The organism is Stenotrophomonas sp. YJH_SMC_21 (genome assembly GCF_059369555.1).
In genome coordinates this window covers 335838-451180 of the sequence record NZ_JCAFSU010000002.1, presented here as the reverse complement: position 1 = coordinate 451180, position 115343 = coordinate 335838, and the positions used below count along the sequence as shown (strand labels likewise).

Sequence of the window (115343 nt, the reverse complement as noted above, 5' to 3'; positions counted from 1 at the left end):
CACGCGGCCCTGGCTGCAGTTGGCGGCCAAGCTGGACGATGTGCCGATGACGGCGGCCAAGCGCTTCTGGATCCACTCCAAGATGAGCAAGGGCGCCACCGACTGGCTGGACATGGCGCTGGCCGGCGGCCAGGTGCGCAATGGCATCGGCCTGGTCAGCGGTGACCTGGACGATTGGCCGTTCGACAACAACGATGGTCGTTTCGAGGCCACCGGCCATATCACCAACGGCGACATCCGCTTCCAGCACGACTGGCCGCTGATGCGCCAGGTCGACGCCGATATCGCCTTCATCGGCCCCGGCTTCGACATGCATGGGCGCGGGGACCTGGCCGGTGTAGCGGTGCAGAAATTCGAGGCGGGCATCCAGGACTTCGGGCAGCAGCCGCTGTACGTGCGTGCCGATGCGCAGAGCGAGGCCGGCAGACTGCTGGCAATGCTGCGGCAGAGCCCATTGCACAAGGACTATGGCGACACCCTGGACAACCTCACGGCTGCGGGCCCGGCGCATGTGACCTTCGACCTGCTGCAGCCGCTGCACCACGATGAAGGCGGCGGTCACCTGCAGGGCACGGTCGACCTCAATGGTGTGAAACTGGTGGACAAGCGCTTCCAGCTGGCCTTCGACAACATGCATGGGCAGGCGCGCTACAGCAATGGCGGCTTCGGTGCCGAGGAACTGGCGGTGCGCCACCTCGGCCAGGACGGCCGCCTGAGCCTGCGTGCCGGCGGCTACGTGCACGACAGCAGGCTGGCGTTCGAGTCGCAGCTGACGGCCAACCTCGACGCCGGTGTGCTGATTGACCGCGCCCCGGAAATGGCGTGGCTCAAGCCCTATATCGCGGGTAACTCGCCCTGGACCATCGCGGTCAACCTGCCCAAAGTCGCACCGGGAGCGCCCGCACCGCCCAGCGAACTGCGCCTGAGTTCGGATCTGGTGGGAACCCGCCTGGACTTGCCGGCACCGCTGGACAAGCCGGCCACCGAGCCGCTGGCGACCACGGTGGCCGCGCAGCTGCCGATGGGCGCTGGTCGCATCGATGTGGCCTTTGGCCAGCGTCTGGCCCTGGCCGCGCGCAGCCACAACAACCGCACCGGTGTGCAGGTCACCCTGGGCAGCGACCATGCCAATCGCGAGCCGCCGCCCAGCGGACTGTCCGTCAATGGCCGCAGCCCGACTCTGGATGCGCTGGAGTGGATCAGTCTGGCCCGTGGTGGCAACGACGATGACGGCATGCCGCTGCGTGCAGTGGACGTGCAGGTCGGCAAGCTGATGCTGATCGGCGGCGTCTTCGAGCAGACCCGGTTGCAGCTGCAGCCGGGACCGCAGGCGCTGGACGTGCGCCTGGATGGACCTTCGCTGGCCGGTCGCCTGACCGTACCCAACGCCGAAGGAGGCACCATCAGTGGCCGACTCGACCGTGTGCACTGGCAGTCGCTGCCGCCGGCGCCGGGCGCGGCCGCGCCAGCCCGGGTGCAGGCCGGCGCCAACGACATGGACCCGGCCAAGCTGCCGCCGTTCGCGCTGGACATCGCCGACCTGAAGTTCGGCAAGGTGGTGCTGGGCCAGGCGGTGCTGCGTACGCGGCCGCTGGCCAATGGCCTGAACGTGGACGAGCTGCGCTTCCGCGCGCCCGACCAGGAAATCGACATCAGCGGTCGCTGGCTGGGTCGCACCGGTGGTGCCCGCACCGAGCTGACCGCGCAGGTGCGCAGCGAGGACCTGGGCGGCCTGATGCAGAACCTCGACTACGGCGGCCAGCTGCGTGGCGGCTCTGGCCAGGCGCAGCTGCAGGCCTCCTGGAGCGGGGGGCCGTCGGACTTCCAGCTGGCCAATCTGCAGGGCAGCCTTGATCTGCACGCGCGTAATGGCCAGCTGCTGGAGCTGGAGCCGGGCGCTGGCCGTGTGCTGGGCCTGCTCAGCGTGACCCAGCTGCCGCGGCGCCTGATGTTCGACTTCCGCGACTTCTTCTCCAAGGGCTTCGCGTTCAACCAGGTCGACGGCAGCGTGCAGTTCGGGCAGGGCATGGCCCGCACCGACAAGGTACTGATCGAGGGCCCGGCGGCGAACATCACCATCCGCGGCCAGGCCGACCTGCGCAACCAGCGGTTCGACCAGACCATCGATGTCAACCCGCGCGCCGGCAACCTGCTGACGGTGGTCGGCGCGGTGGCCGGTGGCCCGGTGGGCGCGGCGCTCGGCGCGGCCACCAATGCGGTACTGTCCAAACCGCTCGGCGAGATCGGCGCCCGCACCTACAAGGTGACCGGTCCATGGAAGGAGCCGAAGGTGGAAGTGATCGAACGCAGCCGCGACAAGACCCCGCCAGCGCCCGCGCCGCGCCCGGCCCCGGCCGTTCCGCCGCCCGTTACCGACCTGCCACGCTCACGCTGAGCGTGGACCTCCTGTTCACGGGGCTTGCCTGAGCGCCCCAGCACCCCCAGATCGAGAACCATGACTGATATCGCCCTGACGCTTGCCCAAGATCGCCTGCTGCGCCCCGGCGGGCTGGATACCGATGGCCTGGAGCGCACCTTCGGCCAGCTGCTCGGCCCCGGTGTGGACTTCGGCGACCTCTATTTCCAGCACGCCCGCCGCGAGAGCTGGAGCGTGGAAGACGGCATCGTCAAGGACGGTGCCCATTCCATCGAGCAAGGCGTGGGCGTACGGGCGATGTCCGGCGAGAAGACCGGATTCGCCTACTCCGACGACATCCATGCCGACGCGCTGCTGGCCGCGGCGCAGTCGGCGCGTGCGATTTCGCGCGAGGGTGGCGCGCAGTCCGGGCGCTCGCTGCTGCGCGGCAATTCACGCGCGCTGTATCCGGCGCTGGATCCCATCGATGGCGTCGGCAACGAGGCAAAGGTCGAGGTGCTGAAGCGCCTGGACGGCTACCTGCGTGCCGCCGACCCGCGCGTGAAGCAGGTGATGGTGAGCCTGTCCGGCGGCGTGGACACGGTGCTCATCGCGCGCAGCGACGGCGTGCTGGGCGCTGACGTGCGCCCGCTGGTGCGCCTGAACGTGCAGGTGATCGTCGAACACAACGGCCGCCGCGAGTCGGGCTATGCCGGTGGCGGTGGCCGCTATGGCTACGGGGAACTGTTCGCTGATGGCCGCCCGGAAGCGTTTGCGCGCGAGGCCCTGCGCCAGGCGCTGGTGAACCTGGACGCCGTGCCGGCGCCGGCCGGCGTGATGCCGGTGGTACTGGGACCTGGCTGGCCCGGCGTGCTGCTGCATGAAGCGGTCGGCCACGGCCTGGAAGGCGACTTCAACCGCAAAGGCACCAGCGTGTACGCCGGCCGCATCGGCGAACGCGTGGCGGCACCGGGCGTGACCATCGTCGACGATGGAACCCTGGACGGGCGTCGCGGTTCGCTCAACATCGACGACGAAGGCCACCCGAGCCAGTGCACCACGCTGATCGAGGACGGCATCCTGGTCGGCTACATGCAGGACAGCCTCAACGCACGCCTGATGGGCATGGCACCGACCGGCAACGGGCGTCGCGAATCGTTCGCGCACCTGACCATGCCGCGCATGACCAATACCTACATGCGCGCCGGCCAGCACGACCCGCAGGAAATGATCCGCTCGGTGAAGAAGGGCCTGTATGCAGTGAACTTCGGCGGCGGCCAGGTCGACATCACCAGCGGCAAGTACGTGTTCTCGGCCACCGAGGCCTACCTGATCGAGGATGGCCGCATCACCGCGCCGGTGAAGGGGGCGACCCTGATCGGCAACGGTCCGGAAACCATGCAGAAGGTGCGGATGGTCGGCAACGACCTGGCCCTGGACGAGGGCGTGGGTATCTGTGGCAAGGACGGGCAGAGCGTGCCGGTGGGTGTCGGCCAGCCGTCGCTGTTGATCGAGGGCATCACCGTCGGCGGTACCCAGGCCTGAGCCGGGCGATGGCCAGCGCCACCGCCCGCTCCAGCGCGGGCTCAGTCCTCGTCGGCCTCGTCGGCTTCGACGTGGCCAGCGTCTTCGGCGCTGGCCTTCAGGCCGAGCGCCGCCGGCAGCATCAGTGCGCGCAGCACCTGGTAGATCTCGCGATAGGCACGCGGCGGCTTGTTCTTCGCCTTCTCGGCCTGCGCATTGCGCACCAGCGTGCGCAGTTGCTGGCGGTCGGCCTGCGGGTAATCGTCCAGCAGGGCGGCCAGCGCCTTGTCACCTTCGGCCAGCAGGCGCTCGCGCCAGTCTTCCACGCGGTGCATCATCGCCACTTCGCGGCGGCCGGTTTCGCTGTTGGCATCCAGCGCATCGCGGATCGCATCCAGCGTGGCTTCTTCTTCGCGGCGCATGTGCTTGGCCAGGAACGCCAGCTGGCGCTTGTGGGCGATGTGCGCGGTGATGCGCTTGCACTCGGCGATGTGCGGCAGCAGGTCTTCCGGGATCGGCAGGCGCGCCAGCTGGGCCGGTGTCAGCGACACCAGTTTTTCGCCCAGGGCCAGGACGTCGAGCGCGTCGCGCCGGTTCTGGCTGCGGCTCTTGTCGTGGAATTCACCGGTTTCTTCGTCGCGTCCGCGCATCGTCCATACCTGATTTCAAAAAAAGTCGCCCGGCGTGATACCGGGCCCAACCCGTACAGGATAAAGCATTGAACGTGATCGCCCCTGAAGCCGCCGTCGGCGACGACAGCCCGGCCCGGCTGGAACGGCTGGCCGACCTCTCCCAGCAGCTGCTCGACCGCGCCCGCGCGCTGGGCGCCAGCCAGGCTGAAGTCAGCTGCAGCGAAGACCGCGGGCTGGAGGTGAATGTTCGCCTCGGCGAGGTCGAAACCGTGCAGTCCACCCGCGACCGCGGCATCGCCGTCACTGTGTATTTCGGCCAACGCAAGGGCAGCGCCAGCACCGGCGACCTGAACGAGGCCAGCCTGGCGGCCACGGTCGAGCAGGCCTGCGCCATCGCCCGGCATACCGAAGATGACGCGGCCGCCGGCCTGGCCGAGGCGGCCCTGATGGCCACCCACTTCCCGGACCTGGACGGCTGGCACCCGTGGGCGCTGCAGGCCGACGAGGCGGTGGACCTGGCCCTGGCTTGCGAAGCCGCAGGCCGTGAGGCCGATGCGCAGATCCGCAATTCCGACGGCGCCTCGGTGTCGAGCATGCAGAGCCTGTCGGTCTATGCCAATTCGCATGGTTTCATCGGCCGTGAGCGCGGCACCCACCATTCGGTCGGTTGTGCGCTGATCGCCGGGCAGGGCGATGGCATGCAGCGTGACGGCTGGTACACCAGTGCGCTGGCTCGCGAGGACCTGGAGGACGTCGGCATGGTCGGACGTCGTGCCGCCGAGCGTACTGTCGCCCGCCTGCAGCCACGATCGCTGGCCACCGGCAGCATGCCGGTGCTGTTCGCCCCGGAAGTGGCGCGCAGCCTGGTCGGGCACCTGCTGTCGGCGGTGTCCGGCGGTGCTCTGTATCGCCAGGCCAGCTTCCTGCTGGACAGCGTTGGCCAGCAGCTGTTCCCGGACTGGATGCAGATCGAGGAGCTGCCGCACCTGCGCCGTGGCCTGCGCTCGGCCGCCTTCGACGGCGACGGCGTGGCCACCCGGGCCTCGGCTCTCGTCCGCGACGGCGTGCTGCAGCGCTATGTGCTGGGCAGCTACTCGGCACGCAAGCTGGGCCTGCAGACCACCGCCAACGCCGGTGGCGTGCACAACCTGCAGTTGGCGGCCAATGCCGGCCCGCTGCAGGACATCGCGCGGCAGATGGGCGATGGCCTGCTGGTGACCGAGCTGATGGGGCAGGGCGTGAACGGCGTGACCGGCGACTATTCGCGTGGCGCGGGTGGCTTCCGGGTCGAGAACGGCGAGATCCAGTACCCGGTGGACGGCATCACCATCGCCGGCAACCTGCGCGAGATGTTCAGCAGCATCGAGGCGGTTGGCAGCGACGTCGATCCCCGTTCGCACATCCGGACCGGTTCGATCCTGTTGGGGCGGATGACCATCGCAGGTAATGATTGATGCCGTCGATGGCGTAAGCTATGCCCGCCTGACGCAATCAGCTGGGTGCTGGTTGGTCAAGACCACCCAATGAAAAGGAGTTTTGTCGTGAGTGAATTCGATAACGTCCCGCCGCCGCCACCGGCCACCGCCGACGTTCCGGCCGACCAGCGCACCATGGCCCTGGCCGCGCACCTGCTGGGCATCTTCACCGGCTTCATCGGCGCGCTGATCATCTGGCTGATCAACAAGGACGATGCTGGCAAGGCCTTCGTGACCGACCAGGCCAAGGAAGCCCTGAACTTCCAGATCACCGTGACCATCGCCATGGTCATCAGCATGATCCTCACCATCGTGATCATCGGCGTGTTCCTGGCCCCGATCGTCGGCATCATCAGCCTGGTGTTCAGCATCATCGCTGCGGTCAAGGCCAACAACGGCGAAGCCTATCGCTACCCGTTCGCGCTGCGCCTGATCAAGTAGGATCGTCCGCACGCGGAACTGAAAACGCCCGGCACTGCCGGGCGTTTTCGTGTGCGGGGAATGCCGGGCCGCGTGCAGCGATCAGTGATCGCGTTCCACCGCCAGCGTCGCCAGCGCGCGCAGCGCGTCGGCTTCCTCGCCATACCCGGCCAGGATCGACTGCATGCGCGCTGCGAGCTCGTGCAGCTGGGCCTTTGCGCCGTCCATGCCAAGCAGGGCGGGGAAGGTGCTCTTGTCCTGCGCCTGGTCCTTGCCGGCAGTCTTGCCCAGCTGTTCGGAACTGGCTTCGACATCGAGGATGTCATCGCGGACCTGGAAGGCCAGGCCGAGTGCATCGGCGAAACTGTCGAGCTGGGCCAGCTGCGGTTCGTGGGCCTGGCCGCACAGCGCGCCCATGCGCACTGCCGCGCGGATCAGCGCGCCGGTCTTCAGCGCGTGCATGCGGGTCAGCGCCGCCAGCGTCTGCTGCTGGCCGGTGGCATCGATGTCCAGCGCCTGGCCGCCACACATGCCGGACGCGCCTGAGGCGTGGGCCAGGGTCTGCAGGCAGGCCACGCGCAACGTGGCCGGCAGCGGCGCATCGGCCAGCAGGCCGAAGGCGCGGGTCTGCAGGGCGTCGCCAGCAAGGATCGCGGTGGCTTCGTCGAAGGCGATGTGGGTGGTGGGCTTGCCGCGACGCAGGGCGTCGTCATCCATCGCCGGAAGGTCGTCATGCACCAGCGAATAGGCATGGATCAGCTCGACGGACATGGCCGCCGCATCCAGGCTTTCCGGCTGCGCACCGAACAGGTGACCACTGGCGTAGACCAGCAGGGGCCGCATGCGCTTGCCGCCACCAAGCACCGAATAGCGCATGGCCTGATGCAGGCGCTGCGGCGCCTCGGCAGGCGAGGGCAGGGCGGCATCGAGCTGGCTTTCGATACGGTCGCGCCAGCGCGCGAACAGAACCTCAGCCGTCATGGCTGGGCGGGTCGAAGGGCTCGGAGGCTTCCGGCTGCGCCGGATCGCTGAGCAGGCGCACGCGCAGTTCGGCCTGCTCCAGTGCCTGCTGGCACTGGCGGTACAGACCGACACCACGCTCGTAAGCACTGAGCGAAGCTTCCAGGCTCAGCTCGCCGGTTTCCATCTGCTCCACCAGCTGCTCCAGCGATTCGAGCGACTGCTCGAACTGGGCAACGGGGGAGGCGTTTTCGGGGGACTTCTTGGCCATGCGGCAAGTGTGGACGGGCCGCGCGCGGGGGTCAATTCACCAGCCGCCGGGACGCCACCGCAGCTGTGCCTCGTTGGCCTGCAACCAGGCCTGCAAGGGCGCGGCGATGACCACATCGGCGGCGGCCAGCAACTGCGGGCCATCAAAGATCAGCGGCAGCTGCGCGCGTCGCCAGGGGGCAAGGTGCTCGCGTTGCAGGCAGTCCTTCAGCGCGTGCGAATGCTGGCGACCCGGCAGCAGGATGCGCTCGCCGCCCACGCGTGCACGGACCTGCAGTGGCTGTTCGAAAGCGCCGGCGCCCAGCAGGCTCAGCTGGCCACCGTCGGGCAATGGCAGCGGTGCACGGCCATCCCACTCGGCCTGCCAGTCGAGGGGCAGCGAGGGCAGCCGGGCCGGCAGCAGATAGGCGTGGTCGCGCCATTGCTGGATCACGTGCTGCTGCCAGCGCACACGCGCCTGGCGGTCGGTGTCGGCCGGCAATAGCTCCTCCAGCGCCTGCTGCAACACCGAGGCCGGCAACGGTGCCGCATCATGGCCCAGCACCCACGCGCGCAGCACGCGTGCTGCGCGGCGCGGCGACATCTGGCGCAGCAGTTCCAGTGACAGCACGCGCGGTGCCACTTCCAGATGCGCGATCAGCTCGGCGTCTTCCTCGTCCAGCAGTTCGCGGGTCTGCCGGCAATGCGTCGCGCTGCCCGCCAATGCTGCAGCCGCATGCGGCCAGCGCTGGCGCAGCAACGGCAACACCTGCAGGCGCAGGAAGTTGCGATCGGCGTGGTCTTCCGCGTTGCTGGGGTCTTCGATCCAGCGCAGCACGTGCTGGCGCGCGTAGTCGAGCAGTGCACTGCGTGGTACCGCCAGCAGCGGGCGCCAGAAGGGATGTTCGCCAAGGCGGCTGTGCGTGGACATCGCCGCCAGGCCATCGACGCCAGAAGCGCGCAGGGCGCGCAACAGGAAGGTCTCGGCCTGGTCGTCCTGGTGCTGCGCCAGCGCCAGCGTTTCGCCTTCGCGCAGCTCAGCCGCGAACGCGGCGCGTCGTGCCTGTCGCGCGGCACCTTCGGTGCCCAGGCCTGTGCCGTTCTCGACCTGCACGCGGTGCACGGCCAGCTCAATGCCCCAGGCGTCGCATTGCTGCCGGCAGTGCAGCACCCAGTCATCCGCATCGGGTTGCAGGCCGTGATGCACGTGCACCGCGCGCAGGGCGGTGCCGGAAGTCTGCGCGCAGCGCCACAGCCAGTGCAGCAGCACGGTGGAGTCGACGCCACCGCTGTAGCCCACCAGCAGCGGCGCATCCAGCGGAACGAGGGCAGGGAAGGCAGTCACGGTGGCAAGTATAGGGTGGGGTTTACTTGGCAGGGCTGCGCCCTGCACCCGCTACGAGCCAGAGCAACAGCAACAGCAACGGCAGAAGCTGGTTTCCTGAAGGTTGGCGGGGTGGGTCCGGTGGTGGGGGACGCCGTAAACCCGTCCCTGGGGGCTTGGCCGCGGCATCCATGCCGCGGACACCCCCGCCACCGGACCCACCCCGCCTTCGACAGTTTCCTGCGAACTGTCGGGTTGCTCATGGGGTCAGATCCGTTTTCCTGCGGAAAACGGATCTGACCCCGGATTCAATTCGATATCTGACAGATACGATCCACGCAAAGCGTGGATGGTCCAACCGTCACCGGAAAACTGTCGGGGGTGGGGCGGTGTGGGTGGGCAGGACCGTTGGCGCCATGGATGGCGCCATCGAGCCCCCAGGGATGGGTTTACGGCGTGTCCTGCCCACCCACACCGCCCCACCCAACTCACAGAAAACCAGAGCCGCTTTTGATCTTGCTTTGGCGTCTGCAGGTGCAGGGGGCAGCCCTGCCGAAAACCCTACTTCACCCGACGACCCGAACGGTCGATGCGGAACCACTCTCCGCCTTCCATCGGCGTGTGGCCATCGGCATCCGGCGTACCACGACGGCAACCATTGCAGACCTCGGCCACGCCGTCCTGGAACGGCCATGCGAAATCGAAGGTGCCGGGCACCACCTGGCGGAACGTCAGGTCGAAGTAACCCACGCGGTTGCCTACGCGGGCGCGCAGCAGGCCTTCCTGCGGCGTTTCCGGGCCGTTGTCCCAGGTCAGCACCGGCAGGCTGCGGCCCTTGCGGTCGACGTAGTGGAAACCCTGGTCGGCGTACACCACTGCCAGGCCGTGGTCGTCGTAATTCAGGGCCTTCAGCGTGTCGGCACTGATCTTCGGCCGGTGATCGATCACCTCGCAGTTGGGCAGTGGCCACAACCCGTGTTCGTCGGTCAGCAGCTTGCATGCCGGTGCCTGTGCCGCTGCAGTGGCGCTGACCAGCATGCCAAGCAGGGCCAGCGACCGCGCGAAGCGGCCGCTGGCAGCATCAGGGCGGGCCTCCCGTGCGATCACTTGGCCTCGGCCTTGCGCTCGAACGCGGTCGGTGCCGGCAGCTGCACCGGCACGCCCTTGTCATCGCAGGTGCCGGCCTGGCACAGGCGCTCGCGCAGGGCCGGGGTGGCCTGCACGATCATGTGATAGATCGCGTTCTGTTCCAGCGTGCCGCGGATCGCCTTGCTGCCCGGGCCGCGTGCCCAGATGCCGACGTCCTCGCCACCGTGCGATTCGGACTTCATCGGCACCAGCGCTTCCTGCATGTAGTCCGGATGCTCGGTGTCGACCTCGCGCAGGTTCGGGCGGCCGTTGGCCGGTTCGAAGCTGCTCGGGTTGTGCGGGTAACGCTTCGGGCCGGCCGGCTGCTGGTTGCTGCTGCCGGTATGGCCCGGGCCGTTGGCGTAGCTCAGCGTGGTGTACGGCTGGCCGGTGCCGTCCAGGGCGTAGTCCAGCTTGCCGGCGCCGTCTTCGCCGCCCTTGTCCTTGACCTTGCCCAGGATCGGGTTGCCACGTGCCGGGTAGCCGACGAAATTCAGCGTGTGCGAGTGGTCGGCGGTGACGATGATCAGGGTGTCGTCGGCGGAGGTCAGTTCGTTGGCCACGCGCACTGCGTCGGACAGGGCCACGGTCTCGGTCAGTGCACGGTAGGCATTGCCGCTGTGGTTGGCGTGATCGATGCGCGCGCCTTCGATCATCAGCACGTAGCCTTCCTGGTGCTTCGACAGATTCTTGATCGCTGCGGCAGTCAGTTCGGCCAGGCTCGGCTCGCCGCCCGGATCCTGCGGGCGCTCGTACTCGTAGCGCATGTGGTCCGGCTCGAACAGGCCGAGGATGGCCGGTGCGTTGGCGGCGGCGGCCAGCTGCTTGCTGTTCCACACGTAGGCACCCTGCGGGTGCGCCTGCTGCCATTCCTGCACCAGGCTGCGGCCATCCAGGCGCTGGCCGACCTTGTCGTCGTATTCCGGATCGCGCTCTTCCACGGTGGTGAATTCACCGCGGCCGCCACCGAGGGCGACCAGGGGGCCGCGACCATAGCGTGAGGTCGACAGCAGCTGCTGGGCGATGTCCTTGCAGCCGGCCGCCTTGGCCGCTTCGGTCAGGTCGGTGTCGTTTTCCCAGTTGCGCTCGGGCGAGTGCGCGTAGGTGGCGGCCGGGGTGGCATGGGTCAGGCGCGCGGTGGAGACCACGCCGGTAGCCAGACCGGCGCTGTCGGCCAGTTGCAGCCAGGTCAGCAGGCCCTTGGACAGGCTGTCGGCACAGTCGGTCCGGCTGCCGGCGCTGACGCCGATCGCACCCATGTGGGTCTTCACGCCGGTGGTGATGGCGGTCATGGTGCCGGCCGAATCGGGCGTCTGCGAATCGGTGTTGTAGGTCTTGCTGAATGCCGTGGCCGGGAAGCGCTCCCAGGACAACAGGTTCTCTTCACCGGAGCCACCCTTCTGCTGGCCCTCGTAGATGCGCGAGGCGGCCACGGTGGTCAGGCTCATGCCGTCGCCGAGGAACAGGATGACGTTCTTGGCCTTGCCGGACATCGCACCGTTGGCGGCGGCCTGGGCGGCGCCACTGCGGTACCACCACTGCGGGGTCTCGCCGGCCGGGTGGGCGACGGGGTCGACGGCGACCTTGAGGCCGGCCGGGGCAGTGGCGGGGGTGGTGCTGGCGCAGGCGCCCAGCAGCAGGGTGGTGGCGCAGGCGGCCAACAGGGAGACGGAACGGCGCATGGACGCTGGGATCTCACAAACTGTAACGGGACGTTCATTATGCCCGCCCTCGCAAGGCACGCCGATGACACACTGATTTGCCGGTCGGGCGGTCGTTCCCCAGCCGTTGATGGGCTATCGTGCCAGCATCCCTTCCTTCCCTCTGGATTGCCTATGAAGCTGGTCTCTGCCTGGCTGCGGATTCCATTCTGGCAGCGCGTGGTCGGTGGCTTCGTGCTCGGCGCGCTGGCCGGCTGGGCGCTCGGCCCGGCCGCGGAAACGTGGTTCGGCCCGCTTGGCGAGCTGTACGTCACCCTGATCAAGATGATCGCCGTGCCGCTGGTGTTCTTCGCGGTGATCAATGCGATCTCGTCGCTGCACGGCCAGAAGTCGGTTGCCGCGCTCAGTGGCCGCACCTTCCTGTGGTTCGTGATCACTGCTGCGTTGGCGGTGTGCGTCGGACTGGGCGTGGGCGCCGTGCTGCAGCCCGGCGCCGGTGGCCTGCAGCTGACGATGGCCAGTAATTACGTGCCGCGCGAAGTGCCCAGCGTGGTGAAGGTGCTGCTGGACGTGGTACCGGCCAATGTCTTCTATGCGCTGTCTGGTATCGGCACCAAGGTCAACGCGGCCGGCGAAACCGTGCTGGCCGCCGGCCGTGGCTCGATCCTGCCGGTGATCTTCTTCGCTGGCCTGGTCGGCTTCGCCATCGTCAAGCTCGGCGAGAAGGTGACCGAGGCGCGCAAGCTGGTCGGCCAGATGAGCGACATCATGATTCAGGTGACCCGCTTCGTGCTGGAAGTCACCCCGATCGGCACCTTTGGCCTGATCGCCGGCCTGGTCGGCAGCTACGGGTTCGAGAAGCTGCTGCCGCTGGGGCATTTCGTGCTGGCCCTGTACGTGGCCTGCGCCCTGCACATCGTGGTGGTGTATAGCGCACTGCTGCTGGCGCACGGACTGAACCCGCTGAAGTTCTTCCGTGGTGCGGCGCCGGGCATGCAGGTTGCGTTCGTCAGCTCTTCCAGCTTTGCGGCGATGCCGGTGGCACTGCGTTCGATCACCCACAACCTGGGCGTGAACAAGGATTACGGTTCGTTTGCGGTGCCGCTGGGCGCCAGCATCAAGATGGACGGCTGCGGTGCCATCTACCCGGCGCTGTGCGCGGTGTTCATCGCGCAGTACAGCGGTGTGCCGCTGACCCCTGAACAGTACGTGGTGGTGCTGATTGCTTCGGTGCTGGGCAGCTTCGGTACGGCCGGTGTTCCGGGTACCGCGGTGATCATGGCTACGGTGGTGCTGAGCGCGGCCAACCTGCCGTTGGAGACGATCGGCTACCTGTATGCCATCGACCGCATCCTCGACATGATGCGCACGATGACGAACGTGACCGGCCAGATGCTGGTGCCGGTGATCGTGGCCAAGGAAACCGGGCTGCTCGACCAGGCGGTGTATGACAATCCGTCCAGCAATGTGGGTGTGGACGACCCCGATCCGACGCCGCCACGCGGCTGAGGTTGCGTGGAGATGAAAGGCCCGCCCTGAACGGCGGGCTTTTTGTCTGGGAGCTGGCTGGCGCGGTGGCGGTCATGCCGGGCCTGGTAGATCCACGCCATGCGTGGATGGAGGCGGTGCCGACCAACGGTCGGCCCCCACCAAAGGTCAGTACCCACCAGAGGTCGGCCCCCACCAAAGGTCAGTACCCACCAGAGGTCGGCCCCCACCAAAGGTCAGTACCCACCAGAGGTCGGTAGATCCACGCCATGCGTGGATGAAGGCGGTGCCGACCAAGATCGGCAGCTACCCACCATTGCGCGGGCCTAACAAAAAAGCCGCTGCAGGGCAGCGGCTTTCTCGTGTCAGGCGGCGTGGTAGCGCCAACCGGCCAGATCAGAGATCGACCCGGCGGGCCTGCATGAACTTGTTGCCCCAGTAGCCGCTGAGCAGGGTGTCCACGCGCACGTCCTTGCCCGAGCTCGGTGCGTGCAGGAAGCGGCCATCACCCACATAGATGCCGACGTGATCGACGCGGCCCTTGCGGCCGAAGAACACCAGGTCACCGGCGGCCAGCGCGGTGCGGTCGTTGATCAGTTCGGCGTTGTCGTCGTGTGCCATTTCGCGCGAGACGCGCGGCAGCTCAATGCCCAGGGCCGAGCGGAACACGTAGCCGACCAGACCACTGCAGTCGAAGCCGCTGTCCGGGTTGCTGCCGCCCCAACGGTATGGGGTGCCCAGCAGGGTCATCGCGCGGCGCAGCAGCGACTGCACCTTGCCATTGTCGGCCGCGGTGCCGACAACGCTGCCATTGGCAGCGCTGCTGGTGTCGTAGTTGGCGAGGAGGCGGCTGAGGTCACCGGCCACCACGGCCGAGCGGTCCATCAGCGGAATGGTGTCGTTGGCGGCCAGGTGAGGCAGCAGGGCGGCCAGGGTAGCGCTGGCGGCGGCGTCGACGCGGCTGCGTTGCGGAGCGGCAGCCTCGGCCTTGGCGGCCGGTCGGGCGGTGCTCTCGGCCACCGGGGCCGGGCTCACATCGGAACGGTTCGGAGCAGTCTGCGACCAGGCCGGAAGGCTGGTCAGACACAGTGCCAGGCCAAGCAACAGCGGGCGGGCACTACGTGAAGATACGGAAGTCTGGCCTTCGCTTTTCAGGTCGTCAGTCGTCACGCGTCGGTCACAGGAAAAAAACGATGGGGCATCATGCCCTGTAAAAGCGCGGATAAGTTAAAAATTCCGTTAGTAATTCGTTAGTTGCACGGCGATGTTCGTCACAGTTTTGAACATATCGCCTGTTCATTTTAGCGAAGGACGCGTTTCGCCCCTGTGTAGTGGTCCTTCCAGTAGGGACCGCTGAGCGAGTCGAGGCGCACGGTGCCGCCGGTGCTCGGCGCATGCACGAAACGCCCTTCACCGACATAGATACCGACATGGGTGACGCTGCCGCGGCTGCCGAAGAACACCAGGTCGCCGGTGGCCAGGCGCTGCGGATCGATTTTCGGACCCTGTACCGCCGCCAGGTCGCGCGAGGTGCGCGGCAGTTTCAGGTCCAGCATCTCGCGATAGACATAGGCCACCAGGCCGCTGCAGTCGAAGCCGGAATCCGGGGTGTTGCCGCCATAGCGGTAGGGGGTGCCGACCAGGCTGATGGCACGCATCAGCACCGAGTTGGCCGCCTCGGGGTTGTCCGGCACGGTCTTCGGCCAGTTCGCGGTCGGCGGGGGCGGAGCGGGGCGGGTGGCCTTGCCGCCGCCGCAGGCGGTCATCAGCACGGGCAGGGCCAGCAGCAGGGCCGGGGCGAGGAGCCGGCGCAGGCCGGACGAAACTGGCGTGATGTGCATGTTCTCCGGATAATGCGCCACCTTGGGATTGGCCGTCATGATGGCGGCGTCCCCGCCGGGCGACAACCCGCCCCAACCCGCCTGCCTCCGGCAGATCCAGACAGAGTTGCGCATGAAGATCGAAAAAGACCGCGTTGTCCGCTTCCACTACACCGTTTCCGAAGTCGGCCAGGAGCCGATCGAATCGTCCAAGGACCGCGGCGAGCCGCTGGCGATCCTGATCGGCCACGGCAACATCATCCCGGGCCTGGAAAACGCCATGATGGACAAGGAAGCCGGCGCGACCTTCAGCGTTGACGTCAACGCAGCCGATGCCTACGGCGAGCGCCGCGAGGGCCTGTCCCAGCGCGTGCCGAAGAAGCATTTCGGCAACACCAAGCTGGCTCCGGGCCAGCAGGTCGTGCTGCAGACCAACTTCGGCCCGCGTGCGGTGACCGTGCAGAAGGTCGGCATGAGCGTCGTCGACGTCGACCTGAACCATCCGATGGCCGGCAAGGACCTGCACTTCGACGTGGAAATCGTCGATGTGCGCGAAGCCGGCAAGGAAGAGATCGACCACGGCCACGTCCACGGCGACGGCGGTCACCACCACTGATCGCAGCGCGATCATGATGGCAGCAACGGCCCGCTTCGGCGGGCCATTGCGTTTCTGGAACACGGCGCGGCCATCCATGGCACGCGGGCCGGCGGCATAATGGCGGACCTGCCCGACGGACGCCCCGTGAACGCCGCTTCTCCTTCCCTGCAGCCGGTGGCTTCCGGCGAACGCATCGCCGTGCTGGACGTGCTGCGCGGTGCTGCGCTGCTGGGCATCCTGCTGATGAACATCGAGGCCTTCAGCGGACCGCTGGACCTGGCCTTCACCGGCATCGACGTGCATTGGCAGGGTATCGACTACTGGGCCGATGCCTTTGTCTACGTATTCGTGCAGGGGAAGTTCTTCACCCTGTTCTCGTTGCTGTTCGGCGCCGGCTTCGCGGTGATGGCGCAGCGCGCCGAGGCGGCCGGGCGTGACTTCACCCCGTTCTACCTGCGCCGCAGCGCTGGCCTGCTGCTGATTGGCCTGTGCCACGCGCTGCTGGTCTGGTCCGGCGACATCCTGGTGATGTACGCGTTGGTCTCGTTGCCGTTGCTGGCCTGCCGCGAGGCGCCGCGCAGCTGGCTGCCGTGGATGGGCGTAACGGTCTATCTGGGCGGTGTGGCGATGATGCTGCTGGTCGGCGCGATGGTGTCGATGGCTTCGGCGGAGGACGTGCGGAAGATGCTCACCGACGCGCAGCAGAGCATCGATCTGCAGCGCCTGGTGTACGGGCAGGGCAGCTGGATGCAGGCCAATGCGCAGCGGCTGAGCGAGTTCGGCACGTCGATGGGGGCGATGCTGATCACCGGCCCGGAAGTGCTGGGCATGTTCCTGATCGGCAGCTGGTTTGCCGGCAGCGGCGCGCTGGCCACGCCGGATCGCTTCCCGCGGCTGTATGCGGTGTTGCGTTGGGGGGCGCTGCCCTTCGGCCTGCTGGTCACGCTGCTGGGTGTTGCCTGGAAGCCGTATCTGGCGCCGGGCGCTTACGATCTGCCGGTTACGGCGGCGATGGCGCTGGTGACGATCGGCGGCCTGCCGATGTGCCTGGGTTACCTGGCCTGGATCGTACACTGGCGCGCGCGGCTGGGCTGGCTGGCGCCGGTCGGGCGCATGGCGTTGACCCATTACCTCGGCCAGTCGCTGCTGTGCACCTGGCTGTTCTACCACTACGGCCTGGGCGCGTTCGAAACGATGCCACGCAGCGTGCAGTTGATGTTCGCGCTGCTGTTGTTCACCGTGCAGGTGGGCATCTCGCACGTATGGCTGCGCCGCTTCCGCTTTGGGCCGATGGAATGGCTGTGGCGCGCGATGACCTATCGGCAGTGGCCGCCGATGCGGCGCGAGGCCGGCCAGGGCTGATCGATGCAGGGCGCGCGCGAGGATGTGATCGTGGTCGGCGCCGGTGCCATTGGACTGGCTGCCGCACTCGCGCTGCGTGCACAGGGCCGGCAGGTACGCGTGATCGACCGTGGGCGTGTCGGCGGCGCGACCTCGCATGGCAACTGCGGCACCATCACCCCCAGCCACGCGCCACCGCTGGCAGCGCCCGGCGTGCCGTTGCGCGCGCTGCGCTGGATGCTCGATCCGCGTGCGCCGCTGTACGTGCGTACACGCCTGGACCCAGCATTGTGGCGCTGGCTGCTGCAGTTCGGGGCGCGCTGCAACGCACGCGACTGGCTGCACGCCACGCGGGCACGCGGCGCATTGTTGAATGATTCACGGCTGCGCCTGGCGCAGTGGGTGCAGACGCATGCGCTGGACTGCGAGTTCGAGGCGCGCGGTCTGGACTATGTGTTCGGTGACGCCCGCAATTTCGATCACCACGCTGCCGAGTGTGAGGCGCTGAACGCACAGGGCATTGCCTCGGCGCGCATCGATGGCACCGACTACGCGCGCGACAATCCGGCGTTCCATGATCGCCTTGCCGGTGCGATCCACTTCCCCGGCGATGCCCAGCTGCGTCCGGACCGCTACACCGCCGAACTGGCGCGCGTGCTGCGGGCACAGGGCGTGGTGATCGAAGAACAGTCGGACGTGGAGGATTTCAGCGCCGACGCGCAGGGTGTGCGCGTGCGTGCCGGTGAACGCATGCTGCAGGCGCGCGAGCTGGTGCTGGCGACCGGGCCGTGGTCACCGCGCTGGGCGCGGCAACTGGATCTGCGCGTGCCGATCCAACCCGGCAAGGGCTACTCGCTGACCTGGTCACGACCGGCGCAGGTGCCGCAGCGTCCAGTCGTGCTGAAGGACCATTCCGTGTTCGTGATCGCCTGGCGCGAAGCGCTGCGGCTGGGCGGCACCATGGAATTCGCCGGTGCCGATCCGCAGCTGCGCACGACCCGCCTGCAGGCCCTGCAGCAGGCCGCCGACCACTACCTGCGCGCGCCACGTGGTGCGCGGCTGCAGGAGCAGTGGTGCGGGTGGCGCCCCATGAGCGTGGACGACGTGCCGTTGATCGGCCGCGCGCCCGCGCATCCTCACGTCTGGCTTGCAGCGGGGCATGGCATGCTCGGCATCAGCATGAGCGCCGGCACCGGCCAGCTGATCGCCGATCTCGTCTGCGGCCGCACGCCAGCGATCGATCCTGCCCCTTACCGACCCGAGCGATTCCGATGAGCACTGCACCCTATGATTACGACCTGATCGTCCTTGGCGGTGGTTCCGCCGGCCTGGCTGGCGCGATCCGCGCCGCGCAGCACGGCAAGCGCGTGGCGCTGCTGGAGCCTGGTGAACTGGGCGGGACCTGCGTCAACGTCGGCTGCGTGCCGAAGAAGGCCATGTGGCTGGCGGCCGACCTGCACGAGCGCATCGGCCTGGCCAGTGCGATGGGTTTCGATGTCAAGGCACGCCCGGCATTGTCGTGGAAGGAGCTGGTGATCCATCGCCAGGCCTACATCAGCAACATCCACACCAGCTACCACAAGCGCCTGGACGAAACCGGCGTGGTGCGCATTCCGGCGCGCGGTCATCTGCTCGATGCGCATACCGTGGCCTGCAGCGATGGCGTGCGTTACAGCGCTGAACACATCCTGATCGCCACCGGCGCGCACCCGCTGCGGCCTGACATCCCCGGTGCCGAACTGGGCCTAGTCTCCGATGATTTCTTCGATCTGCGCGCGGCACCGGCCGAGGTGGCGATCATCGGTGGCGGTTACATCGCGGTGGAGCTGGCCGGCCTGCTGCAGGCACTGGGCAGCAAGGTGAGCCTGCTGGTGCGTGGCCAGCGGCTGCTGGATCGCTTCGATTACGAGCTGACCGATCAGCTGGCCGAGAACCTGAAGCAGCAGGGCGTGCGCATCCATTTCGGCTATCGCCTGCGCGAACTGCAGCGCGATGGCGAACGCGTACGTGCATTCGGCCATGATGGCCCGCTCGACAGCGTGTTCGACGCGGTGTTCTTTGCCACCGGCCGCCGTGGCAACAGCCGCGATCTGGGCCTGGAAGCGCTCGGCATCGGTATCGGCGAACACCAGCAGGTGCAGGTGGACGAATGGCAGACCACGTGTGTGCCGAGCGTGCACGCGGTGGGTGACATCGCTGGCAAGGTCGGCCTGACCCCGGTGGCGGTGGCCGCTTCGCGGCGGCTGATGGACCGCCTGTTCGGTGGCCGCCCGCAGTCGAAGATGGATTACGAGAACGTGGCCAGCGTGGTGTTCTCGCATCCACCGCTGGGTGCGGTGGGCATGAGCGAAGAAGAGGCGCGCGCGCGGTTCGATCAGGTGAGCGTCTACCACAGCCGTTTCCGTCCGATGCTGCAGGGGCTGGCCAATGGCACTCAGCGCAGCCTGTTCAAGATGGTCTGTGCCGGTCCGGAAGAACGGGTGGTGGGCATCCACCTGCTGGGCGAAGCGGCCGACGAGATCCTGCAGGGCTTTGCGGTGGCGGTGAAGATGGGCGCGACCAAGGCCCAGTTCGACGACACCGTGGCGATCCACCCGACCTCGGCCGAGGAAGTGGTGCTGATGCGCTGAGCTGGACGGTTTTAGAGCCGAGCCTATGCTCGGCTCTCCAGGTCATCAGGCGCACCCATGCGACAATGGACGCCCTTACGCCTTCCCTGGCCGCCCCGTGCGGCCCGCCGTCGTCCTGATGTCCAGCCCCGCCTCCCGTATCGCCACCGCTTCCCCACGCATCGCGCTGGGAGGCATCGGCCTGGCCGCGATCGGCGCCATCGCCGCCTCCGGCAAGGCCATCATCGTCAAGCTCGGCCTGCGTCACGGCGTGGATGCCACCACGCTGCTCGCCCTGCGCATGCTGATGGCGCTACCGCTGTTCGTGCTGATGGCACTGTGGGCCGCGCGCCGGGCCGAGCCGCTGTCCTGGGCCGACCGTGCCCGCGTGTTGTGGCTGGGCTTCACCGGCTACTACCTGTCCAGTCTGCTCGACTTCCAGGGTCTGCAGTACATCAGCGTGACCCTTGAGCGCCTGATTCTTTACTTGAACCCGACCCTGGTGCTGCTGATCAACGTGCTGCTGACGCGCCAGCGGCCGGGTCGGTGGCAGATCGGCGCGCTGATGCTGAGTTACCTCGGCGTGCTGCTCGCCTTCGGCCACGATCTGCAGCGCGAGGGCGGGCAGATCATCGTCGGCAGCTTGCTGGTACTGGGCAGTGCGCTCAGCTACGCGCTGTACCTGTTCGGCAGTGGGCAGGTGGTCGCACGCATCGGCGCGGTGCGGTTGACCTCCTATGCCAGCTGCGTGGCCAGCGTGCTGGTGCTGCTGCATTTCGCGGTGACCCATCCGCTGCCGTTGCTGTGGCAGGCACCGGCGCCAGTGCAATGGCTGTCGCTGGTCAATGCCACCGTGTGCACGGTGCTGCCGGTGCTGGCGATCATGCTGGCGGTGCAGCGCGTGGGTTCGTCGCTGGCCGCGCAGGTCGGTATGCTGGGCCCTGTTTCCACCATCGTGATGAGCCTATGGCTGCTCGACGAACCGATGGGGCCGGCGCAGATCGCCGGCACCGTGCTGGTACTGATCGGCGTACTGTTGGTGACCCGCCTGCGGCGCTGACACCGGAGCAGGCGCGTGCCCGCATCCTGGCAGTGATCCGCGCGATCCCTGTGGGGCAGGTGATGGGCTACGGCCAGGTGGCGATGCGCGCGGGCCTGCCCGGGCGTGCACGCCTGACCGCGCGCATCCTGGGCCAGAACGACGACCCGGACCTGCCCTGGCACCGCGTGCTGCGCTCGGATGGGCGCATCGCCATGGAAGAAGGGTCGGCCGGATGGCGCGAGCAGTCACAGCGGTTGCGCGCGGAGGGCGTGGTGGTGGAGAACGGCCGGGTGCGGATGCCGGCGACTGATCCGGCAGCGGCACTGGATGCCGCCGTGTGGGGGCCGGGCTGAGCACGGCTGGCGACTGAACGGGCCGCACCTGCCGGTCGCCAACACGACACGGTGCTGCGGCTATGATGGAGGCCGTTCCATGCCGGTGTTCCCATGTTCCCGCGACTGCCTACCGTCACCAAGGCCCTGCTGATCGCCAACGCGATCCTGTTCCTGCTGCAGCAGCCGTTCCTGCTCGGCATGCAGACCTTCGAGCCGTTCATGCTGCAACCGCTGCAGCAGGGCTTCGATGCGTTCTCGCCGGGCGGCAACTTCCAGCCGTGGCAGCTGCTGACCTATGGCTTCCTGCATGGCAGCTTCGGCCACCTGTTCTTCAACATGCTGGCGGTCTTCATGTTCGGCGCGCCGCTGGAGCAGACCTGGGGCGAGAAGCGCTTCCTGCTGTATTACCTGGTGTGCGTGGCTGGTGCAGGCGTCTGCCAGCTGCTGGTGGGCACGCTGCTGGAAAACCCGGCGACGGTGCTGGGCGCCTCCGGTGGCGTGTTTGGCCTGCTGCTGGCCTACGGCATGCTGTTTCCCAACCAGCGGGTGATGCTGCTGTTCCCGCCGATCCCGATGAAGGCGCGGACCTTCGTGATCCTGTTCGGCGTGGGCGAACTGGTGCTGGGCATGACCGGCTGGCAGCCGGGCGTGGCCCATTTCGCGCACCTGGGCGGCATGCTGTTCGGCTGGTTGCTGATCCGTTACTGGCGCGGGCAGCCGCCGTTCAACAAGCGCCGCCCGCCCGGCCCACCGAAGCGCCCGAACCATCTGCGCAGCGTCAAATGATCCGAAGGATCATTTGACGCCGTAGGTGCCGACCGTTGGTCGGCACACCTTTTCCCACGCGGGTAGGTGCCAACCTTGGTTGGCACGCTTTGAATGGGATCACTTGACGCCCAGGTGCCGACCGTTGGTCGGCACACCGCTACAGGTCCCGCAGCACCACCTGCGCCGCATTGTGCCCCGGTGCACCGGTAACACCACCGCCGGGATGGGTACCCGACCCACACAGATACAGGCCGGGAAGGGCGCCGCGATAGCCGGCCTGGCCGACCATCGGCCGCGCCGAGAACAACTGGTTGGCGCTCAGTGCGCCGTGGAAGATGTCGCCGCCGACCAGGCCGAAGGTGCGTTCCAGATCGAGCGGGGACAGCACCTGACGACCGAGCACGCTGTCAGCGAAGCCGGGCGCATAGCGTTCAACGGTAGCGATCATCAGGTCGGCTACCGTCTCGCGGTGGTCATCCCAGTGACGCCCATCAGGAAGTACCGGCGCCACGTGCTGGCAGAACAGGCTGGCCACATGCTGCCCGGGCGGTGCCAGTGAATCGTCCAGCGTACTGGGTATCAGCATTTCCACGATCGGTTCGCGCGACCAACCGTCGCGGCGCGCATCCAGCCAGGCGCGATCCATGTAGTCCAGGCTGGGTGCCATGATGATGCCGGCGCTGAGGTGATCGCCCGGACCGGGCAGGGCGCGGAACTCCGGCAGCCGCGACAGCGCCACGTTCATCCGGAAGGTGCCGGAACCGCAGCGCCAGTTCGTCATGCGTGCGCGTGTGGCAGCCGGTACCTGCGCCGGCTCCAGCAGCTGTTCGTACAGCAGCTTCGGATTGACGTTGGCGACCACCGCGCGTGCACGCAGGGTTTCGCCGTTGGCCAGTTCCACCCCCACGGCGCGGCCCTGTTCGGTCAGTACCCGTCGCACGCCGGCATCCACGCGCAGCTCGGCCCCGGCCTCGCGCGCCGCGCTGGCGATGGCCTGGCTTATCGCGCCCATGCCACCCATCGCATGGCCCCAGGCACCCTTCATGCCATTGCACTGGCCGAACACGTGGTGCAGCAACACGTAGGCGCTGCCCGGAGTGTACGGACTGGCGTAGTTGCCGACGATGCCATCGAAGCCGAACAGCGCCTTGATCGGCTCGCTCTCGAACCAGCGGTCCAGGTATTCCGCCGCCGACAGCGTGAACAGGTCCAGCAGCTCCTGCCGCAGCGGTGCATCCAGCGCCGCCAGTTCGCGGCCGAGCTTCCCCATCTGCCAAAGTGCGGGCAGGCCGCGCCAGCCGCCGGCGACGCCGATGTCCGGTGGCGCGCGGAGAGCCCACGCGCGCAGTACATCGGCGAAGATCTCCAGGCGTGCTTCGTACGCTGGCAGGCGCTGTGCATCCCGAGCGGAGAATCCAGCGACTTCGGCCTGGGTGCGGCCAGGTGCCGACAACAGGTAGCGGTCGTCGGGCAATGGCAGGAAGTTGTTGGCCGGGCGCGTGACAATGCGCAGCCCATGCGCATGCAGTTGCAGGTCTTCGATCACCTTCGGTTGCAACAGCGACACCGTGTACGACGCCACCGAGTTGCGGAAGCCGGGATGGAACTCCTCGGTGACCGCCGCTCCGCCGAGCACGCCGCGCCGTTCAAGGACCAGCACGTTCTTTCCGGCCTTCGCCAGATAGGCCGCACAGACCAGACCGTTGTGGCCACCCCCGATGATGATTGCATCCCAGGACATCAGCACCTCTGAAAAAAGGGACGGAGGGGATTAAGTCGCAATTGGCACGGGACCAGCGGCGATGGGAAGAAACGACTTAATCCCCTCCGTCGCCTTTTTGGATTGCGGCCTGGATGGTGGCGATGTCGATCTTCTTCATCGGCATCATCGCGTTGAAGGCGCGCTTGGCCAGTGCCTTGTCCTTGCTGGTCACTGCTTCGATCAACATGCGCGGGCTGATCTGCCAGGAGATGCCCCAGCGATCCTTGCACCAGCCGCATTGGCTCTCCTGGCCACCGTTGCCGACGATCGCATTCCACAGACGGTCGGTCTCGGCCTGGTCCTCGGTCTGGATCTGGAAGGAGAACGCTTCGCTGTGCTTGAACGCGCTGCCGCCGTTGAGGCCGACGCAGGGAACGCCGCAGACGGTGAATTCGACGGTCAGCACGTTGCCTTCCTTGCCATCCGGGTAGTCGCCCGGCGCGTGATGCACGGCGGTGACCGCGCTGTCGGGCAGGAGGCTGGCATAGAAGGTGGCGGCCTCGAGCGCGCCGTTGTCGTACCAGACACAGATGGTGTTCTTGTGTGCCATGTCGGGGCTCCGCGATGGACGAGGCCGCAGCGATAGCACGCCGGGTGTTAAGCCGGGATGGGTATCACGGTGACCGGAGACTGGGGGCGGAAACGGGAGGAGCGGGCTGCAAGCGGCTGATTAATAAACAAAACTTGAACAAAGTTCATGTTTGTATCAAAACTTTTCCTTCAATTTCAATTGGTTATTTTTGTTCAGCTGCCATTGCAAATTAAGAATTGATGAAATTAATATTTGGTTCAGCTACATGGAGCTGTCGCTTCCGTGCAGCAATTCTGCAACTGCAGCCTGATCTTCACCGAATCAAGGAAACTCCATGACCAGCAGCAAGCACGTCGCAAGGTTGAAGCGTACCGCCTTGGCGGTCGTCCTGACTTCTTTCATCGGCGCCGCAGCCGCGCAGAGCACGACCGGTTCGTTGTACGGCAGTGCGCCTGCCGGCACGACCATCGTCGTGCAGAGCGATACGGGCCTGAAACGCTCGGCGACCGTCGACAGCAATGGCCGCTACAACCTCGGCTCGTTGCCGGTGGGCAAGTACACCATCATCCAGCAGCGTGACGGCCAGACCGTCGATCAGCGCGAGAATGTTCTGCTGAAGGTCGGCGTTGGCACCGAGGTGTCGTTTGCCGGTGGCAGCAGTGCCGCCACCACGCTGGAGGCCGTGAACGTCGTCGCGGCGAATGTGCCGAAGATCGATGTCACCAATACGGTGTCCAAGTCGGTCATTACGTCCGAGCAACTGGATGTGTTGCCACTGGGGCGTAGCGCCGAAGCCATCGCATTGCTCGCGCCAGGTGTTGTCGCAGGCAGTGGCGCGTTCAGCAACGGCTCGCGTTCGGTGCTGTCTTTCGGTGGTTCCAGTGTTACTGAGAATGCCTACTATCTGAATGGCTTCCTGGCCAACAATCCGCTCAGCAACCTGGGTGGTATCAGCCTGCCCTATGGGTCGATCGACCAGCAGGAAACGTTCATGGGCGGCTACGGAGCGGGATACGGGCGCTCCACCGGTGGTGTGATCAACCAGCTCGGCAAGCGCGGCACCAATGAATGGCATTTCGGCGTGCAGGCCACCTGGGCCCCGGACTCGCTGTCGGCTTCTGCGGCCACTGTCATCTATCCCAATCGCCAGCTGCCAGATGGATACAGCTACACCGATGACTCGTTGCCTGGTTCGCTCTATCGCTACCGCAAGGACGATGTCGCCACGCGTACCACCTACAGTGGCTATGCCAGTGGCCCGCTGATCGAGGATCGTCTGTTCATTCACTTGGCTGCGGAAAAGGACCGCACCGAAGGTGTGTCCACGAACAGCTCTGCAGCAACGCAGCAGGTGCGCAACCACTACACCATTGATGCGCCGAAGTTCTATGGAAAGATCGACTGGAACATCAACGATAGCAATACGCTGGAATACACCCGCGTGCAGAACACCGATCGCAACGGTGGCTACTACCGATCGTTCGACTACGAGGACCTGGCCGAAGGTGATCGCACCGGCACGTTCCCGAACACCACGAAGCTCAAGGACGACTTTGACATCTTCAAGTACACCGGCTACCTGAACGATGACCTGACCCTGAGTGCGGTATGGGGTCGCAGCAAGGAGAGCAATCTGGAGTCGAATCCGCTGGATACGGCCAACCCCTATCTCAGCAGCCCGGGCAATCAGGATCCGTCCATTACCGGTGGCCGCCCCATCCGCAACGACCAGTCGGCGCTCTATACCAAGTCGTCAGATGCGGGCAGCAAGACCCGAGGCCTGCGTGTAGACCTGCAGTACCGCATCGGCAACCACGAGCTGACCGGTGGTATCGATAACATGTACTTCCAGGGGCATAACGAAGGTCAGGCGATGACCGGGCCGGGGTATGCCTGGATCTATGGTCGTGTTGATCCGGCCTCGTCGCCGAATCCGGGCTTTGATATCACCCCGCCGGGCGGCAATGGCTACTTCGTGCAGAAGTACATCTTCTCCACGACCACCAGCATGTCGGTCAAGCAGAAGGCCTACTATCTGGAGGACCGCTGGCAGGTCACGCCGAACTGGTTGGTGACCCTCGGCATCCGCAATGACAAGTTCACCAACTACAACAGTGCGGCCAAGCCTTACGTCGACAGCGGTGACCAGTGGGCGCCGCGTCTGGGCGCGAGCTGGGATGTGTTTGGCGATTCGTCGCTGAAGGTGTTCGCCAACCTGGGCCGCTACTACCTGGCGTTGCCCAACAGCGTTGCTATTCGTGGTGCTTCCGCCTCGACGTTCACCCGCGAGTACTTCACCTATAGCGGAATTGATGCCAACGGCAACCCGACCGGGTTGACCGCTCTGGGCCCGGGCCCGGTGTCAGCCAACAATGAATATGGCCAGACCCCTGATCCGTTGTCGATTGCGCCGACCGACCTGAAGTCGCAGTACCAGGACGAGCTGATCCTTGGCTTCGAGAAGACGCTGGGCGAGCGCTGGAGCTCCGGTGCCAAGTTCACCTATCGTCGCCTGCAGACGGCCATCGACGATACCTGTGACTCCGATCGCATCCACGACAAGCTTGCCGCGATGGGCGTCGACGACAGCAATCTCGATGTCCCGGGCTGTGTGATCTTCAATCCGGGCAAGACCAACACCTTCATGATCCGACACGCGGATGGCTCGGGTTACACGCCGGTGCAGATGAGCTCCGCCGACTGGGGTTACGGCAACAAGAAGGCCAAGCGTGACTACATCGCCGTCGATCTGTTCATCGAGCACCCGCTGAGCGACAAGTGGTACGGACGTCTGGATTACACCTGGTCGCGCAGCTTCGGCAATACCGAAGGCCAGGTGAAGTCGGATATCGGCCAGGATGACGTCTCCAAGACCCAGGACTGGGATGCCGCGGCACTGATGGAATACGCCGGTGGCTATCTGGCGAACGACCGCCGTCACCAGCTGAAGGGCTATGGCGCCTATATGTTCAACGACGAGTGGTCGGCGTCGGCCACCCTGCGGATCATGTCGGGGGCGCCGAAGAGCTGCCTGGGCTACTACGGCACCGATGAGAGTGATCCGCTGGGCTACGACGCGGCCTATCACTATTGCGGTGGCAAGCCGTCGCGTCCGGGTGACGCCGGCCGGCAGCCCTGGACGACCCGCCTGGATCTGGGCGTGATGTATCGCCCTTCGTTTGCCGATCACAAGCTGGCTTTCAGCCTGGATGTTTTCAATGTGCTGAACCAGCGTCGCGCCGTGCAGTCTGACGCGGTCTATGAAGATGGCCCCTACACGGTGTCCAACACCTACGGCATGGGTACCTACTTCAGCGCGCCTCGTTCGGTTCGTGTCAGTGCGTCCTACGACTTCTGATCGCAGCACCTGATCGATCTCTCCAGAAAACGACCTGGACCCCGGCCATGCCGGGGTCCCTTTTTTGGGTCGCCAAGCGAAAAAAGGGCGCCCGAAGGCGCCCTCTGCATTACCAGTTGCAGCAGTTAGCTCAGCGCCAGACCTTGATCTGCTCGGCTTCGCTGCGCTGCATCGGCTGGCCGGCCTTGCAGCTGAAGGTGGCACCGAACGCCGGCAGGTTGGCCAGCGTGCCGTTGCTGCGCCACAGGCCCGGTGCACGGATGTCGGCGGTCAGGCGACGCACGGCCTCGTTCGGCGACAGCTGCTGCGCCCACAACGCCGACCACGCGCGGAAGAAGCCCTGTTGCTGTGCCGGCTTGGCCTTCGGCTCCTGCGCGGTGTACGCGGCCCACGCCAGTTCCAGGCCGGCGATGTCGGCCAGGTTCTCTTCCTGGGTGAGCGTGCCGTTGACCTTGGCACCCTTCACGCCCGGGAAGTCGTACGCGCTGTACTGCGCGGCCACGCGATTGCCGAGCAGGGTCCAGGCGGTCTTGTCGGCCGGGGTCCACCAGCTGCGCAGTTCGCCCTTGGCATCGACCAGTGCGCCCTTGGCATCGATCGCACGGGTCAGCTCGTGGCCGACCAGGCCACCGAAGCTGCCGAACTTGTCGGCAGCGTCGGCCTTGGCGTTGAACACCGGCCCCTGCAGGATCGCAGCGGTGACGATCAGGCGGTTCTGCGCCAGATCGTAGGCCAGCGACGGCTGCTGCGGCAGCACGTCCCAGCGGCGGTCGGCGTTGCCCTTGCCGATGCGCTTCATTTCCTCGCGATGGCGCCAGGTCGACGCGATCAGCATGTTGCCGCCGAACGAGCCGCGGCCCATCGGCTGCACGCTGTAGTCGAGGTCGCGCAACGGGGTGCCGATCTCGATCTTCAGCGCGGCCAGCTTGGCCTGCGCTTCGGTCTTGGCTTCGGCACTCATCCAGCTGCTGTTCTTGACCGCTTCGATCTGCACTTCGCGCACCTTGTCGACGATCCATGCGGCCTGGCGACGGTCTTCGGCCGACAGGTAACGGGCGGCGTATTCGCGACCGAGCATCGGGCCGGCGGCCACGTTGATCGCCTCCAGCACGTCTTCCCAGCGCTGCGGCGGCAGGGTTTCGCCACGCAGCACGCGGCCGCGGAATTCGAATTCGGCGTCGCGGTAGGCCTTGGACAGGTAGGGCGCCATCGAGTCGCCCACGCGCCAGCGCAGGTAGGCCTTCCACTGGTCCGGCTTGAGCTTGGTGACCATGCCATCGAGCTGCTTGAACAGGCCCGGGTCGGCCAGCGAGACCAGATCGTCGTCCACGCCCTGGGCCTTCAGGAAGGCATCCAGCTGCAGGTTGCGGTAGCGGCTGTTGAGCTCCTTGGTGGAGATCGGCGCGTAGTTGTTGAACGGGTTGTTGATGCCGGCCAGCGACTGCGCATTGCGCGCCAGTTCGGATTCCAGCGCGATCACCGCCTGCGACTCGGCATCCAGCTTGGCGGCCGGGGTGCCGGTCAGCGCCAGGATCTGCTTGACGTAGGCGCGGTAGCGGCCCATCAGCGCCACGGTGTCGGCGTCGGTGCGGGTGTAGAACGCCGGGTCCGGCAGGCCCATGCCGCCCTGCATGAAGTAACCGATGTGGCGGTCCAGCGCCTTCAGGTCCACGTCCGGGCCGAAGTTGAAGGCCACCGGGATGCCGACCTGGTGCAACGCGGCGATCGAGGCCGGCACATCCTTGGCCTTCTTGATCGCGTTGATGCGGGTCAGCAGCGGGGCGATCGGATTGGATCCGTCGGCTTCCACGGCGGCTTCGTCCAGGCCGCTGGCCCAGAAGTCGCCCAGCAGTTTCTGCACGTTGCCCTGCGGCGCCTTCATCGCTGCGTCGAGCAGTTCACGCTGCTGCTGACGGCTGCGGTCGACCAACTGGCCCAGCGCGGTGGTGGCACCGGTCTGTGGCACCGGGTTGGCCTTCAGCCAGCCTGCGTTGGTGGCGTCATAGAAGTCGCTGCACTGGGCGCTGACGGCCGGGGCGCGCGCGGCCTTCTTCTTGGCGGCGGCGAACGCATCATGGGTCGGGACCAGGGTCGCCAGGCTGATGCCCAGGGCGATGGCAAGCGGACGGAAATTGGGCATGTGGAACGAATCCGTGATGGATTGAGGGCGCGCGCACTATAGCAAGCCGCGCATCGACGCGGCATGCACGCATCACGCTGCTTTCGCCGACCAGGGTCGGCCGCTAGCGGGGAGCGCCGAGATCATTGGATCCACACCATGCGTGGATGAAAAACACCCCGGAAAAACAAAGGCCCGGGAATTCCCGGGCCTCTGCAGGTCTGCCGCGGCGTCAGCCGTGGCTTACCAGATCACCACCTGCTGGTCGCCGCTGCGGGCCATCGGCGAACCGGCCTTGCACTGGAACGCGGCCGCGAAGGTCGGCAGGTTCGACGGCGCACCCATGGCGCGGAACTGCGCCGGGGCGTGCGGGTCGGTCGCCAGGCGGACCTTGGCGTTCTCCGGGGTGTACTTGGTGCGCCACACGGTGGCCCAGTTGAAGAAGAAGCGCTGGTCGCGGGTGAAGCCGTCCACCTTCGGGTCGTCCTTGCCGGCGCTGGCCTTCTGCAGGGCATCGTAGGCGGTAGCCAGGCCGCCCAGGTCGGCGATGTTCTCACCCAGGGTCAGGTGGCCGTTCACCGCCTGGCCGTCGACCTTGTACTGGTCGAACTGCTTGACCAGCTTGCCGGTCAGGCCTTCGAAGTTCTTCTTGTCAGCGGCGGTCCACCAGTCTTCCATGTTGCCGGTCGGCCCGAAACGTGCGCCCTGGTCGTCGTAACCGTGGGTCATTTCGTGGCCGATCACCGCGCCGATGCCGCCGTAGTTCAGTGCGTCGTCGGCCTTCGGATCGAAGAACGGCGGTTGCAGGATGGCGGCCGGGAACACGATCTCGTTCTGCAGCGGGTTGTAGTAGGCGTTGACCGTCTGCGGGGTCATGCCCCACTCGGTCTTGTCCACCGGCTTGCCGATCTTGGACAGGTTGAACTTGTAGTTGAATTCGTTGGCCGCGCGCACGTTGCCCAGGAAGCTGTCGCGCTGGGTCTGCAGGCCCGACCAGTCACGCCACTTGTCCGGGTAGCCGATCTTCGGGGTGAAGGTTTCCCACTTGGCGATGGCCTTGGCCTTGGTTTCATCGCTCATCCAGCTCAGGCCCTGGATGCGGTCCTTCAGCGAGGCGGCCAGGTTCTTCACCAGTTCTTCCATCTTCGCCTTGGCTTCCGGCGAGAAGGCCACCTTCACGTACAGCTGGCCGAAGGCTTCACCGGCGTCATTCTCGATGGTGCCCAGCACACGCTTCCAGCGCGGCTTCTGCTCCTTCTGGCCGTTGAGGGTCTTGCCGTAGAACTCGTAGTTCTCCTGCACGAAGGCATCGGCCAGGTACGGCGAGGCGCTGTCCACGGTGTGGAAGCGCAGGTAGGCACGCCACACCGACGGATCGGTGTCGCCCAGCGCCTTGCTCACTTCCTCATGGAAGGCAGGCATGGCCAGCGAGAACTTCTCCGGTGCGGCCACGCCCTGCGACTTGAAGAACTCGGTCCAGCTGAAGTTCGGGGTCAGCTTGTCCGCGTCGGCCACGGTGACCGGGTTGTAGTACAGCTCGACGTTGCGCGAAAGTTCGACACGCGACTTGGACGCCTTGGCCAGGCGGGTCTCGAACTTGACCACGTCCTCGGCCTGCTTGGCAGCGTCGGCAGCGGCGACGCCGGACAGCTCCAGCACCTTGGCGACGTGCGCCTGGTAGGCCTTCAGCTTGTCGGCGTTCTTGGCATCGGTGTAGTAGGTGCTGTCCGGCAGGCCCAGGCCGCCCTGGCTGGCGTAGGCCATGTTCACGGCCGAGTTCTTGAAGTCGGCTTCGGCGCCGAAGCCGAACAGAACGTTGTCACCCTTGGCGGCGCTGGAGCGCAGGTAATTAGCGATGGCTGCCTTGTCCTGCAGGCCATCGATCGCGGTCAGGTCGGCCTTCAGCGGCTCGATGCCCTGGGCGTTGATCTTGGCCTCGTCCATGCCGGTGGCCCACAGATCACCGACGATCTTCTCGATGTGGTTCGGGGTCTTCACCTGTGCCACCTGCTCGGCCAGCTGGTGCTGCACGGCCACCGAACGCTCGTCGAGGATGGTGAAGGCGCCCCAGCTGGTGCGGTCGCCCGGGATTTCATTGGCGGCCAGCCACTTGCTGTTCACGTAGTCGCCGAAGGCGCCGCAGGCGTCCTTGCTGGTATCGAGGTCGCTGGGCTGGAAGGCGTTGTAGGCCGGCAGCTTGCTCTCGTCCAGCGTGTAGTTTGTGGCTTCGGCCGCAGCCGGCGTGGAGGCGGTGGCGTCCTTGGCCGGGGTTTCGTTCTTGCCGCAGCCAACCAGCGCGGCCGAAACGGCCAGGGTCAGCAGCACGATCTTGGGAGTACGGGTCACTTTGATGGCCTCCAGGCCGAGTGAGTCAGGGAAGGGCCGCAGGGACGGCCGTGGGCCGAACGATACGCCGCCGGCCTGCCCTGCAAGGGTGTCGAAGGTCATGGCCGGGCGCAAGGGGCCGACGGCGACGCGCCACGAAAGGAAAAAAGAAGGGCCCGTGCGGATCGCACGGGCCCTCCGGGTCAACGATGCTGCCGGATGATCAGAAATCGTATCGGGCAGTGAAGCGGAAGTAGCGCGGGGTCGAGTAGTTCAGGTCACGACCGTACTCCGGGTTGTAGTCCGCTGCGCCGCGGTACGGCGAGGCGGCGTAACGCGAGTACGTGCTGCCAGCCACCTGGCGATTCAGCAGGTTGATCACATCGGCCTGCAGGGTCAGGCCCTTCGCCCAATCCGGCGTGTACGCGACATTCAGCCCCAGGTTGAACTGCCACGGCGCCTTGCCGTGCGAACCGCGCGGCGAGGAACCGTAGTCCGCCGACGGCGGCACGTAACCGGCCGTGCCCGGTGTGGTGCCGCTGCCCGGCAGGCCGCAGTACCAATAGTAGGAGCCATCGTAGAGGCCCTTGTCTGGGGTCGGGTACATGCTGGTGCAGTTGTTCGGACGACCTTCGGCAACGGTCAGGCTGCCACCCACGCGCCACTCGGGGGTCAGCTTCATGTAGCCGAACGCCTTGAGCACATGGCCACGGTGGTTCGGCAGCAGCCCATTGGCGCCCTGCATCAGCTGCGGCAGATCCCAGTCCTGAGTGACCGACACATCTTCCTGGCCACCGGTACCGGTATCCAGGTCGGAGTTCAGCTGGCCTTCGGTATTGCCGTAGTTGCGGCTGAAGGTGTACATGACCTTGCCGTACCAGTTGTCCGTACGCTTCTCCAGGAACAGGTCCAGCGCGTAGTACTTGCGCTTGAGCTTGGGCAGGCCAAGGTCAGCTGCCGAATAGTGCACCTTCTCGTAGCTGCCATCGGCCTGTTCTTCCCAGAAGGTGTTGCCCACGCCGGGGTTGAACAGGAAGCATGCGCCGCCCAGCGCGGGGGTGCAGGTGTCGTCGATCGCGCTCTTCAGTTCGCGGTAGGTGAACTTCGCGCCCCAGACGGTATCAGCCGCAAGCTGCTGCTCCATGCCAATGATGTACTCGTCCTGGTAGTGCGACTTCATGTCCACTGCGGCCAAGGTGCGCGGATTCGGCGCATTGCCGCATTCCAGGTTGCTGGCGACAGCGTTGGTGCCCGGGCACAGGTACCCCTTCGAGGCATCGACCGGAATGGAATTGAGCCCCGTCGGTGCACCGGTGGTCGGATCGACGCCGGTGTAGGTGAAGTACTCGTTGGTGTTGAGCGAGCCGGAGGCTGCACGCACTGCCACGTTGTTCGGCATGGCCAGGTGGTAGCGACCGGCATTGGCGAACAACTTCAGCGACGAGTCGCCATGAACGTCCCAGGCCACGCCCAGACGCGGTGCCAGCTGCGTCTTCTGGCTCGCATACTTCTCGCCCGTGCCGGTGTAGTTGGTGAACTGTTCGTTGCGCAGACCCAGCGATAGCAAAACGTTGTCCGAAACCTGCCAGCGGTCTTCGATGTACTGCGAGGCCTGCTCGGTCTTCGGCTGTGCCAGCTTGGTGCTGTACAGGCGATAGACGTAGTAGCCCTGTGCGCCCAGGCCGCCACCGGAAGCTGCCGAGCTCACGCCGTGCGATGCATCGATCGGGGTGTTCGGGTTGGTGGAGCGACGATAGATCCAGCCGTAGCCGCCCGGATACTCGGTGCCGGTCAGCGACTCTGCATCCTGGCGGTCGAAGCCGAAGCGGAGTTCATGGTTGCCCAGACGCCAGGTCAGGTCGATACGCCCGCCCTTGGTCTCGTCGAAGGCGCCGTCGGCGTTGACCAGCGAGGTCGTGCTCTGGCAGCCGCTGTAGTTCAGGCCCGGCACGCGTGCAGTGGTTCCGGCACTGATGTACGGGCAGCTTGCGTCGTAGTTGTACAGGCCCTGCGAGTGTTCGATCTTCTGGCGACCGTACAGCGCCGACAGGGTCAGGTTGTCGGTCAGGTAGCCGGTGTACTTGCCGATGTAGAGTTTGGAGTCTTCCTTGGTGCTGATGCCGCCGGTCTGCACGTCGCCATGTGTGAACTTGTTGTAGTCGAACGAGTAGTACTCGGCGTCGTACTTGGTAACGTCAGACACACCTGTCAGCTCGATGACGTGGTTGTCGGTGATGTTCCAGTCGATCTTCGCCGTCCAGCGCGGATATTCATAGGTGTACTCGTTCCAACCGCGGGTCAGGTTGGCCGGGCTGGTGTTGGTCGCGTAGCGGGCGCTGGTGCCGTCAGTCTTGGTGAACTCGCCGTTGACGAAGAAGAACAGCTTGTCCTGGACGATCGGGCCGCCGACATAGGCACCGGTGGTGTTCTGCCAGGAGTTGTTCTTGTTGCGGTACTGATACAGCTTGCCATCGGTCTGGTAAGCCGCGCCGCGCGGATCATTGGCGGTGAAGTGGCCGGTGTTGGCGTAATACATGTTGCGCGGAGATGCGCGCAGCGATTCCGGGCTCCAGATCTCGTACGCACCGGCCTTCCATTCGTTGGTGCCGCGACGGGTCACGATGTTGACCACGCCACCGGTGGAGCGCCCAAAGTCCGCGCCATAGCCGCCGGTGAGGACCTGTTCCTGGGCGATGGCCTCAAAGGGCAGTGTGGTCGAGCCGATGCTGGTCAGCGGGTTGGTTACCGCAAAGCCGTTGATGTAATAGGCATTCTCCGACGCAGCAGAACCGCCGAAGCTGGGTACGCCGCTGTAGCTGTTGCTGGCGATCGCACCGGGTGCCAGCAGGGCAACAGCAGTGATGTCGCGCGGCAGCGGAAGGCTGCGCAGGTCTTCGTAGCTGAAGACGGTCCGGGTATCGACCTGCGAAACGTCGATCGATGCCATCGACGCGGCGCGCACCACGATGCCGTCCAGATCAGTCGCCTTGCCGCCGGCGAAGGAGACCTCGGTGCCGGAGGCGATGTTGACCGCCACGTCATTCTGTGTCGTGACCGTGGCGCCGTCACGGCGCAGTTCCACCGAGTAGCGGCCGTTGGGCAGGTCGGACACGCGGTAGCGACCATTGGCATCAACCGGCAGGGTGCGCGTGGCGCCGGTCCCCAGGTTGCGGACAACCACGCTCGAACCCGCGCCGGCCGGCGCCTGGCCGTAGATGTAACCGGTCACGGACTGAGCGTGGGCGATCGAGAAAAGGCAACCAGACAGGGCGGTAGCCAGCGCCGCGCGGCGCCAGAACTTCGTTTGCATCAGGACTCTCTCCGGGGTGTAGTGGGTGCGCCTCGTGGCCAAACAGGAATGCGGTCACAAACGGCGTGCCTCATTTATAAATGCCTCGTGAACAAAAATGCAATGAATCCTGAATGAAATTTTTTAGGTGACAAGACTTGGAAAAACTCCGGGTTGGTAAAAAAACGCAATATTGAAGCTAAGTTCTGCGAAAATACATCTAAAATCATTGTCATGTGATGGGTGGCGCGATCGCTGCATGAGGTGGAATTGTCATATTTTTCTGACATTCATGAATCCAGCCGCGAACGATCAAGGATGGTCACCGACGCGCAGCATCCGGAGAGAAGCGGTGGAAGACCCACGCAGGCAAAAAAAAGCCCCGCCGGAGCGGGGCCTCTGCTTCCATGTGCGTTTGGCTGTGCTTACTTCCTGCCGAAGTCGTACTGGGCCTGGACGTAGATAGCGCGCCCGTAGGCGTTGTAGAGCGAGTTGTTGTACGGCACGTCGATGTTGCCCGCGTAGGAGTGCTGCTGGTTGTCCGGCACCTTGTTGAACAGGTTGTTGACCATCAGCGAGAACGTCAGGTTGTCCATCGCGCGGTAGTTCACGCTCAGGTTGTACGTCGTGTAAGAGCCCCACTTGCCAGCCTTGTAGCCGGACGTCGGATCGACATAGTCATAGCCACGGCCCAGGTACGACAGGTAGTTCGGCGTGCGGCCGATGTAATTGAAGTACAGCGTGGTGGTGAACTTGTCGATCGCCCAGCCGATCGAGCCGTCAGCCCGGACCTTGGCGTAGGAGTCGTACACCCACATTGCGTACGGGTTGCCCAGCAGATCCAGGAACGGGTCGTTGAGCTGCGGCTGCAGTTCACGCTTGAGCATGTTGGTGTAGTTGCTGGAGAACTGCAGCGAACCGAAGCGACCGATGTCCTGCACGTACTTGAAGCTGGCAGTGACCGCCTCGAGGTTCTGCCGTGCCACGTTCAGCTTCGGCGTGTAGATCTCCTCCAGCGCGCCGGTGGCATCACGGGTGACCCAGTTGGCCACTTCCTCGCAGGTGGCGCCAGCGGTGTTGGTCAGGCCGTTGCGGCAGTAGTACTCGGCGAGCAGCAACTGGTCGGAGCTGAGGGTGTTGACCTCGTTCTTGATCTTCCAGTTGTAGTAGTCCAGGGACACCGACAGGTTGTTGATCGGCGCCCACACCAGGCCCGCGTTCCACACATCGGCGGTAATCGGCTTCAGCTCCGGATTGCCCGACTGGGTGCCGAACACCGACACGCTGCCGTAGCGGCAGTCGACCGTGTTGGACGGATCGAACCCGAGCTGGCCACAGCGGTAGTAATCCTTGGACCCATTGGCGTAGTAGCCGCTCTTGCCCTGGAAGGCATCGGGCAGGGACGGGGCGCGGAACGCGGTGCCGTACTTGCCGCGGACCAGCAGGCTTTCGAAGGGGCGGAACTCGAGGCCGATGCTGTAGGTGGGCTTGTCTACGGTATGGCCGGCGATCTTGAAGTTGTCGTAGCGGCCGGAAGCGGTGACCGTCAGCATGTCATGCAACGGCAGACGCAGTTCGCTGGTGACAGCGTAGTTGCTGCGATGGCCGTTGCCCGCCACCGAGGTGGTACCGAACACTGTGCCGTCGGTCAGGCGCACGTCCGGCGTGTAGTTCCACCCTTCGCTGCCGCCTTCAACCACGGCGGCAAAGCCGGCGTCGCCACCGGGCAGCTTGAACAGCGAGCTGTTGGTGATCTGCGCGCGGGTCTGGGTCTGCCAGGTGCGGCTGCGGCTGGTGGTGAAGCCGGTGAAGCTCTGGAAGGCCCCTTGCGGCAGCTGGGAATAGAAAGCACCCCAGTTCGGGTTGTAGATGTTGTAGCCGTCGTCGGTCTGGCCCAGCACCGGTCCCAGCACGTTGTCGGCGAACCAGTTGTTGATCGGGTCGTTCCAGCGTGCATAGCCACGCTCGTTGAGCTTGTACTCGCCGCGGGTGACGCTGGCCTCGTAGTCCCAGTTGCTGCCGATCGCGCCGCGTGCACCGAGCGTGACCTGATAGGACTTGCTGCGGTCGGTATTCATGATGTCGCGGTAGCCAATGCCGCCGATGTCTTCGGGTGCGAACACGCGTTGCAGCCCCAGATAGCGACCACTGGACTGATCGAAGAACGGACCCATGCTGATGTCCGTGCCCCAGTAGTTGTAGCCGGCACCGGTGTTGTACTTGACGGTTTCGTAGCTGTAGAGGACATCGCCGAACAGCTGCAGGTTGTCATTCACATCGTAGGTCAGCGACGAATAGAACTGGCTGCTTTCCTTGCTGTTCTTGATCGTCTTGTAACCCGCACCGAACGCGGAGCCGCAGGATTGTCCAGCGCGGCGCGTACCGAGGATGGTGGTGCCGCCGAACTGGCCGGAAACGCCGGCGCAGTTGTTCGGATCCATCATCAGGAAATCATTGGTATCCGCGTCGAAGACCAGGAAGTCGTTCGAGGGCAGCTGGCGCGTGTAGCCATGCGGATTGTTCTGCTTGGTGATGTCGCGCTGGTAACCCCAGATCGGGTTGGTCTTTTCATACTGCACATTGACCAGGGCGCGGAAGCGATCGTCCTTGCTGTTGAAGCCGTTGGCGCCGCTCACGCGGAAGCTGGCGCCACCGCCATCGGAATAGGCGCCGCCGCGCACGTTCAGCGTGCCGCCGTCCATGCGTTCCTTGAGGATGATGTTGACCACGCCGGCGATCGCGTCCGAACCGTACAGGGATGACTGGCCACCCGGCAGCACCTCGATGCGGTCGACGATGTCGATGGGGATGCCGCTGATGTTGTTGAACGCGTCGCTGCCGTTGTACAGCGCCGGATACGAGAGCATCGGGCGGCCGTTGATCAGGTACTTGGTGTAGCCCGGGTTCAAGCCGAACATGCCAGCCGCTTCAGCACCCTGGGTGAAGGATGCCGAGGTCTGGCCGCCTTGCAGGCCGCCGGTGGTCAACGAGGACTGCTGCAACACTTCGGCAACGCTGGAGAAACCGCGCGCCTGAATCGCCTCGGCGCTGATGGTCAGCACCGGCGTCTGGTTTTCGATCTGCGTCTGCGGGATCAGCGAGCCGGTGACCGTGACCCGGTCGAGGTTGGTCGCGGCCTTGCTGCTGTCCTGGGCGAGTACGGTGGCGCTGCTGCCGGCCAGCAACAAGCCGCAGGCGACGGCGTGGGTGAGCGGGTGGTGCGAGAATGCGAAGCGACGACGAGACATGCGATTACTCCGTGTGATCGTGATGACGCGTGTATCCCTTTCCTGGGATTTCGATTCTGTTCAGCTGCCTTGCCTATGCGGTTTGGCGGCGTGGAGTCAACGTAACACACGCTTAACGTGCCTTGCGCAGTTCTGTAACGGTCGGTGACGGACGGTTGCGCGCTTCGTAAAAAGCCCCTTCTCCACAGGCATTTCTGCCGTTTTCCGGATTATCGGAAAGCAGTGAAAATGAATATTTGATAAATTCAACTGACATTAATAATCGATACGTCGCGGGCTTTCCCCATGCCGCATAGAAGGAAAAAAAAGGCCCCGCCGAAGCGGGGCCTGGTCCAGACACGAAGTCCGGGAAACGACGGGATCAGAAGTTGTACTTGACCTGGGCCGAGATCTGGCGGCCGTAGACGCTGTAGAAGCCGTCATTGAACGGGGTCGATTCGTTGCCCGGGTAGTTGTAGCGCTGGCCTTCCGGCAGCTTGTTGAACACGTTGTTGACCATCAGCGACAGGACCAGATCGTCCTGTGCCTGGTAGTTCATGCTCAGGTTGTACGTGGTGTACGAACCCCACTTGCCGGCCTTGGCACCGGAAGAGTGGACATAGCCGTAGCTGCGGCCGGTGTAGGCCAGGTAGTTCGGGGTGCTGCCGACGTAGTTGGCGTACACGGTGGTGGTGAACTTGGCGATGTTCCAGGCCACCGACAGATCGCCACGGACCTTGGCGAAGTTGTCGTAGTACCACATGTTGTACGGATCGCTCAGCAGGTCGAGCTTGGCGGCGCCCGGCATCGGCTGCACTTCACGCTTCAGCATGTTCGTGTAGTTGCCGGAGAACATCAGCGAGCCGAAGCGACCGATATCCTGCTGGTACTTGGCCGCCACCGTCACCGCTTCCAGGTTCTGGCTGGCGACGTTGAGCTTCGGCGTGTACACCCGGGTCAGGTTGCCGCCGGCATCGCGCGACACCCAGTCGGTGACGTTCTGGCAGCTGGCCGAGGTGTTGTTCGGCAGCCCGTTGTGGCACTGGTACTCGGCCAGCAGCAGCTGGTCGGTGCTGAGGGTCTTGACCTCGTTCTTGATCTTCCAGTTGTAGTAGTCGGCCGACAGCGAGAAGTTGCTCACCGGGGCCCACACCACGCCTGCGCTCCACACGTCGGCGGTGATCGGCTTCAGGTCCGGATTGCCGGACTTTTCGCTGTACACCGAGGTGTTCTTGTAGAACGAGCAGGCCTCGTCACGCAGGCCGTAGCCCAGCTGGCTGCAGCGGTAGTAGTCATTCTGGCCGGACGAGTACGAGCCGCTCATGCCCTGGAAGGCATCGGACAGGGTCGGTGCACGGAAGGCGGTGCCGTACTTGCCGCGCAGCAGCAGGCTCTCGATCGGACGGAATTCCAGGCCGATGCTGTAAGTGGCCTTGTCGACGGTCTTGTCGGCGATCTTGAAAGCGTCATAACGGCCCGAGGCGCTGACGGTCAGCTTCTCCAGCAGCGGCATGCGCAGTTCGCTGGTGACCGCGTAGTTGCTGCGGTGGCCGGCGCCCGCGACGGCGGTGGTGCCCCACACGTTGCCGTCGACGAAGGCCTGGTCCGGCGAGTAGTCCCAACCTTCGCTGCCACCTTCCAGCACGACGGCCAGGCCGGCGTCACCGCCCGGCAGGCTGAACAGCGAGCCGTTGGTCACCTGCACGCGACCCAGGTTCTGCCAGGTCTTGCTGCGGTGGGTGCCGTAGCCGGTGAAGCTGGCGAACTGGTCCGGGGTGATCGGCGAGTAGAAGGCAGCGTAGTTCGGGTTGTAGATGCCGAACGTGGCGGTCGGGTCCTTCGGGTCGGTGTAGGTGCCCAGGCGCGGGCCCAGCACGGTCTGGCCGAAGAAGTCCTCGATCTTGTCCTTCCAGCGCACGAAGCGGTTCTGGTCCAGGCGGTACTCGCCACGGGTGAAGCTGGCGCTGTAATCCCAGTCGCCGACCATGCCCTTGCCGCCCAAGGTGACCTGGTAGGCGCGGCTCTCATCGGAGTTCAGGATGTTGTTGTAGTCGCCCGCGCCGATCTCCTCCGGCGCGAAGGCGCGCTGCAGGTTCACGACCTTGCCTGCGCCCTGGTCGTAGAAGCCACCCATGACCGACTTCGTGCCCCACCACAGGGCGCTGGAGCCGGAGGTGAACTCGGTCTTTTCCTTGCTGTACAGCACGTCGGCGAACAGCTGGAAGTTGTCGTTCACGTCGAAGGTCATCGACGAGTAGAACTGGCCGCTGTTCTTGCCGTTCTTCAGGGTCTTGTAGCCGGCGCTGTACACCGAACCGCAGGACTCGCCCGACGCGCGCTTGCCGACGACGGTGGTGCCGTCGTACAGGCCTGCCACGTTGGCGCAGCGACTCGGGTCCATCATCAGCAGCTTGTTGTCTGCATTGGTGATGACGGCGAAGTCGTTCGACGGCACCTGCGCGGTGTAGCCGACCGGGTTGTTCTGCTTGGTGATGTCACGCTGGTAGCCCCAGATCGGGCTGCCGTTCTCGATCTGCACGTTGACCAGCGCGTGGAAGCGGTCGTCGAACGCGTTGAAGCCCTTGGCTGCGCTGAAGCGGATATTGCTGCCGCCGCCTTCGGTGTAGGTGCCGCCACGGACGGTCATCGTACCGCCGTCCATGCGCTCCTTCAGGATGATGTTGACCACACCGGCGATCGCGTCCGAGCCGTACAGCGAGGACTGGCCACCGGGCAGCACTTCGATGCGCTCGACGATGTCGATCGGAATGCCGCTGATGTTGTTGAAGGTGTCGCTACCGTTGTACAGCGCCGGATACGAGAGCATCGGGCGGCCGTTGATCAGGTACTTGGTGTAACCCGGGTTCAGGCCGAACATGCCGGCTGCTTCAGCGCCCTGGGTGAACGAACCCGAGGTCTGGCCACCCTGCAGGCCGCCGGTGGTCAGCGAGGACTGCTGCAGCACTTCAGCAACGCTGCTGAAGCCGCGGGTCTGGATGTCTTCGGCGGTGATGGACATCACCGGGGTCTGGGTTTCAACCTGGGTCTGCGGGATCAGCGAACCGGTGACGGTGATCTTGTCCAGGTTGGTCGCCTTGTCCTGGGCCATTGCCGGGGCGGCGGCCATCAGGGCGGAAATCAGGGCGACGGCGAGCGTGTTGCGACGTGCGGTGTTGCTTGCGTATTTCATGTAGTTCCAATAGAGAGCAAAAACAAAAATCGGCACTGCGCATGCGCCATCGTGCGCGCTGGAAACCAGCTCCGCAGCCCAAAACAGTGCTTCAGGAACGTAACATGAACTTAACAATCTGTGCACGAATCTGTAGCAATCCTGAATTTCAGTCAGGCTACGTCCAGCTTGTATGATGTTGGGTTATTCCCCCTGATACAGCTGGTGCCCGTTGTGAACAGTTCCCCCCGCCGCCCCCATGCCAGCCAGGTCCAGAAGGGACTGACGCCACATGCCCGCATCCGCAATGTCATCGCGGTCGGCTCCGGCAAGGGCGGCGTGGGCAAGTCGACCACCGCGGTCAATCTGGCCGTGGCGCTGCAGCAGCTGGGCGCACGTGTCGGCGTGCTGGACGCGGACATCTACGGCCCCAGCGTGCCCGCCATGCTGGGCTTGTCCGGGCGGCCGGAAAGTCCCGACAACAAGAGCATCGAGCCCCTGCGCGCGTTCGGCGTGGACACGATGTCGATCGGTTACCTGATCGAAGAGGACACGCCGATGATCTGGCGCGGTCCGATGGCCACCTCGGCAATGACCCAGCTGTTCAACGACACGCTGTGGGATGACCTGGATTTCCTGCTGATCGACCTGCCGCCGGGCACCGGCGACATCCAGCTGACTCTGACCCAGAAGATCCCGCTGGCCGGTGCGGTGATCGTCACCACGCCGCAGGACATCGCCACGCTGGATGCGAAGAAGGCGCTGAAGATGTTCGAGAAGGTCGAGGTGCCGGTGCTGGGCATTGTCGAGAACATGGCCGTGCACACCTGCAGCAACTGCGGGCATGTCGAGCATCTGTTCGGCGAGGGCGGTGGCGAGCGCATGGCCGCGCAGTACGGCGTGCCGCTGCTGGGATCGCTGCCGCTGCAGATCGGCATCCGCGAGCAGGGCGATAGCGGTACCCCGATCACCGTGGCGCAGCCCGATTCGGTGCCGGCGCAGGCCTACCGCCATGCCGCGCAGCGCCTGATCGAGGAAGTGGGCAAGCGCCCGCGGGCGTCGATTCCGATCCTGTCGTCGCTGCTGTAAGCACCTCGGCCGGTGCCGTCGGCGATGCCCGGCCCCCTGCTAGAATCCTCGCGCCCCTCGTATCCCCCAGGACAAAGCATGAGCATCAAGAGTGACCGTTGGATCCGCCGCATGTCCGAGCAGCACGGCATGATCGAGCCGTTCGAGGCCGGGCAGGTCAAGCAGGCCAACGGCGAGCGCATCGTCAGCTACGGCACGTCCAGCTATGGCTACGACGTGCGCTGCTCGCGCGAGTTCAAGGTGTTCACCAACATCAACTCGACCATCGTCGATCCCAAGCATTTCGACTCGGGCAGCTTCGTCGACATCACCGCCGACGAGTGCATCATTCCGCCGAACAGCTTCGCGCTGGCGCGTACCGTCGAGTACTTCCGCATCCCCCGCGACACCCTGGTGGTGTGCCTGGGCAAGAGCACCTATGCGCGCTGCGGCATCATCGTCAACGTGACGCCGCTGGAGCCGGAATGGGAAGGCCACGTCACCCTGGAATTCAGCAACACCACGCCGCTGCCGGCGCGCATCTACGCCAACGAAGGCGTTGCACAGATGCTGTTCTTCCAGGCCGCGGCCGATGACATCTGCGAGACGTCGTACCGCGATCGTGGCGGCAAGTACCAGGGCCAGACCGGTGTGACCCTGCCGCGGACCTGAAGATTGCAGGCGGTTTGTGGAGCCGAGCCATGCTCGGCTTCAAGGCGGGGCAGCCGAGCATGGCTCGGCTCTGCATGAACGAGGGCGGCGCAATGCGCCGCCTTCGTTATTTTCCGCGCCCGAACAGCATCGCGATCCCGACACCCACCAGCGCCACCGGCCACCAGGTCAGCAGCAGCTTGGACAGGTTCAGGTGCGTCCAGCCGAGGTTGCTGGCGAGCATGAACAGGCCGATCAGGATCAGCAGGATGGCGGCAACGAGGTTGAATCGCATCGGGTCGGCGAAGGCTCAGGTGTGGGCCGGATATCCTAGCCGTTCCTTCCAGTAGGCGACATGCTGGTCCAGTGCGGCCGCTTCGTAGCGGTGCGCGGGACCGCTGCCCCAGACCGGGCCCGGCCAGGCCGGATCACCGTCATGGCGGCCGATCACGTGGAAGTGCAGCTGGCGCACGATGTTGCCCAACGCGCCGATGTTGATCTTCTCCACCCCGTCGGCGCCCTTCAGGGCCTTGCAGGCGCGGTTGAGCTCGGTGCGCAGCTTGTCCTGCTGCTCGCCGTCCAGCTCGATCCACTCGGTGACCCCGGCCAGGCGCGGTACCAGTACCAGCCACGGGAATCGTTCGTCGTTCATCAGCCGCACTTGCGACAACGGTCCTTCGGCCACCAGCACGCTATCGGTGGCCAGGCGTGAATCGAGTTCGAATTCGCTCATCCAAGATGCTCCGAGAAGAAGTCCAGGGTGCGTTGCAGCGCCAGGGCGGCGCTGTCTGGATCATACGCATGTCCGACCTCCCGGTTGAAGGCGTGGTCGGCCGGATAGACGAAGGTGGCCATCTGCGGCAGCTTCTCGCGATGGGCCTGGACCGCTTCCGGCGGGATGCTGCGGTCCTGGGCGCCGAAGTGGAAGATCACCGGCGCCTTCGGCGTCTCATCGAGGAACTGGACGTTGCGCGCGCCGTAGTAGCTGACGGAGGGCAGGCCCAGGCGCACTGCGGACAGCATCGCTACCGTACCGCCCCAGCAGTAGCCGACGGTGCCGACCTTGCCGTAGGGGGCAAGCCGGGTGGCTGCCGCGCGGACCACTTCCAGCGCCTTCTCCATGCCCAGCGCGCTGACCCGTTCCAGGCCCTGCTTCACGCCGTCGGCGTCGTAGGGCAGGGCGTCCGGGTCGGCATCGGGGCCATCGACCAGGTCGAAGAACGACGGTGCCAGCACCGCATAGCCCTCGGCGGCGAAGCGCTCGGCCACGCCGCGGATGTGCGGGTTGGCGCCGAAGATTTCCTGCACCACCACCAGCCCGCCTCGCGCGGTGCCCTCGGGGAGTGCCTGCCAGGCCCGGACGGGGCCGTGGTGCGTATCCAGGGTGATCCACTCGGCCATCTTCATCTACTCTCGTTGCAGGGACAGGACTGCATTGTCGGTGCTGCGAGGGTTAGCGCGGTGTCAGCGGCTGTGCGCGATCGGGCGGCTGGCCGTTCAGAGCCCGGCCGCCAACCCCGGTATACTGGCGCCCTTTCAGGCCCCGGCCCCCAGGAACCCCTGCCATGCCGGCAGGGGCCCAGGCCCCCAGAGTCCCGCGATTCCATGTCCCAGCTGAACCCCAAAGTCGGCTTCGTCAGCCTTGGCTGCCCGAAGGCCCTTGTCGATTCCGAGCGCATCCTTACCCAGCTCCGCTCGGAGGGCTACGACATCGTCCCGTCCTACGATTCGGCCGACGTGGTGGTGGTCAACACCTGCGGCTTCATCGATTCGGCGGTGACCGAGTCGCTGGACGCGATTGGCGAGGCGATGAACCAGAACGGCAAGGTCATCGTCACCGGCTGCCTGGGCAAGCGCCCGGAGCAGATCCGCGAGGCCTACCCGAACGTGCTGGCGGTGTCCGGCCCGCAGGACTACCAGAGCGTGATGGAAGCGGTGCATGAAGCACTGCCGCCCAAGCACGATCCGTTCGTGGACCTGGTGCCGGACTACGGCATCAAGCTGACCCCGCGCCACTATGCCTACCTGAAGATTTCCGAAGGCTGCAACCACAAGTGCAGCTTCTGCATCATCCCGTCGATGCGCGGCAAGCTGGTTTCGCGCCCGGTCGACGAGGTGCTGCGTGAGGCCGAGCGCCTGGTGCGTGGTGGCGTGCGCGAGCTGCTGGTGGTGTCGCAGGACACCTCGGCCTATGGCGTGGACGTGAAGTACGCCGAGAAGATGTGGCGCAACAAGGCCTACCAGACCCGCCTGAAGGCACTGTGCGAAGGTCTGTCCGAGCTGGATGCGTGGGTGCGCATGCACTACGTCTACCCGTACCCGCACGTGGACGAGGTGGTGCCACTGATGGCCGAGAACCGCATCCTGCCGTACCTGGACATCCCGTTCCAGCACGCCAGCCCGCGCATCCTGCGCCTGATGAAGCGCCCCGGTGCGGTCGAAAAGACCCTGGAGCGCGTGCAGAACTGGCGCCGCATCGCCCCGGACATCACTGTGCGTTCCACCTTCATCGTTGGCTTCCCGGGCGAGACCGAGGCCGAGTTCGAAGAGTTGCTGTCGTTCCTCGACGAAGCGCAGCTGGACCGCGTGGGCGCGTTCGCCTATTCGCCGGTCGAGGGTGCCACCGCCAACGATCTGCCCGATGCGGTGCCGGAAGAAGTGAAGCAGGAGCGCCTGGCCCGTTTCATGGAGAAGCAGGCGCAGATTTCAGCTGCGCGCCTGGAGGCCAAGATCGGCACCGTGCAGCAGTGCCTGGTCGACGCCATCGAAGGCGATATCGCCGTGGCCCGTTCCAAGGCCGATGCGCCGGAGATCGACGGCCTGGTGCACATCCAGAATGCCGACCAGGTGCCGCTGCGCGTGGGTGAGTTCGTCGACGTGGAAATCACCGAGAGCGACGAGCACGACCTGTACGGCGATGCGCTGCCGGCCGCTACCCGCCCGGCATTCGATCTCAAGATGCTGTGACCGCAGCGACGACCGCCGCCGGTGACGGCAGCGGTGTCCGCCGCTTCGTGCCGCCGCCGCGTGCGGCGGTCGATCCGCAGGTGTTCGCGCACCCGGTGTTTGCCGGGTTGCGCGACGTCCATGACCTGCTGGCCAGCCCCGAGTGGCCGTCCATTGCAGCGCTCGAGGCACGCCTCGCGCTGCCCGGCAAGCATCTGGTCGAGCAGGATGCCGCGCTGCTGGCCGACGGCCTGCACTACGAAGCCCGCATCGCACAGGGGCGCATCGCCACCCGCGTCGACAACTGGCATGACCTGTTCAATGCACTGGTGTGGGCCCGTTACCCGCAGCTCAAGCAGGCGCTCAATGTGCAGCAGTGCAGGCATATCGCATCCATGCCGCCGGGCCAGCGCAATCGCGCGCAGGCCGCGCTGACCCAGTTCGACGAAACCGGTGTGATCGTGCGTGTGCGCGATGAGGACGTGTTGGCCGCATGGGACGTGCATGATTGGCCGGCGTTGTTCGAGCCTGCGCGCTGGCAGAGTGGTGACATCGCTATCGCTGCGATATTCGGGCACGCGCTGATGGAGCACGCGCTGCTACCGGGGCGCCTGCTGGTCGGCAAGTGCGTGGTGGTGCACGGCGAAGTCGATGATGCCTGCGTTGACGCAGTGGCTTCGGCCATCGTCGAGGGCAGGGCAGTGACCGATCCCCTGCAGTTGCGTCCGCTGCCGCTGGCGGGAATCCCGGGCTGGCACCAGGGACAGGATGCCGCCTTCTATGCAGATGCCGCGTACTTCCGCCCGCTGCGTGCCGGCCGCCAGTACCCGCCGCCGTTGCACGGGGCTATGTAGAGTCGGCTGTCAGTCGACTGCTCTTCGTTCCGAGGCCGTGAACGCCCGACAGAAGGCTTCGGCGAGTCATCAACCGCGATGAGGAGCACGGTGCGCTTACCGTCCGGCTGCGGAGGTTTGTGCCGCGCTTCGCGCGGTGGTCGACTGACAGTCGACGCTACAGCGGTTCGTATTCCACGCTGATCACCGCGAAGGTGAACTGGCCGCCGGGCAGTTCCACCGAAAATTCATCATCCAGCCGCTTCTTCAGCAGCGCACGCGCCAGGGGGGAATCGATGCTGATCCAACCCAGCCCAGCATCGGTCTCATCCGGCCCGACAATGCGATAGCGGCTGGTCTCACCGCTGTCCACGTTCTCCAGTTCCACCCATGCGCCGAAGAACACCGCCAGCGGATCGGTCGGCGTGGTATCAACCACGCGTAGCGATTCCAACCGCTTGGTCAGGTAGCGCACACGACGGTCGATCTCGCCCAGCTGCTTCTTGCGATAGGTGTACTCGGCGTTTTCCGAACGGTCGCCTTCCGCAGCGGCCGCGGCCAGTGCCTTCACCACCTCGGGGCGGCGCACACGCCATAGGTCATCCAGCTCGGCCTTCAGCCGGGCATGGCCGGAGGCGGTGATCAGGGCGGTACTCTTTTCTGCAGGGGGACGCCAACGCGACATGTGGTGCGACTTCTTTTCAGGGGAACGATGGGGTCGGATCCTTTCCGCAGGAAAGGGATCCGACCCCAGTAGTGGCGGATCAGCGCTTGCCGCCGAAGATGCCACCCAGGATGCCACGCACGATCTGGTTGCCCAGCTTGGTGCCGACGGTGCGCGTGGTCTGCTTGGCCATGGTTTCGATCATGCCCTGGCGGCGCTTGGTGCCGAAGATCGCGTCCTTGATCGCCTGGCCGAAACCGCCTTCCTGCGCTTCGTCCTGCTCGCGGCTGCGCGCGGCCGGTGCCTGCGCCTGTTCGACGGTCTTCTGCGCACGCTGGGCCAGCAGTTCGGCGGCCGATTCGCGGTTGATCGCGGTGTCGTAGCGGCTGCCGACCGGGCTGCCGGCACGCACCTGGGCACGCTCGGCGTCGGTGATCGGCCCCATCCGGCAGCGCGGCGGCGCGATCATCGTCTGCTGCACCGGCATCGGCACACCCTTGTCCTGCAGCGTGGACACCAGCGCTTCGCCGGTACCGAGCTGGCTGAGCACCTTGGCCACGTCCAGCTTCGGGTTCGGCACGAAGGTCTCGGCAGCAGTCTTCACTGCCTTCTGGTCGCGCGGGGTGAATGCACGCAGCGCATGCTGCACGCGGTTGCCGAGCTGGCCGAGGATGTTGCCCGGTACGTCATCGGGGAACTGCGAGCAGAAGTAAACGCCCACGCCCTTGGAGCGGATCAGTCGCACCACCTGCTCGATGCGCTGCACCAGCGACGGCGGTGCATCGTCGAACAGCAGGTGCGCTTCGTCGAAGATGAAGACCAGCTTCGGCTTGTCCAGGTCGCCCACCTCCGGCAGCTGCTCGAACAGCTCCGACAGCAGCCACAACAGGAAGGTGGAATACAGCTTCGGCTTGAGCACCAGCTGGTCGGCGGCAAGGATGCCGATCATGCCGCGGCCGTCGTGATTGACCCGCATGATGTCGGCCAGTTCCAGGGCCGGCTCACCGAAGAAGTTCTCGCCGCCATCCTGCGCCAGGCGCAGCACCGACCGCTGGATCGCAGCGATGGACTGCGCGCTGACCAGGCCGTACTCGGTGGAGATGTCCTTGCGCTCCTCGGCCACCAGGCCGAGCAGGGCGCGCAGGTCGTCCATGTCCAGCAGCAGCAGGCCACGGTCGTCGGCCAGCTTGAACACGATGTCGAGCACGCCGGACTGGGTGTCGTTCAACTCGAGGATGCGCGCCAGCAGGGTCGGGCCCATCTCGCTGACCGTGGTGCGCACCGGGTGACCCAGCTTGCCGTACAGGTCCCAGAAAATGGTCGGGCTGGCGGCCGGTGCGTAGTCGGCCACGCCGATCTCGGCGGCGCGCTTGAGCAGGTTCTCGGCGCCGGTGCCGGGCACCGCCAGGCCGGACACATCGCCCTTCACATCGGCCAGGAACACCGGCACGCCCAGCCGCGAGAAGCCCTCGGCCAGGGTCATCAGGGTCACGGTCTTGCCGGTACCGGTGGCGCCGGCCACCAGGCCGTGGCGGTTGCCGAGTTTCGGCAGCAGGGTGACGGCCACATCGTCGGTGATGCCTTTGCCGAGCAGAATCGGATCCATGGTCCAGCCCTTGTGGTGAATAGCCCAATGTTAACCGCCGGCGGTGACGGTCCGAAGATCGGCTTGCCCGGACCTTGGCGGCGCCGCTACTCTGCCTGCCTGTTTCGCACACAGTGCCATCAATGCCCGTTCCTGTCCTGATTTCCCGCGGTTGGCCGCTGCTGGCCCTGGCCGGCCTGGTTTCCCTGGCGCCCGACGCCCATGCGCAGCGGGTTTCGGCCCGGGACAAGGTGAGGGTGGATGCGCTGCAGCAGCGCATGACCGTCGCCGAGAAGCGTTACAGCGATGCGCTGCTGCTGGTCGCCAATGCCGACCCCAAGGGCAGCAACGAAGCCGACGCCGCGCTGGAGGACATGGAAGATGTCCTCAACGACTGCGTGAAGCAGAAGGGCTGCCAGATGGGCACCCTGCTGGCCAGCTACAAGCGCCTGCTCAAGCACGACGCCGACGCGGCCGCCAGCGATGACGTGGCCGACGAGGGCGGTGATCGCCTGGAAGCCGACCCCGACCACATCGGCCCGCTTACCGCCGACGTACCGGAGGCCGCGCGCGCTGCCGCGCTGCTGAACGACAAGCGGCACGCCTTCGACAGCATGGTCGAATACAACCCGGCGGTGCAGGCCGGCATCCGCCGCTGGCTGACCGACATGCGCCCGGCGTTGCTGACCAGCTACGAGAACTACCAGAACCTGCGTGCGGTGATGTGGCCGGAGTGGGAGAAGCGTGGCCTGCCTGAAGCGCTGCTGTTCGGCATCATGGCCAAGGAGTCCAATGGCCGCGTGCATGCTTCATCGCGCGCTGGCGCCGCCGGGTTGATGCAGTTCATGCCGGCCACCGGCCGCCGCTTCGGCCTCGGCCCGGATGGCACCGGCTTTGACACCCGCTTCGATGCACGCAGTGCGGCCGAGGCCAGCGCCAGCTACCTCAACGAACGCCTGCGCGAACTGAACAACAACGTGGAGATGTCGGTGGCCGCCTACAATGGTGGCGAAGGCCGCGCCGCGCGCGTGTTCAAGCAGAGCGCCGGGCAGAGCTTCTGGACCGACAGCGTCTACAACCAGTTCCCCGGCGAGACCAAGGACTACGTGCCGATGGTGATCGCCGCGGCCTGGATCTTCCTGCACCCGCAGCAATACGGCGTGGAGTTCCCGAAGATCAGCGCGCAGCCGACCACGCTGCGCCTGGCCAAGTCGACCACCATCTACGAACTGACCATCTGCCTGGGCAGCCACGGCACCCGCGATGGCTACATGCGCGCGCTGCGCAACCTCAACCCGCGCTATGAGGCCGATGGCTGGATCCCGGCCGGCACGCTGATCAATGCCACCACCCGCATCGCCGGCCTGTACCAGCGCAACTGCGTCAGTGGCCCGCGTGCCGACCTGGCCCGCACGCTGATCACCGCCGATCTGAACGCAGCAATCAAGCGCCCGGCCGCGACCAGCTACACCGGAAGCGTGGCCGTGGGCGGCCTGGTGCCGGTGGCCGATGCGGCCGCGTCCACCAGCGTGCCGACCACGCCGGTCGCTCCGGTGGCCACGCCGCGCCCGGCGGCGCGCCCGAAGCCGGTGCGCAGCCACAAGGTGGGCCGGGGTGAAACCCTGGGCGCCATCGCGGCCAAGTTCCAGTGCGACGTGCCCACCCTGGCCCGCGCCAATGGCCTGAAGGCCCCGGCCTACAGCCTGCGCCACGGCCAGACGCTGAAGCTGCAGGGCTGCGACAAGTAATCCCCCCGACCCTGGAATCCGCATGGACCTCGAAGACACCCGCAACCTGTTCGCCAACCTCCGCGAAAACACCGACTGGGACATCACCGGCCCGTTGCTGTGGGGGTACTTCTTCGTGCACTCCACTGCCGAGCCGTTGCAGGCACTGGCACAGCACCTGCAGGCGCAGGGTTACACCTTCGTGGAATTGTTCCAACAGGATCCGGAAGAGGGCGACGCGCCGTTCCACGTGCTGCATGTGGAGCGCGTGGAGATCCACGACGAAGCCTCGCTTGACCGCCGCAACCAGGAATTCGCAGCGCTGGCCGCGGAGAAGGGCGTGGAAGACTACGACGGCATGGACGTCGGTCCGGCCCCGTCCCTGCAGTAACGCGCGTACCGGTAGTGCCGGCCGCTGGCCGGCAATGCTCGACGCGTTGGATCAGCGGAGATGCCGGCCAGCGGCCGGCACTGCCGAAGCCTCAGCGCAGCTTCGCCAGCGCCTGGCCCAGCTGCACCGGGCTTTCAGCGCCCAACTGCGGGGCGAAGTCAGCCACGCCCGGCGGCAGCAGCACGATCACGGTGGAGCCGTAGTTGAAGCGCGCCATCTCGGCAAAGCGCTCCAGCCTGATGCCCTGGCCGCGGTAGTCCTTGCGGGTGATGCGGTCGCCGTAGTGCGGAATCTCTTCGCCGCTCCACACGGTTTCCACCCCGGACACCAGCAGCGCACCGACCATCACGCTGACCATCGGGCCGAAGCTGGTGTCGAAGTGGCAGACCAGGCGCTCGTTGCGGGCGAACAGGCGCGGTACGCCGTTCACTGCCGCCGGACCAACGCTGAACAGGCGCCCCGGCACGTGCACGGTCTCACGCAGGGTGCCGGTCCACGGCATGTGCACGCGGTGGTAATCGCGCGGCGACAGGTACACCGTGGCGTAGAGGCCATCGTTGTATGGCTTGGCGTCCTCGTCACTGCCCAGCAGTTCGGCAGCGGTGAATGACTGGCCCTTGGCCTGGAAGATGCGGCCGGCCTCGATCTTCCCCAGCTGGCTGATGCGGCCGTCGGCCGGCATCACCAGGCTGCGCGGATCGGCGTCAGCCACGCGCGCACCCGGCTTCAGCGCACGGGTGAAGAACTGGTTGAACGTCGCATAGCTGCGCGGGTCCGGGTTGGCCGCTTCGTCCAGGTTGACGTTGAACTTGCGGGTGACCGTGTCGATCAGCCAGCGCGATACGCGCGGATCGTCCGAGTACGCCAGCGAACGCGCCATCGAGGACAGCAGGCGGTGTGGCAGGGCGTACGTCAGGGCGGTGGTGAGGCTCATGGGGCGGTTTTCTCGGTCAGCTTCTGCAGGTCGCGGGCAATGGCCGGCGCGTTGAACGGGGGGCGTACCAGGCCGGCAAGGCGGCCCTGCGGGTCGAGCACGGCCAGGCTGGCCGAATGCTCGACGGTGTAATCCTCGGGGTTCTCGTCGAAATGCTTGCCCGGCACCTTCTGGAACACGAAGCCCAACGAGGTGGCGAAGCGCTCCAGCGAGGGAACGTCAGCGGTGGCGGCCAGGGTGTCCTTGTGGAAGCCGTGCACGTACTCGCCGAGGCGGGTGGCGCTGTCGCGGTCCGGGTCGACCGAGATGAACAGCACGCGCGGGCGCAGGCTGTCGGGCAGGGCTTCCCACTGGTTCTGTGCGCCGGCCAGCTCGGCCAGGGTGGTCGGGCAGACGTCCGGGCAGAAGGTGAAGCCCAGGAATACCAGGGTCCAGTGGCCCTTCAGTTCGCCCGGGATCAGGCGGGTGCCGTCGGACTGGGCCAGGTTGAAGTCGGGCAGTTCGCGCGGCTGCGGGTACAGCGTGATCGCTTCGGTGGCCGGGGCATTGGCCGGCGGCTTCGGCGCGAACAGCTGCTGGGCGGCCAGCAGGCCGAGACCCGCCGCCAGGGCGATCAGCAGGATGATGCCGGCGTTGCGATTGAACATGGGGGCTCCCGCGCGAAGTGGGCCCCATCATACCGGCTGTGGCCCGAATCGTTTCCGCCGCAACGGATGCCGCCACGGGCGCCAGCCCCTATAATCGGGGGCCACTTTGCCCGCAGTACCGCCATGACCGCTGAAACGGCCGCCGAACTCCACACGATCATCGATCTGATCCGCTACGGCACCAGCCGTTTCAACGAAGCCGGACTGACCTTCGGGCACAGCTACGACAATGCGCTGGACGAGGCCACCCAGCTGGTGCTGCACAGCCTGCACCTGCCGCACGACCTCGGCCCGGCCTATGGCCAGGCGCGCCTGCTGCAGGCCGAGAAGCTGCGCGTGCTGGAGCTGTTCCAGCGTCGCATCGACGAACGCATCCCGGCCGCCTACCTGACCGGTGAGGCCTGGTTCGCCGGCCTGAGCTTCAAGAGCGACAAGCGCGCCCTGGTGCCGCGCTCGCCGATCGCCGAACTGATCGAATGCGGCTTCGAGCCGTGGCTGGCCGGCCGCGATGTCAGCCGTGCGCTGGACCTGTGCACCGGCTCGGGCTGCATCGCCATTGCCATGGGTCACTACTACCCGAACTGGGAAGTGGACGGCGTCGACCTGAGCGACGATGCATTGTCGCTTGCCGAAGAAAACAAGGAGCGCCTGCAGGCGCACAACGTCACCCTGCTCAAGTCGGACCTGTTCAACGGCCTGACCGGTCGCCACTACGACCTGATCGTCACCAATCCGCCGTACGTCACCAACGACGAGACCGATGCCCTGCCGCAGGAGTACTCCTACGAGCCGGAAATGGGCCTGCGTGCCGGCGACGACGGCCTGGACCTGGTGCTGAAGATCCTGCGTGACGCCCCGCTGCACCTGAGCGAGGACGGCCTGCTGATCTGCGAAGTGGGCGAATCCGAGCAGCACCTGATCAAGCTGCTGCCGGAAGTCGACTTCGCCTGGATCGAGTTCAAGGTCGGCCAGATGGGCATCTTCGCGGTCGAGTGCCGCGAGCTGATCGCCCACAGCGCGCGCATCACCGAACTGGCGGCGCAGCGCCCGTGAGCTCCAATTCGTTCGGCAAGCTGTTCACCGTCACCACGTTCGGTGAGTCGCACGGGCCGGCCATCGGCTGCGTGATCGATGGCTGCCCTCCGGGGCTGGCGCTGGACGCGGCCGAATTCGCCCATGACCTGCAGCGTCGCGCGACCGGCAAGAGCCGGCACACCTCGGCCCGCCGCGAGGCCGATGAGGTCGAGATCCTGTCCGGCGTGTACGAGGGCCTGACCACCGGCACCCCGATCGCGCTGCTGATCCGCAACACCGACCAGCGCAGCAAGGATTACGCGAACATCGGCCAGCAGTTCCGGCCAGGTCATGCCGACTACAGCTACTGGCACAAGTACGGCATCCGTGACCCGCGCGGTGGCGGTCGTTCCTCGGCGCGCGAGACCACCATGCGCGTGGCCGCCGGCGTGGTCGCCAAGAAGTGGCTGGCCGAACGCTTCGGCGTCACCGTGCGCGGTTACCTGTCGCAGCTGGGCGACATCACTCCGGCTGGTTTCGACTGGTCGGCGGTGGAAGACAATCCGTTCTTCTGGCCGCATGCCGCGCAGGTGCCCGAGCTGGAGGCGTACATGGATGCGCTGCGCAAGTCCGGTGATTCGGTCGGCGCGCGCGTGGACGTGGTCGCCGACAACGTGCCGCCGGGCTGGGGCGAGCCGATCTACGGCAAGCTCGATGGCGAACTGGCCGCCGCGCTGATGAGCATCAACGCGGTGAAGGGCGTTGAGATCGGTGACGGTTTCGCCAGCGCCGCACAGAAGGGCACCGAACACCGTGACCTGCTGACCCCGCAGGGCTTCGCCAGCAATCACGCCGGCGGCATCCTCGGTGGCATCTCCACCGGCCAGCCGGTGGTCGCCTCGATCGCCCTGAAGCCGACCTCCAGCCTGCGCCTGCCGGGCCCGTCGCTGGACACCGCCGGCAACGTGGTCGAGGTGGTCACCACCGGTCGCCACGATCCCTGCGTCGGCATCCGCGCCACCCCGATCGCCGAGGCGATGGTGGCGATGGTGCTGATGGACCAGGCGCTGCGCCATCGCGCGCAGTGCGGCGATGTCGGCACGATCACCCCGCGCATTCCCGGGCAGATCGATGGCTGACACGCGGCCGACCGTGTGGGTGAGCCAGCCGCTGATCGACGCGGCCATCGCGCCGCTGCGCGATCGCGTGCAGCTGCGCAGCACCGATGCGGTCACCGCCTGGTCGCCCGACCAGATCGCCGAACAGCTGGCCGGCGTCGACGGCGCGATCATCACCCTCAACGAGCGCATCGGTGCGGCCCAGGTGGCCGACGCCGCGCAGCTGCAGGTGATCGCCAATGTCGGCGTCGGCTACAACAACCTGGATGTCGATGCGCTCAGCGCAGCCGGCATCCTCGCCAGCAACACGCCGGACGTCCTGACCGAAACCACCGCCGATCTCGGTTTCGCCCTGTTGATGGCGACCGCGCGCCGGATCACCGAATCCGAGCGCTGGCTGCGCGAAGGCCAGTGGCAGCAATGGTCGTTCCAGACCATGCTTGGCGCAGACATCCATGGCAGCACGCTGGGCATCCTCGGCATGGGCCGCATCGGCCAGGGCATCGCCCGCCGCGGCGCGCATGGTTTCGGCATGAAGGTGCTGTACCACAACCGTTCGCGCCTTCCGGCCGAGACCGAGGCTGCGCTCGGCGCGACCTACGTGGACCTGGACACGCTGCTGGCGCAGTCCGACCACCTGGTCACCGTGCTGCCCTACACGCCGGCCTCGCATCACATCATCGATGCGGCTGCGCTGGCGAAGATGAGGCCCTCAGCCACCCTGGTGAACATCGCCCGCGGCGGCATCGTCGACGAACTGGCGTTGGCCGACGCGCTTGCCCGAGGCCGTCTGGCCGCTGCCGGCCTGGATGTCTACGAGGGTGAGCCGGCGGTGCGCCCCGAACTGCTGGCGCTGCGCAATGTCGTGCTCACGCCGCACATCGGCAGCGCCTCGCTGGCCACGCGCACGGCGATGGTACAGCTGGCCGTGGATAATCTGGTTGCCGGGCTCGGCCTGGACGGCGGCCCGTCGCGCATGCCGAGCGCGATCAACGCTGATGCGGCGATGGCCGCGCGCGTGACGCTGGGCAAAAAAACCGGGAAACGATAGGGAACCTCCGCGCGCCCCGCTTGAGGAGGTTCCCCGAACCCAGCTGTCGTGCGTGTTTCTTCCCCATTCCCGTTTTCGTGAGAGTTCCCCCATGAGCAATGCACAGCGCAGTTTCCACGTTGCCGTCGTCGGTGCCACCGGTGCGGTCGGCGAGACCATGTTGTCGATCCTGGCCGAGCGTGGTTTCCCGGTCGGTACCCTGAGCGTCCTGGCTTCCGAGCGTTCGGCCGGCGGCGAGATCGAATTCAACGGCCAGAAGGTCAAGGTGCAGGACCTGGCCACCTTTGATCCGAGCGGTGTCGAGATCGCGCTGTTCTCGGCCGGTGGCAGCGTGTCCAAGGAATACGCACCGAAGTTCGCCGCTGCCGGTGCGGTGGTGATCGACAACTCTTCGGCCTTCCGTTACGACGATGACGTGCCGCTGGTGGTGTCCGAGGTCAATCCGGAACAGGTGGCCAACCGTCCGCGCGGCATCATCGCCAACCCGAACTGCTCGACCATGCAGATGCTGGTGGCGCTGGCGCCACTGCACCGCAAGTACGGCATCGAGCGTATCAACGTCTCCACCTACCAGTCGGTGTCCGGCGGCGGCCGTTCGGCTACCGAGGAACTGGGCAAGCAGACCGGCCAGCTGCTGAGCTTCCAGGAAATCGATCCGCAGCGCTTCCCGGTGCAGATCGCCTTCAACCTGATCCCGCACATCGACGACTTCCAGGACAATGGCTTCACCAAGGAAGAAATGAAGCTGATCTGGGAAACCCGCAAGATCCTCGGCGACGACAGCATCCTGGTGAACCCGACTGCGGTGCGCGTGCCGGTGTTCTACGGCCACTCCGAGTCGGTGGCGATCGAGACCCGCGACAAGGTCACCGTCGCCGAAGCGCGCGCGCTGCTGGAGCAGTCGCCGGGCATCGAAGTGGTGGATCGTCACGAAGCCGGTGGTTACCCAACCCCGGTCACCCACGCCTCGGGCACGGACGCGGTGTACGTCGGCCGCATCCGCGAGGACCTCTCGCACCCGCGCGGCCTGAACCTGTGGATCGTGTCGGACAACGTGCGCAAGGGCGCGGCGTTGAATGCCGTGCAGCTGGCCGAGCTGGTCGCCGCCGAGCAGCGCTGATCACAGCGGTTGCCTCACCGGTAGTGCCGGCCGCTGGCCGGCATTGCCGTGATCCTTGTGCCGGAGTGCATGCCGGCCAGCGGCCGGCACTACCTCAAGGGTCTTTCCGGTGGGTGCGGACCCCGGTCCGCACGCTTTATAGTGTCGCCCATGAATAAACGGGCCAGGGGCGCAAAGCGCCCGCTCCTCTATCTTTCCACCGCGCTGCTGGCCCTGGCCAGCAGTTCGGCACTCGCATTGGGCCTGGGAGACATCCGTGTCCTGTCCAAGCCGGGGCAGCCATTGCTGGCCGAAATCCCGGTGGTGTCGGCGGACCCGTCCGAACTGGAAAACCTGCGCGTGGCGCTGGCCTCGCCGGTCACCTTCGAACGCGTCGGCCTGCAACGGCCGACCGGGCTGGTCAGCGAGCTGCAGTTCGAGCTGACCCGCAATGCGCAGGGCAGGGCGGTGGTGCGCGTCACCTCGCAGGCCCCGGTGGAGACGCCATCGCTGAGCTTCCTGATCGAAGCTGACTGGGGCCAGGGCCGCCTGGTGCGCGAGTACTCCGCGCTGGTCGACGCGCCGTCCAGCGCGCTGGCCGTGGCCGAGCCGGAGATCGTCGCGCCGGCAGGCACGCTCTCCAATACCATCGTGCGCGAACCTGCACCGGCTTCGGCAACGGTGCCAGCGGCAGAGGCGCCCACTACGCCGCCACCTGTGGTGGCGCCTGCACCGGCACGCCCGCGTGCGGCCTCCGCGCCGGTCGCTGCACCGGCGGCCGATGGCAGCGTCACCGTGCAGCGCGGTCAGACCCTGTCGCAGATCGCCAGCGCGGTGGCGCGTGGCAACCAGGTCAGCCGCGACCGCGCGATGATCGCCCTGCTGCGCGCCAATCCCGAAGCCTTCATCCGTGGCAACGTCAATCTGCTCAAGCAGGGCGCGGTGCTGCGCGTGCCGGGCAGCGATGCGCTTGCCGCTGTCGATGCCGCCGAGGCCACCGCGCTGGTGCGCGAGCACGCTGCGCAATGGCGGCAGGCGCGTACCGTGCCGCAACCGGCGGGTGCGGTCGCGCCGGCCGCCAAGGCGGCAACCGCGAACGCTTCTTCCCCGGCTGCCGCCAACGGGGCACGACTTGAGATCGCTCCGGCGCTGGCGTCCGACGCCGCGCATGCGGGCACAACCACCGGCACCGCTGCCGGCAGCGAGGGTGACATGCTGGGCAATGAACAACTGCGCCAGGCGCGTGAGGACATCGCCACCCGCGATGCCGAGATCGGTGAACTGAAGCAGCGCGTGGCCGATCTGGAGAAGCTGAAGGAACAGCAGCAGTCGCTGATCGCGATGAAGGACAACGACCTGGCCGCCGCGCAGCAGCGCCTGGCACAGGCGCCGGGTTCCCGTGATGCGGCAACGCCGTGGTACTGGCTGGGGCTGCCGGTGCTGCTGTTGGCGGCGGGCGCGGCCTGGCTGCTGCGTCGTCGCAAGCCGTCGCCGCTGCCGCCGCTGCGTGAGGAAGACGATGCCGCCGGCCTGGCCGCAGCGGTGCCGGCAGGTGCGGCGCTGGATACGCTGGCCGAGCAGTCCTCGTGGTCGTCGGCTGTTGCCGACAATGGCCGCCAGGAACCGGCGATGCCTGCTTGGGCGACCGAAACCGAAGTGCACGACGTGGTGGTCGCCGAACCCGTCGCCGAGCACGCGGTGCGGGCCGAATGGCAGGCCGAGACACTGCGCGACGAGGACGCGGTGGCATTGCCCGAAGCGGTGACCGATCTGCCGCGCTGGGACGATTCCGCAACCACCGGCGACGAGGGTGTCGTCGCCGAGCCGCTGCAGGACGAACGCGTTGTACCGCAGGCGCCGGCCGAAGTGGCGGTGCCGGACTACGCACTGCATGCCGAACAGCAGCCGCAGTTCCGCGGAGTGTTCGATCTGCCGGCTGACGCGCATGAGAACGAGGCTCCGGCGGATACCGTACGTCCGGAAGCCATCGACAGCATCGACGATGGCAGCGTCGAGGCCTCTCATTCCGACGATATCGCGCCGAGCGCGGCCGCGCCCGTCGGCGACGCGGGCTGGTCGCCGCGTGCCGGCCAGGAGCGCCTGGAACTGGCCATTGCCTACCTCGATCTGGGCGACGCGCAGACCGCGCGCACCCTGTTGCTGGAAGTCGCCGAAGGCGGTGACCTGCACAGCCAGGCCCAGGCCCGCGAACTGCTGGCCCGCCTGCCGTGACCGAACCTGCCGACAAGGACCCTGCCATGAGCCGCGAGCGTCGCATCGACTACGTTGAATTCGCTTCCAGCGACCCGGCCGCAAGCCGCGCTTTCTTCGAGAAGGTGTTCGGCTGGTCGTTCGTCGATTACGGCAGCGACTACACGGCGTTCGACGATGGCCGCCTGCAGGGCGGCTTCTTCCGCGGCCAGCCGCAGCGGGCCAGCGACAGCGGCGCACCGCTGCTGGTGCTGTATGCCGACGCACTGGCACCGGTCGAGGCCGCCGTGCGCGACGCCGGCGGCGAGATCGTGCGCCCGGTATTTTCCTTCCCCGGTGGCAGCCGCTTCCAGTTCGTCGAGCCCGGTGGCAACGAACTGGCGGTCTGGTCCGAACGCGATCCGGCCTGAGCGCCGCCCCATACGCAATATCGAGGTGGCACATGCGTTACGCGCTTGGCGTCGAATACGACGGCAGCGATTTCAGGGGCTGGCAGAACCTGGGCGAGGGCGGTCCCAGCGTGCAGGCCAGCCTTGAGCAGGCCCTGTCGTCGGTGGCCGATTCGCCGCTGCAGGTGGTCTGCGCCGGCCGCACCGATGCCGGCGTGCATGGCCAGTGCCAGGTCGTCCATTTCGATACCGACGTGGTGCGCGATCCGCGCGCCTGGATGCTGGGCACCACCACCCGCCTGCCGCGCTCGATCGCGGTGCGCTGGTGCGTGCCGGTGGCCGACGATTTCCACGCCCGCTTCTCGGCACGCGCGCGCCGCTACCGCTACCGCCTGCTCAACCGCGAGGTGCGGCCGGCGCTGGACCGGCAGACCCTCAGCTGGGAGCGCCGGGCGCTGGACGAGACGCTGATGCACGCCGCCGGCCAGGCCCTGATCGGCGAAAATGACTTCAGCGCGTTCCGCTCCGTGCAGTGCCAGGCGCTGCATGCGCGGCGTGAGCTGCAATCACTGCAGGTCAGCCGCCAGGGCGAAGTGATTGAAGTGGCCGTGCAGGGCAATGCATTCCTTCATCACATGGTCCGCAATATCGTCGGATCGTTGATCCTGGTGGGCAGCGGTGAAAAACCGGTGGAATGGATCGCCGAACTGCTGGCCGGGCGCGATCGCACCGTAGCCGGTCCCACCGCACCGCCGCAGGGCCTGGTGTTCCTTGGGCCCCTGTACCCCGACAACTGGCATCTGCCCGCCGAGGTCACGCTATGAGCCGCTCCTACTACCGCACGCGCATCAAGTTCTGTGGCATGACCCGTGCCGGCGATGTCCGCCTGGCCGGTGAGCTGGGCGTGGACGCAGTGGGTTTCATCTTTGCCCGCGAGAGCAGCCGCCGGGTTGCGCCTGCCGAAGCACGCGCGATGCGCCAGGCGATCGCGCCGATGGTCGATGTGGTGGCCCTGTTCCGCAACAACAGCAAGGAAGAGGTGCGCGAGGTGCTGCGCACGGTGCGGCCAACCCTGCTGCAGTTCCATGGCGAGGAAGACGAGAGCTTCTGCCGCAGCTTCAACATGCCCTATCTGAAGGCGATCGCCATGGGGGGGCGGGAAGAGGTCAATGCGCGCACGTTGCAGTTGCGTTACCCGAGCGCGGCGGGGTTCCTGTTCGACAGCCACGCTCCCGGCGGCGGCGGCGGTACCGGCGTGGCCTTCGACTGGGGCCGTATCCCGACCGGCCTGCACCGGCCGTTCCTGCTGGCCGGTGGGCTGAACCCGGAAAACGTCTACGACGCTGTGCTGGCCACGCTTCCCTGGGGCGTGGACGTGTCCAGCGGCATCGAACTGGAGCCGGGCATCAAGGACGGTTACAGGATGCGCACCTTCGTCGAGGAAGTGCGCCGCGCGGACTGCACGGTCCTGGAGTGATCCGCGCCCCCTGAGGGGGCACCCGGAACGTCATCGCCGACGGTGCATTCCGCCGGGTCTGTGTCCTTGCCTGTCGCGTGCCGTGCCATGAAGGCGGACGTCTACTGAATGCGGTGAGCATCCCACTTTCGGGTAATTCAGGAACCAGCGCCAGGAAGTCGACACCCCCGAGCATCTGATCGGACACAATGGGCCCAGCCTGACCTGGCTGGGTGCGATGTGGTGTGCGTGTCGCTGGCCGCACTCCTGAGATACGCCTTGGCTTTCGAACGAGGACGCAATGGATATGCCCCATCTCTCTTCCCGCCGGTTCCGCCTGGCCCGCCTGACGATCATGCCCGGCCTGCTGCTTGCATTGGGCGCGTGTGCGGCCGGTGACTCGTCCGCCCCGATTGCATCGGTACCGGCCGCTGCCACACCGGCAGGCGCACCCGCCACAGCACCGGCGACGGTTCCGGCGGCAGCACCGGCTGCCGACGGCCTGGCGGCGCTGATCCAGGCCAGTGGCGTGAAATGCAGCAACGCCAATACGGGCAGCGGCTGCACGGCCGGCGATGTGGACAGCGGTGATTTCTACGATGTCGAACTGTCGCCGGACTGTGGCGACCAGGGCTTCTTCGCGGGCGTAGCCGACGCCAAGGGCGTGGAGACGTTGAATGCGGTGCCATCCACCGGCAGCAAGGCCAGCGTGACCGCAAAGCTGTCGAAGGGGCAGCTGGTCTGCGTGCAGGGCATCGGGCGTACCGGACAGAATCCGCTGTTCTATTACGTCGTGGCGGTTCCCGCAGCAACGGTCGGCAAGTGCAAGGGCAACACGTTGTGTGACACCTATGGCGACAGGCCGATCACTGGCCTGGCGAACACGGGGGGCGAGGCCTGCCATGTGGCGGCGCCGGGACGTTACGCCGGGAACTGCGCGCAGGGCTGGGTCAGTGCGGACGTGCTCGACGTGTTTTCCAACGGAATGTAATCACGGTATCGATGCGGCCGACAAGCTGCAGAGCATCACGGTGCAGGATGGCAAGGCGTTCGTGATCGGCACGACGCCGGGCTTCCGCACCGCCATCGATCTGGCTCAGGCGCCACCGCCGCTGGAGCAGACCAGTGCCAAGCTGCTGGCAGATCCGTCGCACCAGCAGCAGGTGCATGAGGAGCAGCAGCGGGTCGCGATGGGCGGTCGCTGAGGCTTGTGTTGCCGGCTTCGGGGGCGAACGCCACCCGGAGCCTTGTCTCATCGCAGCTGTGCTGCTGCCCAGTCGGCCAGGGCGTCCACCCGTGCATCGGCCGGGCCATCCGGCCGCGCCAGCACCCAGAAGCCGCCGGTGGCGGTAAATCCCCACGGTGCGACCAGCCGGCCTGCTGCCAGATCTTCGGCCACCAGCGGCTCCGGTGCGATCGCCGGGCCCAGCCCGGCTACCGCGGCTTCCAGCAGGTAGTACAGGTGCTCGAAGGCGGTGCCCAGCTGCAGCTTCGACACGTCCAGATCGTGCGCCTGTGCCCATGCCGGCCATGCCTGCGGCCGTGAGCTGGTGTGCAGCAGCGTCTCCTGCAGCAGCGCCGACGGCGGTGCATGCCGCAGGCGCTGCGCGGCCGGATGCGACGGCGCCACCACCACGCCGACCCGTTCCGGCGCCAGCTCGCGTACCTGCCAGCCTCGTGGCCACGGGCCCTGCGCCAGCAGCAGCACCGCGTCCAGCGCCGCCTGCGCTTCGGTGAAACTGCCATCCAGTGCCGACCACTGCAGGCGCACGCCGGACAGGGCAGCCTGCAATGCTGGCAGTCGTGGAATCATCCAGCGCGCCAGCACGCTGCCACTGCAGCCCAGTACCAGCGCCGGGGCTGCTGTCGGTCGCCGCAGTTCGCGCACGCAGTCTTCGATGCCGCTGAAGGCCTCGCTGCATGCTGCCTGCAGGCGCGTGCCCGCAGCGGTCAGGCGCAGGCCACGGCCGGCCCGCTGGAACAACGCCAGGCCAAGGTGATCCTCCAGCAGCTTCAACTGCCGGCTGACCGCGCCGTGGGTGACGTGCAGGTCCTGCGCGGCGCGCCCAACGCCGCCAAGGCGGGCCGTCGCTTCGAACGCGCGCAGCGCATTGAGGGGAGGCAGCAGGGAACGGCTCATGTGAGATTTCCTGACGATATGCGCCAGATAATATCCATTTTCCGGTCATGACCCGTGCGCTAGAGTATCCACCTGTCTGAACCACCGGTCGTATCCATGTCTGCCTCCCCCATTGCCGACTATCACGCCTTCCCGGATGCCCAGGGCCACTTCGGCCGCTATGGCGGCAGTTTCGTTGCCGAAACCCTGGTCGGTCCGCTGCAGGAACTGGCCCAGGCCTATGACCAGGCGCGCCAGGATCCCGCATTCCAGCTGGCCTATGACCGCGATCTGGCGCACTACGTGGGCCGGCCGAGCCCGATCTATCACGCCCAGCGCCTGAGCGATCACGTCGGTGGCGCGCAGATCCTGCTCAAGCGCGAGGACCTGAACCACACCGGCGCGCACAAGATCAACAACACCATCGGCCAGGCCTTGCTGGCCGCGCGGATGGGCAAGAAGCGCATCATTGCCGAGACCGGTGCCGGCCAGCATGGCGTGGCCAGTGCCACGGTTGCCGCGCGGCTGGGCCTGGAATGCGTGGTGTACATGGGCGCCACCGACATCGAGCGGCAGAAGATCAATGTTTACCGCATGAAGCTGCTGGGCGCGACGGTGGTGCCGGTCACTTCCGGCTCGGCCACCCTGAAGGACGCACTCAACGAAGCCATGCGCGACTGGGTGACCAACGTGCAGGACACCTTCTACATCATCGGCACCGTGGCCGGCCCGGATCCGTATCCGCGCATGGTCCGTGACTTCAATGCCATCGTCGGCCGCGAAGCGCGTGAGCAGATGCTGGCCGAATACGGCCGCCTGCCCGATGCGATTACTGCCTGCGTGGGCGGCGGCAGCAATGCGATCGGCCTGTTCCATGCCTTCCTCAACGACCGCCAGGTCGAGATCGTCGGCGCCGAAGCCGCCGGTGACGGCATCAACACCGGCCGCCACGCCGCGTCGATCGCTGCCGGTCGCCCCGGTGTGCTGCACGGCAACCGCACCTATGTGCTGTGCGACGACGACGGCCAGATCATCGAGACCCACTCGGTATCAGCCGGCCTGGACTATCCGGGCGTCGGCCCGGAGCACGCATTCCTGGCCGATACCGGTCGCGCACGCTACCTCGGCATCACCGACGAGGAAGCGCTGCAGGCCTTCCATCTGCTGGCGCATACCGAAGGCATCCTGCCGGCACTGGAGTCCAGCCATGCGTTGGCGCAGGCGATCAAGCTGGCGCGCGAGCGACCGCGTGACCAGATCGTGCTGTGCAATCTGTCCGGCCGTGGCGACAAGGACGTGCACACCATCGCTGCGCGCGAAGGGCTGGTGCTGTGAGCGCGCGGCTGCGGAACAGCGGCGTGCTGCTGCTGGCGCTTGGGCTGGCCGCGTGCCAGCCGCCGGAGCCACCGGTACTGGCGCCGGCCGCCAAGGCCACCACGCAGCCGGCGCAGCAGCCCGCCGCCAATGATGACCTCGACCCGATGGCGCGCACGCCGATCGACGATCCGCCGTCTGTGGACGATACCGACAGCGATGACGCACCAGCGGTGGCCTCGGTGGCGCTGGACCATGCCGGTGAGGTATTGATCGGGCAGCACATGACCGATCTGAAGGCCTTCGGGCCGTGGACGGCACAAGGGGCTGTCGAAGCCATCGGCGGTAGCTGCGAATACTACGACGGCAAGGGGCTGCCGCCCGGCGTGTCGATGATGACCGATGAAGATCGGGTGGTCCGTTTCGACCTCGGCCTGGATCCGGAAAGTGGGGCGCCGACCCAGCAGCCAGGTCCATTCGGCCTGCGCGTCGGCATGACCCGCGCCCAGGCGATTGCCCGGTTCCCGAAGCCGCCTGTGTCCAGCGCGCATGCCTACGATGGTGAGCAGGGCGAGTACCTCACCTGGCAGGACCCGGGCTCGGCCCTTGGCATCCGGGTGGAACTGTTTGAAGGGAAGGTCATCCAGATGTACTGGGGGACCAGTGATGCGATTGAACTAATTGAAGGATGTGCCTGAGATGCCTGTATCCCGACTCGATGCCTGTTTCCAGCGCCTGCGCGAGCAGCAGCGCAAGGCGCTGATTCCCTTCATCACTGCCGGTGATCCCTCGCTGGAGGCCACCGTGCCGGTCATGCACGCGCTGGTTGAGGCCGGTGCCGATGTGATCGAGCTGGGCGTGCCGTTCTCCGACCCGATGGCCGATGGCCCGACCATCCAGCGCAGCTCCGAGCGCGCGCTGGCACGGGGGGCTGGCAGCCGCTACGTCCTGCAGGCCGTGGCGCAGTTCCGCGAGCGCGACGCGCAGACCCCGGTGGTGCTGATGGGCTACCTCAACCCGGTGGAGATCCATGGCTACGCGGTCTTCGCCAAGGCCGCCGTTGACGCAGGCGTGGACGGCGTACTGCTGGTCGACCTGCCGCCGGAAGAAGCGGTTGAAGCGCAGCAGGCCTTCGATGCAGCCGGCCTGGCACTGGTCCTGCTGGCGTCGCCGACCACCAGCGAAGCGCGGGCCGACAAGCTGCTGGCGCTGGCCCGTGGCTACCTCTACTACGTCAGCTTTGCCGGTGTCACCGGCGCGTCCGAACGCCTGGACAGCGACGCCGCCAGTGCCCGCCTGCAGGCCCTGCGCGCGCGCGCTTCAGTGCCGGTGGTTGCTGGCTTCGGCATCAAGGACGCCGCCAGTGCGGCGGCGATGGCGCGCCAGGCCGATGGCGTGGTGGTCGGCAGTGCACTGGTGGCGGTGCTGGCCGAAGCGGGCTCGGCTGAAGAGGCCGCGCAGCGTGCTGGAGACTTCCTGGCCCCGCTGCGGCAGGCGCTGGACGCGTAACGGTCGTGCCGGCCGCTGGCCGGCATCTGCCTGACGGCCACATGCAAGTGCTGCCGGCCAGCGGCCGGCACTACCCATGGGTCTGCACGTAGGGGGCTGCCGGCCAGCGGCCGGCATGACCCAGCACCTAAACGTACGTCCCAGCATGGTTTTTTCCGGCGGCCCCGTGGCCGGCAAGGGGGTGCACGGGCGGGGAAAGCGGAGCTAGACTGTCCGCCTTTGCGGCCCTCGGGCCGCCCTGAACGGAAGTGTCCTCCCGCATGAGTTGGCTCAGCAAGTTGATGCCGTCCGGCATCCGCACCGACAACACCCCCAGCAAGAAGCGCAGTGTCCCCGAGGGCCTGTGGGAAAAGTGCAGCAACTGCGGCAGCGCGTTGTACCGTCCGGAACTGGAAGAGAACCTGGAGGTCTGCCCGAAGTGCGGCCACCACATGGCGATTCGCGCGCGTGCGCGCCTGGCCGCCCTGTTCGACGCCGACAGCACCACCGAGATCGGTGCGCGCCTGGGCCCGACCGACCTGCTCAAGTTCAAGGACCAGAAGAAGTACAGCGAGCGCATCAAGATCGCGCAGAAGAACACGGGTGAGTACGACGCGCTGATCGCCATGCGCGGCCTGCTCAAGGGCCGTGCGCTGGTCGCATCGTCGTTCGACTTCGCCTTCATGGGCGGCTCGATGGGCTCGGTGGTGGGTGAGCGTTTCGCGCTGGCCGCCGAAACCGCAGTGGAGATCGGTGCCCCGTACGTGTGCTTCTCGCAGAGCGGCGGCGCGCGCATGCAGGAAGGCCTGTTCTCGCTGATGCAGATGGCCAAGACCTCGGCCGCACTGGGCAAGCTGCGTGAAGCGGGCCTGCCGTACATCTCGGTGCTGACCCACCCGACCACCGGTGGCGTGTCGGCCTCGTTCGCGATGCTGGGCGACATCAATATCGCCGAGCCGCAGGCACTGATCGGCTTTGCCGGTCCGCGCGTGATCGAGCAGACCGTGCGCGAGAAGCTGCCGGAAGGCTTCCAGCGTTCGGAGTTCCTGCTGGAACACGGTGCCATTGACCAGATCTGTGACCGCCGCGAGATGCGCGACCGCCTGTCCGATCTGCTGGCAATGCTGGGCCGTCAGCCGGCGCCGGAGGTGGCTTGATGGGAGGCCGCAAGTACTTCGGTACTGACGGCATCCGTGGGCGGGTCGGCCAAGGCGTGATCTCGGCCGATTTCGTGCTGCGCCTGGGCAACGCCCTGGGCCGTGTCCTGGTCGCCCAGCGCGGCCAGGACGGGCGCCGGCCGATCGTGGTGATCGGCAAGGACACCCGCATTTCCGGCTACATGTTCGAAGCGGCGCTGGAGGCCGGCCTGGTCGCTGCCGGCGCCGACGTGCAGCTGCTGGGGCCGATGCCGACCCCGGCGGTGGCGTTCCTGACCCGCACGCTGGGCGTGGACGCCGGCATCGTCATCAGCGCTTCGCACAACCCGCATTACGACAACGGCATCAAGTTCTTCTCCGCCCAGGGCGAGAAGCTCGACGACGCCACCGAACTGGCCCTGGAAGCGGCGCTGGACGTTCCGTTCACCACCGCCGAGTCGGAGAAGCTGGGCAAGGCTTCGCGCGCGCGCGAAGCGGTCGGCCGCTACATCGAGTTCTGCAAGGCCAGCGTGCCGCGCGCGTTCGACCTGCGTGGCGTGCGCTTGGTGCTGGATTGCGCGCACGGTGCCACCTACCAGATCGCACCGCTGCTGTTCCGCGAACTTGGCGCCGAGGTGATCGGCATCGGTGCCGAGCCCAACGGCGTCAACATCAACGCCGGTGTGGGTTCCACCCATATCGACAACCTGGCGGCCAAAGTCCGCGAGACCCGCGCCGATCTCGGCATCGCCTTCGATGGTGATGGCGACCGTGTGCTGATGGCCGACGACCAGGGCAACCCGGTCGACGGCGATGACCTGCTGTACATCCTGGCCCGCGCCTGGAAGGACGAAGGCCGCCTGCGCGGCCCGGTGGTCGGCACGCTGATGAGCAACTACGGCGTGGAGAAAGCTTTCGCCGATCTGCAGATCCCGTTCGTGCGCAGCAACGTTGGTGATCGATACGTGCACCAGGCGCTGGTCGAAGGCGGGGGCGTGCTTGGCGGTGAGGCCTCGGGCCACCTGCTGTGCCTGGACCGGGCGACCACCGGCGACGGTATTGTCAGTGCCCTGCAGGTACTGGTGGCACTGCGCAACGGCGGCCAGACCCTGCGCCAGGCGCTGAAGGGTTTGGAGCGGGTGCCGCAGAAAACGGTCAACGTGCGGTTGGGCAATGTCTCGGCCAAGGCGACGGTGCAGGCCGACAGTGTGCAGGCCGCGCTGGCAGCCGCGCAGCAGTCGGTGGCCGGCCGCGGTCGCGCGTTCCTGCGCCCGTCGGGTACCGAGCCGGTGGTGCGGGTTACCGTCGAAGCCGATGACGCCACGCTGATGCAGGAGACACTCGATCGCTTGTCCGCTGCGGTGCGCGAAGCCGCTGCCTGAGCAGCGTGGCAATCCCGCGTGTTGCACCCGACATGGCCGCGTATGCGGCCATGTTTTTTTCTGGGAGGGGGACTCAACCGTGCGCGACCCGCGATCGCGTTCAGCTGCGGCTGCGCACCTTGTGACGCGTCGTGTACGGGCGTTTCCGACCGCTGGGTCCTGCCCGCATCAGCGCGCGGGCAGGTGCTCTGGCATTGCACCTTGTGCGGCGCGTGACATCGCCCGCTGCCACTTCCAGGTGTCCCGGCACATGTCGGTGAGATCGTGACGCGCCTTCCAGCCCAGCTCGCGCAGCGCCAGCGAGGCATCGGCGAAGCTGACCGCGATGTCGCCATCGCGCCGCGGTACGATGCGGAACGGAACCCGCACGCCGGTGGTGAGTTCGAAGGCCTGGATCAGTTCCAGCACGCTGTGGCCCTGGCCGGTGCCAAGGTTGAGGGTGATGCTGCGCCGCTGGTCGCGAAGGAACTGCAGGGCCAGCACGTGGGCGCTGGCGACGTCCTGCACATGGATGTAGTCGCGCACGCCGGTACCATCATGGGTCGGATAGTCGTCCCCGAAGACCTGGACCTCCGGCAGCAGCCCGGCGGCGACCTGCGCGATGTAGGGCATCAGGTTGCTCGGCGTGCCATGCGGAAGCTCGCCGATCAGCGCGCTGGCGTGGGCGCCGACCGGGTTGAAGTAGCGCAGCGTCGCAATATGCAGGTCCTGGCCCGTTGCCGCCAGGTCGGCAAGCAGCTGCTCGACCACCAGCTTGGTGCGCCCATAGGGCGTCATCGCACAGGTTGAAGCGGTCTCGGCCACCGGGCATTGGTCCTGGTTGCCGTACACCGTTGCCGAAGAGCTGAAGACCAGCAACTGCACGCCTGCATCCTGCATGGCACCGAGCAGGGCAATCGAACCGCTGATGTTGCTGTCGAAATACTGCAGTGGAATCTTCTGGGATTCGCCCACGGACTTGAGCGCTGCGAAGTGCAGTACGGCATCGATCGCGTGCTCCTGCATCAAGGCGGCCATGCGCGGCCGGTCCCGGATGTCAGCCTGCACGAACACCGGTGCCGTGCCGGTGATCCGTCCGATGCGCTCGACCACGCTGGCGTCGCTGTTGCACAGCGAGTCCACGATGACCACGCAGTGCCCCTGCTGCTGCAGCTCCACGCATGCATGCGAGCCGATGTAGCCAGCACCGCCGGTCACCAGTACGTTCATTGCCTTCACTGTTCCTTTGAGTCCATTCGAAAAACGGGTGCTGCCGCGATCAAGATGAACGTGGCCTCCTAAGGGCCAGGCACCATCTTCTTCTGCCGCGCCTTGAAGCCGTTGAAGATCGGCGCGATCAACGGGTTGTAGCTCCATGCGATGCGCTTGCGCAGCCAGCTGGCCGGCCGGTTGCGGATCGCGAAGCGATAGATCCGCTCCGGATCGCCGCCAATCACGTTGCGGCCGAAGGGATGGGTGGTGTGCAGGTAGCGGAAGCCCTGTTCGCGTGCCACTTCGATGTAGTCATCGTCGAAGTCACCATAGGGCCAGCACAGCGTATCGGAGACTTCGCCGAGCTTCTCCAGCAGCGTCTGCTTCGCCATGGCCAGGTCGCCGCTGATGCCTTCGCGGCGCTGCGCACGGTCCAGGTCATCGCGCTTGAGCCAACGGGTGTGGCTGTGGGTATGGCAGTGGACCTCGAACGTGCCGGCTTCGATTGCCGCACGCGCTTCGCTCCAGCGCATCATCACTTCGTCGCTGCGGCCCTGCTTGTAGATCAGGTCCTCGCAGGCGCGATGTTCCGGCGTGGCCGGCAGCTCGGCGCCTTCGATGCCTGCATGCGGGCGGATCGGACCTTCGTGCATCCAGCCGGTGACCACGAACACCACCGCATGCATGCCGTATTTCTGCAGGATCGGATGGGCGTAGACCCAGTTGTCCAGGTAGCCGTCGTCGAACGTGATCACGATCGATTTGCGCGGCACCGGCTTCCCGGCGAGAAAGCCGGCGTACTGGTCCAGCGTCAGCGAGGTCCAGCCGGTCCGTGCGAGCCAGGCGATCTGGCTCTCGAAGTTCTCCGGGGATACGGTGATCATTCCCGGCGAGTTGCTGACATGGTGGTGCATCAGCACCGGTACGGTTCTGGCGTTAGCCATGACCCAGCTCCTTCAACCATTGGAGGTAGTAGTTTTCAGTGGCCTCTCCGTGGCCGGCCGCGCTGAACTGCTTGGCGCTGCGGATCCAGTCCCAACCGGCGCGGCCCATCTGCCGGCGACGTTCCTGATCATCCACCAGCAGCCGCAACGCACCAGTGAGGGCGGCGTCATCACCCAGCCGGGTGAGGATGGCATTGCTGCCTTCCACCACCATTTCAGGCACGCCGCCAACGCGATGCGAGACGATCGGCAGTGCCGCCTGCGCCGCCTCGAGGAACACGGTCCCCGAGGCTTCCTTGTGGGTGGCCAGGGCGAAGATGTCGAAACCGGCCATCAGCCGGTGTGCGTCGCTGCGGAAGCCGAGCAGGTGCACCTGGCGCTCCAGCCCGAGTTCGCTGCGCAGGGCCTGCAGGCGGCCCATGACCGGCTCGCCGTCGCCGACCACGGCCAGGTGCAGGTCGGGATTGGTCTTGCATAGTGGCGCCATGGCGCGCAGCAGCTCGGCATGGCCCTTGGGCTCGCGCAGCACGGCCACGCAGCCGACCACGATGTCGCGCTCGGCGAAACCGAGTTCGGCGCGGACCTGTGCGCGGGTGGCCTGCAGGTTCTCCCAGGGATCGCCCTGCTCGGTCATGCCCCAGCGCGGCGGCGTCGCCATGGGGGGCACGATGCCGATGTGCTCGGCGGCAATGCCGCGGTCGACCAGCAGTCGCTTGACGAAATCGCTGACGGTGATGATCCGGTGCGGAAGACCGGTATAGGTCAGTAACGAATTGACCGGACTCATCAGGTGGCGCGAGCGCACCACCAGTGGCGTGCCGCCCAGGCGTGCGCCGGCCGCGGCGATCAGTGCGTCGCGGCGGCTGGTGGTGTTGACCACGTCGTAGCGTTCGCGGCGTACCAGGCGGGACACCGACCAGATGCCGCGCAGCAGCCGTGCCAGGCCGCCCATGCGCAGGGTATGCACGGTGAAGCCATCGTCGCGCGCGAGCTGGGCCAGGCGGGCATCGGGCTGGCACAGCAGCGACACCTGGTGCCCACGCGCACGCATCACCTGCATGTGGCGGAAGATGTAGATCTCCTGGCCGCCCATTCCCCGGGCAGCTTCGGTATGCAGGATCCGCAGCGAGCGTTTCATGGAATCCATCCTCTGTGGTCAGCGGTTGCGGAAGCGGGTCAGCGCTTCCCATGCGGTACGGACGGCGCCGGCATCCGGGGCCTGGCGCGGCAGCGGGCGGTAGTGCCGGTCGAGCGCGGTGGCGTTGCCGAACTTGTCGAACACGTAGATGGCATCGCCATGGCGGACGGCGCGTTGTGACCAGCTTTCCACCACCAGTGCGCGCTCGCCTGCGGGTTCGGCCAGCAGATCCTGGCCGGTGCTGAAGTCGCTCAGTGCGTTCTCGCAGCCCAGGGCGTGGCGCATCAACGTCGGCACCCAGTCCTCATGTGAACTGGTGCGTGTCTCATGGCCGCTGGCCTGGCCGGGCCAGTGCAGCACGAACGGCACCTGCAGCTGGTAGTCGGAGAAGTTGCCGTTGTGGCCCCAGTAGTTCAGCTTCAGGTCGTTGAACTCCTCGGCGTGGTCGCCGGTGACCAGGACGATGGTGTTCTGATCCAGGCCCTGCGCGCGCAGATCGTCCAGCAGGGTGCCGACGAGGCTGTCGGCGTAATGCACGGCGGTCCGGTAACGGTTCAGTTCCGGGGCCGGGTCGTGGTCCGGACCGAACTTGAGGAAGTCGATTTCCTGCGCCATCGGGGTCGCCAGCGGCGGGTAACCTGCAGGCATGTGGTAGGGCGCGTGGGTGGAATCGAGGAAGACGAAGCCGAACCACGGCGTGTGCGCTGCCTGGCTGGCACGGATGTCCTTCTGAAGCGAGGCCACGATGCTGCTGTCACGGCCTTCCGAACCCAGGCCGGGCGGGCCTTGGTGCAGCCGGTCGCGGACGTCCGCAAATGCAGTGCGGTCGAATTCCGGGCTGTACATCGGCGCGCTGCCGTACAGATGCAGGTCGTACCCCTGCTGGCCCAGCACCTTGAACAGCTGTGAGCCGCGCTGTTCGTCAAGCATGCTTTGCCAGTAGCCGCCCGGCAGGCCGTAGAGCAGGCCGAACAGGCCATAGCGGGTGGCGTTGCCCGTGCTGAAATGGCGGTCGTAGACACGAGCGGAGGCCGCCAGTGCCGAGGTGTTCGGCATGATCTGCGGAGTAAGCGCATCGTGGCGCAGCGATTCCAGCACGACCATCAGTACATTGGGCCGCTGTGGGCTCTGGCAGCGCAGTGGCTGCAGCGGATACAGCAGCTGCGCATGGCGAGGATCGGGCAGGCCGACCTGCTGTTCACTGACCACGCCCAGCCTGCGCATGAAGCTCTTGGCGGTGATCGGCTGGGCCCAGGGCAGGTAGTTCCACTGGGCAATCACGTCACGGTCGCCGCGTGCGTCGTAGTAGGCGGTGGCCACCTGGCCGCTCGCCATCAGCAGGGCGACCACCGCCCAGGCCTGCAGCACCCTGCGCCGGCGTGGCGCGGCCGGCAGCAGCTTCCAGCACGCCCAGGCCAGGATGCCCTCGGCGGTGAAGATGGCTGCCACCAGCAGGCCGACCTGCACCCAGGTCTTCCACGACAACGCAACCTGGTCCTGCAGGGCGCCGCCGAACACCATGTTCAGGACCATGGCATTGAGGTGGAAGCGGTACAGGGTGAACACCTTGGCGTCGACCAGCAGCAGGCACAACCACAAGCCCTGCAGCAGTACCGCACTGATGCTCAGCGTGCGCGCGCTGCGCGGCCACAGGCCCAGCAGCAGTGGCAGCGCGCCGGCCAGCGCGCCGAAGGCGAGCAGGTGCCCGGGCAGGGCAATCGCGAGATAGGCCAGGCCCTGGTGGCCGCCCGGGTTGTCGTACAGCGGCACGTTGCCGAGGGTGATCATCGTCGCCAGCAGTGCATTGCCCAGGACGAACAGGGACCACCACGCAAGCCGGCGCCAGCGAAGGGCAGGGCCCGCAGAGGGAAGGGCGATGGCGGCTGGGGCGTCGGGCATGGTGCGTCGGGTCGGGGAGGCGCGGTCGGGGCTTGCGCTGCCAACGTGATGGATTCGTTAAATTGTGCGCAGGTGGCGCATTGTATCGATTTGTTTCCGAGGATCGAGTAGCGTCCGCCGGGTGATCTGTCACAATGTTCAGGCGGGCCATGAATGCGCAGGCCCCCCAGACCCAATGACAAGCCAGGAATTGCTGTGAGCCAGATCCCCACCCTCGACATCACCCGTTTCGACAGCGACCGCGAGGCCTTCGTGGCCGAGCTGGGCGCGGCCTACCGCCAATGGGGATTCGCGGGCATCCGCAACCACGGCATTCCGCAGGCCGACATCGACGCGGCCTACGATGCCTTCAAGGCCTTCTTCGCCCTGCCGGAAGAGGTCAAGCGCAAGTACCACGTGGCCGGCAGCGGCGGCGCCCGCGGCTATACCCCCTTCGGCGTGGAAACCGCCAAGGGCTCCAAGCACTTCGACCTGAAGGAGTTCTGGCACATCGGTCGTGAAATCGCCGACGACTCCAAGTACCGCGATGTGATGGCACCGAACCTGTGGCCGACCGAGGTCGAGGGCTTCCGTGAGCGCGGCTACGGCCTGTACCAGGCGCTGGACAACCTGGGTTCGCGCGTGCTGTCCGCGCTGGCCCTGCACATCGGCCTGCCGGAAGACTTCTTCGCCGACAAGACCAACTTCGGCAACTCGATCCTGCGCCCGATCCACTACCCGCCGATCACCACCGACGACATCCCGAACGTGCGTGCCGGCGCGCATGGCGACATCAACTTCATCACCCTGCTGGTCGGCGCCAGCGCCGCGGGCCTGGAGGTGCAGTCGCATGAGGGCGAGTGGGTGCCGTTCACCTCGGACGCGGACACCATCGTGGTCAACATCGGCGACATGCTGCAGCGCCTGACCAACCATGTGTACCCGTCGACGATCCATCGCGTGGTCAACCCCCCGGGCGAGCTGGCCCGCCAGCCGCGCTACTCGGTGCCGTTCTTCCTGCACCCGAACCCGGATTTCCTGATCGACGTGCTGCCCTCGTGCATCACCCCGGAGAACCCGAGCCGGTACCCGGAGCCGATCACCGCCCACGGCTTCCTCGAGGAGCGCCTGCGCGAGATCAAGCTGAAGTAAAGAAAAGTGAGACCGCCGAAAGGCGGCCTTTTTCTTTGCAGGGTTGCACTCTGCACCCGCGGTAGTGCCGGCCGCTGGCCGGCAAGTCCAAAGCCAAAGCAGCTCTGGGTTTCTGCGTGTTGGGCGGGGCGGTGTGGGTTGGCAGGACACGCCGTGAACCCCCAGACCGGCCCAGCCGCTGGCGGCTGGGCGTTCGGGCGCTTGCGAAGCGGTGCTTCGCAAGCAAAGCGCCCTCACCCCTGGGGGCTCGATGGCGCCATCCATGGCGCCAACGGTCCTGCCAACCCACACCTCCCCGCCTTCGACAGTTTCCCGGTGACGGTTGGTGGGTGTCGACCTTGGTCGACACGGTAGATCCACGCCTTGCGTGGATGAGATCTGTCGGATCGAAGTGGGGTAGGGGTTGGTCCAGCCGGCAGCAACCCGGAATGCAGCTTTTGCCTTTGCTCTTGCTCTTCTTTTTTCTTTCCGTGGCGGGCGGAACCGCCGGACTGTGTCAGAGGCCGGGCGGGTGGGGATGGCGGGGGTGTCCGCGGCATGGATGCCGCGGCCAAGCCCCCAGGGACGGGTTTACGGCGTCCCCCGGCATCCTCACCCGCCCGGCCAATCTCACCAATCCAACCGGTGATACGCGACCAACCCGCCCCCCGCCACGAGGGGCTGCGCCGTTGGCTGAAAATCCATGTAACCGCTTACAAGGAAACGGATTTTTGCCGCAGCGGGTATCATGACCGGCTGACTTCACACAGGAGCCACCCGCTCATGCGCCGCAAGATCGTCGCCGGAAACTGGAAGCTGCATGGCAGCCGTCAATTCGCCAATGAACTGCTGGGGCAGGTGGCTGCCGGGCTGCCGCTGGAGGGGGTGGACGTGGTGATCCTGCCGCCGCTGCCGTACCTGGGCGAGCTGGTCGAGGACTTCGGCGAGACCGGCCTGGCCTTTGGCGCGCAGGACGTGAGCAGCAACGAGAAGGGCGCCTACACCGGCGAGGTCTGCGCGGCCATGCTGGTCGAGGTCGGGGCCCGCTATGGCCTGGTCGGCCATTCCGAGCGCCGCCAGTACCACCACGAGAGCAGCGAGCTGGTCGCGCGCAAGTTCGCCGCCGCCCAGCACGCCGGCCTGGTGCCGGTGCTGTGCGTGGGCGAGACCCTGGAACAGCGCGAGGCCGGGCAGACCGAAGCGGTCATCGCCAGCCAGCTGGCACCGGTGCTGGAGCTGGTTGGCGCGGCCGGTTTCGCCCAGGCTGTGGTCGCCTATGAGCCGGTCTGGGCCATCGGTACCGGCCGTACCGCCACCAAGGAGCAGGCACAGCAGGTGCACGCGTTCATCCGTGGCGAAGTCGCGCGTATCGATGCTAGAATCGCTGATTCACTGCCCATTGTTTACGGCGGTAGCGTGAAGCCCGACAATGCCGGGGAACTGTTCGCGCAGCCGGATGTCGATGGTGGGCTGGTCGGCGGCGCCTCCCTGGTGGCTGCGGACTTCCTGGCCATCGCAAGGGCGGCGGCCGCGAACTAATCCTAGAAGTATTGTCCGAGGGCGGTTTCCAATGCTGATGTTGATCCTCAATGTCGTCTACGTGCTGGTCGCTGTGGCCATGATCGCGCTGATCCTGATGCAGCGTGGCTCGGGTGCGGCGGCGGGTTCGGGCTTTGGTGCCGGCGCCTCGGGTACGGTGTTCGGTGCGCGTGGCGCCTCGAACTTCCTGTCCAAGTCGACCAAGTGGCTGGCCGTCGTGTTCTTCGGCATCAGCCTCTTCATGGCCTGGTATGCCGGTCATGGCAGTCGTCCGGCGGCCGACCAGGATCTGGGCTTGATGTCCGCCCCGGCGGCGGTCGCTCCGGCGGCTCCGGCAGGCGAATTGCCGGCCGTTCCGAAGGCTGATGCGGTCCCGGCCGCCCCGGTTCCGGCCGCGAATGTGCCGGCTCAGGCGGAATCTTCGGTTTCTGGTGAAGAAAAGCCTTCGGAAGGCTCCCAGAAACACTGAAGCCGGTTACAATACGCGGCGCATCGGGAAGATAGTCTGATGTGATCGTTTGCCCAGGTGGCGGAATTGGTAGACGCACTACCTTGAGGTGGTAGCGACTTAGGTCGTAGGGGTTCGAGTCCCCTCTTGGGCACCATTTGTAAGTAAAGCGGGTTCGCCTGGCGCGCAAGGCGCCAGGTAGATTCCCGTCCACTCCCCCATGCCAAAGCGCCTGCAGGCGCAGCGGCAGAGGCAAGAGAGAATCGCTGTGCTGGCCGAATATTTGCCGTCTCTGCTGTTTCTGATCGTTGCCACCGGTATCGGCATTACGCTGATGCTGGTTGGTCGATTCCTCGGTCCCCGCCGCCCCGATCTGGAAAAGCTGTCGCCGTACGAGTGCGGCTTCGAGGCCTTCGAAGACGCGCGCATGAAGTTCGACGTGCGCTACTACCTGATCGCGATCCAGTTCATCGTCTTCGACCTGGAAATCATCTTCATCGTGCCGTGGACCCAGGTCTTCATGGAGCTGGGCGCGCGTTCGCTCGTCACCATGGGCCTGTTCGTCGGCATGCTGTTCCTCGGTTTCATTTACGTCTGGAAGAAGGGAGCGCTGGAATGGGAGTGATTCAGACTCTCGATGGCCTCATGAACAACCCCACGCCGGAAGGCCGGGTTGATGACATCCTGCGGCCGGAAGGCGACAACCCGCTGCTGGAAAAGGGCTTCGTCACCACCAGCGTCGATGCACTGCTGAACTGGGCGCGCACCGGCTCGATGTGGCCGATGACCTTTGGTCTGGCCTGCTGCGCGGTCGAGATGATGCACGCCGGCGCCGCGCGCCTGGACCTTGACCGCTACGGCGTGGTGTTCCGCCCGTCGCCGCGCCAGTCCGACGTGATGATCGTGGCCGGTACCCTGGTCAACAAGATGGCCCCGGCGCTGCGCAAGGTCTACGACCAGATGCCGGACCCGAAGTGGGTCATCTCGATGGGTAGCTGCGCCAATGGTGGCGGCTATTACCACTACTCCTATTCTGTCGTGCGCGGCTGTGATCGCGTGGTGCCGGTGGACGTCTACGTCCCGGGTTGCCCGCCGACCGCCGAGGCGCTGGTGTACGGGATCCTGCAGCTGCAGAAGAAGATCTGGCGTACACAGACCATCGCCCGCTGACCCCTTCACCTGACAAGAGCGCGCCAAGCCCCCATGGCAGAGCAAGCATCCTTCATCGACCGACTCTCCGCACGTTTCGCTGGTGCGAAGGTCATCGTGGTCGAACCCCGCGGCGAAGTGACGCTGGAAGTGCCTGCCGCCGAGTGGCACGCCACCGCCCTGGCGCTGCGTGACGAGTTTGGTTTCGAGCAGGCCGTGGATCTCTGCGGCGTCGATTACCTGGGTTATGGCTCCGACGAATGGGACACCGCCGACGTGTCCTCGCAGGGCTTCAGCCGTGGCGTCGAAGGCAAGGCCCAGGGCCGTTTCGCGTGGGGTGAGTTCCCCACCGAGGAAAACGGTGCCGACGGTGCCCGCCCGCAGCACATGCCGACCCAGCGTTTCGCCGTGGTCGCCCAGCTGCGCTCGTACCAGCACAACCTGATGATGCACCTGCGCTGCTTCGCCCCTGACGAAGCACTGCCGGTGGTGTCCTCGCTGACCGGCATCTGGCCGGGCCTGAACTGGTTTGAGCGCGAAGCGTTCGACCTGTACGGCGTGATCTTCGAAGGCCACCCGGACCTGCGCCGGATCCTGACCGACTACGGTTTCGTCGGCCATCCGTTCCGCAAGGACTTCCCGCTGATCGGCAATGTCGAAGTCCGCTACGACGAAGAAAAGAAGCGCGTGATCTACGAACCGGTCACCTCGGTGGAGCCGCGTGTCGGCGTGCCGCGCGTGATCCGCGACGACGCCCGTCTGCAGACCGCAGAAGGTGAGCGCGCGCAGGAGGCAGTGAAGTGAGCCACGTACACCAGGCCGGCGAAGCATTCGCCAGCAACGCCGCCGAAAGCCGGCAGGAAATCCGCAACTACACCATGAACTTCGGCCCGCAGCATCCGGCCGCTCACGGTGTGCTGCGCCTGATCCTGGAAATGGACGGTGAAACCATCATGCGCGCCGACCCGCACGTGGGTCTGCTGCACCGTGGTACCGAAAAGCTGGCCGAGTCCAAGCCGTTCAACCAGTCGATCGGTTACATGGATCGACTGGATTACGTGTCGATGATGTGCAACGAGCACGCCTACGTGCGCGCGATCGAGACCCTGATGGGCATCGAGGCGCCGGAGCGTGCGCAGTACATCCGCACCATGTACGACGAGATCACCCGCATCCTCAACCACCTGATGTGGCTGGGCTCCAACGCGCTCGACCTGGGTGCGATGGCGGTGATGCTGTACGCCTTCCGCGAGCGCGAAGAGCTGATGGATTGCTATGAAGCAGTCTCCGGCGCACGCATGCACGCGGCGTACTACCGTCCGGGCGGTGTCTACCGCGACCTGCCGGACCACATGCCGAAGTACAAGGAGTCGCGCTGGCACAAGGGCAAGGCGCTGAAGCAGCTCAATGCTTCGCGCGAGGGCTCGCTGCTGGACTTCCTGGAGAACTTCACCGTCGAGTTCCCCAAGCGCATCGACGAATACGAAACCCTGCTGACCGACAACCGTATCTGGAAGCAGCGTACCGTCGGCATCGGCGTGGTGACGCCGGAACTGGCGCACCAGTGGGGCATGACCGGCGTGATGCTGCGTGGCTCGGGCGTGGCCTGGGACCTGCGCAAGAAGCGCCCGTACGCCAAGTACGATGCCGTCGATTTCGACATCCCGCTGGGCAAGGAAGGCGACTGCTACGACCGCTACCTGGTCCGCGTTGCCGAAATGCGCGAGTCCAACCGCATCATCAAGCAGTGCGTGGCGTGGCTGAAGGCCAACCCGGGCCCGGTGATGGTGAAGAACTTCAAGGTCGCTCCGCCCAGGCGCGAGGACATGAAGGACGACATGGAAGCGCTGATCCACCACTTCAAGCTGTTCAGCGAAGGCTACTGCGTGCCGGCCGGCGAGACCTACTCGGCGGTGGAAGCCCCGAAGGGCGAATTCGGCTGCTACCTGGTCTCCGATGGCGCCAACAAGCCGTTCCGCGTGCACCTGCGTGCGCCGGGCTTCGCCCACCTGTCCTCGATCGATTCGATCGTGCGCGGCCACATGCTGGCCGACGTGGTGGCGATGATCGGCACCTACGACCTGGTGTTCGGCGAGGTTGACCGGTAATGCCGTCCGCCACGCCAACGCCCGCTGCAGGCAGCCGGCGCAAGCCGGCGCCGCAGTTTCTGGAATTTCACGTTATGCATTTCGCTGAGGTCGGCCGATGAAGGCGACAGGTAATTTCGAGGCGGCGCGCGACGTCGACCCGATGGTGGTGCTGAGCGACAAGACCCGCGCTCACATCGATCACTGGCTGTCCAAGTTCCCGCCGGACCGCAAGCGCTCTGCCGTGCTGCAGGGCCTGCATGCGGCCCAGGAGCAGAACCAGGGCTGGCTGACCGACGAGCTGATCGCCGGCGTGGCCAAGTACCTTGATCTGCCGCCGGTGTGGGCCTACGAGGTCGCCAGCTTCTACTCGATGTTCGAGACCGAGAAGGTCGGCCGCAACAACGTGGCCATCTGCACCAACATCAGCTGCTGGCTCAATGGCGCCGAGGACATCGTGCGCCATTGCGAGAAGAAGCTGGGCATCAAGCACGGTGAATCGACCCCGGACGGCCGCGTCTACCTCAAGCGCGAGGAAGAGTGCCTGGCTGGCTGCGGTGGCGCGCCGATGATGGTCATCAACGGTCACTACCATGAGCGTCTGACCCTGGAAAAGGTCGACGAGCTGCTGGACGGGCTGGAGTAAGGGCATGGCACATCACCACGAATCCAAGGGTCCGGTCGGCCCCGCGCCGCTGCCGCACCAGGTGGTCTATACCACCCTGCATTACGACACCCCGTGGTCGTACGAAAGCTACCTGAAGACCGGTGGCTACGCCGCCCTGCGCAAGATCCTCGAAGAGAAGATCCCGCCGGAGCAGGTCATCGAGATGGTCAAGGCCTCGGGCCTGCGCGGCCGCGGTGGCGCAGGCTTCCCGACCGGCCTGAAGTGGTCCTTCATGCCCAAGGGCAACATGCAGAAGTACATCCTCTGCAACTCGGACGAATCCGAGCCGGGCACCTGCAAGGACCGCGATATCCTGCGCTACAACCCGCATTCGGTGGTGGAAGGCATGGCGATCGCCTGCTACGCCACCGGTTCGACCGTGGGTTACAACTACCTGCGCGGTGAGTTCCACCACGAGCCGTTCGAGCACTTCGAGCAGGCCCTGGCCGACGCCTATGCGAACGGCTGGCTGGGCAAGAACATCCTCGGCAGCGGCGTGGACATCGACATCTACGGCGCGCTGGGCGCCGGCGCGTACATCTGCGGCGAAGAAACCGCGCTGATGGAATCGCTGGAGGGCAAGAAGGGCCAGCCGCGCTACAAGCCGCCGTTCCCGGCCAATTTCGGCCTGTATGGCAAGCCGTCGACGATCAACAACACCGAAACCTATGGTTCGGTGCCGGCGATCATCCGCAACGGTCCGGAGTGGTTCAAGGGCCTGAGCCTGACCGCCAACGGCGGTCCGAAGTGCTTCTCGGTGTCCGGCTGCGTGCAGAATGGCGGCAACTTCGAAGTGCCGCTCGGCACCAAATTCCACGACCTGCTGGAAATGGCCGGTGGCCTGCGTCCGGGCCGCACGCTGAAGGGCGCGATCCCGGGCGGCGTGTCGATGCCGGTGCTGACCGCGGCCGAGCTGAAGGACCTGCCGATGGACTACGACACCATCCGCGCGCTGGGCTCCGGCCTGGGTTCGGGCGCGATCGTGGTGCTCGACGACAGCGTCTGCTGCGTCAAGTTCGCCTGCCGCATCAGCCAGTTCTTCCACAAGGAATCCTGTGGCCAGTGCACCCCGTGCCGTGAGGGCACCGGCTGGATGCACCGCGTGCTGGAGCGCATCGTCGCCGGCAAGGCCACGATGGAAGACCTGCACCAGCTGAAGGCGGTGGCCGGCCAGATCGAAGGCCACACCATCTGTGCGTTCGGTGAAGCGGCTGCATGGCCCATCCAGGGCTTCCTGCGCCAGTTCTGGGACGAATTCGAGTACTACATCGTCAACGGTCATTCGATGGTTGACGGCAAGAAGGTGGAGGCAGCCGCCGCATGAGCGCGCAACCCGTAAACCCGAACGTGCCACCGGATCACGTGACCATCGAAATCGATGGCAAGTCCCTGGTCGTGCCCAAGGGTTCGATGATCATCCAGGCGGCCGACAAGGCCGGCATTTCGATTCCGCGCTTCTGCTACCACGAGAAGCTGCCGATCGCCGCCAACTGCCGCATGTGCCTGGTGGACGTGGAAAAGTCGCCGAAGCCGGCGCCGGCCTGCGCCACTCCGGTGATGGATGGCATGAAGGTCGCCACCCGCAGCGAGAAGGCACTGAAGTTCCAGCGCTCGGTGATGGAGTTCCTGCTCATCAACCACCCCCTTGACTGCCCGATCTGCGATCAGGGCGGCGAGTGCGAGCTGCAGGACGTGTCGCTGGGCTATGGCCGATCGGTCAGCCGCTTCAACGAGCGCAAGCGCGTGGTGCCGGACGAGGACATGGGCCCGCTGGTCGCCACCGAGATGACCCGCTGCATCCAGTGCACCCGCTGCGTCCGCTTCACCGCCGACGTCGCCGGTACCTACGAACTGGGTGGCATGTACCGCGGTGAGAACCTGCAGATCGGTACCTTCGACGGCAAGCCGCTGACCACCGAACTGTCCGGCAACGTCGTCGACGTCTGCCCGGTCGGCGCACTGACCAACAAGGTGTTCCAGTTCCGCGCCCGCCCGTGGGAACTGACCGCGCGCGAGTCGCTGGGCTACCACGACGCGATGGGTTCGAACCTGTTCCTGCACGTGCGTCGCGGCGAAGTGCTGCGCACCGTGCCGCGCGACAACGAAGCGGTGAACGAGTGCTGGCTGTCCGACCGTGACCGCTACTCGCACCAGGGCCTGTACAGCGAAGACCGTGCGGTCAAGCCGCTGCGCAAGGTCAATGGTGAGTGGAAGGAAGTGAGCTGGGCCGAAGGCCTGGCCGCGGCCGCCGAGATCCTCAAGGTCAACCAGGGCGACAACCTGGGCGTGCTGGTGCATCCGTCCACCTCGAACGAGGAAGGCGCGCTGCTGGCCCGCCTGGCCAAGGGCCTGGGCTCGAGCAACATCGACCACCGCATCAACAACCGCGATTTCTCCGACGCTGCAACCGCCGAAGTGTTCGGCCTGCCGCTGGCCGAAATCGAAGGCGCCGACCGCATCGTCGTTCTGGGCAGCAACATCCGCCACGAACTGCCGCTGCTGCACGCCCGCCTGCGCAAGGCGCAGACCACCAAGGGCGCGAAGATCCACGTCGTCAACCCGGTGGACTTCGACTTCGCCTTCAGCATTGCCGGCAAGCAGATCGTCGCCCCGTCGAAGTTCGTCGACGCGCTGGCCAACGCCGAGCTGCGTTCGGCAGTGCAGGGCGGCAACAACACCGTGCTGATCGTCGGTGGCATCGCCGAGAACCACCCGCAGGCTGCCGCGATCCGCGCCGCTGCGCGTGAGTTCGCCGCCGCCACCGGTGCCAAGCTGTGCCGCATCCCGCAGGGCGCCAACGCCGTGGGCCTGACCCGCGCCGGCGTGCTGCCGGCCGGCAAGGACGTCGCCGCGATGCTGGCGCAGCCGCGCCAGGCCTACGTGGTGTACGGCCTGGAGCCGGGCCTGGATTTCGCCGATGCACCTGCCGCGCGCAAGGCGCTGGCCGGTGCCCAGGTGGTGGCCTTCAGTCAGTTCGCCTGTGCCTCGACCCGCGACGTCGCCGACGTGATCCTGCCGATCGGTGCGCTGCCGGAAATCGACGCCACCCTGACCAACCTCGATGGTCGCGAGCAGTCGGCCCGTGCCGGCGGCAAGCTGCCGGGCGAGGCCCGTGAAGGCTGGCGCGTGCTGCGCGCCTTGGGCGGCGACATGGCGCTGACCGGTTTCGACTTCACCGACCTGGCCGGCCTGCGTGCCAGCCTGGCCCCGGTGTCGGTCACCGTTGCCGCTTCGGCGCAGCCGGTGATTGCCGGCGAAGGCCTGGAAGTGGCTTCGACCGCCGCGATCTACCGCACCGATGCGGTGGTCCGTCGCGCCCCGGCGCTGCAGTCGCATCCGCTCAACAACGCCCCGCGCATCGTGCTGAACGCTGAAGATGCCGCTCGCCTGCAGCTGCAGGAAGGGCAGATGGCCAAGGTCGGCACCGATGCCGGCAAGGCCACCCTGCCGGTGGTGGTCGACGCCCGCGTCGCTGCGGGTTCGGTCTGGATTGAATCGGGCCACGGCGCGACCGCGCCGCTGGGTGCCGCTCGCGTAACGGTGGTGGCTGCATGAACGAATTGCTGTTGAACGCGGTCGACCCGCTGCACCAGTGGCTGCTTGGCCTCGGTGACATCGGCGCGCTGATCTGGATCATCCTGAAGATCCTGGTGATCACCGTTCCGGTGATCATCTCGGTGGCCTTCTACGTGGTCTGGGAACGCAAGCTGATCGGCTGGATGCACGTCCGCCACGGCCCGATGTACGTGGGCATGGGCATCTTCCAGGCCTTCGCCGACGTCTTCAAGCTGCTGTTCAAGGAAGTGGTCCAGCCGAGCAGCGCCAACAAGGCGATCTACCTGCTGGCACCGCTGATCACCCTGGCCCCGGCCTTCGCGGCCTGGTCGGTGGTCCCCTTCGATTCGCAGATCGTGCTGTCCAATGCCAACGCCGGCCTGCTGTACCTGCTGGCGATGACCTCGCTGGGCATCTACGGCATCATCCTGGCCGGTTGGGCGTCCAACTCGAAGTACGCGTTCCTGGGTGCCATGCGCGCCTCGGCGCAGATGATCAGCTACGAAATCGCCATGGGCTTCGCCCTGGTCGGCGTGATGATCGCCGCTGGCAGCCTGAACCTGAGCAATATCGTGATGGCGCAGGCCGGCAGCTCCGGCTTCTTCGACTGGTTCCTGCTGCCGCTGTTCCCGCTGTTCGTCATCTACTGGGTGTCGGGCGTGGCTGAAACCAACCGCGCGCCGTTCGACGTGGTGGAAGGCGAATCGGAAATCGTCGCCGGCCACATGGTCGAATACTCCGGCGGTGCCTTCGCGCTGTTCTTCCTGGCCGAATACGCGAACATGATCCTGATCAGCTTCCTGATCTCGATCTTCTTCCTCGGCGGCTGGCTGAGCCCGGTCCAGGGCTGGGTCAACTTCGGCGATGTCTCGCCGCTGGTCGACTGGATCTGGAAGGGCGGTGCACCGTGGCTGTTCGTCAAGGTGTTCTTCTTCGCCAGTGCCTACATCTGGTTCCGTGCCAGCTTCCCGCGCTTCCGCTACGACCAGATCATGCGCCTGGGCTGGAAGGTCTTCATCCCGCTGGCCATTCTGTGGATCGCGGTTACCGCCGTCATGGTGTTCTTCGGCGTGATTCAAAAGGGCGTCTAAAGTGATGAACAGGATTACCCATTACTTCAAGAGCCTGCTGCTGCTCGAACTGCTGGCGGGTCTCTGGCTGACGCTGAAGTACAGCTTCAAGCCGAAGTACACGATGATGTACCCGATGGAGAAGTTCCCGCAGTCGCCGCGCTTCCGTGGCCTGCACGCGCTGCGCCGTTACCCCAACGGCGAAGAGCGCTGCATTGCCTGCAAGCTGTGCGAAGCGGTGTGCCCGGCCCTGGCCATCACCATCGACTCGGCCAAGCGCGAGGACGGCACCCGCCGCACCACCCGCTACGACATCGACCTGTTCAAGTGCATCTTCTGCGGCTTCTGCGAAGAAAGCTGCCCGGTGGACTCGATCGTCGAAACCCACATCCTCGAGTACCACTTCGAGAACCGTGGCGAAAACATCGTTACCAAGCCGCAGCTGCTGGCCCTTGGCGATCGTCTCGAAAACGAGATCGCCGAGCGTCGTGCCGCCGATGCCGCTTACCGCTGAGGTCGAGAGATGGATTGGGTAAATATCGCTTTCTGGGTGTTCGCCATCGCGGCAACGGTTTCGGCCGGTGCGGTGATCAGCGTGCGCAACCCGGTGCATGCAGTGCTGTGCCTGGTGCTGACCTTCTTCTCCATTGCCTGCGTGTGGCTGCTGGTGGGCGCCGAGTTCCTCGGTGTGGCGCTGGTGCTGGTCTACGTCGGCGCGGTGATGGTGCTGTTCCTGTTCGTGGTGATGATGCTGGACATCGACCCCACCAAGATGCGTGAAGGCTGGGTGCGCTACCTGCCGGTCGGCCTGATCGTGGCAGTGGCGATGCTGGTGCAGATGCTGATCCTCATCGGCGTGAAGGGCAGGGCGGTCACTCCGTTCCCGGCCGACAACGCCGCTGCGGTCGCTGCCGACAGCTCCAACGTCACCTGGCTGGCGCGCACGCTGTTCACCGAATACCTGCTGCCGTTCGAGTTCGCCGCCGTCATCCTGACCGTGGCCGTGGTCGCCGCCGTGATGCTGACCCTGCGTCGCCGTACCGGCGTGAAGAGCCAGAACCCGGGTGAGCAGACCATGGTCAAGGCCGGCCAGCGCCTGCGCATGGTCAAGATGGGCGCCGAAGCACCGGTCGTGCACAGCAACAGCAAGCCGGCCACCGGCGAGGAGACCCAGCCGTGATTACCCTTGGCCACATGCTTGCGCTTGGCGCGGTGCTGTTCGCCATCAGCCTGGCCGGCATCTTCCTCAACCGGAAGAATGTCATCGTCCTGCTGATGTCGATCGAGCTGATGCTGCTGTCGGTGAACATCAATTTCGTCGGCTTCTCGCGTCAGCTGGGCGATCCGTCCGGCCAGCTGTTCGTGTTCTTCATCCTGACCGTCGCCGCCGCGGAAGCCGCCATCGGCCTGGCGATCCTGGTGACCCTGTTCCGTACCCGCCGCACGATCAATGTCGGCGAAGTCGATTCGTTGAAGGGCTGATCCACAGATGGAAATCACTCTCTCCAAGAGTCTGTTGATCGCAGTGGTGCTTGCACCGCTGTTCGGCAGCATCATCGCCGGCCTGTTCGGTCGCCAGGTCAAGCGCTTCGGCGCGCAGACCATCACCATCCTCGGCGTCGCGGTAGCCTGCGGCCTGTCGATGTACACGTTCTACCAGCTGATGTGGGGCGGCGCGCAGCCGTTCAACCAGAACATCTACACGTTCTTCGAAGTCGGCCAGTATTCGGCGCACGTCGGCTTCATGGTCGACAAGCTGACCGCGATGATGATGGTGGTGGTGACCTTCGTGTCGCTGCTGGTCCACATCTACACGATCGGCTACATGCAGGACGACCCGGGCTACCAGCGGTTCTTCAGCTACATCTCGCTGTTCACCTTCTCGATGCTCACCCTGGTGATGAGCAACAACTTCCTGCAGCTGTTCTTCGGCTGGGAAGCGGTGGGCCTGGTGTCGTACCTGCTGATCGGCTTCTGGTTCAAGCGTCCGACCGCGATCTTCGCCAACATGAAGGCGTTCCTGGTCAACCGCGTCGGTGACTTCGGCTTCCTGCTGGGTATCGCCGGCGTGCTGTGGGTGTTCGGCACCCTGGACTACTCGCAGGTGTTCTCGCAGGCCGGCATGCTGGCTGACCCGCGCGCCCAGCTGCAGATCTGGGACGGCACGCTCCTGGGCATGCAGCTGCTGAACGAGCCGGTGATCTGGTCGATCGCCACCGTCATCTGCATCTGCCTGTTCATCGGCGCCATGGGCAAGTCGGCCCAGGTCCCGCTGCACGTGTGGCTGCCGGACTCGATGGAAGGCCCGACCCCGATCTCGGCACTGATCCACGCCGCGACGATGGTGACCGCCGGTATCTTCATGGTCACCCGCATGTCGCCGCTGTTCGAGCTGTCGCAGACGGCGCTGAACTTCGTGCTGTTCATCGGTGCCACCACCGCGTTCTTCACCGGCCTGATCGGCATCGTGCAGAACGACATCAAGCGCGTCGTCGCGTACTCCACGCTGTCGCAGCTGGGCTACATGACCGTCGCCCTGGGCGTGTCGGCCTACTCGGCCGCCGTGTTCCACCTGATGACCCACGCCTTCTTCAAGGCCCTGCTGTTCCTGGGCGCCGGCTCGGTCATCATCGCGATGCACCACGAGCAGGACATGCGCAAGATGGGCGGCCTGCGCAAGTACATGCCGATCACCTTCATCACCATGTGGATCGGTACGCTGGCCCTGGTTGGTACGCCGTTCTTCTCCGGCTTCTACTCGAAGGACACGATCATCGAGGCGGCCGAGATCCACGCCCACATGCAGAACAGCTGGGTGGCCACCTATGGCTACTGGGCGGTGCTGGGTGGCGTGCTGGTGACCAGCTTCTACAGCTTCCGACTGCTGTTCATGACCTTCCACGGCAAGGAGCGTTTCCGCGACGCGCACGACGATCATGGCCACGGCCATGACGATCACCACGCCGCCGATGCCCACCATGGCGATGCCCATGACGACCACGGCCATGGCCACGGTCCGCATGAACCGCATGAAACCCCGTGGGTGGTGACCCTGCCGCTGATCCTGCTGGCCATCCCGTCGATCGCCATCGGTTTCTTCAGCATCGGTCCGATGCTGCACGGCACCGACTGGGCCGGCAACCATGCGCACGAGGCGATCAAGGGCCAGGCGCAGACGTTCTTCACCGGCATCGTCGACTTCTACGATCCGGCCAAGAACACCGTCGCGTTCCTGGGTGAAGAGTTCCATGGCCCGGTGGCGTTCGCGCTGCACGGCATGATGCTGCCGCCGTTCTGGCTGACCCTGGCGGGCTTCCTGCTGGCTGCGCTGTTCTACCTGTGGAAGCCGGACCTCTCGGGCAAGGCACGCAAGACCTTCGCCCCGATCGTTTCGGTGCTGGAAAACAAGTACGGCTTCGACAAGCTGTGGATCGATGGCTTTGCCGGTGGCAGCGTCAAGCTGGGCAAGGTCTCGCGCTGGATCGACAGCAACATCGTCGACGGCGTGGTCAATCTCTCGGCACGTGTTGTGGACGTTGCAGCCGGCGTGCTGCGTCGTACCCAATCCGGTTTCCTCTATCACTACGCCTTCGCGATGATCATCGGCCTGATTGCCCTGCTGGGCGTGCTGATGCATTACCTGCGTTGATGACCTGTACGGAATAAGAAGACGTGTCGAACTGGCCTCTACTCAGTGTCCTCATCTGGCTGCCGATCATCGGTGGCGCCCTGATCCTTGCGATCCGTGATGCACAGACTGCCCGCTGGGCGTCGCTGGGCGTCGCGGTGCTCACCTTCGTTGCAAGCCTCTCGCTGCTGAGCGGCTACAACGCGGGCATCGACGGCCTGCAGTTCGTCGAGACCCATGCCTGGATCCCGGCGTACAAGATCGGCTACAACCTGGGCGTGGACGGCATTGCCGTGGCGCTGATCCTGCTGACCACCCTGGTCAGCGTGCTTGCCCTGATCGGCGCCTGGAGCGCCATCGACAAGCGCGTCAACCAGTACGTGGCGGCCTTCCTGATCCTGGAAGGCGTCACCGTCGGCATCTTCGCCGCGACGGACGCGATGCTGTTCTACGTGTTCTTCGAAGCCATGCTGATCCCGATGTTCCTGATCATCGGTGTCTGGGGTGGCCCGCGCCGCATCTACGCAGCACTGAAGTTCTTCCTGTACACCTTCCTCGGCTCGGTGCTGATGCTGGTGGCGCTGATCTACCTGTACATGAAGGGCGGCAGCTTCCAGCTGGCCGACCTGTACGCGCTGCCGCTGTCGGCCAAGGAACAGACCTGGATCTTCTTTGCCTTCCTGATCGCCTTCGCGGTCAAGGTGCCGATGTTCCCGGTCCACACCTGGCTGCCGGACGCCCACGTGGAAGCGCCGACCGCCGGTTCGGTGATCCTGGCCGCCATCGCCCTGAAGATCGGTGGCTACGGCTTCCTGCGCTTCAACCTGCCGATCGTCCCGGACGCGTCGCAGGAATGGGCCTGGCTGGTGATCGCGCTGTCGCTGATCGCGGTGATCTACGTCGGCCTGGTCGCCCTGGTGCAGGACGACATGAAGAAGCTGATCGCCTACTCGTCGATCGCGCACATGGGCTTCGTCACCCTGGGCACCTTCATCGCCCTGTGGCTGGTGCGTGAAGCCGGCAACGCCGATGCTGCCCGCCTGGGCCTGCAGGGCGCCATGGTGCAGATGATCTCGCACGGCTTCGTGTCCGGTGCGATGTTCTCCTGTGTCGGCGTGCTGTACGACCGCATGCACAGCCGCCGCATCGCCGATTACGGCGGCGTGGTCAACGTGATGCCGTGGTTCGCCACCTTCGCCATGCTGTTCTTCATGGCCAATGCGGGCCTGCCGGGCACCAGCGGTTTCGTCGGCGAGTTCATGGTCATCCTGTCGGCCTTCCAGCGTAATCCGTGGATCGCACTGGGCGCGGCCACCACCCTGATCATCGGCGCCGCCTACACCCTGTGGCTGTACAAGCGAATCTTCTTCGGCGAAGTGGCCAACAGCCACGTGGCCGAACTGAAGGACATCAACGGCCGCGAATGGCTGGTGCTGGGCGTGTTCGCCATCGGCGTGCTGGCCCTGGGCATCTACCCCAAGCCGCTGACCGACCTGATGGAGCCCTCGATCGCGAAGCTGGCGATGCAGATCGCATCCAGCAAGCTGCTGTAATTCCAGGATTTGATGATGACCACCTCGCCGCTGCTGCCATTGACCGCCGCTGACCTGCCACCGCTCGCTCCCGAGCTGGTGCTGATCGGCAGCGCCTTCGCCCTGATGATCCTCGACCTGTTCGTCAGCAACCGGAACAAGATCGTCACCCACCTGTTCTCGCTCGCTGCGCTGGCCGTGGTGCTGTTCATGCTGGCCACCGGCGTGGGCGGGCAGGGCGAGGTCTTCCATGGCATGTTCGTGCGCGATACCGCCGCGGACGTGATGAAGACCGGGATCGTGCTGCTCAGCGGCCTGACCCTGGTCTACGGCTGGCGCTACCTGCGTGACCGCAACCTGTTCCAGGGCGAGATCCCGGTGCTGATCCTGTTCGGCACCGCCGGCATGATGATCCTGGTCTCGGCCGGCAGCCTGCTGATGGTCTACCTGGGCCTGGAACTGCTGGCGCTGTGCTCCTACGCACTGGTTGCCAGCAACCGTGAGAACGGTCTGGCCTCGGAAGCGGCGATGAAGTACATCGTGCTGGGTTCGCTGGCCTCGGGCCTGCTGCTGTACGGCATGTCGCTGATCTACGGCGCAACCGGCAGCCTGCACCTGGACGTCATCCGTGACGCCATCCCGCACTCGGAAGAGCGCGTACTGCTGATCACCGGTGCGGTGTTCATGATCGCCGGCGTCGCCTTCAAGCTGGGTGCCGCACCGTTCCACATGTGGCTGCCGGACGTGTACCAGGGTGCTCCGGCACCGATCGCACTGTTCATCAGCTCGGCGCCGAAGCTGGCCGCCTTCGGCATGGCCTACCGCCTGCTGGAAATGGGCGTGGGTCCGCTGTCGACTGAGCTGCAGCTGCTGATCGCCGGCCTGGCCGCGGTCTCGCTGGTCATCGGCAACCTGATGGCCATCGCGCAGAGCAACCTCAAGCGCATGCTGGCGTTCTCCACCGTCTCGCACATCGGCTTCCTGCTGATGGGCATCGCCGGTGGTGGCGCGCAGGGCTATGCCGCCGCGCTGTTCTACGCACTGGCCTACGCCATCATGTCCACCGCCGCCTTCGGCGCGATCATCGCGCTGTCGCGTGCCGGTTTCGAAGCCGAGAACATCGAGGACTTCAAGGGCCTCAATGCCCGCAACCCGTGGATGGCCGGCCTGGTGCTGTGCATCATGGCGTCGCTGGCCGGCATTCCGCCGTTCCTGGGCTTCTGGACCAAGCTGGCGGTGCTGGGCGCGGCCGTCAACGGGGGCCTGCTGTGGCTGGCCATCCTCGGCGTGCTGTGTGCAGTGGTCGGCTGCTTCTACTACCTGCGCGTCATCAAGGTCATGTACTTCGATGAGCCGGTGGGCGAGGCCATGCCGCGCAGCAACGACCGCGTGCTGGGCCTGGTGCTGGGCGTGAACGCGCTGGCGCTGCTGGCGCTGGGCCTGGCCTGGAACCCGATCATGGTCTGGTGCCAGCAGGCATTTGCGCATCTTGCATAAAAGTTGACACAAAGCTGCGCGATTCGTGTAATATGCGCAGCCTGAGTTGTCACTGCAGCGATTCAGCCAGAACATCGTTGCGGTAGCCCTCCTCGAAAAGAGAGCAGGGCAGCAGTTCAAACACTTCCGGTGCGGGGTGGAGCAGTCTGGCAGCTCGTCGGGCTCATAACCCGAAGGTCGCAGGTTCAAATCCTGCCCCCGCTACCAACTTCAGATCGGCGCCAACCGGTTTGATGAATGAGGGAAAGCTTGCATTTTTTGGAGCCAACGCTCATAATTCCGCTTCTGATGCGGGGTGGAGCAGTCTGGCAGCTCGTCGGGCTCATAACCCGAAGGTCGCAGGTTCAAATCCTGCCCCCGCTACCAAGTAAAGAGATCGCCTTCGAAGTCCTGCTTCGAAGGCGTTTTTCTTTGGGCGGCTGCGTCGTTTCTGCGTGATCGGGGTCAGCTCCCTTTTCCGCAGGAAAGGGATCTGACCCCAGGTCCGCACCTTGCACCAGCGCGGTGCAGCCGCTATCATCAGTGGCCTAGCAGTACCCCTGAAGGCGGCCTCCCAGCGGGAGTCCGGACCCGGAAGGAGGGCCGCAACCGGCAGGCACTGCAGGTTGCAACCGGAATCCAGTCACCGGAGTCTTTCCGGAAAAGGGGCCCAGCGGGCCCTTTGTCGTTTCCGGGGCGTCATGTTTTCACGCCGGCCAAGGCCGGCACCCAACCAAGAGATCAAGGCAGGCTGTGAGCGACAAGGCAACCGACATCGCGAATCTGCTCGCCCCGACCGTTGTGTCGCTGGGCCTGGAGCTGCTGGGCGTTGAGTATCTGCCGGCCCCCGGCGGTGCGACCCTGCGCCTTTACATCGACGTGCCGCTGGCTGAACAGCCCGAGCGCATCATCAATGTCGACGACTGTGAGCGGGTCAGCCGCGAAGTGTCGGCGCAGCTGGACGTCGAAGACCCCATCAGCGGCAATTACACGCTGGAAGTGTCCTCGCCGGGCGTGGATCGCCCGCTGTTCAACCTGGAGCAGTTCGCTCGCCACCAGGGCGAATCGGCCAAGGTCACGCTGAAGCTGCCGCAGGACAACCGTCGTCGCCTGCAGGGCCGTATCGAGGCAACCGACGAGGCCGCAGGCACCATCACCTTCATCGTCGACAAGACCGAAGTGGTGGTGTCGGCCGACAACATCGACAAGGCACGGATCATGCCCGACTGGGTGGCGCTGGGGCTGGCCCCGAGCAAGCCGACCGGTCCGGCGCCGAAGCGTCCGAAGCCGAACACGAATTCTTCTTCCAACGAGCCGGCGGCAAAGAAGCCGCGCGCGGAGTGAGCCAATGAGCAAGGAACTGTTGCTGGTAGTCGACGCGGTCGCCAACGAGAAGGGCGTGCCGCGTGAAGTGATCTTCGATGCCATCGAGGCCGCCCTGGCCTCGGCAGCGAAGAAGCGCTATCCCGACGAGGAAGTGCTGACCCGCGTGGTCATCGACCACAAGGATGGCAGCTACGAAACCTTCCGCCGCTGGGAAGTGGTGGCCGACGACGTGGTCATGGAATCGCCGGACCGCCAGATCCGCCTGATGGACGCCGTCGACGAAGCCGAAGGCGTGGACGTCGGCGACTACATCGAAGAGCAGATCGAGAACCCGGACTTCGGCCGCATCGCCGCCCAGGCCGCCAAGCAGGTCATCGTCCAGCGCGTGCGTGAAGCCGAGCGCCAGCAGGTCGTGGATGCGTGGAAGGATCGCGTCGGCGAACTGATCACCGGTGTGGTCAAGCGCGCCGAGCGCGGCAACATCTATGTCGACCTCGGTGGCAATGCCGAAGGCTTCATTCCGAAGGACAAGGGCATTCCGCGCGACGTGCTGCGCGCTGGTGACCGCGTGCGCGGCTACCTGGCCGAAGTCCGTTCGGAACCCCGTGGCCCGCAGCTGTTCATCAGCCGCGCCGCCCCGGAATTCATGATCGAGCTGTTCAAGCTGGAAGTGCCGGAAGTCGGCCAGGGCCTGGTGGAAATCAAGGCCTGCGCCCGTGATCCGGGCGACCGCGCCAAGATCGCCGTGCTCGCCCACGACCAGCGCACCGATCCGATCGGTGCCTGCATCGGCATGCGCGGTTCGCGCGTGCAGGCCGTGTCCAACGAGCTCAATGGCGAGCGCGTGGACATCGTGCTGTGGAACGACAACCCGGCCAACTTCGTCATCAACGCGATGGCGCCGGCCGAAGTGCAGTCGATCATCGTCGATGAAGACAAGCACTCGATGGACCTGGCCGTTGCCGAAGACCGCCTGGCCCAGGCGATCGGCAAGGGCGGCCAGAACGTGCGCCTGGCCAGCCGCCTGACCGGCTGGCAGCTCAACGTGATGACCCAGGACCAGGTCACCGCCAAGTCGGAGGCCGAGCAGGCTTCGGCCCGCCAGCTGTTCATGGACAAGCTGGAAGTGGACGAGGAAATCGCCGGCATCCTGGTCAGCGAAGGCTTCGGCACCGTCGAGGAAATCGCATATGTCCCGGTCGGCGAACTGCTGGCCGTGGAAGGTTTCGACGAAGACATCGTCGAAGAGCTGCGCGCTCGTGCCCGCGATGCGCTGCTCAATGAGGCCCTGGCAGTCGAAGAAGGCCTTGAAGACGGCCAGCCGGCGCAGGACCTGCTGTCCCTGAAGGGCATGGACGAAGCCACCGCATATGCGCTGGCCGGCCACGGCGTGCGTACCAGCGAGGACCTGTCCGACCTGGCCGCCGACGAGGTCATGGACTTCGGCATCGAAGGACTGGATCAGGCGCGCGCCGCTGCGCTGATCCTGGCCGCCCGTGCCGAAGAGATCGCCCGACTGGAACGCGGCGAATGAGCCGGCAATGAACAGGGCCCTGAGCCGCTCAGGGCGTAGAATCCGCGCCACCTCCAGATGCGGGGGGGCGCCCACAAGATCATAGGATCCGAATGTCGCAGCAAACCACCATCCGCAAGCTTGCCGAACTGGTCAACACGCCGGTCGAAAAACTGCTGGAACAGCTGGCCGGTGCCGGCATGAAGTTCAGCGGTCCCGACCAGGTCGTGACCAGCTCCGAGAAGGTGAAGCTCCTGGGCTTCCTTCGTCGTTCGCACGGCAAGCCCGAGCAGGCCCCGGAAGAGAGCGATCAGTCTGCAAAGAAGATCACGCTCAACCGCCGGAAGCAGCAGGAAGTGACGGTCAATTCCGGTCGCAGCAAGACGACCGTGAATGTCGAGGTGCGCCAGAAGCGCACCTACGTCAAGGATGGTGCGCGCGCCATGACGCCGGACGAAGAGCGCGCCGACATCCTGCGCAAGCTGGAAGAGTCGCGCGCCCGCAACCTCGCCGAACAGCAGGCCCTGGCCGAGAAGGATCGTCTGCGCGACGAAGCCATCGTCCGTGCCCGTGAGGAAGAGATTGCGGCCAAGGAACGCGCAGAGGCCGAGAAGAAGGCTGCCGAGGAAGCTGCGGCCGCCGCCAAGGCTGCCGAGGCACTGGCGGCCGCCAAGCCCAAGCGCGCTCCGATCGATGAAACCGCGCCGCGTCCGCCGCGCACGCCGGCCGCCGCTCCGGCTGCGCCGCGCAGTGCGCCGCCGCCGCCGCGCAACGACGACCGCAACAACCGCAGCGCGCCGCGCAACGAGCGTGGCCCGGGCGACCGTTTCGCCGGCCAGATGCACCTGTCGGCTGCCGACCGTGCGCGTCGTGGCAACAGCAACAACAGCAACACCCGTGGTCGGCCGGGCGGCCGTAACCAGGCCGGTGGCCGTCGCGACATGTCGCGCGGTGGCAACAATGCCGGCCCGCACGCCTTCGAGCGTCCGACCGCACCGGTGGTGCGTGAAGTGGCGATCGGCGACACGATCACCGTGGCCGACCTGGCGCAGAAGCTCGCGCTGAAGGGCGGCGAGGTGGTCAAGGCGCTGTTCAAGATGGGCGTGATGGCCACCATCACCCAGTCCATCGACCACGACACCGCCGCGCTGGTGACCGAAGAACTCGGCCACAAGGCGATCCGTGCCAACGACAACGACGCCGAGGACGCACTGCTGGCCTCGACCGGTGAAAACCAGGGCGAAGCCACCCAGCGTCCGCCGGTGGTCACCATCATGGGCCACGTCGACCACGGCAAGACCTCGCTGCTGGATTACATCCGCCGCACCAAGGTCGCCACCGGCGAAGCCGGCGGCATCACCCAGCACATCGGTGCTTACCACGTTGATACGCCGAAGGGCGTGATCAGCTTCCTGGATACCCCGGGCCATGCTGCCTTCACCTCGATGCGTGCCCGCGGCGCCAAGCTGACCGATATCGTGGTGCTGGTCGTGGCCGCCGATGACGGCGTCATGCCGCAGACCAAGGAAGCGATCCAGCACGCCCGTTCGGCGGGTGTGCCGCTGATCGTGGCGATCAACAAGATCGACAAGTCCGACGCCGACCCGATGCGGGTCAAGAACGAACTGCTGTCCGAGCAGGTCGTGGCCGAAGATTTCGGTGGTGACACCCAGATGGTGGAGATCTCGGCCAAGACCGGCCTGGGCATCGACGACCTGCTGGACGCCATCTCGATCCAGGCCGAACTGCTGGAACTGAAGGCCGTCGACGAAGGCCGCGCCTCGGGCGTGGTGATCGAATCGTCGCTGGACAAGGGCCGCGGCCCGGTCGCTACCGTGCTGGTGCAGCAGGGCCGCCTGAAGAAGGGCGACTACCTGGTGTGCGGCATCCAGTACGGCCGCGTGCGTGCGCTGTTCGACGAAACCGGCAAGCAGCCGGAATTCGCCGGCCCGTCCATCCCGGTGCAGGTCCTGGGCCTGTCCGGCGTGCCGGAAGCCGGTGACGACTTCGTGGTGGTCGAGGACGAGCGCCTGGCCAAGGACGTTGCCCAGCAGCGTGAGACCAAGCGCCGTGAATCGCGCCTGGTCGCCACCGCCGGCAGCCGCATGGAAGACATCATGGCGACCCTGGGCAAGGGCGAGGGCCAGCAGGTCCTCAACCTGGTCATCAAGGCCGACGTGCAGGGTTCGGTGCAGGCCCTCAGCCAGGCGCTGGTGGCGCTGTCCAACGAAGACATCCGCATCAACGTGATCCACTCCGGCGTGGGCGGCATCACCGAATCGGACGCCAACTCGGCGGCCGCTTCGAAGGCCACCGTCATCGGCTTCAACGTGCGTGCGGATGCTTCGGCCCGTCGCATCATCGAATCCAACGGCGTGGACCTGCGCTACTTCTCGATCATCTATGACGTGATCGATCAGGTGAAGCAGGTGGCCTCCGGTCTGCTGGGCGTGGAGATCCGCGAAGAGATCATCGGTATCGCCGAGGTCCGCGACGTGTTCCGCAGCTCCAAGCTGGGCGCCGTTGCCGGCTCGATGGTCATCGAGGGCGTGGTCAGGCGCAACAAGCCGATCCGCGTGCTGCGCGACAGCGTGGTGATCTTCGAGGGCGAGCTGGAATCGCTGCGTCGCTTCAAGGAGAACGTCGAGGAAGTCCGCAACGGTACCGAGTGCGGTATCGCGGTGAAGGCCTACAACGACGTCAAGCCGGGTGACCAGATCGAGTGCTTCGAGCGTATCGAAGTGCCGCGCACCCTGTAATGCTGCAAGGTGGCCCGACCAACGGTCGGGCCCCACCATGGACCTGTAGCGCCCGACGGTTGGTCGGGCGACAATCGAATCAAAGGTAGCGCCCGACCGTTGGTCGGGCGACAACTGAACGAAGAGCTCCTCGTGCCCAAGACTTTCCATCGAACCGACCGTGTCTCCGCCCAGCTGCGCCGTGAACTCGGCACCCTGGTGCACAACGCCGTGCGCGAGCACGGGTTGCCCTCGGTGAGCGTGTCCGACGTGGAAATCACCCGCGACATGGCCCATGCCAAGGTGTTCGTCACCGCGCTGATGCCGGAACGTTCGGCCGAAGCCGTGGCCGGCCTGAAGGAGCTGGGCTACCGCCTGCGCATGGACCTGGCACGCGCGATGAAGCTGCGCCACGTGCCGGAGCTGCATTTCCACTACGACGACTCGGTCGACCGTGGTGAGCACATCGACAACATCCTGCGCGACCTGCCCGATACGCTGGCCGCGGAGAAGCGTCGCGAGAGCGACGAAGAATAACCGCGTGGCGCCGGGCATGCCCGGCGTTGTTGCATTCCGGCTGCGCGATGTCTGATGCAGACCGCGCTGCGGCAGTCGAGCATGGCTCGACCCTACAAAATTCTGCCATGACCCGAATTCAGTTCCGCCGCCTGGATGGCATCCTGCTGCTCGACAAGTCGACCGGCATGAGTTCCAACGCCGCCCTGCAGGTAGCCCGCCGCCTGTTCCGCGCCGAGAAAGGGGGGCACACCGGCAGCCTTGACCCGCTGGCCACCGGCCTGCTGCCGCTGTGCTTCGGCGAGGCAACCAAGATCGCCGGCCTGCTGCTCGGCTCGGCCAAGGCCTACGACGCCGAGATCGTGCTGGGCCAGACCACCGATACCGACGATGCCGAAGGCCAGGTGCTGCTGCAGTGCCCGGTGCCGGCCATCAGTGCCGAAGCGCTGCAGGCCGCACTGGCGGCGCTGACCGGCAACATCCGCCAGCGTGCCCCGATCTATTCGGCGCTGAAGCAGGGCGGTGAGCCGCTGTATGTGAAGGCCCGCCGCGGCGATGTCATCGAAGCGCCCGAACGCGAGGTGCAGGTACACGCCATCGAGGTGCTGGAGCAGCAGCCGGAACGGTTGCGGCTGCGCGTGACCTGCGGCTCCGGCACCTACATCCGCAGCCTGGCCCGCGACCTGGGCGAGGCGCTGGGCTGTGGTGCCCACATCAGCGCACTGCGTCGGCTCTGGGTCGAGCCGTTCCGTGAGCCGGTGATGGTCACCCTGGACCAGTTGCGGGCGATGGTCGAGGCGGGTGACGAGGCGGGCATGGACGCGCTGCTGCTGCCGCTGGCGGCCGGCCTGGCCGAGTACCCGCGGGTCGACCTGGATGCCGACCAGGCCCACCGCTTCTGCGTCGGCCAGCGCCAGCGCGATCTGTCCTGGCCGCGTGGCCTGGTGGCGGTGTTTGGTCCGGACGACGCTGTCCAGGGCCTGGGCCAGGTCGACGAAAGCGGCCTGCTGGCCCCGCAGCGTCGTTTCAACCTCTGACCGGGCCCGGGCGGTTCAGCCCCGGTCCTTGTCCCGGAAGCCCCCGACCGTTACAATTTCGCGGCCGTTTTCCGGCAGCCTGCCTGGCGCAGGTTTCATCCTCGTAGTCCACGGCGAGCCTGGCGGTGCGCGAAGCGCGTTCCTGCCGGCCACGCATCACAGAGAAAAAGAAATGTCGATCGACACCCAGAAGGTCATTGAAGACAACAAGCGCAGCTCGGCTGACACCGGCTCCCCGGAAGTCCAGGTTGCGCTGCTGACCGCCCGCATCGAACTGCTGACCGGCCACTTCAAGACCCACAAGAAGGACCACCACAGCCGCCGCGGCCTGCTGCAGATGGTCAACCGCCGTCGCAGCCTGCTCGACTACCTGAAGAAGAAGGACGTCGAGCGCTACAAGGCCCTGATCGAGAAGCTTGGCCTGCGTCGCTAAGCAACGAATCCCCCGCGGCGCAGCGATGCGCCGCGGTTTTGTTTTGTAGTACCGCAATCCCCGATTCAGGCCGGAACGATCCGGCCACCCGCTGGCGGCAAGGGTCGCCGACGGTCCAAATTCGCAGACAGCATCCCCAAGGACACCCTCCGTGGCAAAAATCACCAAAACCTTCCAGTACGGCAAGCACACCGTCACGCTTGAGACCGGCGAAGTTGCCCGTCAGGCCAGTGGCGCCGTCATCGTCAAGATGGACGACACCGTACTGCTGGTCACCGCCGTCGCCGCCAAGAGCGCGCGCGAAGGCCAGGACTTCTTCCCGCTGACCGTCGATTATCAGGAAAAGTTCTACGCCGGCGGCCGTATCCCGGGTGGTTTCTTCAAGCGTGAAGGCCGTGCGACCGAGAAGGAAACCCTGATCTCGCGTCTGATCGACCGTCCGATCCGTCCGCTGTTCCCGGAAGACTACAAGAACGAAGTGCAGATCATCGCCACGGTCATGTCGTTGAACCCGGACGTGGACGGCGACATCCCGGCCCTGATCGGTGCCTCGGCTGCCCTGGCCCTGGCCGGCACCCCGTTCATGGGTCCGATCGGCGCTGCCAAGGTCGGTTACAAGAACGGCGAGTACATCCTGAACCCGACCGTCAGCGAACTGGCTGACTCGCAGCTGGAACTGGTCGTCGCCGGTACCTCCAACGCCGTGCTGATGGTTGAATCCGAAGCCGCGCTGCTGTCCGAAGAAGTGATGCTGGGCGCTGTGACCTTCGGTCACCGCGAAATGCAGAAGGTCATCAACGCGATCAACGAGCTGACCGTCGAAGCCGGCACCAAGCCGTCGACCTGGGAAGCCCCGGCCAAGAACGACGCGCTGATCTCCGCCCTGAAGGAAGCCATCGGCCCGCGCCTGGGCGAAGCCTTCCAGGTGCGTGACAAGCTGCAGCGCCGTGACGCCATCTCGGCAATCAAGAAGGACGTGTTCGAAACCCTGGCTGGCCGCGTGGCCGCCGAAGGCTGGAACCCGGCCGAGCTGTCGAAGGAATTCGGCGAGCTGGAATACCGCACCATGCGTGACTCGGTGCTGGACACCAAGGTCCGTATCGACGGCCGTGCGCTGGACACCGTCCGCCCGATCGCCGTGAAGACCGGCGTGCTGCCGCGTACCCACGGTTCCTCGCTGTTCACCCGTGGCGAAACCCAGGCCATCGTGACCATCACCCTGGGCACCGCCCGTGACGGTCAGGTCATCGACGCCGTTGCCGGTGAGTACAAGGAAAACTTCCTGTTCCACTACAACTTCCCCCCGTTCTCGGTGGGTGAGTGCGGCCGCATGATGGGCCCGAAGCGCCGCGAAATCGGCCACGGTCGCCTGGCCAAGCGCGGCGTGCTGGCTGTCATGCCGTCGCTGGAAGCCTTCCCGTACACCATCCGCGTCGTCTCGGAAATCACCGAGTCGAACGGTTCCTCGTCGATGGCCTCGGTCTGCGGCTCGTCGCTGGCCCTGATGGACGCCGGCGTGCCGGTGAAGGCTCCGGTGGCCGGTATCGCCATGGGCCTGGTCAAGGAAGGCGAGCGCTTCGTCGTCCTGTCCGACATCCTGGGTGACGAAGATCACCTGGGCGACATGGACTTCAAGGTCGCCGGTACCGCTGAGGGCATTTCCGCCCTGCAGATGGACATCAAGATCGAAGGCATCACCGAAGAGATCATGAAGCAGGCCCTGCAGCAGGCGAAGGCTGGCCGTCTGCACATCCTGGGCGAAATGGCCCACGGCCTGACCGCTCCGCGTGAAGAGCTGTCGGACTACGCGCCGCGCCTGCTGACCATCAAGATCCACCCGGACAAGATCCGCGAAGTGATCGGCAAGGGTGGTTCGACCATCCAGGCCATCACCAAGGAAACCGGCACCCAGATCGACATCCAGGACGACGGCACCATCGTCATCGCTTCGGTCAACGCCATCGCTGCGCAGGCCGCCAAGGCCCGCATCGAGCAGATCACCTCGGACGTCGAACCGGGCCGCATCTATGAAGGCAAGGTCGCCAAGATCATGGACTTCGGTGCGTTCGTCACCATCCTGCCGGGCAAGGACGGTCTGGTCCACGTGTCGCAGATCTCCAGCGATCGCGTCGAGAAGGTCGGCGACGTGCTGAAGGAAGGCGATGTGGTCAAGGTCAAGGTGCTGGAAGTCGACAAGCAGGGCCGTATCCGCCTGTCGATGAAGGCCGTGGAAGAAGGCGACGCCGCCAGCGCCGAATAATCGGTATTGCTGATTGTGCGGTGGGTGAGGACCGTTGGTCCTCACGCTTTCGCAAATGAAAAAGCGGGCTTCGGCCCGCTTTTTCTTTGCCTGGAATCCTGTGGATGAGGACCGTTGGTCCTTGCACTTACGCGCCTTCTTCGTCCTCCCCCAGCCACCAGACCTGGCCTGGCTCCGGGGCGCTCATCGGGTGCTCGCGCTGTTCGATGGCCTCCAGCACCCGGCTGGGGGCTGCAGCGACCCACACCGCCATGAGCTTTTCCACCGCAGCCCGGCCCTGTGCGGCCACGCCGAGGTCACGTTCGCGTCTCCATTGGTCTTCATCTGGCGCCTCATCACCATGCTGGTGCGGCGTGCCGTAGCTGCAGCGGCGGCACAGCCGGCGCACGGTGGCCGTCCAGTCCTCGACCATGCCGATGCCTGGCAGCGTGATGGCCTCCAGGGCAGCGATGTCATCGGCCGAATCACACTGCACGAACACGGTGAAGGTCGTCATGTCCGATGCCTGCAGGCGCTGCATCGCGTTGAACACCGGCACCTGGCGCTCGCCGTAGGTGCGATGGCCGGTTGATGCGCCGTCGTGCAGCACGATGTCGCCGAAGCGGAAGCCGCTTTCGGGCAGCGGTACGTTGTCGATGCGTGCACGCACCGGATCAATGCGGCTCATATACACCACTTCGGCATCGGACCACGGTGCCAAGCGCACACAGGCCACGCCGAAGTTGCCCTCGATCGGACCTTCGCCCTCGGGCAGGGTGATGCCACAGCGGGCCCATTGGCGGCGCGCTTCGGCCCAGTCACCGGCGCCGGTGGCGGCGATACCGGCATTCCACGCGGTGGCTTCATCGAACTCGCCGCGCAGCTGTTCTGATTGCCGGTTGTCCTGCAGCGAGGCAGCCCAGTCGCGCAGGTATTTGTGCGCCAATCCGCGCATGTAATGCAGATACGGCACTTCGGGAGCGAGTGCGATCAGCTCGCCGAACAGCGCCACTGCCTGCTGCAGGTCGCCCTCGCGGAAAACGGCGTAGGCGCGTGCCTCCAGTGCCTGGTGTTCGTCGAGGATTTCGTCGTCCAGCAGGTCGCCGTCGTCAATGTCGTTGTGGTCGGTGCTCATGTCCATGCACGGTTGGAGGTCCGCGGCTACCTTAGCCGATGCATGGGAGACCGGCGTCGGTGTGTGTCCTGCTGCAGTGCATGACGGCAATCGCATGTCTGCCCCGATGTCGTCAAGGGATGCGGCGTGCCTGTCCACTGGACGACATGCCGCGACAACCGTCCCACAGCCCCATCCGTTTGCTAACGTGGCTGCGCCTTCGAACCGGGAGATCCCATGTTCCGCCAGACCGTGGCTGTCCTTGCCGTGCTGATTGCCGGCGCCCTGCCCATTGCCTTGCATGCCGCGCCCGCGCAGCCGCCGATCTTCGGTGCCTACTACCCCGGCGGCTCGGCCGCGCGCTACCCGGTGTCGAGCATTCCGGCCGAGCGCCTCACCCACCTGTTCTACGCGTTCTCCACCATCGAGGACGGCCGCTGCACGGTCGGCGCCGAAGCGCCGAAGAATTTTGCTGCGCTGGCCGAGCTGAAGAAGGCGCACCCGCATCTGCGCACGCTGATCTCAATTGGTGGATGGGGCGCAGGTGGATTCTCCGATGCAGCGCTGACCGAGGCCAGCCGCAAGCGCCTGGTCGACTCGTGCATGGCGCTGTTCTTCGACCGCCATGCCGGCAGCTTCGATGGCGTGGACATCGACTGGGAGTTCCCGGTCAGTGGCGGACCGAAGGAGCTGGCGCACCGCCCGCAGGATCGCGCCAATCTGACCAGGCTCGCGCAGGCGTTCCGCGTGGCACTCGACGCGCACGGGCGCAAGGAGCGACAGCCGATGCTGCTGACCGCCGCGCTGGCCGCCGGTCGCCTGCAGACCGATGGCCCCTACGATCCAGCAGCGAGCTACGACCTGCCGGCGTTGGCCAAGGTGTTCGATTTCATCAACCTGATGAGCTACGACATGGGCACCGGTTTCTCGGCGGTGTCGACCTTCAATGCGCCGCTGCATGAAGTGCCGGCCGATCCGCTGGCCCCGGAGCTGCGGCGCTGGAACAACGTGGCCGGCGCGGTGCAGTACTACCGCGAGCACGGCGTGCCGGCCGATAAGCTGGTGCTGGGCGTACCGTTCTACGGGCGCGGTTTCAAGGTCACCGGCGATGCAGCGGATGGGCTGTACCAGTCCTACAGTGCGCCGGCCGATGCCGGCGACTGGCGGGTGATCAAGGCGCGCTATCTCGATCAGCCGGGTTGGACGAAACACTGGCAGCCGCAGGCGCAGAGCCCGTGGCTGTACAACGCCGGGCAGAAGATCTTCATCAGCTATGAAGACCCGCGCTCGATCGGCCTGCGTGCGCAGTTCGCCCGTGAGCAGGGCCTGGCCGGGGTGTTCATGTGGGAGCTGACCGGCGACGACGAACAGGCCAGCCTGCTCAACGCCATGCTGGGCCCCTGGCAGAAGGCGCGCATCGGCGATTGAGCTGCATCAGGCGATGCCCGGCGCAATGCCGCAACGCCATTGGCCCAACCCCGCACAGCATCGCCACGCCCGCAGCGTTACGCTGCGGGCATGATCCATCTTGAACGCCTGGACCACCTGGTCCTCACCGTCGCCGACATCGACCGCAGCTGTGATTTCTACCAGCGCGTGCTTGGCATGCAGGTCGTGCGCTTCGGCGCGGGTCGTACCGCGTTGCAGTTCGGCCAGCAGAAGATCAATCTGCATGCGGCCAGTGCCCCGCTGCAGCCGCATGCGCTGCGGCCCACGCCGGGCAGTGCCGACCTGTGCCTGGTCACGCGCATGGCGACAGTCGATGTGCTGTCCCACCTGCAGGCGCAGTCCGTTGCAGTGGAGGAGGGGCCGGTTGCACGCACCGGCGCGCTGGGGCCGATCGAATCGGTGTATTTCCGCGACCCGGATGGCAACCTGATCGAAGTGAGTCGTTACCCCGGCGAGGCATGATGCTGCTTGGGTAGCGTCGAGCTTGCTCGACGGTGCTTGGCGCGAAATCAACAGCTGTCGAGCAAGCTCGACGCTACAGGGGGCGTTGCGCGCAATGGTAGGTAGCGCCGCGGCATGCCCGGCGAAGGCTCAGTTGGCCCAGACGCTGTTGGGATCGCCATTGCGGGCGCGGCGCTGGCTGGCCACTGCCAGGCGGGCGAAGCCGAAGGCCATGGCCAGCGCGATGGCGTCGACCCAGAACAGCGGCCAGTGCCCACGCGCGGCGGCGCGCCACAGCCAGTCACCATTGAGTGCGCCGTGCAGCACCGGTACCAGCGCGGTACTGATCGCCGCCGCCCACAGCAACTCGCGTGCGGCCTGCGCCGGGCGTCGCAGCGCGGCCCACAGCGCACAGGCCGCCCAACTGCCGAAGCAGGCCCAGCGGATGCCGCGATCGACCGCCGTCGGCGCCAGCCGCTCCAGCACCAGCGCGGTGACGAACGCGACCGAGATCGCCACGCACAGGCCGATGCACACGCCGACCGTGGCCCGCGCCATGTTCACCCCGGCGCGCGGCTGCTGCGGCTGGCGACGCTTGCGCCGCGACTCGATCCACAGCAGGTTGCCCGAATAGAACAGGAACGCACCGCCAAGGCCGAGCAGGAAGTACAGCCAGACCACCACGCCGTTGCCGAATTCGCCGAAGTGCAGCGCGTAGGCGGCGCTGAGCGTGGCGTGGTTGGCGTCGCGCTGGCCCGGCAGCTGCGAGGCCAGAACGTCGCCGTTGGCCACGTCCAGCGCCACCGCGCCAAGCGGGCCGAGCGTACCGGTGGATTCGCCGGTGATCTCGATGGTGGCATTGGCATCGCCGGCATTGGCCAGCTTCAGGTAGGCCGGCTCGAAGTTGGCCACGCCCTGTGCGCGGGCGACTTCAAGCGCGCGCGCATGCAGCACGCGCAGGCTGCCCGGCGGTGCCGGAATGCCACTGGCATCGCGCACGGGCGCGGTGTCCATCGCCGTCGGCACCGCCTGCAGCGCCTTGCCGTCGTAGATCAACGGGTTGAGCAGGGCCATCTGCACGAACACCAGGCAGAGCAGGGCACCGGTCACCGCGAACATCAGGTGGAAAGGCAGGCTGAGCACGCCGATCACGTTGTGCGCGTCCTGCCACAGCTGCTTCAGGTTGCGGCCCGGACGCAGCGCGAACAGGTCGCCGAGCAGCTTCGGCAGATGGATCACCAGGCCGCTGAGCAGTGCCATGCCGTACAGCAGGCTGACAATGCCCATCACGTAGATCCCGGCCACGGGCAGGCCGAGGCTGTAATGGAGCTCGTTGACCAGTTCGGCCAGTCCGGTCTGCGGTGGTGTGGGGCTGCCGGCGATCTGGCCGGGCCAGGCATAGCGCCAGCTGCCGTCATCGGCCTGCCAGTACGCAAGCGGCTGCGGGTGTTCGGCGCCGGGGAAGGTCATGCCGACGTGGCGGCGTGCCTCCGGATGCGCAGCCAGCACGTCTTCCAGCAGGTACTGCGCATCGTCCAGCCCGGCGGGCAGTGCGGTGGCGGCTCCCGGGGTCTGCCACAGTGGCAGGTCGTGATGGAACAGGGTCAGCGCACCTGCGTAGAAGGCCACGAACAGGCCGAAGCCGGCCACCAGGCCGACCCAGGTATGCAGGGTGGTGAACGTGCGCAGGGTCTGCGAACTGAACTTCATGGGAGAGGTCTCATTGCACCGCGCCGGTCAGGCGCAGCAGCCCGAGCATGGCGAAGCCGGCAGCGGCGCTGCCACCCAGCACCAGCCAGGCGCGCAGCGCGCTGCGGAAACTGAACGCCCACAGGGCGGCCAGCATCCACAGCGGGATGAAAGCGATCAGGGTCGGCACCAGCGCCCGCTGCCAGGGGCCGGGCGGTACCCATGCCAGCAGGCCGGTCGCGGCTGCGGCCAGGAAGAAGCCGGCCACGACGCCAGCGAAGGCGCGCGGCCACATCAGGGCGACTCCGTGCCGGGACGGTGCCAGGCGGCCAGCGCCGGCAACAGCATCGCGGCCAGCATCCAGGTGCACAACATCGCCACCAGGCCGGCGGCAAAGCCGAGCTCGGCCATCCACAGCCACAGCGCGGCGGCAGCGGCGACCAGGCCGATCTGGCGGCCCAGGCGGCCGGCGCGGCGCAGGCGCGGCCAGCGGCAATGCGGCGAAGTGGCATAGAAGGCCAGCGCCGAGAACATCGCTGCCAGCATGCCCAGGCTGCAGAAGCCGAGCGTGGAAAGGCCGACGGTGATCATTGCGGGCGGCCGGCGCGGCAGCGGGCCGGCGAACGCGGGGCACGGGCGGGGCCGGCGGAAGCCGGTCGGAGCGGGTGGCGCATCACGGGGTCCTGGGGGAAAGCGGGCAGGCTGGCACGGAGCGGCCTGCGCCGACATGGTAATCATTGCAATTTCACGCCGCCAGCGAGGCACATTCAGCCGACCGTACGGTAGTCCTTGGGCTTTCCGGTGCGCTGGTTTAAGATCATCGTAGAACCCTGACTGGAACAAGGTGGCCCGCGTCCAGCGCCGGCCGAGCGTGCGACATGAGCACTACCACCGCCCACTGTTGACCTGCCCCCGAAGGCCCTGTGTTCCAGGCGCCCTCGCGGCGCTTTTTTATTGCCCGGGCGCCGCCCCGGGAACGCTTTCCAGCCCGCCCAGCGGGCCCCGCACGAAGCCACTGCGATGATCAACATTACTCTTCCCGACGGCAGCCGCCGCGAATTTGAAAACCCCGTCAGCGTCATGGAGGTCGCCCAGTCGATTGGCGCCGGCCTGGCCAAGGCCACCATCGCCGGTGCCGTGGATGGCGTGCTGGTCGATGCCAGCGACGTCATCGACCACGATGCCAGCCTGCGCATCATCACCGCCAAGGACGAGGAGGGCGTGGAGATCATCCGCCACTCCTGCGCCCACCTGGTCGGCCACGCCGTCAAGCAGCTCTACCCGGACGTGAAGATGGTGATCGGCCCGGTGATCGCCGAAGGCTTCTATTACGACATCTACTCCGAGCGCCCGTTCACCCCGGACGACATGGCCGCGATCGAGAAGCGCATGGGCGAGCTGATCGCCCAGGACTACGACGTCATCAAGAAGATGACCCCGCGCGCCGAAGTGATCGAGATCTTCAAGGCCCGTGGCGAGGACTACAAGCTGCGCCTGATCGAGGACATGTCCGACGACATCCAGGCGATGGGCATGTACTACCACCAGGAATACGTGGACATGTGCCGTGGCCCGCACGTGCCGAACACGCGCTTCCTGAAGGCCTTCAAGCTGACCCGCATCTCCGGCGCCTACTGGCGCGGCGACGCGCAGAACGAGCAGCTGCAGCGCATCTACGGCACCGCCTGGGCCGACAAGAAGCAGCTCGAGGCGTACATCAAGCGCATCGAAGAAGCTGAAATGCGCGACCACCGCCGCATCGGCAAGCAGCAGGACCTGTTCCACCTGCAGGAAGAAGCACCGGGCCTGGTGTTCTGGCACCCGAAGGGCTGGGCGCTGTGGCAGGTGGTCGAGCAGTACATGCGCAAGGTCTACCGCAACAGCGGCTATGGCGAAGTGCGCTGCCCGCAGATCCTGGACGTGAGCCTGTGGAAGAAGTCCGGTCACTGGGACAACTACCAGGACAACATGTTCTTCACCGAATCGGAGAAGCGCACGTACGCGGTCAAGCCGATGAACTGCCCGGGCCACATCCAGGTGTTCAACCAGGGCCTGCACAGCTACCGCGACCTGCCGATCCGCTATGGTGAGTTCGGTTCGTGCCATCGCAACGAGCCGTCCGGCGCGCTGCACGGCATCCTGCGCGTGCGTGGCTTCACCCAGGACGACGGCCACGTGTTCTGCACGGAAAACCAGATCGAGTCGGAAGTGACGGCCTTCCACCAGCAGGCGCTGGCGGTCTACCAGCACTTCGGTTTCGACGAGATCCAGATCAAGATCGCGCTGCGCCCGGAATCGCGCCTGGGTGACGACGCCACTTGGGACAAGGCCGAAGGCGCGCTGCGCTCGGCGCTGACCGCCTGTGGCGTGGAATGGCAGGAGCTGCCGGGCGAGGGCGCCTTCTACGGCCCGAAGATCGAGTACCACCTGAAGGATGCCATCGGCCGTACCTGGCAGCTGGGCACCATGCAGGTGGACTTCATGATGCCGGGCCGCCTGGGCGCCGAGTACGTGGACGAGAACAGCCAGAAGAAGCACCCGGTCATGCTGCACCGCGCCATCGTCGGCTCGATGGAGCGCTTCCTGGGCATCCTGATCGAGCACCATGCCGGCCAGTTCCCGGCTTGGCTGGCGCCGACCCAGGTGGTGGTGGCCAACATCACCGACGCCCAGGCCGACTACGTCTCGGGCGTGACCAAAACCCTTGCGGAGCAAGGCTTCCGCGTCAGCTCGGATTTGCGTAACGAGAAGATCGGCTATAAAATCCGCGAGCATACGTTGCAGCGCGTGCCCTACCTGCTGGTCATCGGTGACCGCGAGAAGGAAAATGGGGCTGTGGCGGTGCGTACGCGCTCTGGCGAAGACCTGGGCAGCATGAGCCTGCAGGCCTTCATCGAGCGGCTCCACGCCGAGGGCGCGTAAGCAAAGGTCCGGTCCGGGCGCACAGGCACCCGGACCGGTTCGATACCCTTGGGAGAACGTAATATCAGCACCCCTGACAACAAACAGAACCGCAAGAATCAGGAAATCCGTGTGCCGCGCGTCCGCGTGATCGGCAGTGACGGAGAAATGATCGGCGTGTTGTCGCGCGACGAAGCGCTGTCCATGGCCGAAGATGAAGGCCTGGACCTGGTCGAGATCCAGCCGCAGGCCGATCCGCCGGTCTGCAAGATCATGGACTTCGGCAAGTTCAAGTTCGAAGCGCAGAAGAAGGCCAGCGAGGCCAAGAAGAAGACCAAGCAGGTCGAGATCAAGGAAGTGAAGTTCCGTCCGGTCACGGACGAGGGCGACTACCAGATCAAGCTGCGCAAGATGCGCGGGTTCCTCGAAGATGGTGACAAGATCAAGGTCAACATCCGTTTCCGTGGCCGTGAAATGAGCCACCAGGAACTGGGCCGCGAAATGGCCAACCGGATCGAGACCGATCTGGGCGAGGACATCGTCATTGAATCCCGTCCGCGCCTGGAAGGGCGTCAGATGGTCATGATGATCGCGCCGAAGAAGAAGACCTGAGGCCTGACGGGCCGCCTTCCGGGGCGCCTGGCTGAAGGGTTCAGGGTAAGGGGACGCCGCTGGCGTCCCTTTGCTTTTGCAGGACGCCGGTGAATCGCCGGTAAAGGGTTGCAGGGGCTGGTGGCAGGGCGGTTTTGCCTGTATCATGCCCGGCTCGACCCACCCAGGACGGGTCGTACGCCGATCATGGCAGGACGGAAAGAGCGGCCCAGGCCGCCGCCAGATCAGTCAGAAACCAGGGTCATATCCCATCAAGGACATTGCAATGCCCAAGATCAAGACCAACCGGGCAGCGGCCAAGCGTTTCCGCAAGACCGCCTCGGGCAAGTACAAGTGCGGCCACGCCAACCGTAGCCACATCCTCACGAAGAAAGCGACCAAGCGTAAGCGTAATCTGCGTCAGACGGGCCATGTCCGTGCAGAAGACGCAGGCCGTCTGGACCGCATGCTCCCTTACCTCTGAGGAACTGAAAAATGGCACGAGTTAAGCGTGGCGTACAGGCGCGTCGCCGCCACAAGAAAATCCTGGATCTCGCCAAGGGCTATTACAACGCCCGCCGCAAGGTCTTCCGCGTCGCCAAGCAGGCGGTCATCAAGGCACAGCAGTACGCCTACATCGGCCGTAAGCAGAAGAAGCGCAACTTCCGTTCGCTGTGGATCACCCGTATCAATGCGGCTGCCCGCATCAACGGCCTGAGCTACAGCCGCTTCATGAACGGTCTGCTGAAGGCCGGCATCACCCTGGATCGCAAGGTCCTGGCTGACATCGCCGTGCACGACGCAGCCGGTTTTGCTGCGCTGGCCGAAAAGGCCAAGGGCGCGCTGGCGGCATAAGTCCTTCCCGATGCCGTAACCGTTCACTCGGACGGTGTCAGGTCAAGGCAATGCATGGGGAAGGGCGCAAGTCCTTCCCCATTCTTTTTTGGGTCCCGGCGAGGCCACGACGGCAGCGCGGGGACGGCGGTGGCGACAGGGGTCGGCCCTTCGCGCATCGCGATGGCAGATCGACTGGAGTTCCAGCCCCCCATGAGCGACATCCAATCCCTCACCACCCAGGCGCTGGCCGATGTGGCCGCCGCACAGAGCCCCGACGTGCTGGAGCAGCTGCGCGTGGCCCTGCTTGGCAAGAGCGGCAGCATCACCTCGCAGCTCAAGCAGCTCGGTGCCCTGCCGGCCGACGAGCGCAAGGCCGCCGGTGAAGCGATCAACCAGGCCCGCGACGTGCTGACCCGCGCGCTGGGCGAGCGCAAGGCGCTGCTGGAAGACGCGGCACTGGATGCGCGCCTGGCCGCCGAAGCCATCGACATCACCCTGCCGGGCCGGAATGGCGACCGTGCCGGCCTGCACCCGATCACCCGCACCCTGGAGCGCATCACCGGCATCTTCGGCCGGCTGGGCTACGAGCTGTCGGAAGGGCCGGAGATCGAGGACGACTGGCACAACTTCGAGGCGCTGAACTTCCCGCCGCACCACCCGGCGCGCGCCATGCATGACACCTTCTACTTCGGCGACGGCCGCCTGCTGCGTACGCATACCTCCGGTGTGCAGGTGCGCTACATGGGCGACCACGCGCCGCCGCTGCGCATGATCGCCGCCGGCAAGGTGTACCGCAGCGACAGCGACCAGACCCACTCGCCGATGTTCCACCAGGTGGAAGGCCTGCTGGTCGACGAGCATTCGACCTTCGCCGACCTGAAGGGCACGCTGGCCGAGTTCGTGCGCGCGTTCTTCGAGCGCGACTTCGAGATGCGCTTCCGCCCCAGCTACTTCCCGTTCGTTGAACCGGGCGCGGAAGTGGACATCGCCTGGCAGCAGCCCGATGGCAGCACCCGCTGGCTGGAAGTGCTCGGCTGCGGCATGGTCCATCCGAACGTGCTGCGCAATGTCGGCATCGATCCGGAGCGTTACACCGGCTTCGCCTTCGGCATGGGCGTGGAGCGTTTCGCGATGCTGCGCTACGGCGTCAACGACCTGCGCGCGTTCTTCGAGAACGACGTGCGGTTCCTGAAACAGTTCGCGTAAGCGCCAGTCCGTAGCGTCGAGCTTGCTCGACTGCTTCTAAATTCGCAGGCCCAGGCGCATGCGCCGGGCCCACCAGGGTGACACCATGAAATTCTCCGAAAACTGGCTGCGCAGCCACGTCCCGACCTCCGCCTCGCGCGATGAGCTGAGCGCGGTGCTGACCGCCATCGGCCTGGAAGTGGAAGAAGTAACCGCGCTTGGCGAAGGCCTCGATCACGTGGTCGTGGCACGCATCGTTGAAGCCGTGCGCCATCCGGAAGCCGACCGCCTGCAGGTGTGCAGGGTCGATGCCGGGCAGGGCGAACTGCTGCAGATCGTGTGCGGCGCACCGAACGCACGCCCGGGCCTGGTCGCGCCGCTGGCGATGGTTGGTGCGCAGATCGGCGAGCTGAAGATCAAGCCGGCCAAGCTGCGTGGCGTCGAGTCCAACGGCATGCTGTGCTCGGCCAAGGAGCTGGGCCTGGACAGCGATGCGTCCGGCCTGCTGGAACTGCCGGACGATGCCCCGATCGGCCAGACCCTGGTCGAGTACCTGGGCCTGCCGGACGCCAGCATCGAGATCAAGCTGACCCCGAACCGCGCCGACTGCTTCAGCCTGCGCGGCATCGCCTACGACGTCGCTGCGGCCACCCGCAGTGAAGTGCTGGATTTCGCCGCCGATGCCATCGTGCCGGTTGGCAACCGCGAACTGTCGATCCAGCTCGACGCCGGCGCCGAAGCGCCGCGTTACCTGGGCCGTGTCATCGAAGGTGTCAATGCTGCCGCCAGGACCCCGCTGTGGATGGCCGAGCGCCTGCGCCGCAGCGGCGTGCGTCCGGTCTCGCTGCTGGTCGACATCACCCAGTACGTGATGCTGGAGCTGGGCCAGCCGATGCACGCCTACGACCTGGGCACCCTGCAGGGCAGCATCGCCGTGCGCCGTTCGCGCGCGGGCGAGACGCTGAAGCTGCTGGACGGCCGCGATGCTGCGCTGGACGACAGCTTCCTGGTGGTCACCGATGCTGACCGTGCGGTCGGCCTGGCCGGCCTGATGGGTGGCTTCGACACCCGCGTCACCGACGCGACCAACGCCGTGTTCCTGGAAGCCGCGCACTTCGCGCCGGCCGCGATCATGGGCCGTGGCCGCAAGCTGGGCCTGCACACCGATGCCGGCCATCGCTTCGAGCGCGGCGTCGATCCGGCGCTGCCGCGCACCGCGATCGAGTACGCCACCCGCCTGGTGCTGGACCTGGCCGGCGGTACCCCGGCACCGGTCACCGAGGCCGTGCGTGAAGCCGATCTGCCGCAGCCGGCGACCATCGTGCTGCGCCGCGCCCGCATCACCCGCGTGCTCGGCATCAGCATCGACGATGCCGAAGTCGAGCGCATCCTGCGCGCGCTTGGCATGGACGTGGTTGCCACCGCCGAGGGCTGGCAGGTCACGGCGCCGAGCCGCCGCTTCGACATCGCCATCGAAGAAGACCTGATCGAAGAGCTGGCCCGCATCCACGGTTACGAGCAGATCCCGACCACGCTGCCGGGCGGTGCCTCGCGCGTGGCGATGCCGAGCGAGACGCAGCTGGACGCGCTGAGCGTGCGCCGCCAGCTGATCGCCCGTGACCAGCAGGAAACCGTCAACTTCGCCTTCGTCGACGACGCGCTGCTGACCCAGTGGCAGCTGCGCGACGGTCTGGTGCCGCTGGCCAACCCGCTGTCGGCGGAACTGGCGGTGATGCGTCCGTCGCTGCTGCCGGGCCTGGTCGCCACGCTTGGCCGCAATGCCGCGCGCCAGCTGGGCCGCGTGCGCCTGTTCGAGATCGGCCGTGTGTTTGCCCAGCAGGGCGGAGACGGCCAACCGGCGCCGCTGGAAACCCCGCGCGTGGCCGCTGCGGTCTGCGGTGAGGCGCAGGCGGTGCAGTGGGGCCTGCCGACCCGCAAGGTCGATTTCCATGACCTGAAGGGCGACCTGGAATCGCTGGCGGCTGCCAGTGGCGCGCAGCTGGAGTTCCGTCCGTCGGCCCGCGCCTACGGCCACCCGGCGCGTTCGGCCGAGGTGTTCCGCGATGGCGTGGCCATCGGCTGGATCGGCCAGATCCATCCGCGCCTGGCGCGGGCGATGGAGATCGAGGCCGACGTGTACGCCTTCGAGCTGGACCTGGAGCCGCTGACCGCCCGTCGCCTGCCGCGTGCCGGCGAGCTGTCGCGCTTCCCGGCGGTGCGCCGCGACCTGGCGTTCCTGGTGCCTGAGCAGGTGGCCTGGGCCGACCTGGCGGCGACCGTCCGCCAGGCCGCCGGCCCGCTGCTGCGCGACCTGAACCTGTTCGACCGCTATGTTGGCCAGGGCGTCGAGCCGGGCTTCAAGAGTCTCGCTATGGGCTTGATTTTGCAGGACAAGTCGCGCACTCTGACGGACCGCGACGTGGATGCGGTGGTGGCCGAGGCGGTCACTGCCATCGAGCGTGAACACCACGCCCGGATCCGCGGCTGAGCGGGCAGCACTCGGGGGTAGCAGGCAATGGCATTGACCAAGGCGGAGATGGCGGAAAAGCTGTTCGACGAAGTCGGTCTGAACAAGCGTGAAGCCAAGGAATTCGTCGACGCGTTTTTCGATGTGCTGCGTGAAGCATTGGAACAGGGACGTCAGGTGAAGCTGTCGGGCTTCGGTAATTTCGATCTGCGGCGCAAGAACCAGCGCCCGGGTCGCAACCCCAAGACCGGCGAGGAAATTCCGATTTCCGCCCGTACGGTGGTCACCTTCCGTCCGGGCCAGAAGCTCAAGGAGAGGGTGGAGGCTTATGCTGGATCCGGGCAGTAACCGCGAACTACCGCCGATCCCGGCCAAGCGCTACTTCACCATTGGTGAGGTCAGCGAGCTGTGCGACGTCAAGCCGCACGTCCTGCGCTACTGGGAAACCGAGTTTCCCAGCCTTGAGCCGGCCAAGCGCCGAGGCAACCGCCGCTACTACCAGCGCCATGACGTGCTGATGGTGCGGCAGATCCGCAGCCTGCTGTACGAACAGGGCTACACCATCGGTGGTGCCCGCCTGCGCCTGGATGGCCCCGATGCCCGCGAGGAATCGGCGCTGAGCAACCAGATCATCAAGCAGGTGCGCATGGAGCTGGAAGAAGTGCTGCAGTTGTTGCGCCGCTGATCCCATTTCCATCGT

99 protein-coding genes, 3 tRNA genes and 1 pseudogene (1 of these 103 only partly in view) are annotated in these 115343 nt (G+C 66.0%); 71 read left to right on the top strand and 32 right to left on the bottom strand.

Annotation, left to right across the window (positions count from 1 at the left end):
* Positions 1-2395 carry the 3' portion of a YhdP family protein gene (locus tag AC5P67_RS04965; protein WP_495214351.1) on the top strand. 1460 nt of this gene lie to the left of the window's left edge, so the window shows 2395 of its 3855 coding nt (coding positions 1461-3855); its start codon lies off the left edge, out of view; the stop codon is at positions 2393-2395.
* Between the two features lie 60 nt (positions 2396-2455).
* On the top strand, positions 2456-3901 hold the full coding sequence (tldD, locus tag AC5P67_RS04960; RefSeq protein WP_005410527.1) for a metalloprotease TldD: 1446 nt from the start codon (positions 2456-2458) through the stop codon (positions 3899-3901).
* 41 nt (positions 3902-3942) lie between these two features.
* Here tldD and yjgA read toward each other — a convergent pair whose 3' ends face one another.
* Positions 3943-4530 (bottom strand): ribosome biogenesis factor YjgA, encoded by a 588-nt coding sequence (yjgA, locus tag AC5P67_RS04955; RefSeq protein ID WP_005414121.1) that lies wholly within the window; start codon positions 4528-4530, stop codon positions 3943-3945.
* A gap of 68 nt (positions 4531-4598) precedes the next feature.
* On the opposite strand from yjgA, the gene pmbA reads away from it, so the two are divergent.
* Entirely contained in the window at positions 4599-5966 is a 1368-nt protein-coding gene (gene pmbA / locus AC5P67_RS04950) for a metalloprotease PmbA (protein ID WP_227415684.1), read from the top strand.
* Positions 5967-6053: 87 nt separating this feature from the next.
* Positions 6054-6428, top strand: a complete 375-nt coding sequence (locus tag AC5P67_RS04945; RefSeq protein ID WP_005410524.1) for a DUF4870 domain-containing protein — start codon at positions 6054-6056, stop codon at positions 6426-6428.
* Positions 6429-6509: 81 nt separating this feature from the next.
* Here the strand turns inward: AC5P67_RS04945 and AC5P67_RS04940 are convergent, their stop codons facing one another.
* From AC5P67_RS04940 to AC5P67_RS04920, 5 genes are all read right to left on the bottom strand, one after another.
* On the bottom strand, positions 6510-7388 hold the full coding sequence (locus AC5P67_RS04940) for a polyprenyl synthetase family protein (RefSeq protein ID WP_005410523.1): 879 nt from the start codon (positions 7386-7388) through the stop codon (positions 6510-6512).
* The gene (locus tag AC5P67_RS04935) at positions 7378-7638 is read right to left on the bottom strand and encodes an exodeoxyribonuclease VII small subunit (RefSeq protein WP_005410522.1); all 261 of its coding nucleotides are present in this window, start codon (positions 7636-7638) and stop codon (positions 7378-7380) included. The genes AC5P67_RS04940 and AC5P67_RS04935 overlap by 11 nt, the downstream gene beginning before the upstream one ends.
* Before the next feature lie 36 nt (positions 7639-7674).
* The gene (gene tilS / locus AC5P67_RS04930; protein WP_190953017.1) at positions 7675-8961 is read right to left on the bottom strand and encodes a tRNA lysidine(34) synthetase TilS; all 1287 of its coding nucleotides are present in this window, start codon (positions 8959-8961) and stop codon (positions 7675-7677) included.
* A gap of 540 nt (positions 8962-9501) precedes the next feature.
* Entirely contained in the window at positions 9502-10047 is a 546-nt protein-coding gene (locus AC5P67_RS04925; protein WP_062606151.1) for a WG repeat-containing protein, read from the bottom strand.
* Positions 10044-11750 (bottom strand): alkaline phosphatase, encoded by a 1707-nt coding sequence (locus AC5P67_RS04920; RefSeq protein WP_150359980.1) that lies wholly within the window; start codon positions 11748-11750, stop codon positions 10044-10046. The genes AC5P67_RS04925 and AC5P67_RS04920 overlap by 4 nt, the downstream gene beginning before the upstream one ends.
* A gap of 153 nt (positions 11751-11903) precedes the next feature.
* On the opposite strand from AC5P67_RS04920, the gene AC5P67_RS04915 reads away from it, so the two are divergent.
* Positions 11904-13238, top strand: a complete 1335-nt coding sequence (locus AC5P67_RS04915) for a dicarboxylate/amino acid:cation symporter (protein ID WP_495214348.1) — start codon at positions 11904-11906, stop codon at positions 13236-13238.
* A gap of 375 nt (positions 13239-13613) precedes the next feature.
* Here the strand turns inward: AC5P67_RS04915 and AC5P67_RS04910 are convergent, their stop codons facing one another.
* Both AC5P67_RS04910 and AC5P67_RS04905 read right to left on the bottom strand, forming a co-directional pair.
* Positions 13614-14387, bottom strand: a complete 774-nt coding sequence (locus AC5P67_RS04910) for a C40 family peptidase (protein ID WP_005410517.1) — start codon at positions 14385-14387, stop codon at positions 13614-13616.
* A 131-nt stretch (positions 14388-14518) separates the two neighbouring features.
* Positions 14519-15097 (bottom strand): C40 family peptidase, encoded by a 579-nt coding sequence (locus tag AC5P67_RS04905; protein WP_005410516.1) that lies wholly within the window; start codon positions 15095-15097, stop codon positions 14519-14521.
* Between the two features lie 73 nt (positions 15098-15170).
* On the opposite strand from AC5P67_RS04905, the gene AC5P67_RS04900 reads away from it, so the two are divergent.
* The 7 genes from AC5P67_RS04900 to AC5P67_RS04870 all read left to right on the top strand — a co-directional run bounded on the left by AC5P67_RS04900 (position 15171) and on the right by AC5P67_RS04870 (position 21748).
* Positions 15171-15653, top strand: a complete 483-nt coding sequence (locus AC5P67_RS04900; protein ID WP_012480915.1) for an FKBP-type peptidyl-prolyl cis-trans isomerase — start codon at positions 15171-15173, stop codon at positions 15651-15653.
* 99 nt (positions 15654-15752) lie between these two features.
* Positions 15753-16997, top strand: a complete 1245-nt coding sequence (locus AC5P67_RS04895) for a DUF418 domain-containing protein (RefSeq protein WP_005410514.1) — start codon at positions 15753-15755, stop codon at positions 16995-16997.
* Between the two features lie 3 nt (positions 16998-17000).
* On the top strand, positions 17001-18251 hold the full coding sequence (locus AC5P67_RS04890) for an NAD(P)/FAD-dependent oxidoreductase (RefSeq protein ID WP_088435889.1): 1251 nt from the start codon (positions 17001-17003) through the stop codon (positions 18249-18251).
* Positions 18248-19606 (top strand): glutathione-disulfide reductase, encoded by a 1359-nt coding sequence (gene gorA, locus AC5P67_RS04885; RefSeq protein WP_005410512.1) that lies wholly within the window; start codon positions 18248-18250, stop codon positions 19604-19606. The genes AC5P67_RS04890 and gorA overlap by 4 nt, the downstream gene beginning before the upstream one ends.
* Before the next feature lie 118 nt (positions 19607-19724).
* A complete protein-coding gene (locus AC5P67_RS04880; protein WP_111193405.1) occupies positions 19725-20645 on the top strand; it encodes a DMT family transporter in 921 nt (306 codons plus the stop codon).
* Positions 20642-20980: an MGMT family protein gene (locus AC5P67_RS04875; protein ID WP_232015565.1), complete on the top strand. Its 339-nt coding sequence runs from the start codon at positions 20642-20644 to the stop codon at positions 20978-20980. The genes AC5P67_RS04880 and AC5P67_RS04875 overlap by 4 nt, the downstream gene beginning before the upstream one ends.
* Before the next feature lie 93 nt (positions 20981-21073).
* A complete protein-coding gene (locus tag AC5P67_RS04870; protein ID WP_005410509.1) occupies positions 21074-21748 on the top strand; it encodes a rhomboid family intramembrane serine protease in 675 nt (224 codons plus the stop codon).
* 139 nt (positions 21749-21887) lie between these two features.
* Here the strand turns inward: AC5P67_RS04870 and AC5P67_RS04865 are convergent, their stop codons facing one another.
* Both AC5P67_RS04865 and AC5P67_RS04860 read right to left on the bottom strand, forming a co-directional pair.
* Positions 21888-23471, bottom strand: coding sequence for a phytoene desaturase family protein (locus AC5P67_RS04865; RefSeq protein WP_111193407.1), 1584 nt, complete (start codon positions 23469-23471; stop codon positions 21888-21890).
* Positions 23472-23547: 76 nt separating this feature from the next.
* Positions 23548-24042: a VOC family protein gene (locus AC5P67_RS04860; protein ID WP_005414106.1), complete on the bottom strand. Its 495-nt coding sequence runs from the start codon at positions 24040-24042 to the stop codon at positions 23548-23550.
* Positions 24043-24358: 316 nt separating this feature from the next.
* On the opposite strand from AC5P67_RS04860, the gene AC5P67_RS04855 reads away from it, so the two are divergent.
* Positions 24359-27382 carry a TonB-dependent receptor gene (locus tag AC5P67_RS04855; RefSeq protein ID WP_005410506.1) on the top strand — a complete coding sequence of 1008 codons (3024 nt, stop codon included), beginning with the start codon at positions 24359-24361 and terminating at the stop codon, positions 27380-27382.
* A gap of 130 nt (positions 27383-27512) precedes the next feature.
* Here AC5P67_RS04855 and AC5P67_RS04850 read toward each other — a convergent pair whose 3' ends face one another.
* The 6 genes from AC5P67_RS04850 to AC5P67_RS04825 all read right to left on the bottom strand — a co-directional run bounded on the left by AC5P67_RS04850 (position 27513) and on the right by AC5P67_RS04825 (position 41532).
* Positions 27513-29522 (bottom strand): M13 family metallopeptidase, encoded by a 2010-nt coding sequence (locus AC5P67_RS04850; RefSeq protein WP_443028521.1) that lies wholly within the window; start codon positions 29520-29522, stop codon positions 27513-27515.
* A 222-nt stretch (positions 29523-29744) separates the two neighbouring features.
* Positions 29745-31847 (bottom strand): M13 family metallopeptidase, encoded by a 2103-nt coding sequence (locus AC5P67_RS04845; RefSeq protein WP_443028520.1) that lies wholly within the window; start codon positions 31845-31847, stop codon positions 29745-29747.
* Between the two features lie 202 nt (positions 31848-32049).
* Positions 32050-35136, bottom strand: coding sequence for a TonB-dependent receptor (locus AC5P67_RS04840; protein ID WP_443028519.1), 3087 nt, complete (start codon positions 35134-35136; stop codon positions 32050-32052).
* A gap of 404 nt (positions 35137-35540) precedes the next feature.
* Positions 35541-38363 carry a TonB-dependent receptor domain-containing protein gene (locus AC5P67_RS04835; protein ID WP_005410502.1) on the bottom strand — a complete coding sequence of 941 codons (2823 nt, stop codon included), beginning with the start codon at positions 38361-38363 and terminating at the stop codon, positions 35541-35543.
* A gap of 112 nt (positions 38364-38475) precedes the next feature.
* On the bottom strand, positions 38476-38619 hold the full coding sequence (locus tag AC5P67_RS04830; protein ID WP_162792550.1) for a hypothetical protein: 144 nt from the start codon (positions 38617-38619) through the stop codon (positions 38476-38478).
* A 105-nt stretch (positions 38620-38724) separates the two neighbouring features.
* Entirely contained in the window at positions 38725-41532 is a 2808-nt protein-coding gene (locus AC5P67_RS04825) for a TonB-dependent receptor plug domain-containing protein (RefSeq protein WP_005410501.1), read from the bottom strand.
* Between the two features lie 213 nt (positions 41533-41745).
* On the opposite strand from AC5P67_RS04825, the gene apbC reads away from it, so the two are divergent.
* A complete protein-coding gene (gene apbC, locus AC5P67_RS04820) occupies positions 41746-42600 on the top strand; it encodes an iron-sulfur cluster carrier protein ApbC (protein WP_005414099.1) in 855 nt (284 codons plus the stop codon).
* Between the two features lie 78 nt (positions 42601-42678).
* Entirely contained in the window at positions 42679-43251 is a 573-nt protein-coding gene (gene dcd, locus AC5P67_RS04815) for a dCTP deaminase (protein WP_005410499.1), read from the top strand.
* A 106-nt stretch (positions 43252-43357) separates the two neighbouring features.
* On the opposite strand, the gene AC5P67_RS04810 is transcribed toward dcd, so the two are convergent.
* Genes AC5P67_RS04810 through AC5P67_RS04800 form a run of 3 tightly spaced genes read right to left on the bottom strand, consistent with a single transcriptional unit; the run spans position 43358 to position 44631 of the window.
* Positions 43358-43525, bottom strand: coding sequence for a LiaI-LiaF-like domain-containing protein (locus AC5P67_RS04810; RefSeq protein WP_005410498.1), 168 nt, complete (start codon positions 43523-43525; stop codon positions 43358-43360).
* 15 nt (positions 43526-43540) lie between these two features.
* On the bottom strand, positions 43541-43963 hold the full coding sequence (locus AC5P67_RS04805; RefSeq protein WP_005410497.1) for an HIT domain-containing protein: 423 nt from the start codon (positions 43961-43963) through the stop codon (positions 43541-43543).
* Positions 43960-44631 carry a dienelactone hydrolase family protein gene (locus tag AC5P67_RS04800; RefSeq protein WP_012480901.1) on the bottom strand — a complete coding sequence of 224 codons (672 nt, stop codon included), beginning with the start codon at positions 44629-44631 and terminating at the stop codon, positions 43960-43962. The genes AC5P67_RS04805 and AC5P67_RS04800 overlap by 4 nt, the downstream gene beginning before the upstream one ends.
* Before the next feature lie 204 nt (positions 44632-44835).
* On the opposite strand from AC5P67_RS04800, the gene rimO reads away from it, so the two are divergent.
* A complete protein-coding gene (rimO, locus tag AC5P67_RS04795; protein WP_012480900.1) occupies positions 44836-46197 on the top strand; it encodes a 30S ribosomal protein S12 methylthiotransferase RimO in 1362 nt (453 codons plus the stop codon).
* A complete protein-coding gene (locus AC5P67_RS04790; protein ID WP_012480899.1) occupies positions 46194-47030 on the top strand; it encodes a DUF3025 domain-containing protein in 837 nt (278 codons plus the stop codon). Before rimO ends, AC5P67_RS04790 begins: the two co-directional genes overlap by 4 nt.
* Before the next feature lie 157 nt (positions 47031-47187).
* On the opposite strand, the gene greB is transcribed toward AC5P67_RS04790, so the two are convergent.
* A complete protein-coding gene (gene greB / locus AC5P67_RS04785; protein ID WP_012480898.1) occupies positions 47188-47694 on the bottom strand; it encodes a transcription elongation factor GreB in 507 nt (168 codons plus the stop codon).
* 79 nt (positions 47695-47773) lie between these two features.
* Positions 47774-49279, bottom strand: a complete 1506-nt coding sequence (locus AC5P67_RS04780) for a helicase HerA-like domain-containing protein (RefSeq protein ID WP_012480897.1) — start codon at positions 49277-49279, stop codon at positions 47774-47776.
* A 122-nt stretch (positions 49280-49401) separates the two neighbouring features.
* On the opposite strand from AC5P67_RS04780, the gene AC5P67_RS04775 reads away from it, so the two are divergent.
* The gene (locus tag AC5P67_RS04775) at positions 49402-51006 is read left to right on the top strand and encodes a transglycosylase SLT domain-containing protein (protein WP_495214346.1); all 1605 of its coding nucleotides are present in this window, start codon (positions 49402-49404) and stop codon (positions 51004-51006) included.
* A gap of 22 nt (positions 51007-51028) precedes the next feature.
* On the top strand, positions 51029-51376 hold the full coding sequence (locus AC5P67_RS04770; RefSeq protein WP_099479357.1) for a ribonuclease E inhibitor RraB: 348 nt from the start codon (positions 51029-51031) through the stop codon (positions 51374-51376).
* Positions 51377-51467: 91 nt separating this feature from the next.
* On the opposite strand, the gene asd is transcribed toward AC5P67_RS04770, so the two are convergent.
* Both asd and AC5P67_RS04760 read right to left on the bottom strand, forming a co-directional pair.
* Positions 51468-52310, bottom strand: coding sequence for an archaetidylserine decarboxylase (asd, locus tag AC5P67_RS04765; protein WP_005410489.1), 843 nt, complete (start codon positions 52308-52310; stop codon positions 51468-51470).
* The gene (locus tag AC5P67_RS04760) at positions 52307-52957 is read right to left on the bottom strand and encodes an SCO family protein (RefSeq protein ID WP_005410488.1); all 651 of its coding nucleotides are present in this window, start codon (positions 52955-52957) and stop codon (positions 52307-52309) included. The genes asd and AC5P67_RS04760 overlap by 4 nt, the downstream gene beginning before the upstream one ends.
* A gap of 123 nt (positions 52958-53080) precedes the next feature.
* On the opposite strand from AC5P67_RS04760, the gene prmB reads away from it, so the two are divergent.
* From prmB to AC5P67_RS04710, 10 genes and pseudogenes are all read left to right on the top strand, one after another.
* Positions 53081-54010 (top strand): 50S ribosomal protein L3 N(5)-glutamine methyltransferase, encoded by a 930-nt coding sequence (prmB, locus tag AC5P67_RS04755; RefSeq protein ID WP_005410487.1) that lies wholly within the window; start codon positions 53081-53083, stop codon positions 54008-54010.
* Positions 54007-55110 (top strand): chorismate synthase, encoded by a 1104-nt coding sequence (aroC, locus tag AC5P67_RS04750; RefSeq protein WP_005410486.1) that lies wholly within the window; start codon positions 54007-54009, stop codon positions 55108-55110. Before prmB ends, aroC begins: the two co-directional genes overlap by 4 nt.
* The gene (locus AC5P67_RS04745; RefSeq protein WP_495214344.1) at positions 55103-56140 is read left to right on the top strand and encodes a 2-hydroxyacid dehydrogenase; all 1038 of its coding nucleotides are present in this window, start codon (positions 55103-55105) and stop codon (positions 56138-56140) included. Before aroC ends, AC5P67_RS04745 begins: the two co-directional genes overlap by 8 nt.
* Positions 56141-56231: 91 nt before the next feature.
* Positions 56232-57260 carry an aspartate-semialdehyde dehydrogenase gene (locus AC5P67_RS04740; protein ID WP_005410484.1) on the top strand — a complete coding sequence of 343 codons (1029 nt, stop codon included), beginning with the start codon at positions 56232-56234 and terminating at the stop codon, positions 57258-57260.
* Positions 57261-57410: 150 nt separating this feature from the next.
* Positions 57411-59471: a FimV/HubP family polar landmark protein gene (locus tag AC5P67_RS04735; protein WP_495214342.1), complete on the top strand. Its 2061-nt coding sequence runs from the start codon at positions 57411-57413 to the stop codon at positions 59469-59471.
* 26 nt (positions 59472-59497) lie between these two features.
* Entirely contained in the window at positions 59498-59860 is a 363-nt protein-coding gene (locus AC5P67_RS04730) for a VOC family protein (RefSeq protein WP_005410482.1), read from the top strand.
* 32 nt (positions 59861-59892) lie between these two features.
* Positions 59893-60663: a tRNA pseudouridine(38-40) synthase TruA gene (gene truA, locus AC5P67_RS04725; protein WP_005410481.1), complete on the top strand. Its 771-nt coding sequence runs from the start codon at positions 59893-59895 to the stop codon at positions 60661-60663.
* The gene (locus AC5P67_RS04720) at positions 60660-61316 is read left to right on the top strand and encodes a phosphoribosylanthranilate isomerase (RefSeq protein ID WP_005410480.1); all 657 of its coding nucleotides are present in this window, start codon (positions 60660-60662) and stop codon (positions 61314-61316) included. Before truA ends, AC5P67_RS04720 begins: the two co-directional genes overlap by 4 nt.
* Positions 61317-61596: 280 nt before the next feature.
* Positions 61597-62286, top strand: a complete 690-nt coding sequence (locus tag AC5P67_RS04715) for a hypothetical protein (RefSeq protein WP_099490315.1) — start codon at positions 61597-61599, stop codon at positions 62284-62286.
* Between the two features lies 1 nt (position 62287).
* Positions 62288-62500 (top strand): annotated as a pseudogene (locus tag AC5P67_RS04710) (peptidoglycan-binding protein); the annotation flags it as partial.
* 47 nt (positions 62501-62547) lie between these two features.
* On the opposite strand, the gene AC5P67_RS04705 reads toward AC5P67_RS04710, so the two are convergent.
* Positions 62548-63435, bottom strand: a complete 888-nt coding sequence (locus tag AC5P67_RS04705; RefSeq protein ID WP_062606178.1) for a LysR family transcriptional regulator — start codon at positions 63433-63435, stop codon at positions 62548-62550.
* A 96-nt stretch (positions 63436-63531) separates the two neighbouring features.
* Here AC5P67_RS04705 and trpB point away from each other — a divergent pair, with 96 nt between their 5' ends.
* The 5 genes from trpB (at position 63532) to glmM (ending at position 68734) form a co-directional block, all read left to right on the top strand.
* The gene (gene trpB / locus AC5P67_RS04700; protein WP_005410476.1) at positions 63532-64749 is read left to right on the top strand and encodes a tryptophan synthase subunit beta; all 1218 of its coding nucleotides are present in this window, start codon (positions 63532-63534) and stop codon (positions 64747-64749) included.
* Positions 64746-65426 carry a hypothetical protein gene (locus tag AC5P67_RS04695; RefSeq protein ID WP_099490317.1) on the top strand — a complete coding sequence of 227 codons (681 nt, stop codon included), beginning with the start codon at positions 64746-64748 and terminating at the stop codon, positions 65424-65426. The genes trpB and AC5P67_RS04695 overlap by 4 nt, the downstream gene beginning before the upstream one ends.
* Position 65427: 1 nt before the next feature.
* Complete coding sequence (trpA, locus tag AC5P67_RS04690; protein ID WP_099490318.1) at positions 65428-66237, top strand: tryptophan synthase subunit alpha; 810 nt, start codon at positions 65428-65430, stop codon at positions 66235-66237.
* A gap of 260 nt (positions 66238-66497) precedes the next feature.
* Complete coding sequence (gene accD / locus AC5P67_RS04685) at positions 66498-67373, top strand: acetyl-CoA carboxylase, carboxyltransferase subunit beta (protein ID WP_005410473.1); 876 nt, start codon at positions 66498-66500, stop codon at positions 67371-67373.
* Positions 67373-68734 carry a phosphoglucosamine mutase gene (gene glmM, locus AC5P67_RS04680; RefSeq protein WP_012480885.1) on the top strand — a complete coding sequence of 454 codons (1362 nt, stop codon included), beginning with the start codon at positions 67373-67375 and terminating at the stop codon, positions 68732-68734. The genes accD and glmM overlap by 1 nt, the downstream gene beginning before the upstream one ends.
* Before the next feature lie 168 nt (positions 68735-68902).
* On the opposite strand, the gene galE is transcribed toward glmM, so the two are convergent.
* The 4 genes from galE to AC5P67_RS04660 form a co-directional block, all read right to left on the bottom strand.
* Positions 68903-69943: a UDP-glucose 4-epimerase GalE gene (gene galE / locus AC5P67_RS04675; RefSeq protein ID WP_099490319.1), complete on the bottom strand. Its 1041-nt coding sequence runs from the start codon at positions 69941-69943 to the stop codon at positions 68903-68905.
* Between the two features lie 68 nt (positions 69944-70011).
* Positions 70012-70869 (bottom strand): polysaccharide deacetylase family protein, encoded by an 858-nt coding sequence (locus tag AC5P67_RS04670; protein ID WP_005410470.1) that lies wholly within the window; start codon positions 70867-70869, stop codon positions 70012-70014.
* The gene (locus tag AC5P67_RS04665) at positions 70862-72007 is read right to left on the bottom strand and encodes a glycosyltransferase family 4 protein (RefSeq protein WP_065183947.1); all 1146 of its coding nucleotides are present in this window, start codon (positions 72005-72007) and stop codon (positions 70862-70864) included. Before AC5P67_RS04665 ends, AC5P67_RS04670 begins: the two co-directional genes overlap by 8 nt.
* 18 nt (positions 72008-72025) lie before the next feature.
* Positions 72026-73906, bottom strand: a complete 1881-nt coding sequence (locus AC5P67_RS04660; RefSeq protein WP_099490320.1) for a DUF3413 domain-containing protein — start codon at positions 73904-73906, stop codon at positions 72026-72028.
* Between the two features lie 153 nt (positions 73907-74059).
* Between AC5P67_RS04660 and AC5P67_RS04655 the strand changes: the two genes are divergently transcribed.
* The 27 genes from AC5P67_RS04655 to pnp all read left to right on the top strand — a co-directional run bounded on the left by AC5P67_RS04655 (position 74060) and on the right by pnp (position 101990).
* The gene (locus tag AC5P67_RS04655) at positions 74060-75037 is read left to right on the top strand and encodes an isopenicillin N synthase family dioxygenase (protein WP_005410467.1); all 978 of its coding nucleotides are present in this window, start codon (positions 74060-74062) and stop codon (positions 75035-75037) included.
* A 762-nt stretch (positions 75038-75799) separates the two neighbouring features.
* Complete coding sequence (gene tpiA, locus AC5P67_RS04650) at positions 75800-76555, top strand: triose-phosphate isomerase (protein ID WP_005410466.1); 756 nt, start codon at positions 75800-75802, stop codon at positions 76553-76555.
* A 31-nt stretch (positions 76556-76586) separates the two neighbouring features.
* Complete coding sequence (gene secG / locus AC5P67_RS04645) at positions 76587-77024, top strand: preprotein translocase subunit SecG (protein ID WP_005410465.1); 438 nt, start codon at positions 76587-76589, stop codon at positions 77022-77024.
* Positions 77025-77075: 51 nt separating this feature from the next.
* A tRNA-Leu gene (locus AC5P67_RS04640) sits at positions 77076-77160 on the top strand.
* 111 nt (positions 77161-77271) lie between these two features.
* Complete coding sequence (locus AC5P67_RS04635; RefSeq protein ID WP_005414075.1) at positions 77272-77628, top strand: NADH-quinone oxidoreductase subunit A; 357 nt, start codon at positions 77272-77274, stop codon at positions 77626-77628.
* Positions 77619-78173 (top strand): NuoB/complex I 20 kDa subunit family protein, encoded by a 555-nt coding sequence (locus tag AC5P67_RS04630; protein WP_005410463.1) that lies wholly within the window; start codon positions 77619-77621, stop codon positions 78171-78173. Before AC5P67_RS04635 ends, AC5P67_RS04630 begins: the two co-directional genes overlap by 10 nt.
* Positions 78174-78206: 33 nt before the next feature.
* Entirely contained in the window at positions 78207-78956 is a 750-nt protein-coding gene (locus AC5P67_RS04625; RefSeq protein ID WP_005410462.1) for an NADH-quinone oxidoreductase subunit C, read from the top strand.
* Complete coding sequence (locus AC5P67_RS04620; protein ID WP_005410461.1) at positions 78953-80260, top strand: NADH-quinone oxidoreductase subunit D; 1308 nt, start codon at positions 78953-78955, stop codon at positions 80258-80260. Before AC5P67_RS04625 ends, AC5P67_RS04620 begins: the two co-directional genes overlap by 4 nt.
* 97 nt (positions 80261-80357) lie before the next feature.
* Positions 80358-80885 carry an NADH-quinone oxidoreductase subunit NuoE gene (nuoE, locus tag AC5P67_RS04615; RefSeq protein ID WP_005410460.1) on the top strand — a complete coding sequence of 176 codons (528 nt, stop codon included), beginning with the start codon at positions 80358-80360 and terminating at the stop codon, positions 80883-80885.
* A gap of 4 nt (positions 80886-80889) precedes the next feature.
* Positions 80890-82230, top strand: coding sequence for an NADH-quinone oxidoreductase subunit NuoF (gene nuoF / locus AC5P67_RS04610; protein ID WP_010486436.1), 1341 nt, complete (start codon positions 80890-80892; stop codon positions 82228-82230).
* The gene (gene nuoG, locus AC5P67_RS04605; protein ID WP_495214336.1) at positions 82227-84461 is read left to right on the top strand and encodes an NADH-quinone oxidoreductase subunit NuoG; all 2235 of its coding nucleotides are present in this window, start codon (positions 82227-82229) and stop codon (positions 84459-84461) included. The genes nuoF and nuoG overlap by 4 nt, the downstream gene beginning before the upstream one ends.
* On the top strand, positions 84458-85552 hold the full coding sequence (gene nuoH / locus AC5P67_RS04600; protein WP_005410457.1) for an NADH-quinone oxidoreductase subunit NuoH: 1095 nt from the start codon (positions 84458-84460) through the stop codon (positions 85550-85552). Before nuoG ends, nuoH begins: the two co-directional genes overlap by 4 nt.
* A 4-nt stretch (positions 85553-85556) precedes the next feature.
* Positions 85557-86045: an NADH-quinone oxidoreductase subunit NuoI gene (nuoI, locus tag AC5P67_RS04595; protein WP_005410456.1), complete on the top strand. Its 489-nt coding sequence runs from the start codon at positions 85557-85559 to the stop codon at positions 86043-86045.
* A 9-nt stretch (positions 86046-86054) separates the two neighbouring features.
* Positions 86055-86711 carry an NADH-quinone oxidoreductase subunit J gene (locus tag AC5P67_RS04590; RefSeq protein WP_010486441.1) on the top strand — a complete coding sequence of 219 codons (657 nt, stop codon included), beginning with the start codon at positions 86055-86057 and terminating at the stop codon, positions 86709-86711.
* Positions 86708-87013 (top strand): NADH-quinone oxidoreductase subunit NuoK, encoded by a 306-nt coding sequence (nuoK, locus tag AC5P67_RS04585; protein WP_005410454.1) that lies wholly within the window; start codon positions 86708-86710, stop codon positions 87011-87013. Before AC5P67_RS04590 ends, nuoK begins: the two co-directional genes overlap by 4 nt.
* Positions 87014-87020: 7 nt before the next feature.
* The gene (gene nuoL / locus AC5P67_RS04580) at positions 87021-89180 is read left to right on the top strand and encodes an NADH-quinone oxidoreductase subunit L (protein ID WP_012480880.1); all 2160 of its coding nucleotides are present in this window, start codon (positions 87021-87023) and stop codon (positions 89178-89180) included.
* Positions 89181-89203: 23 nt separating this feature from the next.
* Complete coding sequence (locus AC5P67_RS04575; protein WP_005410452.1) at positions 89204-90712, top strand: NADH-quinone oxidoreductase subunit M; 1509 nt, start codon at positions 89204-89206, stop codon at positions 90710-90712.
* A gap of 15 nt (positions 90713-90727) precedes the next feature.
* The gene (nuoN, locus tag AC5P67_RS04570; RefSeq protein WP_005410451.1) at positions 90728-92188 is read left to right on the top strand and encodes an NADH-quinone oxidoreductase subunit NuoN; all 1461 of its coding nucleotides are present in this window, start codon (positions 90728-90730) and stop codon (positions 92186-92188) included.
* A 130-nt stretch (positions 92189-92318) separates the two neighbouring features.
* Positions 92319-92395, top strand: a tRNA-Met gene (locus AC5P67_RS04565).
* 82 nt (positions 92396-92477) lie between these two features.
* Positions 92478-92554, top strand: a tRNA-Met gene (locus tag AC5P67_RS04560).
* Between the two features lie 366 nt (positions 92555-92920).
* On the top strand, positions 92921-93511 hold the full coding sequence (gene rimP, locus AC5P67_RS04555; RefSeq protein ID WP_005410450.1) for a ribosome maturation factor RimP: 591 nt from the start codon (positions 92921-92923) through the stop codon (positions 93509-93511).
* 4 nt (positions 93512-93515) lie between these two features.
* Positions 93516-95027, top strand: coding sequence for a transcription termination factor NusA (gene nusA / locus AC5P67_RS04550; RefSeq protein WP_005410449.1), 1512 nt, complete (start codon positions 93516-93518; stop codon positions 95025-95027).
* Between the two features lie 92 nt (positions 95028-95119).
* Positions 95120-97765, top strand: a complete 2646-nt coding sequence (infB, locus tag AC5P67_RS04545) for a translation initiation factor IF-2 (protein WP_012480878.1) — start codon at positions 95120-95122, stop codon at positions 97763-97765.
* A gap of 132 nt (positions 97766-97897) precedes the next feature.
* Positions 97898-98281, top strand: a complete 384-nt coding sequence (gene rbfA / locus AC5P67_RS04540; protein ID WP_005410447.1) for a 30S ribosome-binding factor RbfA — start codon at positions 97898-97900, stop codon at positions 98279-98281.
* Positions 98282-98388: 107 nt separating this feature from the next.
* Positions 98389-99297, top strand: a complete 909-nt coding sequence (gene truB, locus AC5P67_RS04535; protein ID WP_099498001.1) for a tRNA pseudouridine(55) synthase TruB — start codon at positions 98389-98391, stop codon at positions 99295-99297.
* A gap of 172 nt (positions 99298-99469) precedes the next feature.
* Positions 99470-99730, top strand: a complete 261-nt coding sequence (gene rpsO / locus AC5P67_RS04530) for a 30S ribosomal protein S15 (RefSeq protein ID WP_005410445.1) — start codon at positions 99470-99472, stop codon at positions 99728-99730.
* Positions 99731-99881: 151 nt separating this feature from the next.
* A complete protein-coding gene (pnp, locus tag AC5P67_RS04525) occupies positions 99882-101990 on the top strand; it encodes a polyribonucleotide nucleotidyltransferase (protein WP_005410444.1) in 2109 nt (702 codons plus the stop codon).
* A 127-nt stretch (positions 101991-102117) separates the two neighbouring features.
* On the opposite strand, the gene AC5P67_RS04520 is transcribed toward pnp, so the two are convergent.
* Positions 102118-103104: a tetratricopeptide repeat protein gene (locus AC5P67_RS04520; protein WP_239502346.1), complete on the bottom strand. Its 987-nt coding sequence runs from the start codon at positions 103102-103104 to the stop codon at positions 102118-102120.
* Positions 103105-103320: 216 nt separating this feature from the next.
* Here AC5P67_RS04520 and AC5P67_RS04515 point away from each other — a divergent pair, with 216 nt between their 5' ends.
* Both AC5P67_RS04515 and AC5P67_RS04510 read left to right on the top strand, forming a co-directional pair.
* A complete protein-coding gene (locus AC5P67_RS04515; RefSeq protein ID WP_065183993.1) occupies positions 103321-104511 on the top strand; it encodes a glycoside hydrolase family 18 protein in 1191 nt (396 codons plus the stop codon).
* Between the two features lie 90 nt (positions 104512-104601).
* Entirely contained in the window at positions 104602-104994 is a 393-nt protein-coding gene (locus AC5P67_RS04510; protein ID WP_005410442.1) for a VOC family protein, read from the top strand.
* Between the two features lie 129 nt (positions 104995-105123).
* Here AC5P67_RS04510 and AC5P67_RS04505 read toward each other — a convergent pair whose 3' ends face one another.
* From AC5P67_RS04505 to AC5P67_RS04495, 3 genes are read right to left on the bottom strand one after another with little or no spacing between them, the layout of a single operon-like run.
* Complete coding sequence (locus tag AC5P67_RS04505; RefSeq protein WP_183153521.1) at positions 105124-106683, bottom strand: PepSY-associated TM helix domain-containing protein; 1560 nt, start codon at positions 106681-106683, stop codon at positions 105124-105126.
* 10 nt (positions 106684-106693) lie between these two features.
* A complete protein-coding gene (locus tag AC5P67_RS04500; protein ID WP_033835141.1) occupies positions 106694-106957 on the bottom strand; it encodes a hypothetical protein in 264 nt (87 codons plus the stop codon).
* A complete protein-coding gene (locus AC5P67_RS04495; protein ID WP_099527107.1) occupies positions 106957-107253 on the bottom strand; it encodes a hypothetical protein in 297 nt (98 codons plus the stop codon). The genes AC5P67_RS04500 and AC5P67_RS04495 overlap by 1 nt, the downstream gene beginning before the upstream one ends.
* A gap of 429 nt (positions 107254-107682) precedes the next feature.
* Between AC5P67_RS04495 and thrS the strand changes: the two genes are divergently transcribed.
* The 8 genes from thrS to AC5P67_RS04455 all read left to right on the top strand — a co-directional run bounded on the left by thrS (position 107683) and on the right by AC5P67_RS04455 (position 115328).
* A complete protein-coding gene (gene thrS, locus AC5P67_RS04490; protein ID WP_005410438.1) occupies positions 107683-109584 on the top strand; it encodes a threonine--tRNA ligase in 1902 nt (633 codons plus the stop codon).
* A 48-nt stretch (positions 109585-109632) separates the two neighbouring features.
* The gene (gene infC / locus AC5P67_RS04485) at positions 109633-110175 is read left to right on the top strand and encodes a translation initiation factor IF-3 (RefSeq protein ID WP_005410437.1); all 543 of its coding nucleotides are present in this window, start codon (positions 109633-109635) and stop codon (positions 110173-110175) included.
* Between the two features lie 265 nt (positions 110176-110440).
* A complete protein-coding gene (gene rpmI / locus AC5P67_RS04480) occupies positions 110441-110638 on the top strand; it encodes a 50S ribosomal protein L35 (RefSeq protein ID WP_005410436.1) in 198 nt (65 codons plus the stop codon).
* Between the two features lie 11 nt (positions 110639-110649).
* Positions 110650-111009: a 50S ribosomal protein L20 gene (rplT, locus tag AC5P67_RS04475; RefSeq protein WP_005410435.1), complete on the top strand. Its 360-nt coding sequence runs from the start codon at positions 110650-110652 to the stop codon at positions 111007-111009.
* A gap of 192 nt (positions 111010-111201) precedes the next feature.
* On the top strand, positions 111202-112197 hold the full coding sequence (locus tag AC5P67_RS04470; protein ID WP_005410434.1) for a phenylalanine--tRNA ligase subunit alpha: 996 nt from the start codon (positions 111202-111204) through the stop codon (positions 112195-112197).
* A gap of 85 nt (positions 112198-112282) precedes the next feature.
* Entirely contained in the window at positions 112283-114664 is a 2382-nt protein-coding gene (gene pheT, locus AC5P67_RS04465) for a phenylalanine--tRNA ligase subunit beta (protein ID WP_005414063.1), read from the top strand.
* Positions 114665-114691: 27 nt separating this feature from the next.
* On the top strand, positions 114692-114991 hold the full coding sequence (locus AC5P67_RS04460) for an integration host factor subunit alpha (protein ID WP_005410432.1): 300 nt from the start codon (positions 114692-114694) through the stop codon (positions 114989-114991).
* Positions 114972-115328: a MerR family transcriptional regulator gene (locus AC5P67_RS04455; RefSeq protein WP_005410431.1), complete on the top strand. Its 357-nt coding sequence runs from the start codon at positions 114972-114974 to the stop codon at positions 115326-115328. Before AC5P67_RS04460 ends, AC5P67_RS04455 begins: the two co-directional genes overlap by 20 nt.
* The last annotated feature ends 15 nt before the right edge of the window (positions 115329-115343 follow it).

Coding starts and splice junctions, on each gene's coding strand:
- tpiA (WP_005410466.1), top strand. CDS start 75,800: ATGCGCCGCAAGATCGTCGCCGGAAACTGGAAGCTGCATGGCAGCCGT.
- AC5P67_RS04810 (WP_005410498.1), bottom strand. CDS start 43,525: ATGCGATTCAACCTCGTTGCCGCCATCCTGCTGATCCTGATCGGCCTG.
- AC5P67_RS04720 (WP_005410480.1), top strand. CDS start 60,660: ATGAGCCGCTCCTACTACCGCACGCGCATCAAGTTCTGTGGCATGACC.
- prmB (WP_005410487.1), top strand. CDS start 53,081: ATGACCGCTGAAACGGCCGCCGAACTCCACACGATCATCGATCTGATC.
- AC5P67_RS04515 (WP_065183993.1), top strand. CDS start 103,321: ATGTTCCGCCAGACCGTGGCTGTCCTTGCCGTGCTGATTGCCGGCGCC.
- AC5P67_RS04715 (WP_099490315.1), top strand. CDS start 61,597: ATGGATATGCCCCATCTCTCTTCCCGCCGGTTCCGCCTGGCCCGCCTG.
- AC5P67_RS04850 (WP_443028521.1), bottom strand. CDS start 29,522: ATGCCCAATTTCCGTCCGCTTGCCATCGCCCTGGGCATCAGCCTGGCG.
- trpB (WP_005410476.1), top strand. CDS start 63,532: ATGTCTGCCTCCCCCATTGCCGACTATCACGCCTTCCCGGATGCCCAG.
- rpsO (WP_005410445.1), top strand. CDS start 99,470: ATGTCGATCGACACCCAGAAGGTCATTGAAGACAACAAGCGCAGCTCG.
- AC5P67_RS04730 (WP_005410482.1), top strand. CDS start 59,498: ATGAGCCGCGAGCGTCGCATCGACTACGTTGAATTCGCTTCCAGCGAC.
- AC5P67_RS04590 (WP_010486441.1), top strand. CDS start 86,055: ATGGATTGGGTAAATATCGCTTTCTGGGTGTTCGCCATCGCGGCAACG.
- AC5P67_RS04500 (WP_033835141.1), bottom strand. CDS start 106,957: ATGTGGCCGCGCGCCTTCGCTGGCGTCGTGGCCGGCTTCTTCCTGGCC.
- greB (WP_012480898.1), bottom strand. CDS start 47,694: ATGTCGCGTTGGCGTCCCCCTGCAGAAAAGAGTACCGCCCTGATCACC.
- dcd (WP_005410499.1), top strand. CDS start 42,679: ATGAGCATCAAGAGTGACCGTTGGATCCGCCGCATGTCCGAGCAGCAC.
- nuoE (WP_005410460.1), top strand. CDS start 80,358: ATGAAGGCGACAGGTAATTTCGAGGCGGCGCGCGACGTCGACCCGATG.
- nuoL (WP_012480880.1), top strand. CDS start 87,021: ATGGAAATCACTCTCTCCAAGAGTCTGTTGATCGCAGTGGTGCTTGCA.
- tldD (WP_005410527.1), top strand. CDS start 2,456: ATGACTGATATCGCCCTGACGCTTGCCCAAGATCGCCTGCTGCGCCCC.
- secG (WP_005410465.1), top strand. CDS start 76,587: ATGCTGATGTTGATCCTCAATGTCGTCTACGTGCTGGTCGCTGTGGCC.
- AC5P67_RS04935 (WP_005410522.1), bottom strand. CDS start 7,638: ATGGCCAAGAAGTCCCCCGAAAACGCCTCCCCCGTTGCCCAGTTCGAG.
- AC5P67_RS04780 (WP_012480897.1), bottom strand. CDS start 49,279: ATGGATCCGATTCTGCTCGGCAAAGGCATCACCGACGATGTGGCCGTC.
- rplT (WP_005410435.1), top strand. CDS start 110,650: ATGGCACGAGTTAAGCGTGGCGTACAGGCGCGTCGCCGCCACAAGAAA.
- AC5P67_RS04520 (WP_239502346.1), bottom strand. CDS start 103,104: ATGAGCACCGACCACAACGACATTGACGACGGCGACCTGCTGGACGAC.
- AC5P67_RS04940 (WP_005410523.1), bottom strand. CDS start 7,388: ATGACGGCTGAGGTTCTGTTCGCGCGCTGGCGCGACCGTATCGAAAGC.
- rimO (WP_012480900.1), top strand. CDS start 44,836: ATGTCCCAGCTGAACCCCAAAGTCGGCTTCGTCAGCCTTGGCTGCCCG.
- AC5P67_RS04655 (WP_005410467.1), top strand. CDS start 74,060: ATGCGCAGGCCCCCCAGACCCAATGACAAGCCAGGAATTGCTGTGAGC.
- pheT (WP_005414063.1), top strand. CDS start 112,283: ATGAAATTCTCCGAAAACTGGCTGCGCAGCCACGTCCCGACCTCCGCC.
- AC5P67_RS04840 (WP_443028519.1), bottom strand. CDS start 35,136: ATGCAAACGAAGTTCTGGCGCCGCGCGGCGCTGGCTACCGCCCTGTCT.
- rpmI (WP_005410436.1), top strand. CDS start 110,441: ATGCCCAAGATCAAGACCAACCGGGCAGCGGCCAAGCGTTTCCGCAAG.
- AC5P67_RS04900 (WP_012480915.1), top strand. CDS start 15,171: ATGAAGATCGAAAAAGACCGCGTTGTCCGCTTCCACTACACCGTTTCC.
- AC5P67_RS04630 (WP_005410463.1), top strand. CDS start 77,619: ATGGGAGTGATTCAGACTCTCGATGGCCTCATGAACAACCCCACGCCG.
- AC5P67_RS04470 (WP_005410434.1), top strand. CDS start 111,202: ATGAGCGACATCCAATCCCTCACCACCCAGGCGCTGGCCGATGTGGCC.
- trpA (WP_099490318.1), top strand. CDS start 65,428: ATGCCTGTATCCCGACTCGATGCCTGTTTCCAGCGCCTGCGCGAGCAG.
- AC5P67_RS04890 (WP_088435889.1), top strand. CDS start 17,001: ATGCAGGGCGCGCGCGAGGATGTGATCGTGGTCGGCGCCGGTGCCATT.
- AC5P67_RS04825 (WP_005410501.1), bottom strand. CDS start 41,532: ATGAAATACGCAAGCAACACCGCACGTCGCAACACGCTCGCCGTCGCC.
- AC5P67_RS04855 (WP_005410506.1), top strand. CDS start 24,359: ATGACCAGCAGCAAGCACGTCGCAAGGTTGAAGCGTACCGCCTTGGCG.
- AC5P67_RS04740 (WP_005410484.1), top strand. CDS start 56,232: ATGAGCAATGCACAGCGCAGTTTCCACGTTGCCGTCGTCGGTGCCACC.
- asd (WP_005410489.1), bottom strand. CDS start 52,310: ATGAGCCTCACCACCGCCCTGACGTACGCCCTGCCACACCGCCTGCTG.
- AC5P67_RS04735 (WP_495214342.1), top strand. CDS start 57,411: ATGAATAAACGGGCCAGGGGCGCAAAGCGCCCGCTCCTCTATCTTTCC.
- AC5P67_RS04455 (WP_005410431.1), top strand. CDS start 114,972: ATGCTGGATCCGGGCAGTAACCGCGAACTACCGCCGATCCCGGCCAAG.
- AC5P67_RS04920 (WP_150359980.1), bottom strand. CDS start 11,750: ATGCGCCGTTCCGTCTCCCTGTTGGCCGCCTGCGCCACCACCCTGCTG.
- AC5P67_RS04905 (WP_005410516.1), bottom strand. CDS start 15,097: ATGACGGCCAATCCCAAGGTGGCGCATTATCCGGAGAACATGCACATC.
- nuoI (WP_005410456.1), top strand. CDS start 85,557: ATGAACAGGATTACCCATTACTTCAAGAGCCTGCTGCTGCTCGAACTG.
- AC5P67_RS04805 (WP_005410497.1), bottom strand. CDS start 43,963: ATGAGCGAATTCGAACTCGATTCACGCCTGGCCACCGATAGCGTGCTG.
- AC5P67_RS04880 (WP_111193405.1), top strand. CDS start 19,725: ATGTCCAGCCCCGCCTCCCGTATCGCCACCGCTTCCCCACGCATCGCG.
- AC5P67_RS04705 (WP_062606178.1), bottom strand. CDS start 63,435: ATGAGCCGTTCCCTGCTGCCTCCCCTCAATGCGCTGCGCGCGTTCGAA.
- truA (WP_005410481.1), top strand. CDS start 59,893: ATGCGTTACGCGCTTGGCGTCGAATACGACGGCAGCGATTTCAGGGGC.
- AC5P67_RS04770 (WP_099479357.1), top strand. CDS start 51,029: ATGGACCTCGAAGACACCCGCAACCTGTTCGCCAACCTCCGCGAAAAC.
- yjgA (WP_005414121.1), bottom strand. CDS start 4,530: ATGCGCGGACGCGACGAAGAAACCGGTGAATTCCACGACAAGAGCCGC.
- AC5P67_RS04870 (WP_005410509.1), top strand. CDS start 21,074: ATGTTCCCGCGACTGCCTACCGTCACCAAGGCCCTGCTGATCGCCAAC.
- galE (WP_099490319.1), bottom strand. CDS start 69,943: ATGAACGTACTGGTGACCGGCGGTGCTGGCTACATCGGCTCGCATGCA.
- nuoH (WP_005410457.1), top strand. CDS start 84,458: ATGAACGAATTGCTGTTGAACGCGGTCGACCCGCTGCACCAGTGGCTG.
- AC5P67_RS04800 (WP_012480901.1), bottom strand. CDS start 44,631: ATGGCCGAGTGGATCACCCTGGATACGCACCACGGCCCCGTCCGGGCC.
- AC5P67_RS04895 (WP_005410514.1), top strand. CDS start 15,753: ATGGCGGACCTGCCCGACGGACGCCCCGTGAACGCCGCTTCTCCTTCC.
- AC5P67_RS04495 (WP_099527107.1), bottom strand. CDS start 107,253: ATGATCACCGTCGGCCTTTCCACGCTCGGCTTCTGCAGCCTGGGCATG.
- AC5P67_RS04860 (WP_005414106.1), bottom strand. CDS start 24,042: ATGGCACACAAGAACACCATCTGTGTCTGGTACGACAACGGCGCGCTC.
- AC5P67_RS04660 (WP_099490320.1), bottom strand. CDS start 73,906: ATGCCCGACGCCCCAGCCGCCATCGCCCTTCCCTCTGCGGGCCCTGCC.
- AC5P67_RS04835 (WP_005410502.1), bottom strand. CDS start 38,363: ATGTCTCGTCGTCGCTTCGCATTCTCGCACCACCCGCTCACCCACGCC.
- nuoG (WP_495214336.1), top strand. CDS start 82,227: ATGAGCGCGCAACCCGTAAACCCGAACGTGCCACCGGATCACGTGACC.
- nusA (WP_005410449.1), top strand. CDS start 93,516: ATGAGCAAGGAACTGTTGCTGGTAGTCGACGCGGTCGCCAACGAGAAG.
- infB (WP_012480878.1), top strand. CDS start 95,120: ATGTCGCAGCAAACCACCATCCGCAAGCTTGCCGAACTGGTCAACACG.
- AC5P67_RS04760 (WP_005410488.1), bottom strand. CDS start 52,957: ATGTTCAATCGCAACGCCGGCATCATCCTGCTGATCGCCCTGGCGGCG.
- AC5P67_RS04625 (WP_005410462.1), top strand. CDS start 78,207: ATGGCAGAGCAAGCATCCTTCATCGACCGACTCTCCGCACGTTTCGCT.
- AC5P67_RS04670 (WP_005410470.1), bottom strand. CDS start 70,869: ATGGCTAACGCCAGAACCGTACCGGTGCTGATGCACCACCATGTCAGC.
- thrS (WP_005410438.1), top strand. CDS start 107,683: ATGATCAACATTACTCTTCCCGACGGCAGCCGCCGCGAATTTGAAAAC.
- AC5P67_RS04510 (WP_005410442.1), top strand. CDS start 104,602: ATGATCCATCTTGAACGCCTGGACCACCTGGTCCTCACCGTCGCCGAC.
- accD (WP_005410473.1), top strand. CDS start 66,498: ATGAGTTGGCTCAGCAAGTTGATGCCGTCCGGCATCCGCACCGACAAC.
- AC5P67_RS04745 (WP_495214344.1), top strand. CDS start 55,103: ATGGCTGACACGCGGCCGACCGTGTGGGTGAGCCAGCCGCTGATCGAC.
- glmM (WP_012480885.1), top strand. CDS start 67,373: ATGGGAGGCCGCAAGTACTTCGGTACTGACGGCATCCGTGGGCGGGTC.
- AC5P67_RS04865 (WP_111193407.1), bottom strand. CDS start 23,471: ATGTCCTGGGATGCAATCATCATCGGGGGTGGCCACAACGGTCTGGTC.
- AC5P67_RS04460 (WP_005410432.1), top strand. CDS start 114,692: ATGGCATTGACCAAGGCGGAGATGGCGGAAAAGCTGTTCGACGAAGTC.
- nuoF (WP_010486436.1), top strand. CDS start 80,890: ATGGCACATCACCACGAATCCAAGGGTCCGGTCGGCCCCGCGCCGCTG.
- nuoN (WP_005410451.1), top strand. CDS start 90,728: ATGACCACCTCGCCGCTGCTGCCATTGACCGCCGCTGACCTGCCACCG.
- gorA (WP_005410512.1), top strand. CDS start 18,248: ATGAGCACTGCACCCTATGATTACGACCTGATCGTCCTTGGCGGTGGT.
- AC5P67_RS04830 (WP_162792550.1), bottom strand. CDS start 38,619: ATGTCAGTTGAATTTATCAAATATTCATTTTCACTGCTTTCCGATAAT.
- AC5P67_RS04665 (WP_065183947.1), bottom strand. CDS start 72,007: ATGAAACGCTCGCTGCGGATCCTGCATACCGAAGCTGCCCGGGGAATG.
- AC5P67_RS04775 (WP_495214346.1), top strand. CDS start 49,402: ATGCCCGTTCCTGTCCTGATTTCCCGCGGTTGGCCGCTGCTGGCCCTG.
- truB (WP_099498001.1), top strand. CDS start 98,389: ATGACCCGAATTCAGTTCCGCCGCCTGGATGGCATCCTGCTGCTCGAC.
- AC5P67_RS04915 (WP_495214348.1), top strand. CDS start 11,904: ATGAAGCTGGTCTCTGCCTGGCTGCGGATTCCATTCTGGCAGCGCGTG.
- AC5P67_RS04505 (WP_183153521.1), bottom strand. CDS start 106,683: ATGAAGTTCAGTTCGCAGACCCTGCGCACGTTCACCACCCTGCATACC.